The sequence below is a fragment of the Staphylococcus simulans genome (assembly GCF_025561465.1).
Taxonomy (GTDB): Bacteria; Bacillota; Bacilli; order Staphylococcales; family Staphylococcaceae; genus Staphylococcus; species Staphylococcus simulans.
This window is the reverse complement of the sequence record NZ_CP095100.1, coordinates 1038085-1153427: the sequence shown is the minus strand read 5'-3', so window position 1 is coordinate 1153427 and position 115343 is coordinate 1038085. Positions and strand designations below refer to the sequence as shown.

The 115343-nt window shown below is 36.1% G+C and carries 105 protein-coding genes, 36 tRNA genes and 3 rRNA genes (2 of these 144 only partly in view); 30 read left to right on the top strand and 114 right to left on the bottom strand.

The genetic code is table 11. The annotated features are described in order from the left end of the window. Together MUA87_RS05355 and MUA87_RS05350 are read left to right on the top strand one after the other, a co-directional pair. A protein-coding gene (locus MUA87_RS05355; protein ID WP_262551367.1) for a heavy metal translocating P-type ATPase crosses the window boundary here: on the top strand, positions 1-668 show its 3' portion. It extends 1375 nt beyond the left edge of the window; only the last 668 of its 2043 coding nucleotides appear in the window; the start codon falls outside the window, past its left edge; the stop codon is at positions 666-668. 445 nt (positions 669-1113) lie between these two features. Next, entirely contained in the window at positions 1114-1722 is a 609-nt protein-coding gene (locus MUA87_RS05350; protein WP_262551366.1) for a hypothetical protein, read from the top strand. Between the two features lie 103 nt (positions 1723-1825). On the opposite strand, the gene MUA87_RS05345 is transcribed toward MUA87_RS05350, so the two are convergent. The 11 genes from MUA87_RS05345 to MUA87_RS05295 form a co-directional block, all read right to left on the bottom strand. Further along, entirely contained in the window at positions 1826-2647 is an 822-nt protein-coding gene (locus MUA87_RS05345) for a DUF4112 domain-containing protein (RefSeq protein WP_262551365.1), read from the bottom strand. 274 nt (positions 2648-2921) lie between these two features. Next, positions 2922-3010 (bottom strand) — tRNA-Ser (locus MUA87_RS05340). A gap of 48 nt (positions 3011-3058) precedes the next feature. Next, positions 3059-3130 (bottom strand) — tRNA-Glu (locus MUA87_RS05335). Between the two features lies 1 nt (position 3131). Beyond that, positions 3132-3206: transfer RNA gene (locus MUA87_RS05330), tRNA-Asn, on the bottom strand. A 13-nt stretch (positions 3207-3219) separates the two neighbouring features. Beyond that, positions 3220-3293, bottom strand: a tRNA-Gly gene (locus tag MUA87_RS05325). Positions 3294-3304: 11 nt separating this feature from the next. After that, a tRNA-His gene (locus MUA87_RS05320) sits at positions 3305-3380 on the bottom strand. 23 nt (positions 3381-3403) lie between these two features. Further along, positions 3404-3476 (bottom strand) — tRNA-Phe (locus MUA87_RS05315). 11 nt (positions 3477-3487) lie between these two features. Next, positions 3488-3563 (bottom strand) — tRNA-Asp (locus MUA87_RS05310). A 19-nt stretch (positions 3564-3582) separates the two neighbouring features. Further along, positions 3583-3656, bottom strand: a tRNA-Met gene (locus MUA87_RS05305). A 411-nt stretch (positions 3657-4067) separates the two neighbouring features. Beyond that, positions 4068-4601 (bottom strand): transcription repressor NadR, encoded by a 534-nt coding sequence (locus MUA87_RS05300; RefSeq protein WP_002481268.1) that lies wholly within the window; start codon positions 4599-4601, stop codon positions 4068-4070. Then, positions 4573-5691: a cysteine desulfurase family protein gene (locus MUA87_RS05295; protein ID WP_262551364.1), complete on the bottom strand. Its 1119-nt coding sequence runs from the start codon at positions 5689-5691 to the stop codon at positions 4573-4575. Before MUA87_RS05295 ends, MUA87_RS05300 begins: the two co-directional genes overlap by 29 nt. A 103-nt stretch (positions 5692-5794) precedes the next feature. Here MUA87_RS05295 and MUA87_RS05290 point away from each other — a divergent pair, with 103 nt between their 5' ends. From MUA87_RS05290 to nadA, 3 genes are read left to right on the top strand one after another with little or no spacing between them, the layout of a single operon-like run. Beyond that, positions 5795-7369 carry an L-aspartate oxidase gene (locus MUA87_RS05290; protein WP_262551363.1) on the top strand — a complete coding sequence of 525 codons (1575 nt, stop codon included), beginning with the start codon at positions 5795-5797 and terminating at the stop codon, positions 7367-7369. After that, the gene (nadC, locus tag MUA87_RS05285) at positions 7320-8153 is read left to right on the top strand and encodes a carboxylating nicotinate-nucleotide diphosphorylase (protein ID WP_002481271.1); all 834 of its coding nucleotides are present in this window, start codon (positions 7320-7322) and stop codon (positions 8151-8153) included. Before MUA87_RS05290 ends, nadC begins: the two co-directional genes overlap by 50 nt. After that, positions 8154-9254, top strand: coding sequence for a quinolinate synthase NadA (nadA, locus tag MUA87_RS05280; RefSeq protein ID WP_262551362.1), 1101 nt, complete (start codon positions 8154-8156; stop codon positions 9252-9254). A 63-nt stretch (positions 9255-9317) separates the two neighbouring features. Here the strand turns inward: nadA and MUA87_RS05275 are convergent, their stop codons facing one another. The 4 genes from MUA87_RS05275 to hemE form a co-directional block, all read right to left on the bottom strand. Then, positions 9318-9875, bottom strand: a complete 558-nt coding sequence (locus MUA87_RS05275) for an RBBP9/YdeN family alpha/beta hydrolase (protein WP_002481273.1) — start codon at positions 9873-9875, stop codon at positions 9318-9320. A 272-nt stretch (positions 9876-10147) separates the two neighbouring features. Continuing rightward, positions 10148-11545, bottom strand: a complete 1398-nt coding sequence (gene hemY / locus MUA87_RS05270) for a protoporphyrinogen oxidase (protein ID WP_173020209.1) — start codon at positions 11543-11545, stop codon at positions 10148-10150. After that, entirely contained in the window at positions 11538-12494 is a 957-nt protein-coding gene (hemH, locus tag MUA87_RS05265; RefSeq protein WP_262551361.1) for a ferrochelatase, read from the bottom strand. Before hemH ends, hemY begins: the two co-directional genes overlap by 8 nt. 37 nt (positions 12495-12531) lie before the next feature. After that, positions 12532-13572: a uroporphyrinogen decarboxylase gene (hemE, locus tag MUA87_RS05260; RefSeq protein WP_262551360.1), complete on the bottom strand. Its 1041-nt coding sequence runs from the start codon at positions 13570-13572 to the stop codon at positions 12532-12534. A gap of 333 nt (positions 13573-13905) precedes the next feature. Between hemE and MUA87_RS05255 the strand changes: the two genes are divergently transcribed. Further along, positions 13906-14409, top strand: a complete 504-nt coding sequence (locus MUA87_RS05255) for a hypothetical protein (protein ID WP_002481277.1) — start codon at positions 13906-13908, stop codon at positions 14407-14409. 76 nt (positions 14410-14485) lie between these two features. Here MUA87_RS05255 and ecsB read toward each other — a convergent pair whose 3' ends face one another. Beyond that, positions 14486-15712 (bottom strand): ABC transporter permease EcsB, encoded by a 1227-nt coding sequence (gene ecsB, locus MUA87_RS05250; protein ID WP_002481278.1) that lies wholly within the window; start codon positions 15710-15712, stop codon positions 14486-14488. After that, positions 15709-16446 (bottom strand): ABC transporter ATP-binding protein EcsA, encoded by a 738-nt coding sequence (ecsA, locus tag MUA87_RS05245; RefSeq protein WP_262551359.1) that lies wholly within the window; start codon positions 16444-16446, stop codon positions 15709-15711. The genes ecsB and ecsA overlap by 4 nt, the downstream gene beginning before the upstream one ends. 136 nt (positions 16447-16582) lie before the next feature. On the opposite strand from ecsA, the gene MUA87_RS05240 reads away from it, so the two are divergent. The 4 genes from MUA87_RS05240 (at position 16583) to prsA (ending at position 19483) form a co-directional block, all read left to right on the top strand. Beyond that, positions 16583-17008 carry an HIT family protein gene (locus MUA87_RS05240; protein WP_262551358.1) on the top strand — a complete coding sequence of 142 codons (426 nt, stop codon included), beginning with the start codon at positions 16583-16585 and terminating at the stop codon, positions 17006-17008. 67 nt (positions 17009-17075) lie between these two features. Continuing rightward, positions 17076-17546, top strand: a complete 471-nt coding sequence (locus MUA87_RS05235; protein ID WP_002481281.1) for a YtxH domain-containing protein — start codon at positions 17076-17078, stop codon at positions 17544-17546. 252 nt (positions 17547-17798) lie between these two features. Next, the gene (locus tag MUA87_RS05230; RefSeq protein ID WP_002481282.1) at positions 17799-18365 is read left to right on the top strand and encodes a DUF3267 domain-containing protein; all 567 of its coding nucleotides are present in this window, start codon (positions 17799-17801) and stop codon (positions 18363-18365) included. A 158-nt stretch (positions 18366-18523) separates the two neighbouring features. After that, positions 18524-19483 carry a peptidylprolyl isomerase PrsA gene (gene prsA, locus MUA87_RS05225; RefSeq protein WP_262551357.1) on the top strand — a complete coding sequence of 320 codons (960 nt, stop codon included), beginning with the start codon at positions 18524-18526 and terminating at the stop codon, positions 19481-19483. Positions 19484-19550: 67 nt separating this feature from the next. Here prsA and yhaM read toward each other — a convergent pair whose 3' ends face one another. The 9 genes from yhaM to MUA87_RS05180 form a co-directional block, all read right to left on the bottom strand. Further along, positions 19551-20492, bottom strand: coding sequence for a 3'-5' exoribonuclease YhaM (yhaM, locus tag MUA87_RS05220; protein ID WP_023016255.1), 942 nt, complete (start codon positions 20490-20492; stop codon positions 19551-19553). After that, positions 20489-23425: an AAA family ATPase gene (locus MUA87_RS05215; RefSeq protein ID WP_107587235.1), complete on the bottom strand. Its 2937-nt coding sequence runs from the start codon at positions 23423-23425 to the stop codon at positions 20489-20491. The genes yhaM and MUA87_RS05215 overlap by 4 nt, the downstream gene beginning before the upstream one ends. Then, entirely contained in the window at positions 23422-24612 is a 1191-nt protein-coding gene (locus MUA87_RS05210) for a metallophosphoesterase family protein (protein WP_002481286.1), read from the bottom strand. Before MUA87_RS05210 ends, MUA87_RS05215 begins: the two co-directional genes overlap by 4 nt. A gap of 183 nt (positions 24613-24795) precedes the next feature. Further along, positions 24796-25149: a YlbF/YmcA family competence regulator gene (locus MUA87_RS05205; protein ID WP_002481287.1), complete on the bottom strand. Its 354-nt coding sequence runs from the start codon at positions 25147-25149 to the stop codon at positions 24796-24798. A gap of 131 nt (positions 25150-25280) precedes the next feature. After that, positions 25281-26411, bottom strand: coding sequence for a DUF445 domain-containing protein (locus MUA87_RS05200; protein WP_262551356.1), 1131 nt, complete (start codon positions 26409-26411; stop codon positions 25281-25283). Positions 26412-26609: 198 nt separating this feature from the next. Continuing rightward, entirely contained in the window at positions 26610-27074 is a 465-nt protein-coding gene (xdrA, locus tag MUA87_RS05195) for an XRE family transcriptional regulator XdrA (protein WP_002481289.1), read from the bottom strand. 407 nt (positions 27075-27481) lie between these two features. Next, on the bottom strand, positions 27482-28756 hold the full coding sequence (locus MUA87_RS05190) for a dicarboxylate/amino acid:cation symporter (protein WP_002481290.1): 1275 nt from the start codon (positions 28754-28756) through the stop codon (positions 27482-27484). Positions 28757-28901: 145 nt separating this feature from the next. After that, the gene (locus MUA87_RS05185) at positions 28902-29528 is read right to left on the bottom strand and encodes a response regulator (RefSeq protein WP_023016258.1); all 627 of its coding nucleotides are present in this window, start codon (positions 29526-29528) and stop codon (positions 28902-28904) included. After that, positions 29503-30657, bottom strand: coding sequence for a GAF domain-containing sensor histidine kinase (locus MUA87_RS05180; RefSeq protein ID WP_216733630.1), 1155 nt, complete (start codon positions 30655-30657; stop codon positions 29503-29505). The genes MUA87_RS05185 and MUA87_RS05180 overlap by 26 nt, the downstream gene beginning before the upstream one ends. A 136-nt stretch (positions 30658-30793) precedes the next feature. On the opposite strand from MUA87_RS05180, the gene MUA87_RS05175 reads away from it, so the two are divergent. Beyond that, the gene (locus tag MUA87_RS05175) at positions 30794-31621 is read left to right on the top strand and encodes an RluA family pseudouridine synthase (RefSeq protein ID WP_023016260.1); all 828 of its coding nucleotides are present in this window, start codon (positions 30794-30796) and stop codon (positions 31619-31621) included. Positions 31622-31685: 64 nt separating this feature from the next. Here the strand turns inward: MUA87_RS05175 and fumC are convergent, their stop codons facing one another. The 43 genes from fumC to bcp all read right to left on the bottom strand — a co-directional run bounded on the left by fumC (position 31686) and on the right by bcp (position 51205). Continuing rightward, positions 31686-33074, bottom strand: coding sequence for a class II fumarate hydratase (gene fumC, locus MUA87_RS05170; RefSeq protein WP_023016261.1), 1389 nt, complete (start codon positions 33072-33074; stop codon positions 31686-31688). A 157-nt stretch (positions 33075-33231) separates the two neighbouring features. Beyond that, the gene (locus MUA87_RS05165) at positions 33232-33645 is read right to left on the bottom strand and encodes a hypothetical protein (protein WP_002481295.1); all 414 of its coding nucleotides are present in this window, start codon (positions 33643-33645) and stop codon (positions 33232-33234) included. Positions 33646-33777: 132 nt separating this feature from the next. Then, on the bottom strand, positions 33778-34377 hold the full coding sequence (locus tag MUA87_RS05160) for a 6-phosphogluconolactonase (protein WP_002481296.1): 600 nt from the start codon (positions 34375-34377) through the stop codon (positions 33778-33780). A 156-nt stretch (positions 34378-34533) separates the two neighbouring features. Continuing rightward, entirely contained in the window at positions 34534-35004 is a 471-nt protein-coding gene (gene trmL, locus MUA87_RS05155) for a tRNA (uridine(34)/cytosine(34)/5-carboxymethylaminomethyluridine(34)-2'-O)-methyltransferase TrmL (RefSeq protein WP_002481297.1), read from the bottom strand. A gap of 5 nt (positions 35005-35009) precedes the next feature. Next, positions 35010-36134, bottom strand: a complete 1125-nt coding sequence (gene queG, locus MUA87_RS05150) for a tRNA epoxyqueuosine(34) reductase QueG (protein WP_060804856.1) — start codon at positions 36132-36134, stop codon at positions 35010-35012. A gap of 122 nt (positions 36135-36256) precedes the next feature. Further along, a complete protein-coding gene (gene argB / locus MUA87_RS05145) occupies positions 36257-37009 on the bottom strand; it encodes an acetylglutamate kinase (RefSeq protein ID WP_002481299.1) in 753 nt (250 codons plus the stop codon). A gap of 294 nt (positions 37010-37303) precedes the next feature. Continuing rightward, positions 37304-38026 carry an amino acid ABC transporter ATP-binding protein gene (locus tag MUA87_RS05140; protein WP_002481300.1) on the bottom strand — a complete coding sequence of 241 codons (723 nt, stop codon included), beginning with the start codon at positions 38024-38026 and terminating at the stop codon, positions 37304-37306. Then, a complete protein-coding gene (locus MUA87_RS05135; RefSeq protein ID WP_023016265.1) occupies positions 38019-39494 on the bottom strand; it encodes an ABC transporter substrate-binding protein/permease in 1476 nt (491 codons plus the stop codon). The genes MUA87_RS05140 and MUA87_RS05135 overlap by 8 nt, the downstream gene beginning before the upstream one ends. 148 nt (positions 39495-39642) lie before the next feature. Further along, positions 39643-40701, bottom strand: coding sequence for a PTS sugar transporter subunit IIC (locus MUA87_RS05130; protein WP_002481302.1), 1059 nt, complete (start codon positions 40699-40701; stop codon positions 39643-39645). A gap of 510 nt (positions 40702-41211) precedes the next feature. Next, positions 41212-41296, bottom strand: a tRNA-Leu gene (locus MUA87_RS05125). Between the two features lie 6 nt (positions 41297-41302). Further along, positions 41303-41377, bottom strand: a tRNA-Gly gene (locus MUA87_RS05120). A 14-nt stretch (positions 41378-41391) separates the two neighbouring features. Further along, a tRNA-Gly gene (locus tag MUA87_RS05115) sits at positions 41392-41466 on the bottom strand. A 13-nt stretch (positions 41467-41479) separates the two neighbouring features. After that, positions 41480-41554 (bottom strand) — tRNA-Gly (locus MUA87_RS05110). A 15-nt stretch (positions 41555-41569) separates the two neighbouring features. Further along, positions 41570-41644 (bottom strand) — tRNA-Gly (locus MUA87_RS05105). An 8-nt stretch (positions 41645-41652) separates the two neighbouring features. Beyond that, positions 41653-41727: transfer RNA gene (locus MUA87_RS05100), tRNA-Cys, on the bottom strand. A gap of 8 nt (positions 41728-41735) precedes the next feature. Then, a tRNA-Gln gene (locus tag MUA87_RS05095) sits at positions 41736-41807 on the bottom strand. Positions 41808-41819: 12 nt separating this feature from the next. Beyond that, positions 41820-41892, bottom strand: a tRNA-His gene (locus MUA87_RS05090). Positions 41893-41894: 2 nt separating this feature from the next. Continuing rightward, positions 41895-41968 (bottom strand) — tRNA-Trp (locus tag MUA87_RS05085). A gap of 12 nt (positions 41969-41980) precedes the next feature. Beyond that, positions 41981-42064, bottom strand: a tRNA-Tyr gene (locus MUA87_RS05080). Between the two features lie 5 nt (positions 42065-42069). Further along, positions 42070-42145: transfer RNA gene (locus MUA87_RS05075), tRNA-Thr, on the bottom strand. A gap of 6 nt (positions 42146-42151) precedes the next feature. Beyond that, positions 42152-42224, bottom strand: a tRNA-Phe gene (locus MUA87_RS05070). A 17-nt stretch (positions 42225-42241) separates the two neighbouring features. Further along, positions 42242-42317: transfer RNA gene (locus MUA87_RS05065), tRNA-Asp, on the bottom strand. 12 nt (positions 42318-42329) lie between these two features. Then, positions 42330-42403, bottom strand: a tRNA-Met gene (locus MUA87_RS05060). A gap of 18 nt (positions 42404-42421) precedes the next feature. Next, positions 42422-42514 (bottom strand) — tRNA-Ser (locus MUA87_RS05055). Positions 42515-42527: 13 nt separating this feature from the next. Then, positions 42528-42601 (bottom strand) — tRNA-Ile (locus MUA87_RS05050). A gap of 26 nt (positions 42602-42627) precedes the next feature. After that, positions 42628-42701: transfer RNA gene (locus tag MUA87_RS05045), tRNA-Met, on the bottom strand. Positions 42702-42730: 29 nt separating this feature from the next. After that, a tRNA-Ala gene (locus MUA87_RS05040) sits at positions 42731-42806 on the bottom strand. 32 nt (positions 42807-42838) lie between these two features. Next, positions 42839-42912, bottom strand: a tRNA-Pro gene (locus MUA87_RS05035). A gap of 11 nt (positions 42913-42923) precedes the next feature. Further along, positions 42924-42997, bottom strand: a tRNA-Arg gene (locus MUA87_RS05030). 15 nt (positions 42998-43012) lie between these two features. Further along, positions 43013-43101, bottom strand: a tRNA-Leu gene (locus MUA87_RS05025). 7 nt (positions 43102-43108) lie between these two features. Further along, a tRNA-Gly gene (locus MUA87_RS05020) sits at positions 43109-43183 on the bottom strand. A 3-nt stretch (positions 43184-43186) separates the two neighbouring features. Beyond that, positions 43187-43268, bottom strand: a tRNA-Leu gene (locus MUA87_RS05015). A gap of 7 nt (positions 43269-43275) precedes the next feature. Then, positions 43276-43351 (bottom strand) — tRNA-Lys (locus tag MUA87_RS05010). Positions 43352-43357: 6 nt separating this feature from the next. After that, positions 43358-43433: transfer RNA gene (locus MUA87_RS05005), tRNA-Thr, on the bottom strand. Between the two features lie 8 nt (positions 43434-43441). Next, a tRNA-Val gene (locus tag MUA87_RS05000) sits at positions 43442-43517 on the bottom strand. Positions 43518-43528: 11 nt separating this feature from the next. After that, a 5S ribosomal RNA gene (gene rrf, locus MUA87_RS04995) occupies positions 43529-43643 on the bottom strand. A gap of 71 nt (positions 43644-43714) precedes the next feature. After that, a 23S ribosomal RNA gene (locus MUA87_RS04990) occupies positions 43715-46638 on the bottom strand. 155 nt (positions 46639-46793) lie between these two features. Further along, a tRNA-Ala gene (locus MUA87_RS04985) sits at positions 46794-46869 on the bottom strand. Positions 46870-46885: 16 nt separating this feature from the next. Continuing rightward, positions 46886-46962 (bottom strand) — tRNA-Ile (locus tag MUA87_RS04980). 96 nt (positions 46963-47058) lie between these two features. Then, positions 47059-48610, bottom strand: a 16S ribosomal RNA gene (locus tag MUA87_RS04975). The 16S, 23S and 5S rRNA genes sit together here with 28 tRNA genes alongside, the layout of an rRNA operon. 637 nt (positions 48611-49247) lie before the next feature. After that, positions 49248-49700, bottom strand: coding sequence for a peroxide-responsive transcriptional repressor PerR (perR, locus tag MUA87_RS04970; protein WP_002481638.1), 453 nt, complete (start codon positions 49698-49700; stop codon positions 49248-49250). Between the two features lie 93 nt (positions 49701-49793). Further along, positions 49794-50744 (bottom strand): phosphoglycerate dehydrogenase, encoded by a 951-nt coding sequence (locus MUA87_RS04965; RefSeq protein WP_037556602.1) that lies wholly within the window; start codon positions 50742-50744, stop codon positions 49794-49796. A gap of 5 nt (positions 50745-50749) precedes the next feature. Then, a complete protein-coding gene (gene bcp / locus MUA87_RS04960) occupies positions 50750-51205 on the bottom strand; it encodes a thioredoxin-dependent thiol peroxidase (RefSeq protein WP_002481640.1) in 456 nt (151 codons plus the stop codon). Positions 51206-51286: 81 nt separating this feature from the next. Between bcp and MUA87_RS04955 the strand changes: the two genes are divergently transcribed. Together MUA87_RS04955 and MUA87_RS04950 are read left to right on the top strand one after the other, a co-directional pair. Beyond that, positions 51287-52576 carry a glutamate-1-semialdehyde 2,1-aminomutase gene (locus MUA87_RS04955; RefSeq protein ID WP_002481641.1) on the top strand — a complete coding sequence of 430 codons (1290 nt, stop codon included), beginning with the start codon at positions 51287-51289 and terminating at the stop codon, positions 52574-52576. 107 nt (positions 52577-52683) lie between these two features. Beyond that, the gene (locus MUA87_RS04950; protein WP_002481642.1) at positions 52684-53784 is read left to right on the top strand and encodes an FUSC family protein; all 1101 of its coding nucleotides are present in this window, start codon (positions 52684-52686) and stop codon (positions 53782-53784) included. 51 nt (positions 53785-53835) lie between these two features. Here the strand turns inward: MUA87_RS04950 and MUA87_RS04945 are convergent, their stop codons facing one another. The 3 genes from MUA87_RS04945 to mutY form a co-directional block, all read right to left on the bottom strand. Beyond that, positions 53836-55572 (bottom strand): ABC transporter ATP-binding protein, encoded by a 1737-nt coding sequence (locus tag MUA87_RS04945; protein ID WP_262551355.1) that lies wholly within the window; start codon positions 55570-55572, stop codon positions 53836-53838. A gap of 158 nt (positions 55573-55730) precedes the next feature. Beyond that, positions 55731-56273 (bottom strand): nucleoside tri-diphosphate phosphatase, encoded by a 543-nt coding sequence (ntdP, locus tag MUA87_RS04940; RefSeq protein ID WP_002481644.1) that lies wholly within the window; start codon positions 56271-56273, stop codon positions 55731-55733. 72 nt (positions 56274-56345) lie between these two features. Beyond that, the gene (mutY, locus tag MUA87_RS04935; protein ID WP_262551354.1) at positions 56346-57392 is read right to left on the bottom strand and encodes an A/G-specific adenine glycosylase; all 1047 of its coding nucleotides are present in this window, start codon (positions 57390-57392) and stop codon (positions 56346-56348) included. A 119-nt stretch (positions 57393-57511) separates the two neighbouring features. Between mutY and MUA87_RS04930 the strand changes: the two genes are divergently transcribed. Then, complete coding sequence (locus MUA87_RS04930) at positions 57512-58495, top strand: metal-dependent hydrolase (RefSeq protein WP_002481646.1); 984 nt, start codon at positions 57512-57514, stop codon at positions 58493-58495. A gap of 88 nt (positions 58496-58583) precedes the next feature. Here the strand turns inward: MUA87_RS04930 and MUA87_RS04925 are convergent, their stop codons facing one another. The 7 genes from MUA87_RS04925 to MUA87_RS04895 form a co-directional block, all read right to left on the bottom strand. Next, complete coding sequence (locus MUA87_RS04925) at positions 58584-59423, bottom strand: hypothetical protein (RefSeq protein ID WP_023015855.1); 840 nt, start codon at positions 59421-59423, stop codon at positions 58584-58586. 10 nt (positions 59424-59433) lie between these two features. After that, complete coding sequence (locus tag MUA87_RS04920; RefSeq protein ID WP_023015856.1) at positions 59434-60960, bottom strand: ATP-binding cassette domain-containing protein; 1527 nt, start codon at positions 60958-60960, stop codon at positions 59434-59436. Positions 60961-60975: 15 nt separating this feature from the next. Continuing rightward, positions 60976-61290, bottom strand: a complete 315-nt coding sequence (locus MUA87_RS04915; protein WP_002481649.1) for a YfhH family protein — start codon at positions 61288-61290, stop codon at positions 60976-60978. Beyond that, complete coding sequence (recX, locus tag MUA87_RS04910) at positions 61283-62086, bottom strand: recombination regulator RecX (protein ID WP_023015857.1); 804 nt, start codon at positions 62084-62086, stop codon at positions 61283-61285. Before recX ends, MUA87_RS04915 begins: the two co-directional genes overlap by 8 nt. A gap of 176 nt (positions 62087-62262) precedes the next feature. After that, entirely contained in the window at positions 62263-63075 is an 813-nt protein-coding gene (gene sgtB, locus MUA87_RS04905) for a monofunctional peptidoglycan glycosyltransferase SgtB (RefSeq protein ID WP_002481651.1), read from the bottom strand. A 179-nt stretch (positions 63076-63254) separates the two neighbouring features. Continuing rightward, complete coding sequence (locus MUA87_RS04900; protein ID WP_002481652.1) at positions 63255-63782, bottom strand: type 1 glutamine amidotransferase domain-containing protein; 528 nt, start codon at positions 63780-63782, stop codon at positions 63255-63257. Positions 63783-63898: 116 nt separating this feature from the next. Beyond that, positions 63899-64066, bottom strand: coding sequence for an SE1561 family protein (locus MUA87_RS04895; protein WP_096754677.1), 168 nt, complete (start codon positions 64064-64066; stop codon positions 63899-63901). A 172-nt stretch (positions 64067-64238) separates the two neighbouring features. Here MUA87_RS04895 and yfkAB point away from each other — a divergent pair, with 172 nt between their 5' ends. After that, positions 64239-65390, top strand: coding sequence for a radical SAM/CxCxxxxC motif protein YfkAB (gene yfkAB, locus MUA87_RS04890; RefSeq protein WP_262549918.1), 1152 nt, complete (start codon positions 64239-64241; stop codon positions 65388-65390). 68 nt (positions 65391-65458) lie between these two features. Here yfkAB and MUA87_RS04885 read toward each other — a convergent pair whose 3' ends face one another. From MUA87_RS04885 to MUA87_RS04875, 3 genes are read right to left on the bottom strand one after another with little or no spacing between them, the layout of a single operon-like run. Beyond that, positions 65459-65956 carry an acyl-CoA thioesterase gene (locus MUA87_RS04885; RefSeq protein WP_031262747.1) on the bottom strand — a complete coding sequence of 166 codons (498 nt, stop codon included), beginning with the start codon at positions 65954-65956 and terminating at the stop codon, positions 65459-65461. A gap of 58 nt (positions 65957-66014) precedes the next feature. After that, complete coding sequence (locus MUA87_RS04880) at positions 66015-67253, bottom strand: aminopeptidase (RefSeq protein ID WP_262551353.1); 1239 nt, start codon at positions 67251-67253, stop codon at positions 66015-66017. A 36-nt stretch (positions 67254-67289) separates the two neighbouring features. Beyond that, positions 67290-67496: a DUF1128 family protein gene (locus MUA87_RS04875; protein ID WP_002481657.1), complete on the bottom strand. Its 207-nt coding sequence runs from the start codon at positions 67494-67496 to the stop codon at positions 67290-67292. A 223-nt stretch (positions 67497-67719) separates the two neighbouring features. On the opposite strand from MUA87_RS04875, the gene MUA87_RS04870 reads away from it, so the two are divergent. The 4 genes from MUA87_RS04870 to MUA87_RS04855 all read left to right on the top strand — a co-directional run bounded on the left by MUA87_RS04870 (position 67720) and on the right by MUA87_RS04855 (position 70475). After that, a complete protein-coding gene (locus tag MUA87_RS04870; RefSeq protein ID WP_023015860.1) occupies positions 67720-68184 on the top strand; it encodes a low molecular weight protein-tyrosine-phosphatase in 465 nt (154 codons plus the stop codon). Positions 68185-68191: 7 nt separating this feature from the next. Beyond that, positions 68192-68482, top strand: coding sequence for a YtxH domain-containing protein (locus tag MUA87_RS04865; protein WP_262551352.1), 291 nt, complete (start codon positions 68192-68194; stop codon positions 68480-68482). A gap of 130 nt (positions 68483-68612) precedes the next feature. Beyond that, the gene (locus MUA87_RS04860) at positions 68613-69689 is read left to right on the top strand and encodes a YihY/virulence factor BrkB family protein (protein WP_002481660.1); all 1077 of its coding nucleotides are present in this window, start codon (positions 68613-68615) and stop codon (positions 69687-69689) included. A gap of 207 nt (positions 69690-69896) precedes the next feature. Then, the gene (locus MUA87_RS04855; protein ID WP_262551351.1) at positions 69897-70475 is read left to right on the top strand and encodes a beta-class carbonic anhydrase; all 579 of its coding nucleotides are present in this window, start codon (positions 69897-69899) and stop codon (positions 70473-70475) included. 70 nt (positions 70476-70545) lie between these two features. On the opposite strand, the gene vraR is transcribed toward MUA87_RS04855, so the two are convergent. The 5 genes from vraR to map form a co-directional block, all read right to left on the bottom strand. After that, positions 70546-71175 carry a response regulator transcription factor VraR gene (gene vraR, locus MUA87_RS04850; RefSeq protein WP_002481662.1) on the bottom strand — a complete coding sequence of 210 codons (630 nt, stop codon included), beginning with the start codon at positions 71173-71175 and terminating at the stop codon, positions 70546-70548. Further along, positions 71165-72208, bottom strand: a complete 1044-nt coding sequence (gene vraS / locus MUA87_RS04845) for a sensor histidine kinase VraS (RefSeq protein ID WP_002481663.1) — start codon at positions 72206-72208, stop codon at positions 71165-71167. Before vraS ends, vraR begins: the two co-directional genes overlap by 11 nt. Beyond that, on the bottom strand, positions 72205-72906 hold the full coding sequence (gene vraT / locus MUA87_RS04840) for a cell wall-active antibiotics response protein VraT (RefSeq protein WP_002481664.1): 702 nt from the start codon (positions 72904-72906) through the stop codon (positions 72205-72207). Before vraT ends, vraS begins: the two co-directional genes overlap by 4 nt. A 15-nt stretch (positions 72907-72921) precedes the next feature. Beyond that, positions 72922-73317 carry a hypothetical protein gene (locus tag MUA87_RS04835; protein ID WP_002481665.1) on the bottom strand — a complete coding sequence of 132 codons (396 nt, stop codon included), beginning with the start codon at positions 73315-73317 and terminating at the stop codon, positions 72922-72924. 115 nt (positions 73318-73432) lie between these two features. Further along, the gene (map, locus tag MUA87_RS04830) at positions 73433-74197 is read right to left on the bottom strand and encodes a type I methionyl aminopeptidase (protein WP_002481666.1); all 765 of its coding nucleotides are present in this window, start codon (positions 74195-74197) and stop codon (positions 73433-73435) included. 219 nt (positions 74198-74416) lie between these two features. Between map and MUA87_RS04825 the strand changes: the two genes are divergently transcribed. Continuing rightward, positions 74417-75403 carry an FUSC family protein gene (locus tag MUA87_RS04825; RefSeq protein ID WP_002481667.1) on the top strand — a complete coding sequence of 329 codons (987 nt, stop codon included), beginning with the start codon at positions 74417-74419 and terminating at the stop codon, positions 75401-75403. An 82-nt stretch (positions 75404-75485) separates the two neighbouring features. Here MUA87_RS04825 and MUA87_RS04820 read toward each other — a convergent pair whose 3' ends face one another. Beyond that, positions 75486-76205 (bottom strand): lipid II isoglutaminyl synthase subunit GatD, encoded by a 720-nt coding sequence (locus MUA87_RS04820; RefSeq protein WP_023015863.1) that lies wholly within the window; start codon positions 76203-76205, stop codon positions 75486-75488. After that, the gene (locus MUA87_RS04815; protein WP_002481669.1) at positions 76202-77518 is read right to left on the bottom strand and encodes a lipid II isoglutaminyl synthase subunit MurT; all 1317 of its coding nucleotides are present in this window, start codon (positions 77516-77518) and stop codon (positions 76202-76204) included. The genes MUA87_RS04820 and MUA87_RS04815 overlap by 4 nt, the downstream gene beginning before the upstream one ends. A gap of 164 nt (positions 77519-77682) precedes the next feature. On the opposite strand from MUA87_RS04815, the gene MUA87_RS04810 reads away from it, so the two are divergent. Continuing rightward, positions 77683-78240, top strand: a complete 558-nt coding sequence (locus tag MUA87_RS04810) for a 3'-5' exonuclease (RefSeq protein ID WP_057510593.1) — start codon at positions 77683-77685, stop codon at positions 78238-78240. A 43-nt stretch (positions 78241-78283) separates the two neighbouring features. Here MUA87_RS04810 and dinB read toward each other — a convergent pair whose 3' ends face one another. Beyond that, positions 78284-79354, bottom strand: coding sequence for a DNA polymerase IV (gene dinB, locus MUA87_RS04805; protein ID WP_002481671.1), 1071 nt, complete (start codon positions 79352-79354; stop codon positions 78284-78286). Between the two features lie 463 nt (positions 79355-79817). Between dinB and MUA87_RS04800 the strand changes: the two genes are divergently transcribed. Next, on the top strand, positions 79818-79943 hold the full coding sequence (locus MUA87_RS04800) for a hypothetical protein (protein ID WP_256274452.1): 126 nt from the start codon (positions 79818-79820) through the stop codon (positions 79941-79943). Positions 79944-80060: 117 nt separating this feature from the next. Here MUA87_RS04800 and rlmD read toward each other — a convergent pair whose 3' ends face one another. From rlmD to gatC, 5 genes are all read right to left on the bottom strand, one after another. After that, complete coding sequence (rlmD, locus tag MUA87_RS04795; RefSeq protein ID WP_023015867.1) at positions 80061-81422, bottom strand: 23S rRNA (uracil(1939)-C(5))-methyltransferase RlmD; 1362 nt, start codon at positions 81420-81422, stop codon at positions 80061-80063. A 67-nt stretch (positions 81423-81489) separates the two neighbouring features. After that, the gene (locus MUA87_RS04790) at positions 81490-82410 is read right to left on the bottom strand and encodes a diacylglycerol kinase (RefSeq protein ID WP_002481674.1); all 921 of its coding nucleotides are present in this window, start codon (positions 82408-82410) and stop codon (positions 81490-81492) included. Positions 82411-82575: 165 nt separating this feature from the next. After that, positions 82576-84003 carry an Asp-tRNA(Asn)/Glu-tRNA(Gln) amidotransferase subunit GatB gene (gene gatB, locus MUA87_RS04785; RefSeq protein WP_037556606.1) on the bottom strand — a complete coding sequence of 476 codons (1428 nt, stop codon included), beginning with the start codon at positions 84001-84003 and terminating at the stop codon, positions 82576-82578. A 12-nt stretch (positions 84004-84015) separates the two neighbouring features. Then, complete coding sequence (gene gatA, locus MUA87_RS04780; RefSeq protein ID WP_002481676.1) at positions 84016-85473, bottom strand: Asp-tRNA(Asn)/Glu-tRNA(Gln) amidotransferase subunit GatA; 1458 nt, start codon at positions 85471-85473, stop codon at positions 84016-84018. Further along, positions 85473-85775 (bottom strand): Asp-tRNA(Asn)/Glu-tRNA(Gln) amidotransferase subunit GatC, encoded by a 303-nt coding sequence (gene gatC / locus MUA87_RS04775; RefSeq protein WP_002481677.1) that lies wholly within the window; start codon positions 85773-85775, stop codon positions 85473-85475. Before gatC ends, gatA begins: the two co-directional genes overlap by 1 nt. Positions 85776-86161: 386 nt before the next feature. On the opposite strand from gatC, the gene putP reads away from it, so the two are divergent. Then, entirely contained in the window at positions 86162-87700 is a 1539-nt protein-coding gene (gene putP / locus MUA87_RS04770; protein WP_262551350.1) for a sodium/proline symporter PutP, read from the top strand. 105 nt (positions 87701-87805) lie between these two features. On the opposite strand, the gene MUA87_RS04765 is transcribed toward putP, so the two are convergent. The 11 genes from MUA87_RS04765 to MUA87_RS04715 all read right to left on the bottom strand — a co-directional run bounded on the left by MUA87_RS04765 (position 87806) and on the right by MUA87_RS04715 (position 100278). After that, positions 87806-88849 carry an NAD-dependent formate dehydrogenase gene (locus MUA87_RS04765; protein WP_023015869.1) on the bottom strand — a complete coding sequence of 348 codons (1044 nt, stop codon included), beginning with the start codon at positions 88847-88849 and terminating at the stop codon, positions 87806-87808. A 156-nt stretch (positions 88850-89005) separates the two neighbouring features. Continuing rightward, positions 89006-90205 (bottom strand): CamS family sex pheromone protein, encoded by a 1200-nt coding sequence (locus tag MUA87_RS04760; RefSeq protein ID WP_262551349.1) that lies wholly within the window; start codon positions 90203-90205, stop codon positions 89006-89008. A 19-nt stretch (positions 90206-90224) separates the two neighbouring features. Continuing rightward, positions 90225-92228: an NAD-dependent DNA ligase LigA gene (ligA, locus tag MUA87_RS04755; RefSeq protein WP_002481681.1), complete on the bottom strand. Its 2004-nt coding sequence runs from the start codon at positions 92226-92228 to the stop codon at positions 90225-90227. A gap of 3 nt (positions 92229-92231) precedes the next feature. Further along, on the bottom strand, positions 92232-94427 hold the full coding sequence (gene pcrA, locus MUA87_RS04750) for a DNA helicase PcrA (RefSeq protein ID WP_057510589.1): 2196 nt from the start codon (positions 94425-94427) through the stop codon (positions 92232-92234). A gap of 1 nt (position 94428) precedes the next feature. Beyond that, complete coding sequence (locus MUA87_RS04745) at positions 94429-95118, bottom strand: heptaprenylglyceryl phosphate synthase (protein WP_023015873.1); 690 nt, start codon at positions 95116-95118, stop codon at positions 94429-94431. Positions 95119-95248: 130 nt separating this feature from the next. Next, on the bottom strand, positions 95249-95551 hold the full coding sequence (locus tag MUA87_RS04740) for a YerC/YecD family TrpR-related protein (protein WP_023015874.1): 303 nt from the start codon (positions 95549-95551) through the stop codon (positions 95249-95251). 115 nt (positions 95552-95666) lie between these two features. Beyond that, positions 95667-96965: an adenylosuccinate lyase gene (purB, locus tag MUA87_RS04735; RefSeq protein WP_002481685.1), complete on the bottom strand. Its 1299-nt coding sequence runs from the start codon at positions 96963-96965 to the stop codon at positions 95667-95669. 212 nt (positions 96966-97177) lie between these two features. Beyond that, positions 97178-97351, bottom strand: coding sequence for an NETI motif-containing protein (locus tag MUA87_RS04730; protein WP_262551348.1), 174 nt, complete (start codon positions 97349-97351; stop codon positions 97178-97180). Continuing rightward, the gene (locus MUA87_RS04725; RefSeq protein ID WP_371099748.1) at positions 97341-97880 is read right to left on the bottom strand and encodes a DUF2179 domain-containing protein; all 540 of its coding nucleotides are present in this window, start codon (positions 97878-97880) and stop codon (positions 97341-97343) included. Before MUA87_RS04725 ends, MUA87_RS04730 begins: the two co-directional genes overlap by 11 nt. A 90-nt stretch (positions 97881-97970) precedes the next feature. After that, positions 97971-98816 carry an NAD(+) synthase gene (gene nadE / locus MUA87_RS04720; protein WP_262551347.1) on the bottom strand — a complete coding sequence of 282 codons (846 nt, stop codon included), beginning with the start codon at positions 98814-98816 and terminating at the stop codon, positions 97971-97973. Then, positions 98809-100278: a nicotinate phosphoribosyltransferase gene (locus MUA87_RS04715; RefSeq protein WP_262551346.1), complete on the bottom strand. Its 1470-nt coding sequence runs from the start codon at positions 100276-100278 to the stop codon at positions 98809-98811. The genes nadE and MUA87_RS04715 overlap by 8 nt, the downstream gene beginning before the upstream one ends. 250 nt (positions 100279-100528) lie before the next feature. Here MUA87_RS04715 and MUA87_RS04710 point away from each other — a divergent pair, with 250 nt between their 5' ends. Together MUA87_RS04710 and MUA87_RS04705 are read left to right on the top strand one after the other, a co-directional pair. Next, complete coding sequence (locus tag MUA87_RS04710; RefSeq protein ID WP_002481690.1) at positions 100529-101608, top strand: nitric oxide synthase oxygenase; 1080 nt, start codon at positions 100529-100531, stop codon at positions 101606-101608. Between the two features lie 31 nt (positions 101609-101639). Next, the gene (locus tag MUA87_RS04705) at positions 101640-102446 is read left to right on the top strand and encodes a prephenate dehydratase (protein WP_002481691.1); all 807 of its coding nucleotides are present in this window, start codon (positions 101640-101642) and stop codon (positions 102444-102446) included. Positions 102447-102539: 93 nt separating this feature from the next. Here the strand turns inward: MUA87_RS04705 and MUA87_RS04700 are convergent, their stop codons facing one another. The 3 genes from MUA87_RS04700 to MUA87_RS04690 form a co-directional block, all read right to left on the bottom strand. Further along, positions 102540-103916 carry an aldehyde dehydrogenase gene (locus tag MUA87_RS04700; protein WP_070864045.1) on the bottom strand — a complete coding sequence of 459 codons (1377 nt, stop codon included), beginning with the start codon at positions 103914-103916 and terminating at the stop codon, positions 102540-102542. 218 nt (positions 103917-104134) lie between these two features. Beyond that, a complete protein-coding gene (locus tag MUA87_RS04695) occupies positions 104135-105061 on the bottom strand; it encodes a manganese-dependent inorganic pyrophosphatase (RefSeq protein WP_002481693.1) in 927 nt (308 codons plus the stop codon). 75 nt (positions 105062-105136) lie between these two features. Next, positions 105137-105688: a cysteine hydrolase family protein gene (locus MUA87_RS04690; protein ID WP_002481694.1), complete on the bottom strand. Its 552-nt coding sequence runs from the start codon at positions 105686-105688 to the stop codon at positions 105137-105139. Positions 105689-105807: 119 nt separating this feature from the next. Here MUA87_RS04690 and MUA87_RS04685 point away from each other — a divergent pair, with 119 nt between their 5' ends. After that, entirely contained in the window at positions 105808-106926 is a 1119-nt protein-coding gene (locus MUA87_RS04685) for a glycosyl hydrolase family 28-related protein (protein ID WP_057510877.1), read from the top strand. Positions 106927-106991: 65 nt separating this feature from the next. Here the strand turns inward: MUA87_RS04685 and MUA87_RS04680 are convergent, their stop codons facing one another. Both MUA87_RS04680 and pglS read right to left on the bottom strand, forming a co-directional pair. Further along, positions 106992-108554, bottom strand: a complete 1563-nt coding sequence (locus MUA87_RS04680) for an SLC13 family permease (protein ID WP_023015880.1) — start codon at positions 108552-108554, stop codon at positions 106992-106994. A 256-nt stretch (positions 108555-108810) separates the two neighbouring features. After that, entirely contained in the window at positions 108811-109845 is a 1035-nt protein-coding gene (pglS, locus tag MUA87_RS04675) for a 6-phosphogluconolactonase (protein WP_262551345.1), read from the bottom strand. A 167-nt stretch (positions 109846-110012) separates the two neighbouring features. Between pglS and MUA87_RS04670 the strand changes: the two genes are divergently transcribed. Further along, a complete protein-coding gene (locus MUA87_RS04670) occupies positions 110013-110423 on the top strand; it encodes a YolD-like family protein (protein WP_023015882.1) in 411 nt (136 codons plus the stop codon). 72 nt (positions 110424-110495) lie between these two features. On the opposite strand, the gene MUA87_RS04665 is transcribed toward MUA87_RS04670, so the two are convergent. Then, positions 110496-110672 (bottom strand): hypothetical protein, encoded by a 177-nt coding sequence (locus MUA87_RS04665; protein ID WP_096754678.1) that lies wholly within the window; start codon positions 110670-110672, stop codon positions 110496-110498. 406 nt (positions 110673-111078) lie between these two features. Between MUA87_RS04665 and MUA87_RS04660 the strand changes: the two genes are divergently transcribed. The 3 genes from MUA87_RS04660 (at position 111079) to MUA87_RS04650 (ending at position 114168) form a co-directional block, all read left to right on the top strand. Next, complete coding sequence (locus MUA87_RS04660) at positions 111079-112122, top strand: C45 family autoproteolytic acyltransferase/hydrolase (RefSeq protein WP_262551344.1); 1044 nt, start codon at positions 111079-111081, stop codon at positions 112120-112122. Positions 112123-112416: 294 nt separating this feature from the next. Then, positions 112417-113466, top strand: a complete 1050-nt coding sequence (locus tag MUA87_RS04655) for an ABC transporter permease (RefSeq protein WP_262551343.1) — start codon at positions 112417-112419, stop codon at positions 113464-113466. Positions 113467-113484: 18 nt separating this feature from the next. After that, positions 113485-114168, top strand: coding sequence for an ABC transporter ATP-binding protein (locus tag MUA87_RS04650; protein ID WP_023015884.1), 684 nt, complete (start codon positions 113485-113487; stop codon positions 114166-114168). A 77-nt stretch (positions 114169-114245) separates the two neighbouring features. On the opposite strand, the gene MUA87_RS04645 is transcribed toward MUA87_RS04650, so the two are convergent. Both MUA87_RS04645 and MUA87_RS04640 read right to left on the bottom strand, forming a co-directional pair. Beyond that, on the bottom strand, positions 114246-115082 hold the full coding sequence (locus tag MUA87_RS04645; RefSeq protein WP_057510881.1) for a DUF4097 family beta strand repeat-containing protein: 837 nt from the start codon (positions 115080-115082) through the stop codon (positions 114246-114248). Further along, on the bottom strand, positions 115079-115343 hold the end of the coding sequence (locus MUA87_RS04640; protein ID WP_002481704.1) for an HAAS signaling domain-containing protein. Its footprint extends 296 nt past the window's final position; only the last 265 of its 561 coding nucleotides appear in the window; its start codon lies off the right edge, out of view; it ends in the stop codon at positions 115079-115081. Before MUA87_RS04640 ends, MUA87_RS04645 begins: the two co-directional genes overlap by 4 nt.

Sequence of the window (115343 nt, the reverse complement as noted above, 5' to 3'; positions counted from 1 at the left end):
CATATTTAGATAAAAAGGATTTGAAGTATAATAAAAAACAATTTAAAGAACTTGCTCAGCAAGGTAACTCTATTAGTTATTTAATTTATGAACAACAAGTGATTGGCATTATCGCCCTAGGAGATCAAATCAAAGAAAGTTCAAAACAAATGGTCTCAGATTTAATAGCGAAAAACATCACACCAGTTATGCTTACAGGAGATAATCATGAAGTAGCACAAGCAGTGGCTAAAGAATTGAGAATTAAAGATGTTCATGCGCAATTAATGCCTGAAGATAAAGAAAGAATCATAAAAAATTATCAGAAAAAAGGCAGCAAAGTAATGATGGTCGGCGATGGCATTAATGATGCGCCAAGTTTAGTCAGAGCAGACATCGGAATGGCAATCGGTGCAGGCACAGACGTAGCTGTTGAATCAGGTGATGTCATACTTGTCAAAAGTAATCCTTCTGATATTATTAACTTCCTTACCCTATCAAAAAATACAATGCGGAAAATGGTTCAAAACTTATGGTGGGGTGCTGGATATAACATCATTGCAGTACCTCTTGCAGCTGGTGTACTAGCCTTTATGGGTATAATACTCTCACCTGCTGTCGGAGCAATACTCATGTCTTTAAGTACAATTATCGTTGCGATTAATGCTTTCACATTAAAATTAAAATAAATGATTCAATGAGATATAACCACTTTCATCAACAATTTATGAAAGTGGTTATTTTTAGTAAATGCCTATTTATTTGTACTATTGACCAGTTACAAAGGGAAAAGGGCTCTTCACAAAAATAAAAAAGCCAAATGATTATGCATCAATTGGCTACTACTTTTAAAAATTCAACTTAAGTAGGCATGAACTCTCCTCTTTAGAAATCTTCAACTTTAAACAGGCATGAACTCTCCTTTTTGAATCATTCAACTTAAATAGGCATGAATACTCCTACTTTTATTCACATGTGTTGTATTCAAATGCATTATACACTAAGCGTTATTTTCGACACAAGAAATTTTATAATGATAACAAATAATAGTTCACATTAAAATTGATTTAGTTGATTCCTTTTAACTTAAATGGGTATTAAACAACTAAATACATAGAAAAGGATGAACCAATCATGAAAAAGTTAATTATACCGTTATTTAGTTCCCTATTACTATTAACTGCTTGTGGTAATAGTGATGAAAGTAATAAAGAAACTGCGAAAAACGAAACTAAAACACATGAAAAAGAGATTAAAAATAAGGAAAAAACACAGAAGAAGAAAAATGCACAAAATAATAATCAAGAAAAACAAGAAAATAGTGAATCTACAGAACAAGTAAATGAAGAATCCGTAAACGATCAAGCAAATTCAAATAATCCAAATCAAAATACAAATAATAATAATGAACAAGTTAATGGTTTTCAAGAGAACCAACAAAATACACAAAGCCAAACAAACCAAACACCTAACAATAACCAAAACAGTAATATCCCTAATGGTGACGCAATGTTTGGAGAATATAAAGAAGATGGCACTTATTGTACTGTCGGTGGCTGTTTGACTCCAGAAGAACAAAAACAACAAGAGGAATTTAATTATCAAGAAATGGAAAAGTATGGATATAGTCGAGAAGAATATGATGCAATTCAAGAAGAAGGCGCTCGTCTTCAACTCCAAAGAGATAATGGAGAAATTTCTAACGAGGAATTCACTCAAAAATACATTGATTTATATGAATGATTAACACTATCAAAGTAGTTAATTAAATTTAAGGCTCTATACTATTAGGACTGTTGAGCAAAACCAGTCCTATTTAGCTGAGAGCCAATAAAAAAGATATAAATTATAATGTATCTTCACTAATAAAATACTTTATGAAATCATTTCCTAGCTTTGATATAGATACACTATCTTTTGTTTTATTATTAGTCTTTTTATTATAACTTATTCTTAATTTCTTTTTCGACTTACCTTTTTGGATATAATCAGCAATACTAATTATATCTTTTTGAGCTTTTTCCATAGAATCAATAAGTTTATCAATATCATGCTGTAAATAATTTTCTGTTTTATTCTGCAGCAATCCATTTTTTAATAAGTTATTTTTTGCTGCTTCATATCCCGTATCAGTTATATTAAAATCATCAATTATCTTTCTTCCCCACATATTTTCCCTTTCATAATAAGGTATACTATATTGATTTAATATCTCTATTTCCAAAATAGTCAATCTATCAAGCACAGAAAAATACAGTATTGAAATATCATACGAAAAATCATGCTTTATGGAGTTTAAAACCCCATTAGAAATATATTTTATTTTCTCATCTTGTTTTGCCTTAACTGAGGTTTCTGATCCTAATATATATAAATCATCTATCTTTTTACTATACTCTTCATCATCTGTATCATTTGCTTGTGCAAGTATATCTAACCGCTTATGCAACTCTTTAATATATAAACATTGATTTTTTATAGCTTTGTTTCTCATATACCCACTGATAGCATTTCCCACTACTGGAACAAAGCCTGCAAGAGTATCTAACGCTATATTTGCCATCATCTCACCGCCCATACCAAGAGCATCAGTTTTTAATTCTTCTTTAGCTTGCTCAGCTATGTTATCACTAGCTGCGCCTAAAAGAGTACTTATTACACTACCCATTCTTTTATCCTCCTAATACATTATTAGATTGAATAATAATGATATAATACAATATTCATTAATTCATACTCACACCTCTTAATTATCAACTAAAACTTCCAATTATATACATCAGTATAGAATTAAGACATTCGATAATTTTTACTATGTTGATACTTACTCACATTTGCTTGATTGACATAAAAAAGAGCAAGGCCAACGTGTCAGAAAATTATTTTCCTGACACATATTTGGCACTTGCTACTGTAAATCTTTTATTATCTAAAACAATTAACGGAGAGTGAGGGATTCGAACCCTCGAGACGCTTGTGGCGCCTACACACTTTCCAGGCGTGCTCCTTCGGCCAACTCGGACAACTCTCCATGTATACAAATTAAAAAATCAGAAACGATAATTCGTTTCTGATTGAATGACTCCTACGGGACTCGAACCCGTGTTACCGCCGTGAAAGGGCGGTGTCTTAACCGCTTGACCAAGGAGCCGTGGCTCCACAGGTAGGACTCGAACCTACGACCGATCGGTTAACAGCCGATAGCTCTACCACTGAGCTACTGTGGAATAATAAGTAATTTGGAGCGGGTGATGGGAATCGAACCCACAACATCAGCTTGGAAGGCTGAGGTTTTGCCATTAAACTACACCCGCATTAACGATTATGGGGCGGCTGATGGGAATCGAACCCACGAATGTCGGAACCACAATCCGATGTGTTAACCACTTCACCACAACCGCCAGACAAATAATAAAAATAAGAATGGTTCAGGACAGAGTCGAACTGCCGACACATGGAGCTTCAATCCATTGCTCTACCAACTGAGCTACTGAACCTTAATTAATAATGGCGGTCCCGACGGGAATCGAACCCGCGATCTCCTGCGTGACAGGCAGGCGTGTTAACCGCTACACTACGGGACCCCTTGAAAAAAGATATGTATTGCGGGAGGCGGATTTGAACCACCGACCTTCGGGTTATGAGCCCGACGAGCTACCGAACTGCTCCATCCCGCGGTAATATTATTAATCTTGCGACTTACCTATTCATCATATCACAATTTGTTAACCAATGTCAAACCTTTTTTAACAATTTGTGAATTTTATTTTCAAAACGTTAAAGTTGTTTCGAATTTGTTATCTCTTTTTTCAAGACAATACCTAGTATATCGACTTCCCTATCTTGCGTCAACCAGTTTCTGTTAGAAATAAGTGTAATAAATATATAATTGTTATAAATTTTTATATTTAGAGTGCAAATGGTCTCTTTTTATTTACAAATCAGTGATGCTTAAGCTTTCCTTTTGTAAATTTCTTTAAGGTTACAGTAGATATTGCGTTGTTTTATATCCCCTCTTAATAAAAATTCAGCAACTTAAAACGCGAATCATGCTTCAAGTTTTAAGTTACTGATTATTAATTTTATATTTAAACCATTTCTTCGCTTTCTGCGAGAAAGCCATTTCGATTCAAATCATCTATCGCATTATCTAAGATCTTTTCAGTGTCTGCAGATAATGTATGCAGATGAATACCATCTGTTAATTTCGCTAACATTGTCCCTTTAAAGCGTGTCATTTCTTCTACAAACGCTTGAATATCTTCTTCAGTTTCAATCATCAATTCAGCACGGATACTGCCATATACAGGATGCTCAACAGAAACATCATCAATCATTGCGCCATTTTCAACGATAAGTTTTAATTCTTCTTCCATCTCATCATAATCATGTTGGCACATTACCACACGTTTACAGCTTTTTCCTTGAGGTTCAATGTCCATAAAGTATCCTTTGCTTGTTGAACTGATCGCATATTCTTTCGTTTTTAAGTGTGAGATATCTTTCACGATAATTTGTCGCGAGACACCAAAACGTTCACTCAGTTCTGAACCTTTAATGGGTCGTGTCGAACTTTGTAAGAGTTCAACGATTTCAGTTCGTCGCTGATCCGCTTGACTCATGGGCAGCCACTCCTTCTAATATCTTATCTATTTCATTAAAACATGTATCAATTTCACCTAATGTTGAATTGCTTGAAAATGAAATACGTACATATTGATCCGCTTCATGTTCTGTTTGTTTAATCTTCTCAATTAAACCCTCACTCAATAATAAACCATGACCGCATGCTGTACCAGTTGAGATACATATATTACGGCTGGATAAAGATTGCATAATATATTGACCTTCAAATTGCGGTGTTAACAATCCAATAATATGAGGTGCTTGTTTATCATTTCTTAATAAACTAAAACCAGATGCTAAAGCACGTTCAGTCGCATATTGATGGAGCTTTGTTAAATGTTCATAACCCGCATCTAATGATAAAGCTCTTGTCATTGCTAAGATGCCAGGTACGTCTAACGTACCATTACGTGTACCTTCTTCATGGAAGTAATGTATATTTGTAGGTCGCATTGACTTGTGTTCAATCAACAATGCCCCTACACCTTTAGTACCTTTAAATTTATGCCCAGAGAACGCATATGAAGTAAAAGCTTGAATCGCTTTATCTTCAATCTTTTGTACAGCTTGTACACCATCCACATGAAATGGAATATTGTATGCTTGTGCGAATTCAGCAATTTCATGCACTGGTAGAATATAACCAATTTCAGAATTCACATGTTGTGCAATAATCAATACTGTCTCATTATCTACTAGTGCTTCTAAAGCTGCTAAGTCGATTGCACCTTCGTTTGTTAAAGGCATTTCTACGATTTCAAATTGTTTTTTATATGGTTCTAATGCTGCATAAATAGAAGGATGCTCATAAGGCGAAACTAAAACCTTTCCTTCTTGTGCTTGTGATAAATAAATATCAATTGCGATTTGGTTTGCATGTGATCCACTTGTTGAGAATAAAACTTCTTTATCCGTATTGAAATGTTTTTGAATATAGTGTCGGCTAGAATTCAAAGCTTCTCTTGCCATTTCTCCACCGACATGTAAACTCTCACTATTAAAAAACAACGTTTGTTGTGCTTCATTATATATTGCCAGCGCTTCTTTTGATGGTTGTGTTGTCGCTGCATTATCTAAATAAATCATATCTTTTCTCCCCCACTTGCAATTATCTTACTTTTATGACAAAATCATTGCATACATATATGTTAACATAATTGTATATATTAATGTAAATAGAGGTGTAAACATGAAACGTGTCATTGTCGTTGGGAGCGGAATTGCTGCACTCTCGTTTGTTCGTCAATTACAAGATGATATCGAAGTGATTTGTATCACTAAGGACAAGCTTGCTGAAAACAACAGTAATTTTGCCCAAGGTGGCATATGTTTTTCAAAAAGAGAAGAAGATGAAGCAATCAGCCATAGCCAAGATACTTATGAAGCCGGAGCTGAAATGGGAGATTTTAATGTAATCCAAGAAGTCATTACGAAAAGCTATCCTTTGATTCAAGCACTCGTAGATGAAGGTGTCCCATTCGATTCAAACCCAGTCACACATCATTTAGATTACGCAATGGAAGGCGCACACTCAGCTGCAAGAATTTTGCATGCTGGCGGTGATCAAACTGGTAAGTATATCGCACAACATATGGTAGAACATCTTTCTCATCCACACTTATCCATAATGGAATCAACAGAAGTCATTGATTTAATTTATAACCATGATCATCAAGTCTGTGGCGTACTTGTTTTAGATAGTACTGACGAACAACAAATCATTGAAGCAGATAGTGTCGTGTTCGCAACAGGAGGTATTAACAACCTCTTCCCTACTAACTCTAATATACCACATACCATTGCATCAGGATGTGTGGTCGCATTACGTCATGACATTGCTTTAGAAAGTATGGAAATGATTCAATTCCACCCTACTTTATTAGGTGAACCTGAACATGCCTATAGTTTAGTGTCTGAAGCTGTTAGAGGTGACGGTGGTGTGCTAGTCAATGAACAAGACATTCCATTTATGGATAAAATACATCCGATGAAAAGCTTGGCTCCACGTGATGTGACTAGTCGTGCAATCTATCATCAACAACAAGAAGGTCACCAAGTCTTTTTAGATATTAGTACGATTTCGAATTTTGCAGAGCGTTTCCCTACTATTTACAAAGCTGTTCAAGCACATTATCCTGAAGCGATTGCCAAACAACGTATCCCTGTTACACCAGGCGCACACTATACCGTCGGCGGCATTAAATCAGAGATTGATGGAACAACAAGTCTTGAAGGCGTGTATGCGATTGGAGAAGCTGCTTGTACAAACTTTCATGGTGCCAACCGCTTAGCCAGTAATTCATTATTAGAAGGTTTAGTTATGGGTGCTTTATGTGCCGAAAAGTTAAATCAAACTTTACAACCTGTCAGTCATAGTCATTTTAACCCAGTATTTAAAATACCTTCTATCTCAGCTGATAGAGCTGCACAATTACAACAAAAAAGTTTTGACATTTTAGGTGTGGAACGTAAAGGAATTAAAATGCAAAACTATTTGAAAGAAATTGAACAGACATTATTCGAAACATCTGAAACAGAATATGTCGATAAAGCAAAATGGCAACGTTATTGTACTGTCAAATTACTACAAATCGTCTGTACAGCAGCGCTTGCTCGTCAAGAATCAAGAGGCGTACATTACAGACTTGATTATCCACATCAAGATAAGCAATTACAATTTGAACTTATTGAAATCAATTCAGGAGGCATGGAACATGTTAAATCCACTACTCGTCAGAGAGAAAATCACTCAATATTACATTGAAGATAATCAATATGGTGATTTAGCAACACACATCTTTGATCAGACACAACAAGGTACAATGTACTTAAAATCAAAAGATAACGGTATCTTTTGCGGCGAAACTATTATCAAAGAAGGATTCAAGTTATTAAAGAGTCACATCGATATCGACCAAAAAATCAAAGATGGTGAGACAGTCAAACCTGGTGATATCATCGCTGAAATTACAGGTCCTGTTTACGTATTACTTACTATGGAACGTATTGTTCTGAACTTAATTCAACGTATGTCAGGTATTGCCACACAAACACATCGTATCGCAGAAAAAATTGCGCATACTTCTACGCGCATTGTTGATACAAGAAAAACAACACCAGGCTTAGGTATCTTTGAGAAATTTGCGGTGACTGTTGGAGGTGGTTTGAACCATCGTCGTTCTTTAAATGATGGATTGATGTTGAAAGATAACCATATCGCTTTCTCTGAATCAATGGAAATTGCGATTCAAAACGCTAAAAAAGTTGTAGGTCCAATGGATAAAATTGAAGTAGAAATTGAAAATGAAGAGATGCTTAACACAGCAATCAATCAAGATGTAGACATCATTATGTTTGATAACCAAACACCAGAATGGATTGCTGAACATCTTAAAGCAGTTCCTCAACATATTCAAACTGAAGCTTCTGGTAATATTAACGAAACTAATGTCGTTGCGTACGCTGAAACTGGCGTAGATTTCATTTCAATGGGTGCTCTATTTTATGCGCAAAACGCGCTCGATATTTCTGCAAAGGTTGTGATTTAAATGTTTAACCCAATGTTATCTGTATCAAAGGAAATTCCTGAAAAGTATCTTAAAATGTCAACTGAGGAGTTAGAACAACATATTCAATCTATTAAAGATGAATTAGGTGATCGCCTATTCATGCCGACACATCATTATCAAAAAGATGAGGTCGTTCAATTTGCCGATATTACGGGTGATTCATTAGAACTTGGTCGTATCTGTAAAGAAAATACTGCTGCTGAATACTTCGTATTTAACGGTGTACACTTTATGGCAGAAACAGCAGACATCTTAACAGACGACCACCAAGACATTTATCTACCAGATTTATCTGCTGGTTGTTCTATGGCAGACATGGCAAATATCACACAAGCTTTACATGGCTATGATGTTTTAACACAAGAATTCAACTTAGATATCTTGCCATTAACTTATGTCAATTCTACTGCAGCGATTAAAAAGTTCGTTGGCGAACACGGTGGTTCATGTGTAACTAGCGGTAACGCAAAATCAGTAGTGGATTGGGCATTGAAACAAGGTAAAGTTATTTTATTCTTACCTGACCAACACTTAGGACGTAATACAGCATATGATTTAGGCATTCCACTTGAACAAATGGCAGTATGGGATCCAATTGCTAAAGAACTTGTTTATGAAGGCGAACTTGAAGATTTACGTATTGTTTTATGGAAAGGTCATTGTTCTGTACATGAGAAATTCCATAAAGCACATATCGATTTAGCACGTGAACGTGATCCTGAAATCAATGTGATTGTACACCCTGAATGTGAATTCGAAGTGGTACAAGCTGCTGATTATGCAGGCTCAACACGCTACATTATTGAAACTATCAAAAACGCACCAAAAGGTTCTCGTTGGTTAATCGGAACTGAAATGAATTTAGTGAATCGTTTAAAAGATACTTACACAGACATCACGATTGATTCATTAAACCCATTAATGTGTTCATGTTTGACTATGAACCGTATTGACCTTCCTCACCTAGCTTGGTGTTTAGATAAAATTTTAGATGGCAACCGTGATAACATCATCAAAGTTGATGCTGAAACAGCAAAATATGCGAAAGAAAGCTTAGATCGTATGTTAAGCATTACTTAATATAAAATGAAAAGGTCTCTCTGAACGAGTAAATACGTCAGAGAGACCTTTTTTATCAATGATTTAATTAGCCATGCGTTTAATCATATTATTCTTTAATGCGAGGAAAGTATCATAACCATCCTCAGTCGTAAAATGACCCGCTTCATCAATAACCTTCATATCACCATCAAAAGCTTGAACTAAACGCTCTGTATCTTGATATGGAACATTCGAATCATTTTTAGATGCGATACCATAGAAATAGTCAATACGTGATTTTAAGTCTTCAATGTCTAATGTAACATCTGGAACATGTAAATCAGGATTTACACCTTCAGCATTCGGACCAAACCCTGCAATACTGAAGAACCCTTCAATACGAATATCTGGATGTTGTTCTAAATATTTCAGCCCCGCAAGCGTACCGAAGCCATGTGTTACGAAATATGTTTCATATTGTGAAATTTCAATTTGCTCATTTAACTGCTTTAACCATTCTTCCATATTGACTGGTAAGTCATGTTGGATATTAACGATATCTGAATGATATCCTTCTAGTCTTAATGATTGTTCTAACCATTCATACCAATTTGAGTGGGCGTCAGCACCTTGAGCATGAATTAAAACAATATTAGTCATGTTCTTCACCTCTTGCTCTTTCAAAAAGAAAATGACCTGAAATATCAGTTTAAATGTATTGAAAACCGTCTCCTATCTTCTGTGCTCATCAAAAGATATTTAGCGATTTACAATCGTCATTAAAACTTAGGTTCAGGTCATCTTTCTCTTGTGTATTTCTCATACCTATAATATAAAATCCATCATATTATCTCATCGTCTTCAATTATAAGATTAATCCTATTTGATAAAAAGGTCAATCTTTTTCATTACAATTCGACATGTCAAAACATTTATTGTACAACTTCTGCTAAAGATTCTGCGGCATCTTTACCTTGTTGAATACAATCAGGTAAACCGACCGCTTCAAATGCTGCACCTGTAATACGTAAATGCGGATACGTATGTTTGATATGATCTTGAATACGTCGCACTTGTTGAATATGACCTACATGATACTGTGGCATGCTTTTTGGCATACGATGAACGATTGAAAATTCCGGATCTCCTTTAATATCCATCATTTGACTTAAATCACGACGTACTGTCGCAACAATCTGTTCATCATCCATTTCTTCTAAAATGTTATCACCAGGTTTTCCGACATAAGCACGTAACAAGACTTTACCTTCTGGTGTTGTAAACGGCCATTTTTTGCTGGTCCATGTACAAGCGGTAATACGAGTATTAGAAGTTCTCGCAATCACAAAGCCAGTACCATCATACGTATTGACCACATCTTTTTCATCAAATGCTAAAACAACCGTCGCTACAGAAGTACTTTCCATTGTTTTAAAGTAATCTAATGCTGGATCTTCTGAGAACCATTGCATAAATGTTTGATGTGGTACTGTTACTAAAACGCCGTCATAAAAGTGTTTTTCGCCATTATAAACAACGTTATATCCTTTTTGGAAACCAATGATATCTTCTACTTTGGTTTGATATTGAATTGATGTACCTTGTTCAATCACTGCATGCGTTAACGCTTCGATAAAAGAAGATAAACCATGTCTGAATTGCTTAAATTGCCCTTTAGGTGCACCAGGATACAATTGTTTTTTTCGTTGTCTTAATAACTTCTCATGACGCATACCTTTGATTAAACTGCCGAACTCCTCTTCTCTTTCTTTAAAGTTAGGAAACGTACTCATTAAGCTTAATTTATCGATATCCGTACCATAAATACCACCCATTAAAGGTTCAATCAGATTTTCCAATACTTCATCGCCTAAACGTTGTCTGAAGAAATCTCCTACAGAAATATCTCCATCCATTTCAATAGGTTTCTTAGTTAAATCCATAGCGGCACGTAATTTACCTTTTAATGAGATTAATTGTGTTGTCATAAAAGGTTTTAAATCTGTCGGTATACCCATGATAGAACCACCAGGTATCGGATATAAACGGTTACGTGCATAGATATAAGATTGGCCTGTTTGGTTGGTAATTAATTCATCACCTAAGCCCACTTCTGTCGCAAGATCAGTCATAATTGTTTTGCGACCCAAATAAGATTCTGGACCTAATTCAATCGTGAAACCATCTTTGCGATACGTTTGAATTTTACCACCCGTACGATTTGTGGCTTCAATTATTGTGACATCATATTCAGGATGTTCTTTTTTTAAATAATATGCTGCGGAAAGCCCTGTAATCCCTCCGCCGATGACTGCGATGTTCTTACTCATTTGCATCCTCTTCTTTCGTTGTTAAAACATAATAAACTTCATCTGCCATAGCACCGATAAAGAGCGGATGTGTATTTGGCATCGGTGGACGATGATAAGTTGCGCCTACTTCGTCACATACCACTTTACATTCATAATCATTATCAAAAAGGACTTCTAAATGATCACAAACAAAACCAACTGGCGTATAAATAAAATGTTCATAGCCATATTCAGCTTTTAAACTTCTTGTTAAATCTTGTACATCCGGTCCGAGCCATGGTGTGCCTGTATTACCTTCAGACTGCCATCCTCTTGCTGTGTGTTGAATATTTGATAGTTCTTCTAATAATCTTGTGTTGTCTTTTAATTGCTCTGGATATGGATCATTTGATTCTAATATCATCTTTTCAGGTAAACTGTGTGCTGAAACCACCAAAACAGTACGATCATGTTCTGCTTCAGGTATGTCTGAAAGTGTTTGATTAATTTGTTTCACCCAGTATTGAATAAATTTTGGTTGTTGATAGAAGCTGTTCACATGCGTCAATTTAATACCATGTGTTTGTGCCGCTTTCGCTGCACGTTTGTTATATGAACCTACAGAGAAATTAGAGAAATGCGGCGCTAAGACAATCGTAATCGCTTCTGTAATACCATCTTGATGCATACGTTCAACTGCATCTTCAATAAATGGATGAATATGTTTTAAACCGACATAGACTTTAAACTCAATATCTTGTTCTTCATACATTAAGTTCAATCTATCTTTTAATGCCTCCGCTTGTTCATCTGTAATTCTAGCTAATGGAGACATCCCACCTATAAATTCATAGCGATCTTTTAAATTTTGAACTTCTTCTGGTGTCGGTTTTTTACCGTGACGAATATCTGTGTAGTACGGCTCTATATCACTTTCTTGATAAGGCGTACCATACGCCATCACGAGCAGTCCAATAGTTCGAGTCATATTAAACCCTTCCTTTACCGTTCATTTTGCATTTAAATTATTTTCGTTTTGTATATTCATGGACATAATCAGCAATTTTCTTCAACGTTTCTGGTTTCACTTCTGGGAATACCCCGTGTCCTAAGTTGAAGATGTGTTTGCCGTAAGCCATTCCTTGATCTAATATTTCATCTAAGCGCGGCTGAATAACTTCCCATGGTGTTAATAACAATGAAGGATCTAAGTTGCCTTGAATTGTTTTCCTAACACCTGCATCAGCAGTATCTTTGATTGTTGTACGCCAATCAATACCTAATACATCAATCGGAAGTGAATTCCATTCTTCAATTAAATGTGTAGCATTCACACCGAATAAGATAACCGGCACATCATGTTCTGCTTTAATCCCTTTAATTAAGCGTTCCATATGCGGCTTAATGTAATATCTGAAATCAGGGGCATTTAATGCGCCAATCCACGAATCAAAGATTTGAATCAACTCTGCACCCGCTTCGATTTGTGCATTCGCATACGTGATAGACATATCTACTAAATGATTCATTAACGCAAACCATGTTGCCTCATCACGATACATCATAGCTTTAGTGAAGTGATAATTTTTAGAAGGTCCACCTTCAATCATATAACTTGCTAAAGTAAATGGTGCGCCGACAAAACCAATTAAAGGCACATTCAATTTTTCTTCCGTCAAGAGCTTAATCGTATCTAACACGTAAGGTACATCGCGTTTTGGATCAATTTGTCCTAGCTTTTCTACATCTTGAATCGTTTTGATTGTATTCTCAATCACAGGACCGATACCAGATTTAATCTCTACATCTACACCAATCGGTTTTAATGGTGTCATGATATCTTTATATAAAATTGCTGCGTCAGTTTGATAGTGATCTACTGGTAAATGTGTAACATAGGCACACAATTCAGGTTGGTGTGTAATTTCAAATAACGAATATTTCTCTTTTAAGGCACGATATTCAGGTTGAGAACGACCTGCTTGTCGCATAAACCATAATGGAGTGTGTTCAACCTCTTCTCCCTTAATCATCTTTAAAATTGTATTATTTTTTTGATGCACCACAGTATCCTCCCAAAATTATAATCATTCTAATCTATTCTAGCATATCCGTAGAATACACGTATTTTGTTGGATGTAAATGTCATAAAAAAGACATAGCAAATCACAATCGTGTAAACTTTTTCTACGTGCTTACCTTCTTTAGTTGCAACATATTACATTATGACATAATTTGTTAAAATCCTCATTGGTTCCGTTTTCAAAATCTGAAACATTTTCATCATTTCTATATCAAATTGCCCTACTAATACTATATAATGAGACTACTAGTATTTTTAATTGCTAGAAACTTATTTTTATTCTTTGTAGAATAATACAAAAAAGGAGGAACGTGCCATGAAATTATATGCATCCTATGGTACATTCGGATACCTTAACCAAATTCGATTAAACAACCCAGAGCATAACTTATTTTTATTCTCAACAAATGATTCATCAGTGATTTTTGAAGAAACTGAACAACCAACTGCTTTAAAAGAACCACTTAAATATGAAGTACTTTCAAGCATTAATGAACTTGAAGAAGAATGTTTCTATGCAGTTGTCTTTATCCCAACTTCAGAAAATCATATGTATCAATTAGAAAAACGTTTAACATCATTATCTTTAAACTTGGATAAATTCCCTGGATTCAAATGTTACCGTTTCTTAAAACCAATTAAGGGAACAACTTACAAAATCTACTTTGGTTTTGCTGAGCGTAGTAACTTTGAAGATTTCAAATCTTCTCAAGTTTATCAAGATAACTTCTCTAAAACAGCGTTATCTCAATTCTTCGGTTCTAGCGGCCAACATTCAAGTTATTTTGAACGTTTCCTCTATCCGGTGGATAAAGATTAAGCAAAAGTATCTAAAAAACAAAACAACGTCCATTAGCTTAAATTGCTAATGAGACGTTGTTTTTATATATTTAGAATTAGTCTTTTAATAAGGCTTCTTGGTATTTCAATTTCTTGATAATATTTCTGATTGTCAACCAACCCACCACAAAGAATACTAATGCCATATAAAATTGTGGCGGGAAAAGGATAGCGTATGTTAACGCTAATATTACACCGATACCAAACATAATATGATATAGAAACTGACCATAGCCTTGAATTACTCTTTCTTCAGGTACAGGCCAAACTTGCGGCCATAACCCATAAGCTTGTTGTGTATAGAACTGTGCTGTTTGCAGTAAAATTATATACATAAACAGTCCACCTACAATTAATGAAATCCATTGATTCGAAAGCCAAATCATTAACACAAGTGCAATAATAACTAATCGTAAAATGATATTGAATGCATCTTTACCTCTTAAGAAGCTACGTTTAAATAGAAATAAATACATATGCTTTGCATTATATTGATTTGAACGCGGTCTCGGCAATAAGAAATCCAAATAACGACGACGTACTGCCGCTGAGCGCAAGTGTTTTACATCAGTGAACATATTGACGAATTTATAGTAATTCATGTGATGTTGCTGTTCAATCGCAATCAGCGCTTCCCATGGCAATAAGCGTTTTGCATTATTTTTCTTTAGTACAATAATCCATGCGATAAATACAATAACAAGCAACAAACCAAACCATTGATGTGCACCTAATATTAAAACGTATGTGATTGCAAAGAGCAGCCATTGCAGGACTTGCATAATCCATAAAGGTCTTTTTGCCTGCATCCACTCTAATTTGGCAATTAAGCCGAGATATGGATAAATTAAAGCGGCAACCGCAAATAATGCGTAGTAAAGCAGATTGCCCGCTTCAAGTCGACTGAATAATGGAAAGAGTACAATTAATACAACCACTTGCAAAGCTATTCTATTTAAATAACTATAAATAATACTATAGTTCAAGTAGCTGCGCATATGCCGTTCAAATGGTAATAGGAACAAACGATCCGCCTCTTTAAACAAAGTGCGTAAAGGAAAGATCGAAATTACAGCAACAGCGATACTTGCTAATAATGCATATGGTATGCCAGATGGAATATGTTTAAGCCAGTTACCGTAGCCTAATATAAACGCACCGAATAAAATCAATAGAAATACTGAAAAGTGCCCATTAAAAATAAATTTATTATAGTAGGCTTTTTCTTTACTGATTGCTGTTCTTCTTTGGTTAAATAATTCTATGGCGCGATGGTCTGTCATACGTTTTGACCACCTTGCGTCACATGAATATAAATTTCATCTAATGTTTTATCATGTAAACCTGTTTGTACTCTAAGTTCATCTAAATTACCAAAAGCAACAATACGTCCTTCATCAAGGATGATGAAGCGATCACAATAACGCTCAGCTGTTGCTAATATATGTGTACTCATCAACACAGTACGCCCTTCATTCTTCTTCTCTACCATTAAATCCAACATGGATTGTATACCTAATGGATCTAAACCAAGAAATGGCTCGTCAATGATATAAAGTTCAGGGTTGACGATAAAGGCGCAAATTATCATGACCTTCTGTTTCATCCCTTTAGAAAAATGACTTGGAAAAACTTGGAGTTCTTTTTCTAAACGAAATGTTTTTAATAACGGCATGGCACGATCCATTGCAGTTTGTTTATCAATGCCGTAAGCCATTGCAGTCATATCAATATGTTCTTGTAATGTTAATTCTTCATATATGACCGGTGCTTCAGGAATATACGATAATTTATGTCTATATGTCTCAATGTCTTCTTTGATGTTAGTACCTGAAATAGAAAGTTCACCTGCAGCAGGTGTTAACAATCCGAGCATGTGCTTGATTGTCGTACTTTTCCCTGCACCGTTAAGGCCAATCAAGCCTACAATTTCACCATTTTTTAATTCAAAACTAATATCTTGAATCACAGGTTTTTTACCATAACCACCTGTGAGATGTTCTACTTTAACAGTCATATTCATAACCTCCAACTGTTCTTTATTGTACCAAAAAGCATGTATTAACTCATAGAGAAATCATTCGTGACATGACGTTTAAAGGCGGGTAATGCTATAATGTACTTTAAGTAAACCTTTTAAGGAGTGAATTGTGATGTCAGAAACAATTTTCAGCAAAATCATTGATGGTGAAATCCCAAGTTATAAAGTTTATGAAGATGATTATGTCTATGCATTCTTAGATATTTCGCAAGTAACGAAAGGTCACACTTTGCTTGTACCTAAGAAAGCTTCACCAAACATTTTCGAAACTGATCCAGAAACAATGCAGCATATCGGTGCAGCAATGCCTAAAATTGCCAACGCAATTAAAAAAGCATTTAATCCAGACGGCTTAAACATCATTCAAAACAATGGTGAATTTGCAGACCAATCTGTATTCTACTTACATTTCCACTTCTTACCAAGATACGAAAATGATGTGGATGGCTTCGGTTATAAATGGATTACACACGAAGAAGAATTAGGCGATGAAGCAAAAGCTAAAATTGCACAAGAGATTCAAGCACATTTTGAATGATTACCTAATTTTCGGGTAATAACATACTATATCTAAACTCAACATCATTAAATAAGGAGACTAACCTATGAAAGTAATTCGCATTTTAGGTGGATTAGTTGCTGGTACTGCTGCTGGTCTTGCTGTAACTGCTTTTAATAAAAACAGTTCTAAAGCTGGCCAAACTGAATTTGACGACAGTACAAAAGCAATTAAACAACAATCATCTAATATTTCAAGCTATGTTAATCAAATCAAGGACGGTACGCAAGAAGTTAAAACTATCGTCGATGAAGTTAAAACTTTGATTAGCGACTTTATGAAAGATATTCAACCAAATATCAATCATATTCAAGAAAATATTCAAGATATCCAAAAACGCGGTGAAGTTATCGGTGAAACGGTGCAAGGCATTACGAAAAGCCCTGATAAGAAAAACATCACACCGTACACACCAAAACAACAACCTGTTGGTAAAGACCAGCGTGAAACGGTACAACAAAATCAAACAGCTGCAGTGGAACCTAAAAAGAAACAAGTGGACACTGAAGCTGAATAATGAGTATTTAAGATCAGAACAACATCGTGTTGTCCTGGTCTTTTCTTTTAAATTTTAAACTTCATAAACATGCGATATTACAGCATTCTCCCCTCTTCTAAACATGCCACTTAATTAGCCTAAAATTTCCTCATAATTAATACTTGACTCTTTCATTAGAAAGATAGATAATACCTAAGTATTGATAAGAACTTAGAAAAAATATCCCAAAATAAATGAAAAAACAAATAAATAATGCGAGGAGGTATCGTGATGTTTTTATGCTCACGTCAAATTGACATTAATACAAGATTTGGCTTACCCCGTATCTTTTTTATTGCTGTTGTCACAACTATTATCACATTTTTAATCAGCTATGAAGTATTGATATTTTTATCCAATAAAGAGATCACAGACCGGTACTTTTTCGTGTTTCTAATAGCGGTGTTATTACTTTATCCAATTCATAAACTCATTCATTTAATTGTTTTAGCACCCTACTACAAACACTTTAAAAAGAAACGTCTTACTAAGCGACCATGGATACCTTTATATAACTTATATGTCAGTACGCCAGTGAATAAATATTTATTCTGCTTATGCTTAATTGCACCAGTTATCGTGATTACTGCAGCAAGTATTTATATGGCAACATTAATGCCGCAGTATGGTCATTATTTCATGTTCCTACTGTCACTAAACGCTGGTTTCTCTGTGATGGACTTTATGTATTTAAAATTGATCTTATTCTCAAATGAAGGCAGATACATTGAAGAACATTGCACAGGTTTTAATATCTTAAATAAATATGATATGCCGTTAGACACACATTTTAATTAATGATACAAGCAGCACCTTGAACATGTTATTTTATGTTTAAGGTGCTTTTATTTATCTCATTTTTAATACTTTAGTCTGAAGACAACAGTAATGAATTTGTATCAGATTCATATTATGGTATATTAACATTGTTATATTTTGAAAAAGGAGACTGCGTTATGAAATCATTAAAAAAAGTTATGATTCCAATTACAGCGAGTGCTGTGCTATTAAGTGCATGCGGGAATCATGCCACAGATTCTAAAGAAAACGTCTTAATATCTTCTAAAGCTGGAGATGTTAAAGTAGAAGATGTCATGAAAAAAATCGGTAAAGAACAAATCGCTAATAGTTCTTTTGAAATTTTGTTAGGTAAATTACTAGAGAAAAAATATGCTGACAAAGTTGATGATAAAGAAATTGATAAACAAATCAAAGATGAGCAAAAACAATATGGCGGTAAAGACCAATTTGAAAGTGCTCTAAAACAACAAGGTATGACACTAAAAGACTATAAGGAACAAAAGAAATTGCAATCTTACCAAAAACAAATGTTAATGGATAAAGTTAAAGTTTCTGATAAAGAGCTTAAAGAAGACACTAAAAAAGCTTCTCATATCTTAATCAAAGTGAAATCTGATGATAAAGATAAAGAAGGTTTAAGTGATAAAGAAGCGAAAGCTAAAGCAGAGAAAATCCAAAAAGAAGTGAAGAAAAATCCTGATAAGTTCGGAGAAATCGCTAAAAAAGAATCTATGGATGAAGCAAGTGCTAAAAAAGACGGCAGCTTAGATTATGTTATTAAAGGCCAAATGGTAAAACCATTTGATAAAGCACTATTCAAATTGAAAGATGGCGAAATCTCAGATGTCGTTAAATCAGATTATGGTTATCATATCATCAAAGCAGATCAACCAACTGATTTCTCATCAGAAAAAGATAAGTTGAAACCACAAATCATCCAAAATAAAGTTCAAAAAGATCCTAAGATTTTAGTAGAGGCTTACAAAGACTTACTAAAAGAATTTAACGTTGATTTCAAAGATAGAGATATTAAAAAAGCAGTCGAAGACTCTATCTTGAACCCTGACAAACTTAAACAACAGTCTCAAGGCGGCGAAGGTATGCAAACGCCTTAATAAGTCTTAAAGCTAAAATAAAGCTGAATTCCACTCGGAATTCAGCTTTTTATTGTTAAGAGATAGATTAATCTAAACTCTCTGGATTATAAAATTGTCTGTTTTCCATTGCAAATAAACGTTCAGTGAACTGCCCTTTTCTTGCTTTCTTGAAAGCTTTCTCAAACATATTCATTCTAGCATCGATATTATCGATGTACGTTAGAATTTCTGCTTCTTTCAGCATCGGTAATTTAGGTGAACCATATTCTAGTTTACCATGATGTGATAAAATCATATGTTTTAGCAACATCACTTCTTCACCTTCAATACCTAACTCTTCTGCAGCTTTTGTCACTTCTTCACTTGCGATAGAGATATGGCCTAATAAGTTACCTTCAACCGTATATGACGTTGCAACCGGTCCGCTTAACTCTTTAACTTTACCGATATCATGTAAAATCACGCCACTATATAACAAACTTTTATTTAACATCGGATAGATATCGCATAAACTTTTAGCTATCTTCAGCATCGTTAAAACATGATAACTTAAACCGCTTGCAAAGTTATGATGAAAGGAACTTGCAGCTGGAAAGACATAAAACGTGTCATGATGTTTTTTCAACATATGCCTTGTTAGACGTTGAAGTTTACTATTCTCAATTTCCAATAAAAAGTAATCAATTTGTTCTTTGATTTGATCTGGGGTTAACGGCGCACCATCAATGAAGTCTTTAGCTGATAATCCATCAGCAGGTTCTGCTAATTTAAACTGATTTACTTTCATTTGTTTACGGCCACGATAATTAATCACATCGCCTTTAGCATGAATGATTGTTTCTGGTTTTAGGACTTCCATATCTTGCTTTGTTACTGTCCATACTTTAGCTTCAATTTCACCGCTTTTATCTTGTAAATACAAAGTCATATAGTCTTTGCCTTGCGCAGTAACACCCTGAGCAGCTCGATGGATTAAGAAAAAATGATCTACCGAATCTCCAGGTTGAAGCTTTTCTACATTTCTCATTTTTTGCCTCCTTCTTCTAGTTTTTCTAAAATAACTGTTTGTTTAGCAGGAATATTATTATCTTTTGAACATGTAAAGTATAAAATTTGATATTCTGCTGATAAAGATTTCAAGTAGTCTATCATAGCACCTTTACGATGCTTGTCAAAATGAACGAAGGCATCATCGATAATGATTGGCATTGAATAATAAGGTTTCAAAATTTTGATTAAACTTAAACGCAAGGCAATGTATAACGCTTCTTTCGTTGATTGACTGATTTCATTTGGCTGATACATTTGACCATTACGATGTTTAACTCTGACATCCTCATTTTCATATGTGACTTGCGTATAATTATCATGCGTCAATTGTTTAAAGATTTCAGTAGCTTCATCAATGACTTGTGGTAAACGCTTATCTTTAATTTGTTTGATATGTGCATCTACTAACGCTTGTAAATAGCTGAGGCTTGCCCAATCTTTCGCATTTTCATTCATTTGGTTTCTAAGCATATAGTAACGATGACGTAATTGCGTTAATGTATCATCCGTTTCCATATGTTTGATTTGTGCAGTTAAATCGCTGACTTCTGATTGTAACGTAAGATACTTATCATTATATTCATCAACTTGTGAAGCTAATCTGTTATTTTCTTCTTCTAACTGTACTTTTGTTTTATCACTTAAATCAGATGCTTCATCGTACATCATATTTTGATTTTCTAAATATTTATTAAGATCTTGATATCTACTGTGATTATCTTTGTAAGTCACATAACGATGATGGTAACGATAATACGCTTCCTCATCCCCAACTTTCACAAAATCAAATAAGCTGTTAATAGATTGGTTATGTTCATCTAAACGCTCATTCAACTGTTTCAGTTCATTAGTTAAAAGTTGGATGTCTTCATCATTGCGATTCCATCTTGTTTGATTTTCTTCTGCTTGTTTCAACCAACGATTTGTATCATGGAAGAGTGCAGCTGATTTAAAATCACTGATTTGATTTTTTGTCACTGCTTGCGCATGATCATAGAACGCATCAACTTCTGATTTCAATGCAGAATGTTGTTCTTGTAATTCAGAAACACGTTGTTTTAACGATTGAATACGTTCGATTGTTTTAATACCATCAATCAATAAATCATCTGACATTTTTTCTGAAACATGTAAATCAGCTTTGACTTCCTGAATATTTTGGTCAAAACGTTCATGATTTTGTTGTGCTTCTGCTAACTTATCTTCAGTCAACTCAATTTTAGAATTCAAAATACCGATAGATTTATCTACACTATGATGTTGATTTCTCAAGCGAGCTTGATCATCTAAATCAAAGTCTAAGTCATATTTATCTTCGAGTGCTGCATTCTCTTGTTCTAATTGTGAAATTTCATTAGAGAATGTTTCACTATGACCGATTTCTGATGACTTGAATAAAATCGCACCTACTACAAAGCCTACCGCAGCAACAGCGAAGATAATCGCAAATAAAAGTGCTTGCGTCGCAAATGAGAAGACTGCTAAACCAGCACTGACAATTGCTAATACAATAAAGATAATTCTTGTTGTTTTTTGTTTACGATTTCGTTCAGCCTGTTCTGAATCAAAAGCTTCTTTCATTTTTTGATAAAGATTTTTCTTTTCATTTAACTCAATGGACTTTTGATTATATTCTTTTTTCTTCTCAAATACTTCATCAGAAACGAGCGCATCTTCAACTTGTTGCTTTTCTTCTTCGTTGTTTGCTTGTTCAATTTGTTGTTCTTCTAAAGTACGTTCTAATTGAGTCATGTATGAGGCTTGATCTTGTTTCTTCGCAATTTGCTTGCTGACGAAGCTTTTCATACTTTCAGAAGTATCTATATTATCGTGATCTTCTTGCCAACCAATATTAGATTTAAGACCTTCGATTTCTCTTGATTTATCTTCAATCTCTTTATTCAGAGCTTGTAGTTGTGTTTCTTTTTGTTTAATGTCATTTTCTTGTTTAGCGATATTATTTAACGCATCGATATCAGATTGTTTTGGGACATCAATTTGTTCATTTTCTTGTTGTAACTGCGTTAATTTTTCTTGGCGTAGGCTGATATCTTTCTTCAACTGATCTCTACGTGCTTTAGATGCTTCATATCGCTCAATCCCTTGTTCTGGGAAGTCTAGCGGTTCGATGTTCAATTCATGCTCTAGTGCTTTCCATTCTTGCGCTTGATCTAATAATGCTAATTCTTTTTGTTTCGCTTCATGCATCTTAGATAATTGCATCAAGTTTTGTTGAAGATGATCTAAACGACGTTCTGCTTTATCTCTTTCATCAATCAGACTATGATAAGATTCCAATTCGCTTTCATGCGCTCTGATTTGATTTTGCAAATCGTTTAATTGCTCTAATTGCTGATTAATGACAGGATTCTTCCCTGAACGTTTATATAACGCTGCTTTTTGTGCTTCTAATTGTTCTCTCATGGTTGTAAATTGCGTGGATCCTAAAGCACCTGCTTGCAACAAGTATTCTTGAAGTTGTTTCTCATCCATATTGCGATTGATATTTTGTAAACCTAAAACATCGAAAGAATAAATGCCTTTATATGTATTCTTGTCGATATAATTTAATTTATTTTGCAGCCATTCTTCATCACGGATACCGCCATTTTCAAGATAGACTTTAACATCTCCTTGCGCTGCACCTTTCACACGTTCAACTTGGATTTCTTGTCCATCATCTAACTTCAAATAAAGCTTGCCGCCATATTGGTTACCTAATCTCGGTTCAAAGCGCGGTTCGTTTTCTCTTTTAGTCGGAAAGCCGAATAAAATTGAATGAATAAAAGCTTGGATTGTTGATTTACCCGCTTCATTCTCACCATATATTTGTGTTAATGACTTATTAAATTTAATTGTTCTTTCAACGAACTTACCATAACCATAAATATCTAATGCTAAAATCTTCATGATTGCTCACCTCTTAAACCTGACTTAAGCAATGCTTCTGCACGATTAATCAATTCTACCTTATCAAAGTCATCATAGTTATCTAAAAACTTAGTTGCTTTAGGATTTAGGTAAAGATCACTCATCGCATTTGTAAAAATTGCGTCATCAGCTTTCAATTCTTGAGAAAATTCATGCTCAAGTGGTCTTGTGTCATCATCTTTATAAGAAACAATTAAAGATTCAATAAACACGAAGTTATTTTCATTTTCTTCGTATTCTTTCAACATTGCTTCCACTTGCATTAAATCTTGAGAAGACACAGGCTCATCACTATCAATCTCTAAATAAACTCTATAGATAGCTTTACCTTGTTTTCTGACTTGATTTTTAAATTTTTGTACCACATCATAAATGCCTTGCTTTGTTGTTTGTTTTGTTTCAATTTTAATTTCATCAAAACGAATAAAATGTGAAGGTACAAATTCAACATTTAATTTAAATTCGTCCCCTTCTACAAGTAGAAAACCTTTATCTCCCATTTCATTGAAATGACGGCCTTGTATATTACCAGGATAGTACGTCGGTGGCATATCATTAATTTGTTGACGTTCATGAATATGGCCGAGTGCCCAGTAATGATAAAGTTTAGAGTTTAAATCTTCTAATCGAAATTCAGTATAACGGTGCTTCGTAGAGGATTTGCTATAGGTACCATGCAGTACACCAATATGCAGGCCTTTCTCTCCTTGGCTAGAAGGATACTCATCTAATTTGTTTTCGTAACTTGCATGATCTTGATAACTGAAACCATGTAATAAAATCTTTTCACCATTCTTTGTAATGGTTTGATACGTCTCAACATTTTTATCAAACACTGAAACATTTTCTGGCCAGTCTGTTACAACACTATCTGATAGTGGATCATGATTTCCATGACACATATACACAAATATCTGCTCTTTCTTTAAGCGTTCAAATTGTTCTTTTAAAAATACTTCAGCTCTTAACGTACGGTTATGGTCATCAAAGACATCACCGGCTATGACGATAAAATCAACTTCTTCTTGTAATGCGAAATTGACAAGTGTCTTAAAACTTTCATACGTACTCTTTTTCACATCTTCATAAATGTTTTCACTTAAATGGCTATGCGTTTTAAACGGGCTATCTAGGTGTAAATCTGCACAATGAATAAATTTCACCATATATAGTAAGCTCCTTTTTCATATAATCCAAATTCTATATAAATTATGTAAATTCAATTGATTTGTAATCAAAGTATCATCTTATTTTACCATAGTCGCCTGCTATGCGTCTAAAGAACACAGATAACAAAAACATGAAAAAACTGCCAGGTGAAGTCACCCGACAGTTAAAATGTCTAATTATTATTGTTCGCCTTCAGCGTAAACTTCATCTAAAGGTTTTACGATGATTTGGTTGATTTCTTGGAAAACTTGGCTCATTTGTTGTTCAGCTTGCATTAATTCAGCAATGTTTTCGTCTTTTTCAATTGCTTGTGCTTGCTCTTGAGCTTTTTGTAAGTCTTCTTCTTCGATTTGTTGTCCTTGCATTTGCATTTGTTGGAATTTCAATTGTGTTTCACGGAACTCATCGAATAACTTTTTAGATTCTTCGTTAGCTTTAACTTTGTCATAAGCATCTTTAATTGCTTGATACTCATTGCTTTCTCTTAAAGCCTCTTCTAATTTTTGTGCTTGTTCTTTTAAATCTACTGCCATTTCAAATTCACTCCTATAAGTTATTGTTTTACTACGTCGTCAATAAACATAACATAAATATATAACAGTGTCGAAACATTTACCCAATTTCTTATTAACTGCCACTAATCACATTCCCAACACGATTCATTTTAAACGAATAATGCAATAATACCTTGGAAACAACCAATAATTCCTCCAAGTAAGAATCCGAGCATCATGATTAATTTTAATTCCTTATTCGCAATTTCAATAATCAAACGTTCAATATAGTCTAAATCGAATGAATTGATTTGTTCTTCAACAATCGCTCTTAAATTGACTTGTTTCATAATTGATGAAATATGCTCCGCTGCTTTATTTACAATTAAATCGGTAATAAAGCTTGCTGCATGTGCTCGAGCATACTGTACTAAGCCAGGTGCTAATTCAGAAATTGGTTGGTTCGCTTTATGAGGGATATCGATATACGCCATCATAATTGGAGTCATTTTATCTTTGATATTTGTAAATTGCGCTTGTGATAAGACTTGATTCAAGTGTTTACCTTTTAATGTTTGGTATTCATTTCTAATCAACTGTGCTGCAATTTGACGTGCTTTCGGATGATTTGTTAGACGAATCAATTCCACTTGAATACGCTCAGCAATGCTTGCTCTTGTCATAAACATCTCAAGCAAGCCGACAATTTTACCTTTCTCCTCAAAGAAAGTATCTAACATATTATAGATATCTTGTTCCCCTTTTTGAGAAGACAAATAGATGCGTGCACGATCACACAGTAATGGTGTTAAACTTTCGACTTTCTCATCTATCTCCGCTTCCAATGCTTTAGGTATTAAAGTGCGCAATTCGGATTGACCATGTTCTTGATAGTATTGTTGCAACTTATCTTCAATCAGTTGCTGTACCTTTTGCTGCGCTGCTGTTTCAAAATCTATATCTAATGATTGCGCAAAGTTTTGCAAAGTTGCACGATCACTGCTTAGTTTATTGATTTGCTGTGAAATAAATCCTTCAATTGCTTGTCTTGCACTCGCTGAACTGATTTTTTCTTTAATCAGTGCTTCAGTAATTAAATGTTCTTCAATAACGCGACCAATTTTATTCGCGATTTCTTCTCTACGTTTAGGTACTAATCCAGGTGTAAATGGAATACGCCACTTTCCGATATGATAAGCTTTTTGCGGATGGAATAACATTTTAATCGCAATGATATTCGTAACACCGCCAATAATTGCGCCAATTACAATCATAAATAATATGACGAAAAATGCGTGCATAATTTTTTATCTCCTTTTCAATCACTCGTAGGTTTAATATTACAATATATCTCTTTACATTCACAATTCAGATGTTTCTAAACGCAAAAAAAGATTGATGGAATAACGCCATCAATCTTTTAAGTAAAGTCATACATGGGATAAAAAGTGTATCAACCTCTATTAGAGATTCTGTTATCACTTATTTATCGTATTGAATTAAGCATGTACTAATTCATCTTTAGAGATTCTTCCGAAATATGTTTCAGCTTCTCTTAATTTAGAAGTACCAAAAATAGGTTGTTTGTTTTGATTTAATACACGGTAGATTTCACTGACTTTATTACTTTGCAGGATAAATCCATTTTTAGAATCTAATGTATTCCAGTAGATATCACTTGTTGTGGCATGTTTAGGATATGCACAGTGGTTTCTAGAAATTGTTTGGACGATTTCAAGGGGGTCACATCCAAAAGTACTATTTAAGACATCAGAGTCTCTGAATAAAGCGCAAATTGAAACACATGTAGTCCAATTTGGTAAAACGCGTTCTTTCTCAATTTGTACGAGTGTTTTCTTTGATAGTCCGATTGTTTGAGCCATCGTATCTTGAGTGTAGCCCGCTTCTATTCTCACCATCTTGAACTTAGTTTGAATTAAATCTGTAAAACTTTGTCTGTCCATTATTACTCTACCTTTCTATTGTGTAATCTTTCCGTACGCAAGAAATTGCAATAATACACAATTCTTGAAACACAAATTACATCTTAATACAAAATGCGAAAAATTAAAAGAGCGAATTTTGCTTTTATGACGTATTTTGATAAAGCCGAAATTGTCTAAATAATCAAACACGTCATAAGTTATATATTTGCCAATTCCTTACATTTTAACGGAATTGGTTACGCTTGATCTGGTGGTTTTATACCCTTATTCTATTATGGCGAAAATTTGCGATATTTCAAGTGATTTTTACATTTTAAGTTAATTTTACCTTAAAGTAGAAATATTCTTTTCACAGTTAAGTCATATTTTCACAAAATAAAAAAAGACCGAGACGTTGCTAGAACATCTCAATCCCCTGTCATATACTATGAACTGATTGCTTTTCTATCTTCTTGCTTAGAAATCATAAACGCACATGCTGCATCCCCTGTAATATTTACAGCTGTACGTGTCATGTCTAAGAGTCGGTCAATACCAATAATAATACCAATTGCGGCAGGATTTAAATCAACAGCTGTAAGTACCATTGCTAACATAATTAATCCTACACCAGGCACCCCTGCTGTACCAATACTTGCAATGACCGCAATCACAATCACTGTTAAAATTTGTAAGATTGTTAGTTGCGCACCTGAAATTTGTGCGATAAAGACGGTTGCAACCCCCTGCATGATTGCCGTACCATCCATATTGATAGTTGCACCAAGCGGTTGTACAAACGACGCAATAGCTGGTCGTACCCCCATTTTCTTGGTACATTCCATTGAAACTGGCAGTGCCGCATTAGAACTTGAACCGCCGAAACCAATCGTAATCGCTGGAATAAATCCTTTAAAGAATTTGATTGGGCTGTCTTTAGCGATAAATTTGATTGTACCGCCATAAATTAAGAAGAAATGTAGAATTAAAGCAGCTAATACAACAATGAAGTATAAACCTAGTTGTTTGATTGCACCAAGTCCAGCTCCTGTAAATGCATGTGCTACTAAACAGAACGTTCCAATCGGCGCAAACACACGCATAATCATTGAAATAATATACATCAGTATCTCGTTAAATTGTTCAAAAAACTGTCGGACGACTAAAGCTTTATCACCTAATACCATCATCCCGATCCCAATGAAAATCGAGAACGTAATCACTTGCAACATATTACCTTGAGTCATCGATTCAATTGGATTTTTTGGAAACAGATTGATTAAAGTTTGATCAAAAGTTTGATTTGCCGGTGCTTCTGCCCCTTCACTTTGTTTATCTAACGTTTTTTGATATGAAGCTACCTCGGTACTTTTCATTAAGTCTGAATGGCCTGCACCTGGTTTTACCACTAATGCCAATACAATCGCAATTGTAATCGCAATCGCTGTCGTACATAAGAAAAACACTAGTGTTTTTAAGCCGATACCGCCTAATAATTTGGGATCACCGACACCAACTACCCCTAATACAATCGATACAAATACGACTGGTACTACGAGCATAAAGATTAAGTTTAGAAATATTTGACCTACTGTGTTAAAGAAATATTGGTCTACCCCTTTTACTAAACTTGTGTCTGCATAAATGTCGCAAATGGATCCGATAATAATCCCTGCTACAAGTGCAATGACAATGTTCATTGTTAACTTTTTACTCTTCATATGTCTCATCCCCCTTTGTATAGTTCTATTATAGTCTAATTTTACATAAATAGTAAATATACATTTTATTGTGCTGTTTTTCACAAAATAAAAAAACGTATATGAAAGTTATTAGACTAACCTTTCAAATACGTTTAATGTTGAATTAGATAAGTTTATTTTCCATTGCATAAATAGCAGCTTGTGTACGGTCACTGACTTGTAATTTAGAGAAAATGTGACTGACATGTGTTTTAATCGTTTTTTCAGAGACATATAAAGCTTCAGCGATTTCGCGGTTCGTTTTACCTTTTGCCATTTCTTTTAAGACGTCTTTTTCACGATTAGAGAGTTTATTGACATGATGCGGTTTTTTCGCTACATCTTCCATCACTTTTTGTACTTCAGGGTGTATGATTTTTTCTCCTTGCAAAACTTTATGTATAGATGTAATTAGTTGCTCAGGCTCGACATCTTTCATTTCATATCCGTCTGCCCCTTTATTAATTGCTGAAATCACATGTTCATCATCCGCATAACTGGTTAACACTAATATTTTGATTTCAGGATAATGTGATTTAAGATATTCTGTCACTTCAATACCATTCATCTCAGGCATTACTAAATCAAGCAGTACAATATCAGGATGTTGTCCACTTTGTTCTAATTCAGCTATAAATGCCTTGCCGTTCGCAAAAGAACCTTGTACAGCTAAATCATCAATGGTTGAAATCAAAAATTCCAAACCTTGACGTACAATGTAATGATCATCTATCAAAACGACTTGATTCATGTTTTGTCTCCTTCTCTGTTTGAGTCAATGGTACACTTAAGCGTATTGTTGTCCCTTGTCCCAATTTAGAATTTATCTCCATTTTTCCTTGTATTTGTTTGATACGTTGACGCATATTATAAATACCATGGGAGGTTTGGTCAATCCAGTCAGGATTAAAACCAGCGCCCTTATCTGAGATTACCATATCAAACTTATTTTCATGTTGATGCAAAAGTACATGTGCATGATTTGTTTGTGCATGCTTTTTAATATTATTCATCGCTTCTTGCAATATACGATAACTATGCTCTTCAACACTGCTAGACAGGTCAATAAGGCCTTCTACTTCTATGTCTGGCTGAATGCCGATTAAATGACTGTATTGTTTCAATGCACTCACTAGACCATGTTCTAACCCGATTGGTTTTAACTGCCAAATCAAAGCTCTCATTTCATTTACAGCCTGCTGACTTGTAGTCTCAATTGTTTCGAAAGCTTTTTTCGCTATAGGTTCTTCTGTCATACCATGTGCTGCATGTGCAGTCAGCTTCAATGAAAATAACATCTGATTGACAGAGTCATGTAAATCACGTGCCAGTCGGTTTCGTTCGTTCAAACGTGCCGCTTCTTTCTCTTTATTCGTTAATTCAATACGCTTAATCGTAGAACCGATTTGAAATGCAACAGATTCTAATAGTTCTAAATCTTCTTCTGAATACTTTACTGTATCAGGAGAAGCTACATTTAATAAACCAAATCGTTCATTACCTGAACGTAGCGGAACTGTCGCATGATGTGTAATGCCTCCAGATTCATCAGCGTATTCTTGATTTGCGGCACTGATTCTTGAACAATGAATAATATTAGAGGCTTTCATCAACTTTTCACTGTGATAAGCTTGTACACACCAACAAGTGCCTTCTCGCATACTTTGGCAATCATGTTTCGTTAAAGAACGTGGTAATTGGTAATCAGCTGCCATTTCATGTTCTCCGGCTTCATTGATGAAGAAAATCCAGCCTGTTGTAAATGCACTGCCTTCAATGAGCAGCTTTAATGCGCCATGCATCATAGTATAAATTTCTGTTTCTTCATTCAGATATTCTGCAATTTCTTTTAATAATGCCAAACGTGTCGGTTTAACCACAGTGTTCACCTCTCTTATCTATAATCTATTTTTATTATACCGATTCAATCTCTATAACGATAGCATTCCACTTGCACACGCAACTATCACAACGCAGAATATGTTATGATATTAAGTAATAATCGAGGAGGAAGTTATGGAATTTAAAGTACCTGAACAATATAACGGCTATACATTAAGAGAAATTTTCCAAGATGTGAAATTACCGAAGAAAGAACTGCATCAATTAAATATGTCAAAAGCCATTACCATTAATCAAGAACCTGCACAGCTTTCAGCAAAAGTGCAACAAGGAGATCAAGTGTTTGTCCCGACTCCAGATGAAACAAGTAATTATTTACCAAGTTACCGTTACGCAGATGTCTATTATGAAGACGCAGACATTGCGATAATCAAAAAGCCTAAAGGGGTAAAAACACATCCTAACGACTTAAAAGAAAGCAATACATTGATGAATCATGTCATATATACACTTGATAGTGATTATGCAGAACCTATTCATCGCCTAGACCAAGAAACAGTCGGTTTACTGATTGTGGCGAAAAATCCATTGATGAAAAAATTACTAGATCGCATGTTAGAGGAAAATCAAATATCACGAATTTATAAAGCAGTAGTTAAAAGCTTACTACCGCTTAAACCGCAAACTATCGATAAACCTATCGGTAAAGACAAGTTCCATCCTAACCGCAGACGTGTTTCACCGACGGGTCAACAAGCCATCACTCATATCTTAGATGCACGTATGTTAAAAGAAAATGAATGTGAATTGGATATTAAATTGGACACAGGGCGTACACATCAAATCCGTGTACATTTAGCCGCAATCGGCCATCCAGTTATTGGAGATCCTTTATATGGTGATTCTAAATTACGTCAATTACGTTTACACAGTCATAAAATTGAATTTGTACATCCGTTAACGAAAGAAAAGATTTCTGTTTCATTGGATGACAAAAAATAATGGAGAAGGCAAATGCCCTCTCCATTTTTGTTTACTTAATTTCAATTTATCTTTTGATAATTGATTATTCTTTTGGTTCAACCATGTTTTCTGGTTTGATCCACTCATCAAATTGTTCTTCTGTTAAATAGCCAGAATCAATAGCTGATTGTTTTAGTGTAATACCTTGTTTGTGTGCGTTTTTCGCAATTTTAGCTGCTTTTTCATAACCGATATGTGGGTTTAAAGCAGTTACTAACATTAATGAACGGTTTAGATACTGATCGATATTTTCTTCGATTGGTTCAATACCTTGCGCACAGTTTTCATCAAATGTACGCATACCGTCTGCGAGTAAATAGATAGATTGTAATGTGTTGTCCATGATTACTGGTTTGAATACGTTTAGTTCAAAGTTACCTTGAGAAGCGGCAATGCCAACTACCGTATCGTTACCCATTACTTGTACAGAAACCATTGTTAACATTTCACATTGTGTCGGGTTAACTTTACCAGGCATGATTGAAGAACCTGGTTCGTTCTCAGGAATGCTGATTTCAGCTAATCCAGCTCTTGGACCAGATGCTAACCAGCGAATATCATTTGCGATTTTCATTAAATCAGCTGCTAAAGCTTTTAATGAACCATGCAATTGAACCACTTCATCATGTGCTGTTAATGCATGGAATTTATTTTCAGAAGATACAAATGGATAGCCTGTATTTTCTTTAATATTCGCAGCAACCATATCACCGAATTTAGGGTGTGCGTTAATACCTGTACCTACTGCAGTACCGCCGATTGCTAAACTTAATAAATGCGCTTTAGATTCACCTAATAATTGGTCGCATTTATCAAGCATATAACGCCAACCACTGATTTCTTGACCTAAGCGAATTGGTGTCGCATCTTGTAAATGTGTACGACCAATTTTGATAATGTCATGGAAATCTTTTTCTTTTTTCGCAAATGTATCACGTAATTGTTTTAATGCTGGTTCTAAGTTAGCTTCAATTTCATGATATAACGCAACATGCATTGCAGTTGGGAAAGTATCATTAGAACTTTGTGATTTATTCACGTCATCATTTGGATGTACTGTTTCTTCACTGCCATGTTTTTTCAAGTAATCGTTAGCTACATAGCTGACTACTTCGTTGACGTTCATATTACTTTGCGTTCCGCTTCCTGTTTGCCATACAACAAGTGGGAAGTGTTCATCGAGTTCCCCTTTAATTACACGATCGCACGCAAAGACAATTGCGTCTTTTTTCGCTTCACTTAATTTACCTAATTCAAAGTTAGCTAATGCTGCTGCACGTTTTAATTGTGCAAAGCCGTATACCACTTCAATCGGCATACGCTCTTTACCTACTGGGAAATTACGTTTACTTCTTTCAGTTTGTGCACCCCAGAACTTATCACCAGGTACTTCAATTTCTCCGAATGTATCATGTTCAATTCTTACTGACATTTGACTTGTCTCCCCTTTATGATTGGTTTTTATCATAAGTATAGCATTAAATGTTTTTAAATTAAATCTCTATATAGTTAACGCTTTCATGTCTGACTATGACTTAAAAACATATTAAAAAAAGAGCCTAGTGAGCTAGACTCCTTATATATACATATTATTTAGTTTCAACACTTTTAAAGTGAAGTTTAACAGCTTTAATAACCGCAACAGCAGTTAAAATATATAAAATAATACTGATTACTAATAAAATAGGACTGATGTTAATCAATGTTCCTAAAAAGCCCGTTAAACTGTTATAAAAATCACCTAAAGGCTTAAATAAAATAAATGTAATCGCAATACAACAAATCACACTGATAATGACACCTTTTTGGTTACTCTTGATAAACATTTGCGGATCTCGTTGACTTACTAATCCTTCAGATAAATTCATTTGTAGTTTGACTACACGAAAGAGTACTGGTAAATATAGTGCGCCTAACGCAATTGGAAAACCTTTGATAGATAACAATCCAAAAATTACAGTAGCTAACATTAAGAGTTTCCAATGTTTATGTAGATTTTGCATGGAAATGTTCCTTTCTGAAATTACTCATTCAACAAAATAATAAAGGAAATACACTCTGAATACAAATTAAAATCCGAGTTATGTTTCAATTCATCAACATAACTCGGAATTATTGATAATGCATTATTCAGCTTAAGCGAAGCGTTCAGTGAAGTACTGACGTACATCCTCTGGTAAACCAGCTGCTGCTGCTTCATCTAAAATAACATTCACCATACGGTGTGCTTTTAAATCAGATGGGACATAGCTTGAGTTGCCGTTTTCGTTATATAATTTGTTCACTAAGTCAGCTTTTTCAGCACCAGTGACAACTAAAATAACTTCACGAGCAGGCATTACACCTGATTTTACCGCAACATCTAGGTTGCCTTTATCATTAATAGTTAAAACTTGTAATGTGAATTTAGCTTTATTTTCTTTAGACTTAATGTTTTCTTCGATAAAATCAACGACACCATCGTTATATGATAATTCATAAACTTGTGAATCTGGTACACCAAGTGTTTGGTAGTATGATTTGTTGTCATCATAATCTAAAATGTTGATTTGACTGAAATCAACTGGGTGACGCAACACGTTTTGTTTTAAGTCTTCTAAAACAGGCGCGTTGTCATCTGCTAGATGCACACCCATGATTGTTGTCGGATTATTATTAAATGTCTTTCTGATAATATCTGCAGAATAGCGTGCAGCTTTATCTGCAGTTGGAAAAACCTTAAAGTTCATTGCCATAATGTACACTCCTCTAATTGTTCTCAGTTCGTATATCACTTCGATTGCTACATTATTTACCCTGTTCTTAAAAGAAGTAAACGCAATAGATACACGTAATAGTTAATTCTATTATACCTGTTTCATTAATTGATTTCACTCAAACCCAAATATCCATTAATGTAAATGTGGATAATTCTGTTGTCTCAATGCTTCATAGACTAAGATTGCGGCTGTATTAGATAGGTTTAATGAACGAATATGATCGTTCATCGGAATTCTTAATGCTGTTTCAGCATATTTTTCTTTTACCCAATCTGGTAACCCTGTCGTTTCACGCCCAAATACAAAATAATGATCTTCATCAGAATTTGAATAATCAAAATCAGTAAAGGTCGTTTGACCGAATTTAGTGATGAGATAATAATGTCCATCAGTTTTCTCAAAAAACTCTTCAATACTTTCATAATAAGTAATATTCACATGCACCCAGTAATCTAGGCCGGCACGTTTCAGCATTTTATCATCTGTACTGAACCCTAGGGGTTTAATTAGATGTAAATGTGCATCTGTACCTGCACATGTTCTAGCTATGTTCCCTGTATTTGCAGGAATTTGGGGTTGATATAATACGACATGGTTTGTCATGTTACTTAATTCCTCTTTTCTAATCCTTTTAACATTTCTTCTTGTACTTCATCTAATTCATCGGCGAGATGTGCTTCGATAAAATCACGTTCATCCTCACCCGCAATTTGGCCAATTGCCCAGTAAGCAGTTGCCCGAATCATCGGTCTTGGATCATTTAACGCTACTTCTTTTAGTTCTGGCAATGCAGCTGTTTCATTAAAGTGTGCTAATGCGATAATCGCATTACGTTGAATTGGTTTCTTACCTCTCCAAGCACCTGCTAAATGTCCATACGTATTCTTAAATTCTTTATTACTCATTTGTAGTAAAGGAATTAAACGTGGTTTTAATATTTCAGGTTCTAAAACGATATCATCGTGTTCTGTGTTAATCCCCCTATTTTTAGGACACACTTGCTGACACGTATCGCAACCATATAATCGATTGCCGATTTTATAGCGATATTCATCTGGTAAATAACCTTTTGTTTGAGTCAGGAATGAAATACATTTCTGACTGTTTAATTGTCCGTTCCCAACTAATGCACCAGTTGGACAACGGTCAACACAAATCGTACAATCTCCACAACTGTCGAGCAATGGGTCGTCTGGCTCAAATGGAATACTGACTAACATTTCACCTAAATAGGTCCATGTCCCTAAGTCAGGATTGATAACAAAGCCATTTCTTCCTGTAAAACCTAATCCGGCACGTTCAGCCACAGCACGATCTGATAATACACCTGTATCTACCATAGATAACATTTCTACATCAGGTACGCGTGACTTGATATACTCACCTAATTTATCCAAGCGTTTTCGCATGATTGTATGATAATCCTGTCCCCATGAAGCACGCGCAAACATCCCTCTACGATCGCCTCGAACACTTTTCGGTGCACCCTTCAATTTGTTTGGGTAACCTACTGCGATAGCAATAATGGATCTTGCAGTCGGCATAGACAACTTAGGATTCACTCTTAATTCAATATCTGATTCCTCAAAACCAGATGCATATCCTTTGGCATGATAGTCCACTAACTTTTGTTTAAGCTCATCAAATGGATCAGCAGTTGTAAAACCGATACTGTCTATCCCGATTTGATGGGCATATTCAATAATATCTTTTTTTAATTGTTTATTATCCACCATAATGCCTCCATATCCATGGTCCATTTTGTATTTTAACACACAATACATAGATACAAGTTAAATTTTCTTCAAAAATTAAAGCTGATACCTTTCTGTAGATATCAGCTTGTTGATAATTATTAATAAATTTTTGTGCCGACGGGTTGTCCATCAAAATACTGTCTCATAATATTCTCTTCATAACCTGGCGCAATCACGATTTCTTTAACGCCTGCACTAAATGCTTTCGATGCGTCTTTCAACTTTGGAATCATATCATCACTAATCATCTTAGAGTTGATTAATTTGTCTAATTCAGAAAGTTGAATATCAGAAATAACCTCACCTTGGTTTTGTACACCTGGTATATCACTTAAAATGATTAAAGGTGATTGTAATGTTGCGGCAATTTTATAGGAAAGTGTTTCTACATTAATACTATAAAATTGATTATGATAGCGACCGATAGAAGCAACGACTGGAATATAATTCGTACAAAGTTGTTGAAACACTTCTCGATTGATATTTTCTGGTTCGGCTACGAAACCTAGTTCTTTAGAAATAGGACGACAATCAAATATTGGAAAATAAGCCCCGTTAATCCCAATGAAATTTTGTGCAACTTCATTTGCTTCTTCCACTACGTCAACATTGACTTTGCATAATAAAGTATTGGCTATAATATTTAAGGTTGGAAGATTGATTTTCCTGATGCCATTGATATGTTCCGCTTCAATACCATTTTCTTTTAATGCTTCATTTACCTTCGGACCGCCATCATGCACAATAATTGGATACAGTCCGTTACTTCTAAGATCAGCAATTTGTTTAAATGTCGTAGATGCTAATTGATTGATAATACTACCACTGATTTTTATAACAATGAATTTCATGAATCAATCACTTTTATCCCTTTCTCTAGTTGAATGACATATACCTATACATATCTTTTAAACTGGTTTAAAAAGTTAACGCCATAATCTATTTTGATTTTTGTTAATCAGTAAACATAATATCTTTATAATAGATGTATAGAAATGTGTCTTTTACTGGATGATATGTTTTATAAGGTGATGCATATATTTAAGCATCACAGCAAGAAGATGATGAAATAACTAATTTAGTTTAAAAGGGTCATTGCTCTAAACAATAACGTTATATTCATCATCATGGCTGCTTGCTGTTCGTTATAATACACGTTTTAAAAATTGTTGCGTTCTTTCATTTTGCGGATTACCGAAAATTTGTGAAGGCGTACCTGCTTCAGCTACAATGCCATCTGCCATAAATACCACTTTGTCACTGACATCACGCGCAAACTGCATTTCGTGTGTTACCACAACCATGGTCATGCCTTCTTTCGCAAGTTCTTTCATAACTTGAAGCACATCTCCAACTACTTCTGGATCAAGTGCAGAAGTCGGTTCATCAAAGAGTAATACATCTGGATGCATTGCCAACGCTCTAGCAATCGCAACCCTTTGTTTCTGACCTCCTGATAATTGTGCTGGATAACTATTTCCTTTATCTGATAAACCTACTTTATCTAAAAGTTCTTGTGCTTCTTGTTTTAAACTTGTTGAATCTGTATGTTTTAGTAACTTCGGTGCTAACATGATATTCTCTAAGACGGTTTTATGCGGAAATAAATTGAAGTTTTGAAAAACCATGCCCATTTTTTGGCGTAATTCATTTACTTTCACATCTTTACCTAAAATATTAGTACCTTCAAAGTTAATTTCTCCGCCATCTGGTTGCTCTAAAAGATTAATACATCTTAATAAAGTACTTTTACCTCCACCAGACGGTCCTATAATCGCCACTACTTCTCCTGCGTTAATTTCTAGTTCAATGTCTTTTAAAACTTCATTACTGCCGAAGTTTTTCTTTAAATGTTTAATATTAATCACTGACTTTCATTCTCCCTTCAAAGAAGTTCATGACTCTTGATAATACAAAGGTCAATACAAAGTAAAGAATTGCTGCTACAAGTAATGGCGTAAATGGATCAAAAGATGCACCTTGGACAACTTGGGCATTAAACATAATCTCACTGACACCGATAACTGACACAATAGATGATTCTTTAATAACTGTCACAAACTCATTACCTAATGCTGGTAAAATATTTTTAATTGCTTGAGGTAAAATAATTGTTTTCATTGTTTGGCCATAGCTTAAACCTAAACTTCTGGCTGCTTCTGTTTGGCCTTTATCAACAGCGTTAATACCCGCTCTAATTATTTCTGCAATATATGCAGCACAGTTGATAACCATTGCAATCATACCGCAAATTAGCGCTGAGATATCCCACCCCAATACAGCAGTTGTACCGAAGAACACTAAGAATACTTGTACAAGTAATGGTGTACCTCTGATAAATTCAATGTATACAGAAGCTAACCATTTTAAAGGTTTTATTGAACTTAATTTCATTAAAGCGAAGAATGCGCCAAATAAAGCGCCAAATACTACACCGACTATAGAAATTAAAATTGTATTTTTAATACCTGTTAAAAAGAATGAACCGTACTTAGTAAAGAAGTTTCCTTCTTCTTCCATAGATTGTGCTGCGATATCTTTATATTTCGGAATCAAGTTTTGATCTTTTACATCTTTAACTGATTTGTTTACTTGCGCTAGTAATACCGGCGCATTTTTAGGTATCGCAATTGAATTATCTTTATCAGGTTCATGGAATTTAACTTTCGCAAATCCTAATTCAGGATTTTGTTGTAAGTAAGCCTCTGCTACAGGTCTTTCAATAATTGCACCATCTACTTTGCCGCTTTTTAAAGACATGATTGCTTCTGGTAGACGTGTTAATGAGTGAACATCAGCATTTTCAATTTCTGTTTTTGCTAACTGCTCTTGAGTCGTTTGTTTTTGTGCTGCGATTCTTTTATTGTCAAAATCACGTAATGATTTATATTTATCGATCTCAGTTTTTTTAACAATGATGGATTGTCCAGACTTCATATAAAAATCTGAGAAGTCTACTTCTTTTTTACGTTCTGGTGTTGGTGTCATTCCAGAAATAATCATATCGATTTTTCCTGTTTTCAAAGCACCTAGTAAACTATCAAATGACATGTTTTCAATTTTTAGCTTTAGATGATTGTCTTTAGCAATTTTCTTAGCTAATTCAACGTCAATGCCGACATATTCTCGTTTTCCATTTTTCGAAGATTCGAATTCATATGGCGCATAGTCAGCAGATAGTCCTACTCTTAATTCCCCTCTTTGTTTAATCTTTTCCCATACGGGGTCTTGTGCCTCAGCATTTGCCTTTAAATTAAATAGCGGTAAAATGATGCCGAGTAAAAATACCGTACATATGAATACTTTAATTATGTTTAATGCTTTATGTTGTATCATAGCGATGTCCTCCTTAACTTATGGAATTATTATACATATAGTTGTATCAATATGCAATAGGTATTTTTAAATTTTCTGAAAACTTGAGTTACTCATATAAAAAACTGCATAAAAATAGCCTTGTTCGGATTTGAACAAGGCCAAAGATTTATTGTTTAGGTATATCAAATTTATAAATTTCATTGTTATAACCTGGTAAAATTCTCTTACATACTTGATGGATAATAAAACCAGAAACAAATGGGATGATAAAGTAACCAAATGCTAATAATACAATATTTGTAAATGAATCGCCTTCCATTCGGTTAAACGCATTGATCGGGCCTACAAGTCCTGTATAGCCAAATCCTGCTGACATTGGTGTTCCTTGGATGCCGATAAAGTATGCTACAAGACCAGCAACTAAACCATTTAAAGCTAATGGTACTGCGATAATCAAATGTTTGAAATATACAGGAATCATCATTTTAGCTGCACCAATGATCAATACGATATTGACACCTGCTTTATTGACTGGCAACGAGCCCCAAATGAATGTTACACATGCTGCAACGATACCTAAGTTTGCTGCACCACTGCCTAAGCCTGATAAGGAAATGGCAGTCGCAATCGCTACCAATGAAATTGGCGTAACCATTAACAAAGCATAAGTCATTGCGATTAAGATACTCATCAATAATGGATTTAATTCCGTAAATGAATGAATCATTGCACCTAATGCTTTAGTGATATGAGATACAAATGGTAAAATCATTAAACCGATAAAACCAGAAACGACAGGAATCACTACAGGTAAAATGATCATTTCAAGTGAACCTAATTTACCACTTAAAAGCAATACAAGCACACATGCAATCATCACAACGATAATGATATTGATAATATCCCCAATACCTTTTAAAGCTAAGCCTTTCGAAGTGAATTGTACTGCACCAGAACCTATCATTGCAGAAGTACCTATCATGACAGCAGACGGACCGCTGAATTTAAATTGATGTGCCGCTAAGACACCTATAATAAACGCCATAAAAGATTGTATTGCTATAACGATTTGAAAAATTAATTCTAAATAATGATTTCCATTCATGAAAAACTTAAGGATTTCACCTAGTAATGCGTTCGGTAACAAAGCAACTACAACGCCTGCTCCTACCGCATTCAATATGTTACTAAAAAATACTTTTGTGTTTAACTCTGATTTAGCCATAAGATGTAAATTTATCCTCCGTTCTTTAACTATTGCTTTTATTCTATAATAATTCTATCAAAGCAACAATACGAAAAACGGAACAAAGGTAACATAAAGTTACATATGCATATCAAATCATATATTTAATAAGTATAGTTAATGCGCTTTCTATATAAGTTTTTAAATTTTTGTATCAGATAATTAAAACAACTTCACTTCTAGAATGGAATAAACAAGGTAATTCTTGAATATCTTAAAAGTCCAGACTATACATCAACAGATATTACTTTACGTCAATATAGTCATTGCTTTAAGGAAAAGTTTGAAACAGTCAATGTAAAGCCTTTAAATATAACCAGTTATTTATAATCAATAACTATGACCAAAATATCTATTAACAATACTATAAGTGTCCATAACGTGACCAAAATTATATATTTAAACGTTACTTAGTATATAAAAAAAGAGTAGAAACCTTGATATATCAAGAATTCTACTCTTAAAACATTAAAAATGTTTCTATTTCAGTACCGGCGGCCGGGATCGAACCGGCACTCCATCAGCTGGAACGGGATTTTGAGTCCCGCGCGTCTGCCAATTCCGCCACGCCGGCATAATATGGAGCGGAAGATAGGATTTACACCTATACCTCGTTCCGGGAAGGAACGTGTTCTAAAAGTTGAACTACTCCCGCAGGAATAAAAAATATGGAGCGGAAGATAGGATTTGCACCTATACCTCGTTCCGGGAAGGAACGTGTTCTAAGAGTTGAACTACTCCCGCATAAAATAAAAAATGGAGCGGAAAATAGGATTTACACCTATACCTCGTTCCGGGAAGGAACGTGTTCTAAGAGTTGAACTATTCCCGCATAAAATAAAAAATATGGAGCGGAAGATAGGATTTGCACCTATACCTCGTTCCGGGAAGGAACGTGTTCTAAAAGTTGAACTACTCCCGCATAATTCATGGAGGCGGCAACCGGATTTGAACCGGTGAATAAAGGTTTTGCAGACCTTGGCCTTACCACTTGGCTATGCCGCCAAAAGTAACTGGGCTAACTGGATTCGAACCAGTGAGTGACGGAGTCAAAGTCCGTTGCCTTACCGCTTGGCTATAGCCCATTAATAATAAAGGGCGACTGATGGGAATCGAACCCACGAATGTCGGAACCACAATCCGATGTGTTAACCACTTCACCACAGTCGCCATGGCAGGGGCAGTAGGAATCGAACCCACATCAAAGGTTTTGGAGACCTCTATTCTACCGTTGAACTATGCCCCTATTAAAATAAGATGGTGGAGGGGGGCAGATTCGAACTGCCGAACCCGAAGGAGCGGATTTACAGTCCGCCGCGTTTAGCCACTTCGCTACCCCTCCTGAGATGGTGCCGGCCAGAGGACTTGAACCCCCAACCTACTGATTACAAGTCAGTTGCTCTACCAATTGAGCTAGGCCGGCAAAAAATGGTTCAAGACAGAGTCGAACTGCCGACACATGGAGCTTCAATCCATTGCTCTACCAACTGAGCTATTGAACCATAATTATATTAATGAATGGCGGTCCCGACGGGAATCGAACCCGCGATCTCCTGCGTGACAGGCAGGCGTGTTAACCGCTACACTACGGGACCTACATAATAAAATTGCGGGAGGCGGATTTGAACCACCGACCTTCGGGTTATGAGCCCGACGAGCTACCGAACTGCTCCATCCCGCGATAATAATATTGTATAAATGGCGGAGGAAGAGGGATTCGAACCCCCGCGAGCCGTTAAGCCCCTGTCGGTTTTCAAGACCGATCCCTTCAGCCGGACTTGGGTATTCCTCCAAAAAAAATTATATGGACCTTGCAGGACTCGAACCTGCGACCGAACGGTTATGAGCCGTTAGCTCTAACCAACTGAGCTAAAGGTCCTAAATAATTTTACAACTAATAATTAGTGGCGGTGGAGGGGATCGAACCCCCGACCTCACGGGTATGAACCGTACGCTCTAGCCAGCTGAGCTACACCGCCATTGTATAGGTTTATGTTGTAATTAAATATGGTGGAGACTAGCGGGATCGAACCGCTGACCTCCTGCGTGCAAAGCAGGCGCTCTCCCATCTGAGCTAAGCCCCCATATTAATTTAATAATCCTTTTTCTAAGGTTATCGGGAAGACAGGATTCGAACCTACGACCCCTTGGTCCCAAACCAAGTGCTCTACCAAGCTGAGCTACTTCCCGTAGAAAATAAGCGCGCCCGATAGGAGTCGAACCCATAACCTCTTGATCCGTAGTCAAACGCTCTATCCAGTTGAGCTACGGGCGCATTTTATATATATTATGGTGCCGAGGACCGGAATCGAACCGGTACGATAATCACTTATCGCAGGATTTTAAGTCCTGTGCGTCTGCCAGTTCCGCCACCCCGGCAAAAAAATGGAGCAGAAGACGGGATTCGAACCCGCGACCCCAACCTTGGCAAGGTTGTATTCTACCGCTGAACTACTTCTGCATATGCGGGTGAAGGGAGTCGAACCCCCACGCCGTAAGGCGCTAGATCCTAAGTCTAGTGCGTCTGCCAATTCCGCCACACCCGCGTTTAAATGGTGAGCCATAGAGGATTCGAACCTCTGACCCTCTGATTAAAAGTCAGATGCTCTACCAACTGAGCTAATGGCTCTTGAGATGGTGCCGGCCAGAGGACTTGAACCCCCAACCTACTGATTACAAGTCAGTTGCTCTACCAGTTGAGCTAGGCCGGCTATTTAAATGGTGGAGAATGACGGGTTCGAACCGCCGACCCTCTGCTTGTAAGGCAGATGCTCTCCCAGCTGAGCTAATTCTCCAAATATATATTGCCTGGCAACGTCCTACTCTTGCGGAACGTAAGTCCGACTACCATCGGCGCTAAAGAGCTTAACTTCTGTGTTCGGCATGGGAACAGGTGTGACCTCTTTGCCATTGTCGCCAGACAATGGAATGTATTATACATTCAAAACTAGATAGTAAGTAAATTTCAATTCGACCAATCAAAACTTGAAATTTGATTAAGTCTTCGATCGATTAGTATTCGTCAGCTCCACATATCGCTATGCTTCCACCCCGAACCTATTAACCTCATCATCTTTGAGGGATCTTATAACCGAAGTTGGGAAATCTCATCTTGAGGGGGGCTTCATGCTTAGATGCTTTCAGCACTTATCCCGTCCATACATAGCTACCCAGCTATGCCGTTGGCACGACAACTGGTACACCAGAGGTATGTCCATCCCGGTCCTCTCGTACTAAGGACAGCTCCTCTCAAATTTCCTACGCCCACGACGGATAGGGACCGAACTGTCTCACGACGTTCTGAACCCAGCTCGCGTACCGCTTTAATGGGCGAACAGCCCAACCCTTGGGACCGACTACAGCCCCAGGATGCGATGAGCCGACATCGAGGTGCCAAACCTCCCCGTCGATGTGAACTCTTGGGGGAGATAAGCCTGTTATCCCCGGGGTAGCTTTTATCCGTTGAGCGATGGCCCTTCCATGCGGAACCACCGGATCACTAAGTCCGTCTTTCGACCCTGCTCGACTTGTAGGTCTCGCAGTCAAGCTCCCTTATGCCTTTACACTCTATGAATGATTTCCAACCATTCTGAGGGAACCTTTGAGCGCCTCCGTTACACTTTAGGAGGCGACCGCCCCAGTCAAACTGCCCGCCTGACACTGTCTCCCGCCATGATCAATGGCGCGGGTTAGAAATCCAACACAGCTAGGGTAGTATCCCACCAGCGCCTCCACGTAAGCTGGCGCTCACGCTTCTAAGGCTCCTACCTATCCTGTACAAGCTGTGCCGAATTTCAATATCAGGCTACAGTAAAGCTCCACGGGGTCTTTCCGTCCTGTCGCGGGTAACCTGCATCTTCACAGGTACTATGATTTCACCGAGTCTCTCGTTGAGACAGTGCCCAAATCGTTACGCCTTTCGTGCGGGTCGGAACTTACCCGACAAGGAATTTCGCTACCTTAGGACCGTTATAGTTACGGCCGCCGTTTACTGGGGCTTCGATTCGTAGCTTCGCAGAAGCTAACCACTCCTCTTAACCTTCCAGCACCGGGCAGGCGTCAGCCCCTATACATCACCTTACGGTTTAGCAGAGACCTGTGTTTTTGATAAACAGTCGCTTGGGCCTATTCACTGCGGCTCTTCAGAGCGTGAACCCTAAAGAGCACCCCTTCTCCCGAAGTTACGGGGTCATTTTGCCGAGTTCCTTAACGAGAGTTCTCTCGCTCACCTTAGAATTCTCATCTTGACTACCTGTGTCGGTTTGCGGTACGGGCACCAGTTATCTAGCTAGAGGCTTTTCTCGACAGTGTGAAATCAACGACTCGAGGAAAACATGTTTCCTCTCCCCATCACAGCTCAACCTTGAGAATGGCGGATTTGCCTACCATTCAGTCTCACTGCTTAGACGTGCACTCCAACAGCACGCTTCGCCTATCCTACTGTGTCCCCCCATCGCTTAAAACGATAAATGGTGGTACAGGAATATCAACCTGTTATCCATCGTCTACGCCTGTCGGCCTCGACTTAGGACCCGACTAACCCAGAGCGGACGAGCCTTCCTCTGGAAACCTTAGTCAATCGGTGGATGGGATTCTCACCCATCTTTCGCTACTCACACCGGCATTCTCACTTCTAAGCGCTCCACATGTCCTTGCGATCATGCTTCGACGCACTTAGAACGCTCTCCTACCATTGTCCTACGGACAATCCACAGCTTCGGTAATATGTTTAGCCCCGGTACATTTTCGGCGCAGTGTCACTCGACTAGTGAGCTATTACGCACTCTTTAAATGATGGCTGCTTCTAAGCCAACATCCTAGTTGTCTGGGCAATACCACATCCTTTGCCACTTAACATATATTTTGGGACCTTAGCTGGTGGTCTGGGCTGTTTCCCTTTCGAACATGGACCTTATCACCCACGTTCTGACTCCCAAGTTAAATTGATTGGCATTCGGAGTTTGTCTGAATTCGGTAACCCGAGAGGGGCCCCTCGTCCAAACAGTGCTCTACCTCCAACAATCATCACTTGAGGCTAGCCCTAAAGCTATTTCGGAGAGAACCAGCTATCTCCAGGTTCGATTGGAATTTCTCCGCTACCCTCAGTTCATCCGCTCACTTTTCAACGTAAGTCGGTTCGGTCCTCCATTCAGTGTTACCTGAACTTCAACCTGACCAAGGGTAGATCACCTGGTTTCGGGTCTACGACCAAATACTCAACGCCCTGTTCAGACTCGCTTTCGCTGCGGCTCCGCATTTGCTGCTTAACCTTGCATCTGATCATAACTCGCCGGTTCATTCTACAAAAGGCACGCCATCACCCATTAACGGGCTCTGACTACTTGTAAGCACACGGTTTCAAGTTCTCTTTCACTCCCCTTCCGGGGTACTTTTCACCTTTCCCTCACGGTACTGGTTCACTATCGGTCACTAGAGAGTATTTAGCCTTGGGAGATGGTCCTCCCGGATTCCGACGGAATTCCACGTGCTCCGTCGTACTCAGGATCCACTCAAGAGAGAATAAACTTTCGACTACAGGACTTTTACCTTCTCTGGTTCAACTTTCCAGGTGATTCGTCTAATTTATTCCTTTGTAACTCCGTATAGAGTGTCCTACAACCCCAATGAGCAAGCTCATTGGTTTGGGCTCTTCCCGTTTCGCTCGCCGCTACTCAGGGAATCGATTTTTCTTTCTCTTCCTGCGGGTACTAAGATGTTTCAGTTCTTCGCGTCTGCCTTCGGACATGCTATGTATTCACATGTCGATAACACAACATAACTTGTGCTGGGTTCCCCCATTCGGAAATCTCTGGATCAACGCTTACTTACAGCTACCCAAAGCATATCGTCGTTAGTAACGTCCTTCATCGGCTTCTAGTGCCAAGGCATCCACCGTGCGCCCTTAATAACTTAATCACGTTATTAATATTGTGAGTAATCGTTTGCCATCGGCAATTGATTACTAGCGATTCATTTAAATGAATAAAGCTTTTAAAACTCTAATTCACTCGGTTTTGCTTGGTAAAATCTATTTTTACTTACTTATCTAGTTTTCAATGTACAAATAATAATGGTGGAGACTAGCGGGATCGAACCGCTGACCTCCTGCGTGCAAAGCAGGCGCTCTCCCAGCTGAGCTAAGCCCCCATATTGAAATTTTAAATGGTGGGCCTAAGTGGACTCGAACCACCGACCTCACGCTTATCAGGCGTGCGCTCTAACCAGCTGAGCTATAGGCCCATTTAAAATTGAATGATAAACATTCAAAACTGAATACAATATGTCACGTTATTCCGTTTCAGTTTCCTTCGAAACTGTTCCGAATAATATCCTTAGAAAGGAGGTGATCCAGCCGCACCTTCCGATACGGCTACCTTGTTACGACTTCACCCCAATCATTTGTCCCACCTTCGACGGCTAGTTCCTAAAAGGTTACTCCACCGGCTTCGGGTGTTACAAACTCTCGTGGTGTGACGGGCGGTGTGTACAAGACCCGGGAACGTATTCACCGTAGCATGCTGATCTACGATTACTAGCGATTCCAGCTTCATGTAGTCGAGTTGCAGACTACAATCCGAACTGAGAACGGCTTTATGGGATTTGCTTGACCTCGCGGGTTCGCTGCCCTTTGTACCGTCCATTGTAGCACGTGTGTAGCCCAAATCATAAGGGGCATGATGATTTGACGTCATCCCCACCTTCCTCCGGTTTGTCACCGGCAGTCAACTTAGAGTGCCCAACTTAATGCTGGCAACTAAGCTTAAGGGTTGCGCTCGTTGCGGGACTTAACCCAACATCTCACGACACGAGCTGACGACAACCATGCACCACCTGTCACTTTGTCCCCCGAAGGGGAAGGCTCTATCTCTAGAGTTGTCAAAGGATGTCAAGATTTGGTAAGGTTCTTCGCGTTGCTTCGAATTAAACCACATGCTCCACCGCTTGTGCGGGTCCCCGTCAATTCCTTTGAGTTTCAGCCTTGCGGCCGTACTCCCCAGGCGGAGTGCTTAATGCGTTAGCTGCAGCACTAAGGGGCGGAAACCCCCTAACACTTAGCACTCATCGTTTACGGCGTGGACTACCAGGGTATCTAATCCTGTTTGATCCCCACGCTTTCGCACATCAGCGTCAGTTGCAGACCAGAAAGTTGCCTTCGCCACTGGTGTTCCTCCATATCTCTGCGCATTTCACCGCTACACATGGAATTCCACTTTCCTCTTCTGCACTCAAGTTTTCCAGTTTCCAATGACCCTCCACGGTTGAGCCGTGGGCTTTCACATCAGACTTAAAAAACCGCCTACGCGCGCTTTACGCCCAATAATTCCGGATAACGCTTGCCACCTACGTATTACCGCGGCTGCTGGCACGTAGTTAGCCGTGGCTTTCTGATTAGGTACCGTCAAGGGATGCACAGTTACTTACATCCTTGTTCTTCCCTAATAACAGAGTTTTACGATCCGAAGACCTTCATCACTCACGCGGCGTTGCTCCGTCAGGCTTTCGCCCATTGCGGAAGATTCCCTACTGCTGCCTCCCGTAGGAGTCTGGACCGTGTCTCAGTTCCAGTGTGGCCGATCACCCTCTCAGGTCGGCTACGTATCGTTGCCTTGGTAAGCCGTTACCTTACCAACTAGCTAATACGCCGCGGGTCCATCTATAAGTGACAGCAAAACCGTCTTTCATCATGAAACCATGCGGTTTCATGTGTTATCCGGTATTAGCCCCGGTTTCCCGGAGTTATCCCAGTCTTATAGGTAGGTTACCCACGTGTTACTCACCCGTCCGCCGCTAACGTCAGAGGAGCAAGCTCCTCGTCTGTTCGCTCGACTTGCATGTATTAGGCACGCCGCCAGCGTTCATCCTGAGCCAGGATCAAACTCTCCATAATAATTTATGATGTTTGACTAGCTCATAAAAACTAATTGTTTTAAAACGTCCTTAGGACGTTTGTTAATTTGGAATTAACGTTGACATATTGTCATTCAGTTTTCAATGTTCATTTTTTCGCGTTACAATAATCAATTATACCGCTTTTGAATTTTGAAGTCAAGTACTTTTTAAAATTTATTTTTTTCGAAGTAACTTGTTTCTTTTTTTCAACAATAACTATTCTATAATGTTTCTTGTTGATAATCAATAGTAAAATTTACACTTTGTTAAAGTTTTTAATTCAAACTTTTAATTCTCAATGTTTAATTTACTGCGCCGTTTCAACGACCTATTCATCATATCAAGCCTTTAGTTAAGAGTCAATAATTTTCTATAATAAAAAATGTATAAAATTACTAATAGTACGCACGATTTCATTCATATGAGATTTTTGATGTATATGGTGTAATTAAACGTCCAATCATCTTACTCTTTGAGTGTATTAATACTTTGTCCCCCACTTCAAATCAGCTTTCTTATTGTAAGGAACGTTGTTAAATACTTTACATAGGATTAAAACTCACATGATCCGAAACCAAATATAAAAAGCTGAATGCCATATGACATTCAGCTTTCCTATTAATGGTAATAATGTTTTATTGTTCTTTACTTTGGCATTCTGGACATAATCCATAAATTTCCATTCTGTGATGTGACACTTTAAAACCTGTCACATGTTGAGCTAATTGTTCAACTTCATGTAATTGCGGATAATGAAAATCTACTATCTTACCGCAATTCTCACAAATGACGTGATAGTGATTATGTGTATTAAAATCAAAGCGACTAGATGCATCTCCATAAGTCAATTCATTCACAATTCCTGTTTTCTTAAACACACGTAAGTTATTGTATATCGTCGCAACACTTATGTTTGGAAAATCTGGTGACAGTGCCTGATAAATTTCATCTGCTGTTGGATGAGTTTCACTTGAAATCAAAAATCTAAGAATGGCTTGTCTTTGCGGTGTAATTCTGATTCCGGCATTTCTTAAAGATGCAATAGAGTCCTCTAATTGATGCTCAATAGATTCCATTTCTGCACTCATCTAATCCACCGTCTTTCTACTTAATAATTATTATTACTTAATATTAATATAACGGTAGAACCATTGAAATGTCAATGTTGGCACATTATTTTATCAATAACCTTTTGATAAATCTACTTTTTTCTCAATGACATCTCCATTACTTAGAAAATGTTTGAAGTTTCTAATAAAAATTTGAGATGCCTCTTTAAAGTTTTCTTTACCATTTCCTGTGATATGCGCAGTAATACTTACATTATCTAATTGATATAACGGATTATCCTCTGATAAAGGTTCCTTTTCGAAAACATCTAAATAAGCATGACGAATTTTGCCCTCATTAAGCGCTTTAACAATTGTTTCTTCTGAAGCAATTGTACCTCTGCCGATATTAATAAATAATGCAGTCTCTTTCATTGCGTCAAATTGCTTATCTTCTAATAAATGGTACGTCTCTTCAGTTTCGGGCAGCACATTAACTACAACGTCTGCTTTCGGCAAAACTTGATCAAGTTCCTTTAAAGGATATGTTTCATCAAATCCATCAACTTCATGTCCAGTTGTATTAATACCAATAATTTTCATTTCAAATGCACGTGCAAGTTCGGAAATTTGTTTAGGAATATTACCTGTCCCCAAAATTAGTAACGTATCTCCATCTACACGTCTGCCTGTAATTGTAGAATCATAAACTTTATTATCTTGATTTTGTCTAGAAACTCTCATTTGTTTATAATCGTCTAAAATATAGGCAAATACAAATTGACTCATTTGTTTTGCGTGAATACCTGATACATTCGTTAATACAATATTACGTTCAGCAAAATATTGTAATGGTAGTGAATTAACACCAGCCGCATACCAAGCTACAAACTTTAAATTAGGCATACCCTCAAAAAAAGCTTGATCAGCTTTGCCACTATAACCAATTACAACATCTGCATCTCGTTTATCTTGCTCATTTATTTCATCTACATTTTTTCGAAATACAAATTCTACTTCTGGAAAAGTTTCTTCCAATAACTGCTCTGAGTCTTTTAATCTATTTAATGAAAGAACCTTCACACACTTCACCCCAACATTTCTTTTAATTGATTCATTTGTTCTTTTACTTTAACTTTTTCGATTACATGTTCTACTACACCATTTTCATCTACAACGAAAGTAGTTCTGACAATTCCCATAGATTCTTTGCCAAAACTTTTCTTCAATTGATACACGCCAGTTGCTTCAGATAATTTATAATCCTCATCTACTAGCAAATCAAAATTCAAATCATGTTTAGCAATAAAGTTTTGATGTTTCTTTTTAGAATCTCCGCTGATTCCGTATACTGCAATATCTAAATCATTAAACATTGCCATGTTATCACGGAAATCGCAAGCCTCTGTTGTGCATCCAGGTGTATTATCTCTAGGATAGAAATAAAGAATTGCCTTTCTGCCTTTGATTGTGTCGTTAGTAATGACTTCTCCATCTTGATTTTCTAATGCAAATTCAGGGAATTTGTCTCCTTTTTTCAACATATGCTCACCTTTTTCTTCTTATAGTTAATTATATGATACGATAGTAAACGGAAATATTAAATTAAAAGAGGTTGATAAAAAATGAAATTCACTGAAAGCGAACGACTTCAAAGTTTGTCAGACGAATACATCCTTGGCGGTGTCAACTCCCCTTCTCGCTCATATAAAGCAGTTGGCGGCGGTGCACCGGTAGTAATGAAAGAAGGTAAAGGTCAATATTTATATGATGTAGACGGCAATCGTTACATTGATTATCTTCAAGCATATGGTCCAATTATTACTGGACATGCACATCCACATATTACTAAGGCTATTCAAGAACAAGCAGCTAAAGGTGTGCTTTATGGTACACCGACTGAGCTAGAAATCGAATTTGCTAAAAAATTGCGTGAAGCAATTCCATCTTTAGAAAAAATGCGTTTTGTCAACTCTGGTACTGAAGCTGTCATGACAACAATTCGTGTCGCACGTGCATATACAAATCGCGATAAAATTATTAAATTCGCTGGATCTTACCACGGACACTCAGATTTAGTACTTGTTGCTGCAGGTAGCGGCCCTTCTCAATTAGGTTCTCCTGATTCAGCCGGCGTACCTAAGAGCGTGGCTCAAGAAGTAATTACAGTACCTTTTAATGATATCGAGTCTTACAAAGAAGCAATGAAACATTGGGGCGATCAAATCGCAGCAGTATTAGTTGAACCTATTATCGGTAACTTCGGTATGGTTGAACCGCTTCCCGGCTTCCTTGAAGAAGTAAATGAAATCACCCATCAATATGGCGGTCTTGTAATTTATGATGAAGTTATCACAGCATTCCGCTTCCACTACGGTGCTGCTCAAGACTTGTTGAACGTATACCCTGACTTAACAGCATTCGGTAAAATCGTCGGTGGCGGTTTACCAATCGGCGGTTACGGTGGACGTCAAGACATTATGGAACAAGTTGCACCTTTAGGCCCTGCATATCAAGCAGGAACAATGGCTGGTAATCCACTTTCAATGAAAGCAGGCATCGCTTTATTAGAAGTTTTAGAACAAGAAGGTGTTTACGAAGAATTAGATCGTCTTGGTAAAAAATTAGAAGATGGTTTAAATGAATTAATTGAAAAACATGGTATTACAGCTACAGTAAACCGTGTTTATGGTTCATTAACACTTTACTTTACTGACGAAAAAGTAACACATTATGAGCAAGCAGAAAATTCTGATGGCGATGCATTTGCGAAATTCTTCAAATTAATGTTGCATCAAGGCATCAACTTAGCACCTTCTAAATTTGAAGCTTGGTTCTTAACAACAGAACACACAGATGAAGATATTGAAGAAACATTACGTGCTGCAGACTATGCATTCTCTCAAATGAAATAAACTTGAAAAACACATTGATTCAGTGTATAAACTTTAATATACGTTTTTGTTTTTGGAAACCACTTCCAAGCAAATGTGCATAAATAGGAATAAAGGAGCACACTCATTTGAAACTAGGTGCAAGAATATTTAAAACAGGTATTGCGATTGTCCTAGCGATGTTAATTGCATCACTGCTGCCAAAGAGTGCAGGCATTCCTACCGTAGCAGGTATCGGTGCAATTGTAGCAATGCAGCCAAGTGTATATCGTTCTTATAAAACTATAAAAGAACAGTTTCAAGGTAACTTAATCGGTGCAATTTTATCTGTATCGATGGTCAGTTTATTTGGCGATAGTATTATTATCATGGGCGCAACAGTTATAGTCTTGATTGCTTTATTATTCCAATTAAAACTTCAACATGTTGCAACCTTAGCCACAGTTACTGCCCTTATCATCATGGGTCAAGGTGGAGAAACAGGTAACTTCTATGCATCAGCGTTTTATCGTTTCGTGTTAGTGATGATTGGTGTTTTCAGTGCTTTCACTGTCAATGTCGCCTTCTTTCCACCTAAATACGAAACAAAGCTTTATTATAATTCAATGAATATCGCTTCTGATATTTTCATTTGGATTAAATTGGTTATTAACGATACAACAGAGTTTTACCATGTTAAAGAAGATACAAAGAGTATTAAAGAACGTTTGAAAAATCTGGAACAATTATTCAATTATTATAAAGAAGAACGTCCTTTCTTTAGAAAAAATTGGCCAGAATTAAATCGTAAAAAGATAATTTTCAAACAAGTTGTGACAACTACAAAAAGTGCCTATGATGTTTTGAGACGTATGCATCGTTACCAACATGATTTGCATAATATGAGTACTGATCTTCGTTTGCAAATCAAATTTGAACTAGATGATTTAATGACTTCATATGACCAAATTATGTTAAGCATCGCTCAAAAAGCAAGACACGATTTCGAGAATTTCCAAGCTCCTGTGGACATTCCGCAAAAAATTGAGTTAATGGAAGCATTTAAAAATGAAATGGTCCTGAACACTGAAACCTCTGAGTATTCAATTTCTAATGTCATGCAGATTATCTCAGCAATCGAGGAATTCAGTTATGATTTAGCACACTTAGACCGTTTGGTCATGAGTTATTTCCAATTCCATACAGATGACTCTAACATTGAAATTGAAGAAGAAGACTTAGACTTATAAAAAGAGAGCAGAAACTGTCCTCCGCTGAGGGACGTTTCTGCTCTTTCTTTATTATAAGTCTTGAATTGTATAAAGATGATGGTATGCACCTTGTTTAGCTAATAACTCTTGATGCGTACCGACTTCAATAATTTGTCCGTTTTCAACTACTACAATTTTATCTGCATGAGTGATTGTAGATAAGCGATGGGCAACGATTAATGTTGTTCTATTTTCACTTAAATGTGCTAAAGCTTCTTGAATGATTGCTTCACTTTCTAGGTCTAACGCACTTGTTGCCTCGTCTAAAATAATAATCGGCGGATTATTTAAGAATATACGTGCAAGTGAAATACGTTGTTTTTGACCACCTGATAATTTCACACCACGTTCCCCTACTTCAGTTTCATAACCTTCAGGCAGACTCATAATGAAATCGTGTGCGTTTGCGAGTTTAGCCGCTTCTATCACATCTTCATCACTCGCACCTGGTTTACCTAGTAAGATATTTTCTCTGATTGTGTCTGAGAATAAGATATTATCTTGTTGAACTAAACCGATTTGTTCACGCAAGCTAGATAATAAGAAGTCTTTTACATTATAACCATCTATAGTAATCGTTCCATCGGTAGAATCATAAAATCGAGGAATCAAGTTGATTAATGTCGATTTACCTCCACCAGACATTCCTACAAAGGCGACGGTTTCGCCATGATTCACATTTAACGAAATATCATCTAACACTTTAGGTGCATGTGGATTGTATCGGAAAGTTACATGATCTAATGAGATGTTACCTTCTGTGATTTTGAGCGGTTTCGCATAAGGTTCATCTTTTACATCATAGTCTTCATCTAATAAATGGAAAACACGGTCCATAGAAGCGAAACTTTGTGTCAATGTTGTAAATGAAGAAACAAGACGACGTAGAGGTCCGAAAAGTTGTTCTAAATAGCTGACGAACGCAGCTAACGTACCAACTGTAATGGAACCTGTTACTGCTAAATAACCACCGACGCCAATTACAATAATCGGTCCGATATCAGTTACCGTATTGATTGCTGCGAAAGAATAAGCATTCCAACGTGTGTGTTTAAAAGCACGATGTAAGAATTTACTGTTTTTCTTATCAAAGTTTTGCGCTTCATTTTGTTCAATTGCGAAACTTTTAATCACCGAAATACCTTGTACACGTTCGTGTAAGAACCCTTGTACTTCTGCTAAAGCTTGAGATCTTTCACGTGTTAGACTACGTAATCTTCCGAAGAAGTAATAAACCGTTAAAATGTAGAACGGGAATATAATCATAGCGGCTAATGTCAATTTAACATCAAGTACAAACATGATTGATAATGCGATAATAATTGTCACACAGTCTAACCAGATGTTCATTAGTCCTGTTAAAATAAAGTCTTTAGTCTGCTCAACGTCATTGATAACACGTGAAATCACTTCACCTGCTTTGTTGTTGGCATAGAAGCGTGCACTTAGTGCTTGCAAGTGATCATATAAACGTCTACGAATATCATAAAGTATTTTGTTGCTGGTCCACTGCGCTAAATACTGACGCATATATTCTATCGGTGGACGTACGACTGCAAATATAAAAAAGGCAATCCCGATTGCGATACCCAAGTGGCTTAATTTGTCTTGCGTGCCCATGCTCGGATTGTTGATGACATCATCAATTACATATTTGATTAATAATGGAATCAACATCGGAATGCCGAATTTAATGATACCGATAATAATGGTAGCTGCTATCCGCCATTTATACGGCTTAACAAACTTTAAATACCTGCGTATCATTGAGGCAATCCTCCCTTTCTATCCTTTTCTAATGCGAAATAAATCAACGAGGCGAGACATTTTATTGCGATGTCCCAACCTCGTATTACGATTATTATTCATACCAAAGTTATTATAATTAAAAACACAAGACGTAATAAAGCAATCTGCTTGATATGCTAACCTTGTCTCAGCTTTTTAAAGCGTTCTCTCCAAACTTTAATAAAGTCTGGCGCAAACGGACCTTTCTTTTGTTCAATCCATTGTTGTAAGATATCAACATTCCTGCGTAAAATCGCATCTATATCTTTAGGATAGTTCATTTGCTGCATATGTTGTTGGTACTCGTCTTCATCCAACAAATGATATTTACCATTCGGATAAACTTTGATATCTAAATCATAATCAATATATTTCAATGCTTCTTCATCACAAACAAATGGTGACGATAAGTTGCAATAATAATATACACCGTCTTCTCTGAACATACAGATGACATTAAACCAATATTCCGAGTGGAAATAGACGATTGCTGGTTCTCTGGTAATCCATGTACGTCCATCGCTTTCGGTTACAAGCGTGTGGTCATTGCCCCCAATCACAACATGGTCTGTCCCTTTTAAAATCGTAGTTTCTGACCAAACTCTATGAATGTTGCCATCGTGCTTGTAACTTTGTATTTTAATACGTTCTCCTTCTTTCGGTATGGACTCTTTTACCATGTTCCACACCTCCTCCTGGCTATTTTTCACAATCACAATTATAACATAATGCTTTTTTAAACTCAGACTTAACTACTTCGTTGTTAAATAGTTTAATACTTTATGCATCGATGCTGGAAAGTTGTAGTGATCTCTATCCTCTAAACGCATCCATACAAAGCGATCACTTAATTGTGTTTGTGACTCATCTATAACATCGTCAACTTGATAGACTTGAATGTCCCAAGTTAAATGTGTGAATTGATGTTTTAACTTAAATATCGGTGTCTCACTAATAGATATGTCTTGTTGTAATAAATCATGAAGCTGTTCTTCACTATAAGTTGCTTCATACATCGGGAACTCCCACATTCCATGTAATAGCTTTTCTGTACGTTGTTCAATTAACACTTCATCATTTTGATTATAAATGACATAACAATTTTGTTTAATTGTCTTCTTTTTAATCTTTTTAGGTTTGACGGGTAGTTGATCAACCGTCCCTTTTTCTAATGCTTCGCAGTGTGATTGAACTGGACATAATAAACAAAGCGGTGATTTCGGTGTACAAATTAATGCGCCAAGTTCCATCATAGCTTGGTTAAATTGGCCTGCATGTGTTGTAACATAAGGACGCAATTCACTTTCGAATTTTTTGCGGACAGATTGTTTTGTAGTATCACTGAAATCATTATTTAAGCGAGACCACACACGAAAAACATTACCATCAACGGTTGGCAATGGTAAATCAAACGCAATACTCATCACCGCTGCTTGTGTATAAGGTCCCACACCTTTTAATCGTCCGAACAAATCCGGATTGCTTGGGACATTACCGTTATATTGCGTCGCAACTTCTTGCACTGCATGGTGAAAATTGCGTGCACGACTATAATAGCCTAATCCTTCCCAATATTTTAAAACTTCATCTTGTGATGCTTGACTTAAATCTTCAACTGTCGGAAAACGTTCTGTGAAACGATGATAATAATCTATCACTGTTTTAACTTGTGTCTGTTGAAGCATAACTTCACTAATCCAGATATAATAAGGATTAGTCGTTTCTCGCCAAGGCATTTCACGTTGATTGGTTTCAATCCAATCTAATAAATCTCTTTTGAAACTATTTTGCTGTTTCATTCTTCAATAGTTCTCCTTCTCTCTTGTCAACACACCCTTTAATTAAGGGTGAATTGATTTAGTTATTTGTCATTATGTTTTATACTATATGTAAGATTAATTGAAATGAGTGAACAATTATGGATACAGGCACACATATCGTCATGGGCATTGGGCTTACTGCGCTAGCCATGCATGACCCGACCCTGTCAGATCATTTTGGTGCTGCGGCTACAACCTTAATCGCAGGTTCTTTAATTCCTGACAGCGACACTGTATTAAAACTAAAAAATAATGCTGTTTATATATCTAATCATAGAGGTATCACACATTCAATACCTTTCACTATATTATGGCCGATACTTATAACCTTACTCGTTTTTACCTTTTTCAGCCATATTAATCCATTGCATATTTGGCTATGGGCACAACTTGCAGTCTTTTTACACGTCTTTGTAGATATATTTAATTCCTACGGTACGCAAGCGTTGCGGCCTTTCTCAAATAAATGGATACAATTGAGTGTGATTAATACCTTTGATCCTTACATCTTTATTTTATGGTGTTTAGGCATTGTGCTATGGGCTTTTGGCTTAAATGCATTTGCGGTGTATATTCCAATTTTCATCGTATTAGTGATTTATTATATTGTACGTTTTATCTTCCAAGCCACAATTCGAAAACGTGTTTTACGTATGGTCAGCAGTCAAGATAATGCACACTTAGTTAAAGTATTTGTGGCACCTACTATGAAATTTATGGAATGGCGTGTCGCAGTTCAAACACAAACTCACGACTATGTCGGACGCAGTTATGGGACAAACGTCGTTTTCGCTGATAAAGTGAAACGTCAACCATTCCCTGATGAAGAATTAATGCAGGTATTACGTAACGACCCTAATATCAAAGCGTTTTTAAACTTCTCTTCTATATACAGATGGGATACTCGTCGTTTAAGCGATAATATTCTTGAAGTCCGCTTCATCGACTTACGTTATTTAAACAAAGATCACTATTCTTTCGTAGCGATTGTACATTTGGACCAAGACTTAAATATCACCCATTCATACACAGGTTGGGTCTTTAGTGAACAGAAATTGATGAAAAAACTTTATACACATTAATAAAAGAACGAGAACAAAATGTATCAACTACACTTTGTTCTCGTTTTATTTTTTCTATGATTATTTTAATATACCTAAACTCATTTGATTAATGATCAAAATTGGAGTTTTTCACCTTTTCAGGTTCAGCCGTATTTTTTAAATGAATAGAACGATTAGTTGTCATTCTAAATTTCTCATATGCGATATGTGGTCTTAGAATATACAATAATAGACTTGCGATACCTAACCATACAATAAAGAAGAAATGATAAGGTATATTGCCCAAACTATTAACACCGATAATCACAGCTTCTTCAATACCAGAAACTAAATAAAATAATGGATTTAACATTAAAATATGCATCCAAATTGATTTATGTGGACCTGGAATGAAAAAGATCGGTACGATAATGAACATAACCGCAAATACGATATAGAGTGTCATATCAAAAATATTGTAACGGCTGATCATTCTTACTAAACCTAATACTTGCGAAACAATCATCACAAATAAATTCCACATGATCCAGTAAAAGCCAATAGCCCAAAATGAACTATCTAAGTTGACGGGTTTGACCAGGACAACTAATGCGATAGAAAGTAATAATCCTACTGAAAAAATCAGTGTATAGATAATACTTTTAAAAGCGGTTGGATAGTCATAGTTCTTATATTCATAATAATCTCTGCGATAACGCATTGTGTTGAAATATAAAGTAACAAGTGTCCAAGATAATGTGATGAAACCGATGAAGCGGTAATACCACACAGCTTGTGTTTCTTCTGTCGCGTTAATGATTTTTAAAAACAGCAACATTACGAGTAATAACAATACTGAAGCTACAAGCGGAATCGCGAACCATCTCCAATTCCGCTTCAAACTCCCCATTAAATGTTTCATCATTTGCGGCAAGCTATAATAAAAATTTATCAATTTATCTATCAAACGGTCTCACCTACAATTCTATATAAATCCATTTATTATCTTTCAAATCAGCAATAAAGTAACCATTGCCTGATTTTGTGACCCAGTAATCTCCTTGAATATCAAATTTATCTTTTAATTTGTCTTTATCAACAATCGGGAATACAAATCCTGTTAAATGATCATTATCATTGAACAATAAATCTACAGGCTGTTGTGTGACTGGCGCAACAAAACGTTGATCTTTCTCAGGAACTAAACTTTTAACTGCTTTCTTGTGAGATTGTCCTAAGTGACTATTATAGAAATCTATATAATTAATATAATTAGATTTCATGTAATCTTCGAGTGTATCTTTACTATGTCTTTCATAAAGACCTGCTGGATTGAAATGATATAATTTATTTTTACCAATTACATAAGATTTATCATCGATAACCAGTCGATATTTATTATCATTTTCTCCAGTAATCGTCACAAATGTATATTTCGGCAGCTTCACTTTATGTTTATGGTCAATCCCTTTAACTTCAATATTGTTATTCATCACAATACCGTAGGTCAAAGTCTCATCAAATACACCTTTTTTCTGAGCTTGTAATTTACTTTGTTCAGTGTTTTGCGCAAAATGCACAATCCCTAAATTGTTAAACAACAATACCGCTGTAAAAATAAAGCCGACCAGTAACAAAACACTCCAACCGATAACACGTGCCAAGAAAGGTGTCGGTTTTGCGTGTTTATAACGTTCAATTCGTTTGAAGTTATAAGACATTTCAGGAATACGCGTACGTTTTTCTTTCCAGTCTACATCAAACTGCGCTTTTTCTTCTTCAGTTTTTAATGATTGACGGTCTCGTTCATGTTCTTTAAATGCAGGTAACACACGACTCAATGGACCTTCCATACGTAATTGGCCATGTGAAATCCATACGGCATAGTTACATACTGCCTGGATAACCTTTAAATTATCATCGATTGTAATCATTGTAAGTTCATCATCTATGTAATCTTGAGAAAGTGTTATGGCTTTCTCCATAAATGCATCATCCAATTCACTTAATACATGATTAAAGATAATGATATCTGCTTTAGACGTACGTGCTAAACTTACAATTAATTGTGCATACTCACGATCAGTTAACTGGTAAACTAGCTTATCTTTCTGCTCATATAAATCAGCATAGCGCAAAATTTGTTCGACTTTATGTCCAGAAACCGTATATGTAAATAATTCCACTGCATTTTGAACAAGCGCAGTCACCGTTTCTTCGTGTAAATGTTTATCTTCGATATCTCCGAAATATAAACTGCCGTTACGTCGGATACGCCCTTTATCAGGTTTAACTTCACCGGCTAAGATTCTGCCGATTAACGTTTTCGACGCACCAGGCTCCCCTATAATACCTAATGATTCTCCTTGATATAAGTGAAGTGACACATTATTCAATTCGATATCTTCAGCATCATAACCATACGGCAGATACCATTTTTTTCTATTCTTTTTACGATAATAATGTGTAATATTCAGTAATTTTAATACAATCGAACTCGCCATAATTTCTACATCCTTCTAAAGTTTTAATAATGCGACTGGGATGCCTTCTTCACTTAGTCCGCTATGCAGGATTTTGCCCCATGCAAAGACACCTTTCAAACGATCTACACGCATATAACGTTTCGTACCATCATTTAATTCATAAAGTTTACCGAATTCAATTTTATCTGTATCTACTAAGTAACTTTCCGCAATGATGACTTTTGTACGGTAGACATCATATTCATTTAAAATGCCGTTCATTTCTGCTTTACGCATTTTTTCTTTATATTTTTGTATTTCATTTAAAATTTCACTCTTAGTCATTTCGCTTAAACTTTTCTCAGTCATCGCTAATCCCGCTTTCTCTTAATTTATCTTTAATTGTATCATACTCATAGCCTTTTCTGAGAAGTGCTTCTATTGTTTTCATCACAAGTTGTTGCCCGCTATATTTGCGTTCATTTTTACGATACACTTTTTCTAATTCCTTTTGCAATAAAGCATCAATTTCATCTGTATCTGGTTCAAAATCTAAGGCTTGCATCGCTTCATTAATCATCTCGAATGAATAGCCTTTTTGTAATAATGATTGTTTCACTTTATCTGTCCGCTTCTTCATCGGCCCTTTCTTTTGATGCATCAATTTATCAGCAAGCGCAACGATATCTTCAAGCGGTTGTTCTTGTTCATAACGTTCGCCATAATCTTCAATAATATTCTTTTCGACTCCGGCTTTATAAAGCTTTTGTTTGTAAATTTCAGGCCCTTTATCAGTAGTCCGAATCATAGTATTTTTTAAACTTTCCGCATAATCTTGATGATCAATATAGCCTTCTTGATGACAATAAGCAATGACTTCTGCAATAGCTACCTCATTGATTTCATGTTTTTGTAAATGTGTAATGACTTCTTGTTCAGTTCTTTTACGATATGAAAGATATTGAACAGCGTAATGTAACCCTAAGCGATAATGCTCATACTTTTGAATATGCATCATATCTTCAGCAGTGAGCGCATCGCCTTTTTTTAAATTAAAGTGTACTAAAGTATCCATATCGATACCCATCTCAAAGGCACCGTCTAAGTATAAATTAAACCGCTCTTTATTTTTCTTTTGAACTTCAATCATTGTAATTTTAGGCATGGTCTCACCTCTTCTCTTAAATTCATAACGGTATCGATACTTATTGTAAAACAAATGCATGTACTTTTATAGCATTATCCTCCTGAATTTACACAAGTAACATACATTGTCTCTTTTAAGCATGCGACATATAAAAAAGGCAATGCAGCTGAATATACTGATTGCCTGAAATCGCATTAAACGCCTAACTGAGCTAATGCTGTTTTATATTGTTCATCGTTGATATAACCTTGCTGCTTCATCTTTTCTAAATTGATTTTGACACGGTTAATATAGTTCTGTGACATATTATTGACATCATATACACTTGGCGCATTAATTTTACTTGCTAAAATGGCACTTTGAAGCACACTAATCGTCGGCATATTTTGACTGTTTGCGACGGTCGTTGTACCAAAGTAATGATTTGCAGCACTTTCAATAGTATATTGATTATCACCAAAATAAATATTATTAACGTAAAAGCTCAATATCTCTTCTTTAGAATATTCCCGTTCCATACGCGATGCGACCAATATTTCTTTCACTTTCCGTGTAAAACTTTGTTCATTTCCATAATAATAATTTTTAACAACTTGTTGACTGATTGTACTGCCACCTTGTACCGATTGATCACTTAAAGTCGTGAACAGTGCCCTAAATATACCTTTCACATCAAATGCGCCATGGTCATAGAATCGCTCATCTTCCATAGCGATAAAAGCGCCTTTAGTATAATTCGGCATATCATTGATTGGAACAAACGTAGATTTATTTTCAATGGTTTTTAAGTCCTCTACATTGGCACGTGATGACAATGCATACATCACACCAAAGAAGAGTGCAATTACAATAATGAGTCCAATAAGTAATTTTAAAAATAGCCCTTTGCTTTTTCTTTTTCTCGGCGGTGTACCTACGGGTTGATAATAAGTATTATAATGGGGTGTATTCTGTGTGCCTCTTGTTGTCTCACGTTGAGACCTCGATAGCCTTTCGCTTCTTTTCATACACAGATCTCCTCAATCTATTTTAGTATTTCACACATATTATAATTGAGAACTGTTTGATATGAAATAAGAATTATACGTTTTGACACAAAATCGGTCTTGAGTAGTACACATGGATACTCCTGGATATGTAAAAAACCGGAATATCTTATAGATACTCCGGCTAAGCTTATAACTACTTATTTTTCATTATTTTTTAATGCGTCAACAATTGCTTTGTTGAAGTCATCTAAATCATCAGGTGTACGACTTGTTACAAGATTTTTATCAACGACTACTGATTCATCTTTAACATGTGCACCTGCGTTTTCTAAGTCTTTACGTACGTTTAATACCGCTGTTAACGTACGGCCATTTAAATCATCAGTATCAATTAATACTTGTGGACCATGGCAAATCGCAAAGATTGGGTCATCTTCTTTAATAAATGCTTTTGCGAATGTACCATATCTTCCTTCTACGTCTCCACGTAAATGGTCTGGTGAGAATCCGCCTGGAATTAATAATGCTGAATAATCGCTTGGTTCAGCTGAGCCGATATCTACATCAACTTTAGCTTTTGTACCGTGTTTACCTACGACTTCTTCTCCAGCTTCTGAGCCGATAATCACTGTATTGTAGCCTGCTTCTTCGATTGCTTCTTTTGGACTAGTTAATTCAATATCCTCAAAGTCATTACCTAAAATAATTGCTACTGTTTGTGCCATTTATTTATCACCTTTCTATTCTATACAATAAATTGTATTCAGAATTACTTTTGTCTTTGATTGTACTTATTGTATAGACCAAAATGTCATGATTTAAACATAGAAAGTATGGGACCTTACTTCTCACGTTGATAAAGTTTTACTTTTTCTTCTAATTGGTCTAGTAAACCAATCCATTCATCAACATCTTCAACACTGACTTTATCTGGATCCACATGATCAATTTCATCTACAAATTCAGATAATCTCGTTTTAATGTTCGTAATTAATTCATTTTCGCTCATTTTCATGATAAGGCTCCTTCTTTAAAAATATAATTCTATTCTAACATGCGATTGACAAAATTCACTAGAATATTAATAATATGGAATGACTCATCTTTTGTGATTTGAATCTTTCACTTCACATTACCCCTTTTTTATTAAGAAATACATTGTATAGAAAGAAGGCAAAATTATGATTGGCCAATCTACGAATATTAAAAAGCCGATTACTATAGCAAATGATCCTTGGGAGGCATACAACGATGTCGAAGCGTTCGGCAGCTTGCAGTTAAGCAATATTGAATTCACCACAACGAATTTATGTAATATGCGCTGCAGTCATTGTGCTGTCGGTTATACCTTACAAACAAGAGATCCTGAACCGCTTCCAATGGAATTAATGTTTAAACGTTTAGATGAAATTCCTAATTTACGTACCCTATCTATCACAGGCGGCGAACCGATGTTTTCTAAGAAATCAATTCGAAATGTGGTTAAACCGCTATTAAAATATGCCTATAATCGCGGTATTTATACACAAATGAACTCTAATCTAACTTTACCGCAAGATCGCTATTTAGATATTGCTGAATACATAGACGTGATGCATATTTCACACAACTGGGGAACAACGGATGAATTCGCTACAGTTGGATTCGGCGCAATGGAAAAACAGCCGCCGCTTAAAGCAAAACTCAAACTTTATGAACAAATGATTGAGAATTCTAGAACATTATCTGAACAAGGCATGTTTGTCTCTGCTGAAACGATGTTGAACCAAAGCACGAAACCTTACCTTGAAAAAATTCATCGTGAAGTGGTAAATGATATGAAATGCAGTCGACATGAAATTCATCCGATGTATCCATCTGATTTTGCGAGTCAGCTTAACGTACTTAGTTTGAAAGAAATTAAAGAAACTATACGTCACCTTTTAGAAATTCGTGACGAATCTGTATGGATGTTGTTTGGGACACTACCGATTTATCCATGCATTCAAGATGAAGACGATGCACAATTATTCAAACAACTGCGTTCAGCAAAAAATGTCAGCTTACGTAATGATCCAGACGGCCGCAGCCGTTTGAACGTCAATGTCTTTACTGGCGATGTGATTGTGACGGACTTCGGCGATGAGACAGGTTCTATTTCTAATATCCAAACCGATCGTCTTACAGATGTTTTCGACAAATGGCTCGCTTCAGACTTAGCACAAAGTTTGAATTGTCATTGTGCACCGGTACATTGCTTAGGACCGAACTTACTTGTAAAAAATATGTATTATCCAAATACTGATTTCCGAGAAAAAGAAAAAATGATGCATCGCATCTTCCAACAACAATAACGTTAATAATACAAAATGGCATCTCAACACTTCATTTTATGTTGAGATGCCATTTTTAATTGCTTATTTTATTCAATATGTCGTCTTCTCGTTAAGAACTCTAAGGTATCTTTACTTTCTTGACGACGTTCTTTTCTGCGTTTTACACGTGCAGGCGCAGTACTATGGAACCATTCTTGAATTTCACCTTCAGGATAAACATCTGGCACTTCTGTTGGTTTGCCGTTTTCATCTAACGCTACAAATGTTAAGAAGCTGAGTGCTGCCATATGTTTTTTATCATTGATGATATCTTGAAGAATGATTTGTACACAAACTTCCATTGAACTTGAACCAGCGTATGAAACCATTGCTTCATATGAAATAATATCTCCATTACGGATAGGTAATAAAAAGTCCACTGAATCTGTAGAAGCTGTAACAACTGGCGTACTGCTGTGTTTCATAGCGCAGATTGCCGCAATTTCATCAATGTTCGCCATTAAGAGTCCACCGAACATAGTATGATGATGATTCGTATCTTGCGGATATACTTGACGATCTTTTACAGTTTTTGATGCTGACATTGGTTTACTTTCTCTTTGTTCCACAATTGATCTCCTTTATGAATTGATTATATTTATTTTAGTAAGCCCAGTTACCGTCTTTAAACACAATCTCTTCTTCCCCATCTTGCGTGATACCATAAATCGTTAAATCTGCGCTGCCAATCATGAAGTCTTCATGAATAAACGCATCATTTAAACCTTCTTCTGTTAATTGTTCACGTGTCATTTCTGTACCGCCAATTATCGTAAACGGATAACCAGCGCCTAATGCGATGTGGCAAGAAGCATTTTCATCTAACAATGTGTTATAAAAGACACGATTACGATTTGAAATCGGTGAATTGTCTGGAACTAACGCGACTTCCCCTAGATATCTTGAACCTTCATCAGTATCAAGTAAGTCACGTAATACTTCTTCCCCTTTTTCAGCAGAAAAATCTACAACTTTGCCATCTTTAAATGTAAGCGTAAAGCCATCGATCAGCGTTCCGTTATAGCTGAGCGGAAGTTTATTTGTCACATGACCGTTTACACGATTACGATCAGGGGCTGTAAATACCTCTTCAGTTGGGATATTGGCAATAAATTCTTGTCCATCATTTGTGAAACTTGTCGCATCTTGCCATAAATGATTCTTAGGCAAGCCAATTGTTAAATCTGTACCTTCTGAAACATAGTGAAGTGCTGAATATTGTTTGTTTTGTAGATATTTAGCGTGTTCACTTAAGTTTTGGATATGTTGATTCCAGTTTTCAATCGGATCATTACCATCTACACGAACAATGTCTAATAATTCATCAATGAATTTTTCATAAGCTGCTTCAGCATCTAATTCAGGATAGACACGTTGTGCCCATGCTTTGTTCGGATATACGACTACACACCATGGTAAGTCATTATTTTGAATTGCTTCCATATATCCTTTGAATCCTTTTGAATAAGCTTTGCCGAAAGCTGCTTTTTTAGCACTATCTGCATTACTTAATAAATCAGGGTCAGAACTCATTAAAGCTAAGTTCGCAGCACCACGTTTTACATAATCCATACGTTCTTCAATATCATAATCTTTCAAATCATTTTCTTCGAAGTATTCTACAGATTCATGTTCAAATTTTAAACGTCTTAATGTATCATCTGCATATTTTACTCTTACATCAGAAGCGCCGCGTTTGTATGCTGCCTCAACGATATCATGCGTTAATTCTAAAGCATCTACTGATGAACGAATAAATACTGGTTGCCCCTCTTGCACATTCATACCAACATCTACGATAAGTTGTGCATATTGTTTTAGCTTTTCTTGTAATTGTGACATAACAAAGTTCCTCCTTATTCTGACTGCTGTTTGTTCTTACGATTGTCGTAGTTCGCCTAATTCAGATGCGATGGCAGTCACTTCACTTGGTGAAAATTTTTCTTTTGAAGTAACAAAGCTATGAATTTCTTTGATTTTAGCTTCATCTGCATCTTCAAATTTATCAGGATCGATTAGATTAACGTTTACCACGTTTAGTTTCTCTCTGATATCAATGATCATATCTCTATTTGTTTCTGACATTTAAATCACCTCTTTATGTTTATATATTATCAAACTCAACAATTCCTGAAAACTTTTGATAATTTACTCTTTAGATGTTGATTAAAAACCGATAAGATAATATTATATGGGTTATTTCATCAGAGTTCGGGTAAATATTATCTATGGAACGTTAGGTATACCTTGTATCTATGTTCATCATACGCTTTATTTATCCGGCTGAAAAATAATTTGGAGGTAAAATATGACTACAGTAGCATTTGTCTGTTTAGGCAATATTTGTCGTTCTCCAATGGCTGAAGCAATTATGAAACAACGTCTGAAAGACCGCGGTATAGAAGGCATTGAAGTTGTCTCACGCGGTACAGGCAGTTGGAATTTAGGCCAAGCACCTCACGAAGGAACACAACGCATTTTAAATACTCACAACATACCTTTTGACGGTATGATCAGTGAACTATTTGAATCTACGGATGACTTTGATTACATTATTGCGATGGATCAAAGTAATGTGGATAACATTAAGCGTATCAATCCAGAGTTGAAGGGCCAATTATTCAAATTGTTGGAATTCAGCGATATGGAAGAACAAGATGTACCTGATCCTTACTATACAAATAATTTTGAGGGTGTATTCGATATGGTACAATCATCATGTGATAATTTAATTGATTACATTCTTAAAGACACAAATTCTAAAGAGGGGTAGATAAATTATGAATAACAAATTAGTACCAGGCATTTTATTAGGCGCTTTAGTCGGCGGAGCAATTACATTAGCTAACAAAAATACGCGAAATGCATTAAAAAGCAGTATTCAGAACTTAAAAGAAGGTAAACGTTCTGACAGAGGACCTTCAAAAATCAGCGTAATCAAAGAAGAAGTTCTTTACTGGAAAGATGCTATCGAAGAAATTCGTCGCAATAACCCAGAATTAGAACGTGCATTGAAAAATGCGAAAAACACGTTACAAGAGCGTAAACAAAACGATAAACACTTAAACTAATTATAGGTTTAAGAGCATTACAATGCGTTGACTATAGGGATAAACTTAAGTGAGTTTTACTCATCTAAGTTCTATCCCCCTTTTTTCAACTCATTGACCAACTGAATATAGTAATAAAGGAGTACATGTTATGTCTCATTCAAATGAAAAAGACAAAAATAATAAAAAAGAAGGGATTTTTCAAAAAGTAAAAGAAAAGTCTGAGGGTATTACACACGAAGATCATAATAATTATGTGGCACCGCAAGAATTCAAATCTAAGTCACCAAAAAAATCAAATCAGACATTCTTTGTAGCTAGAAATAACAAACCGGCTAAATATACGAAAGATTCCAATTTCTTTTCATTTTTAATTTATCGAATTGGTAAAGATGATGCGACAGGCTTAGCAGCACAGCTTTCATATTACTTTATGTTATCACTGTTCCCTATGTTGCTATTTTTGCTTTCACTTTTACCATTATTCCAAATCGATAGAAATAAAATTGTCGGTATGATTGCAAAAAATGCACCTGCTTCTACAGCGGATCTACTGACAGGTATTATCGAAGATATTATGAAAAATGCCAGCGGCGGTATTTTATCAGTAGGTTTGATTTTGGCACTTTGGTCTGCCTCAAATGGTATGACAGCCTTAATGAACGCGTTCAACGTAGCATATGATGTTGAAGACGGCAGAAACCCTATCGTATTGAAATTAATCAGTGTGCTATTCACTGTGATTATGGGTGCAGTATTTATTGCGGCCTTAATCTTACCAGTTTTCGGTCAACAAATCGGTCATTTATTATTTGGTCCGCTTGGACTTGATAGCCAAGTGAAATGGGTATTTAGTATTTTACGATTCTTATTACCATTTATCGTGATTTTCTTATTATTCTCAACACTATATGCCCTAGCACCGAATATCAAAATTAAATTCAAATCTGTATTACCAGGTGCACTTTTCGCATCAATAGTATGGATTCTAGGTACTGCAGCGTTTGGTTTCTATGTTTCAAACTTCTCAAACTACTCTAAAACATACGGCAGTATCGGTGGTATCATCGTGTTAATGTTATGGCTATATATCACTGGTTTCATCATCATTGTCGGTGCTGAGATCAATGCGATTATTAACCAACGCAGAACATTGAAACACGGAGATTCACTTGAAGAACGTGAATTTGAACGTGCAGAAATGCAGAATCCTCATACTGAAAGATAATCATATTACTTAAAGAGCAAGTCACTTTGTATAAAATCAAAGTTGATGTTGCTCTTTTTCTTTTATTTTTTAAAAACATGTTATTTTATGTATTCATTAGGGTATGATAATATTTGGTTAGTGACATTTTTGTGAACTAGTCATGACAGTCAATTCATCTTGATATAACAAAACAACTAAATTCAGGATACAGGAAGTGTAAATAAGATGACATTATTAGACAGTATTTTATCTTACAATAAGGAATTTGTGGAAAACAAAGAGTTTGAAAACTATTCCACAAGTAAAAAACCAAATAAAAAAGCAGTATTATTCACTTGTATGGATACACGTTTACAAGACTTAGGCACAAAAGCTTTAGGTTTTAATAACGGAGATTTAAAAGTAGTCAAAAATGCAGGCGCTATTATTACGCATCCATACGGTTCTACAATTAAAAGTTTATTAGTTGGTATTTATGCATTAGGTGCTGAAGAAATTATTATTATGGCACACAAAGACTGCGGCATGGGTAGTTTAGACGTAAATACTGTAAAAGATGCAATGAAAGAACGTGGCGTTACTGATGAAACGTTTGATATTATCAAACACTCTGGTGTAGACGTGGAGAACTTCTTAGAAGGCTTCGAAAACGCAAGTGATAATGTTAAACATAATATTGATATGCTTTATCATCATCCATTATTTGATAAAAAAGTACCAATTCATGGTCTTGTGATTGATCCGCATACTGGCGAATTAGAATTAATCCAAGATGGCTATGAACTGGCAGAAAAAAATAAATAGTACATAAACTGTATTATGGATAATACAAAGGCAAGATTGAAAGCACTCATTTTCAATCTTGCCTTTTCTTTTATTGAATTAAATCGTGTTGGAATGCGTAAATAACAGCTTGTGTTCTGTCTTGAACTTCTAGCTTGCTTAATATATTACTCACATGTGTTTTAACTGTTTTAATCGTAATATGTGACGCACTGGCGATTTCTTGGTTAGAATAACCTTTTGCGATTAACAATAAAATTTCCATTTCTCTATCTGTTAATAATTCATATAATTCAGCACGTTGATTCATGCGATTACGCATTTTAACAAGTACTTCCGCTTCAAACACCGCTTCGTTACGATATGTTTTACGAATCGCTTCTGCGATATCACTTGCGCTCGTCGTTTTTAGAATATAACTGTCTACCCCAGCGTCTAAAGCACGATACACTTCATTATCCTCAATATAACTTGTCAGCATCAATACTTTAATCTGAGGTAAATCTTTTTTAATCTGCATTGTGGCTTCTACGCCATCCATGTCTTCCATCAACAAATCCATCAAGATTAAATCAGGCTGCAATTCATGAGCTTTTTCAATTGCTTCTTTACCTGATTTGCCTTCCCCGACGACTTCGATATCAGGTTGTGTAGATAAATAACTTGAGATGCCGATACGAACCATTTCGTGGTCATCGACAAATAATACTTTAATCGCCATCATTTTCCTCCTTATTCAATGGAGCCTTCACTTCAATTCTTGTCCCTGCCCCAGGCAAAGAAACAATATGCAGTGTTGCCCCGATTTCTAATGCTCGCTCTCGCATATTCTTCAATCCATAGCTTTTCTCCATTTTTTCATCTACATCAAAGCCTTTACCATCATCTTGAATACGCAATAACAGATAATCATCTTTATTAAATAAATCTATCGTTAATTTTGTGCCTTCTGCATGTCGCAGTGTATTGGAAATCCCTTCTTGGGTGATACGGAATAAATGATCTTCTATGCCTTTTGGTACCTCAAAGTCTTCAATATCATAAACTACTTTCATAGGCACTTTCTTTTGTAAGTCCACAACAAGATCTTTAATTCCTTCCCCAAGTGAGCGATCTTTTAAGCCAAGCGGTCTTAAATGTAATAACAATGCACGCATTTCTAGTTGCGAATCTTGTACCATCTTTTCTAGTGTCGGAATTTGCTGATCAAGCGGCGGTTCAAGTGGTGATTCCTTAATCGCTGATAACATCATACTTGCCGCAAATAATTGCTGACTAACTGAATCATGCAATTCCCTAGCTAAACGCTGGCGTTCATCTTCTATAATTTTCTTCACTTTAACGTCATTTAAATTATATGTTTCGTTGGTCAAATCTTGTGTTTTAATACGTAGTCGATGTAACTCTTGGTTTAATGGCACAAGTGTATGATAGATATCCAAAGTTTCTTGGTAGAGTTCGATATTTTGATCATTAATACCGACAACTTCCCCTTCAATGGAATGTTCAATTTGTGTTTTAATCCAATCATTTTGTTCGTTCACTTTATACGCTAACACAGAACCAACAATAATACTCATCAAAATCACTATAATATTTAAAAATAAGAAAACAGGAATGCCGAAAATCTGCGTGTAAAACATTCCTTGAAAGTAGATGATGTTGACGAACACTTTGTCTATAAAAAAGAAAATCGCTAATATACTATAGTTCAATATCAGCATCGAACCGATGGCTCTGATATAGTGGTTCATCTATAAACCACCTCAACATCACCAATAAATGTCGAAGTATAAATATTGATGTTATAGTTTTCTTCTTTTGTTTCTTCAGTCATTTGGATATGATTATTTTCAATCTTAACCGTATTCTGATTCACAGTCGCATTACCATAAAACGCTGCTGCGTGAAGATTGATATTGTAATTCATCGGCACAATAATTTGAATCTTACCAATGAAGTGTCTCATCACAATCGTGTTATTTTCTTTAATATTTGCTGCTTTCGTTAAATCAATATGGATATCGCCGATGCCATGTTGAATTTGCAAGTCTTCCCACTTATAAACATAAACAGGAGTTCTTTGATTACCGAACCATTTTTGTTTAATAAATTGCGGTGAAGTAACTTCTTCATCAGAAGCAATAATCTTCATCGGTTTAAATTTGAAGACGATATAACGAATAATAATCAGCACTAAGAAAATAAAAAGAATAATAATCGTATATTTGTTAGAGAGCAGTGTAAAGGCAATCATTAATACACCAATCCAAAAGGCCAACAGACCTCTGACTTTATGGAAATAAAGATAGCCTACGTACATTAAGATAATCCCTAATAATAATACGAGAATAAAGCCGATTTTTTCAAAAAAGATATAGTAAAAATTGGCTATAATCATTAATGCTGTAAATATTATCAACATCTCAGTTGAGATATACTTATTGGTCATGTTTCGCCACCTTTTCTATGCAACTAAACTCATTTGTGCAATCATATCACATTCTCTTTCAAGCGTAATACGTGTTTTATTTTGCTCTGATAAATCTGCTTCAATTCTTGCACAATCAGATTCTGCTTCGTTTAAGTCATGCATTAATGCAGACAACTCTGCATTATTGATATTTTCCATGCGTTGTACATTGCTGATTTGATATTGATCCATCAAATCGATGTATTTATTTTCTACTTCAGTTGTCAATTGTTCAATATATGCCACGATATTTTGTCTTTTGCGGTTTAAATAAGCGATATATTGTTTAGTTGAATGTAACTTTCTGTTTAAATGCGCTTGGCAATTCGTAATACTGTATTTAACTGTAGTGTGATAAAGTTTGTCTAAATAAATTGCTATGATATTCATGGAATCACCTCATTTATGATTGATTCCATTATAAAATAATTCCAGACGCCTCACGATAGGCTCTGGAACCATTTTACTTTCATACTTTAGTCCTAATTCCCATGATACCAAGGAATTATTCTTCTGTTTTATCTATTTTCGTTGTTAATAATGGACCATCTTTCGTCACAATAACCGTATGTTCGATTTGTGCGACATAACTTTTATCGCTTGTTTCAAAAGCCCATTCATTTTTACCTTCAGTTACAAATGTTGCATTAGAAGAAATGAAAGGTTCTACTGCAATCACAGTACCTTCTTTTAGTAATGTTTTATCTTTTGGATCATAGTAGTTTAGAACGTAATTAGGTGCTTCATGTAGTGAACTGCCTACACCATGACCTGTTAAGTTACGGATAACTTTCAAATCATTTTTACGTGCAGTTGCGTGTACTGCTTTACCGATTTGACTTAGTTTGCTGCCTGGTTTGATTTTTTTCATTGCATTGTCAAACGCTTCTTCAGCAACTTCACATACTTTTTGTTTCATCGGGTCACTTGGTTCACCCACAACAAATGAAATACCAGTATCTGCATAATATCCATTTTTTAATGCAGATACATCTATATTAACTAAATCCCCTTCACGGATTTTGCGTTTACCTGGAATACCATGTGCCACTTCTTCATTTACACTGATACAAGTTTGACCAGGGAAATTTTCATCATGGATAGGTGCAGACAAAGCACCGTGTTGTTCAAATAAATCTTTAGCAATGTTATCTAATTCTTTAGTTGTTACACCCGGTTTTGTTGCTTCTTGCATTGTATCTCTGACTAATGCACAAATATATCCGATTTCTTTTAAGCCTAATAATTCTTCTTCTGTTTTTACAATCATGTGCGATCCCTTTCCTTATTCAATAATTGATAATGCAGCGCACGTGCGCTTATATGTCTCATTATGATACGAAATTATCATAATTAACACTCATTCTTTCTTATTATAGCAAAAAATGTTTGTTATACTAAATCTGTAAGAAGCAGTTCATTCGTTAATAACTGCAAATGGAACTATGTTGCAACAAAGTTGCCGACATCAAGTGAGGTAAAATTTTTTATGACACAAGACAAATGGTATCGCAAAATTATCGGCGCAAGAACTATCAAAACTGGACTTGCCACATTTTTGACAGCCTTCTTTTGCATGGCGCTCAATCTTAACCCGATTTATGCCACTTTAAGCGCCATCGTCACCATTGAACCAACCGCAAAAGCATCACTCAAAAAAGGATATAAACGTTTGCCTGCGACTGTTATCGGTGCGCTCTTAGCTGTACTCTTTACGTATATTTTCAGTGATAAATCAGCACTTGCTTATGCGATGAGCGCCACCTGTACAATCTTTATTTGCGCAAAATTAAAATTACATGATGGTATTACAGTTGCGACTTTAACCGCTATGGCCATGATACCAGGTATTGGAGATCATTATTTATTTAATTTCTTCTCACGACTTTTAACAGCGGTCATCGGTTTGGTTACAGCTGGTTTGGTAAACTTAATTGTTTTACCGCCGAAATACTACCATCAAGTTGCTGAGAACGCACAAAAAGTTGAAACAGATATGTATCATCTCTATAGTCTACGTTTAAAAGAATTGGTGAATGAAAAATTTAATTCTACTAAAACTAATCAAAAATTAGAAAAATTACTTTCAGCCATCTTGCGAGTAGACACATTAATTCGTTACCAAAAAGACGAATTAGAATACCACAAAGACCAAGAAGATTGGGTTAAACTTAAAGCACTGTCTAATCGTGCACATACAGATCGCCTGTTTATTACCCATTTATCTAACATTGTCTATTTGCCTAAGAACACTAAGTTTCACTTCACGAAAGCTGAACAAACAGCTATCTTGAACATCGCAGAAAGTATCAGTGAAATTATAGAAACAGGTGGTTTTGAACGTGTAGATGAAGATGCTGAAATATTAAAACGCAGTGTGATTCGTTTAGATGAATTTGAAAAACAACAAGTTAAAAGCCATATCATTTATGAAATTCTCATGACTTATCGTATTCTCGATGAACGTTATGCTTAACAGAAAAGGTCACTTTTTGAACTGATTTTCAAAAAGTGACCTTTTTATTTAAATTATAGCTTTTAGTGCTATCTTGTATTTCTTATTTATTTTCAAAGCGATCGACAATGGCTTGTTTAGCCGCTTCTTCCGCAGTATTATCCAATTGACGCGGCTCAAATGGAATACCTTTACGAATACATGCTTGCTCTAATAAGTAATCTGTAATTTCATGGTTCTTCGGTAAAATCGGGCCATGTAAATAAGTGCCTAACAAGTTTTTATAATGAATGCCTTCTTTACCGTCTTCATCGTTATTACCAAATCCATGCGTTACTTTTCCTAATGTATCATAGTTATGATACGTTCTGCCGCCGTGATTTTCAAAACCGACAATTGTTCCGAATGTATCACTTTCAATGACAATATCACCTGTCAGACGTTCTTTTTTAGATTGTGTATAAAAATCTAAAATACCTAGGCCTTCAAGCTCTGTCCCATCAGGTGTGATGTACTTATTACCTAAGAATTGATAACCGCCGCAAATTGTTAATCCAGGCATTCCTTCTTCTATGGCATCTTTCAATTTACTTTTGATTTTACTTAATTCTTTCGTCGCAAGCGCTTGTTCACGGTCACTGCCGCCGCCGATAAAGAAGATATCACATCCATCAAAAGTTACACCTTCTGTTTCATTGACTTCAACAACGTTCAATTTGATATTGCGCCATTTTGCGCGTTGTTTTAATGCGATGATATTACCGATATCGCTATATAAATTCAATTTATCTGTCATAAAATGATATAACGTTAATTCATTCATCTTTGTTCCCTCATTTCAAACGAACGGTTTAATTGCTCTAACATCGGCGCAAGTGATGTATAGTTCGGAATTGCGACAGTCTTACTTGGATAATCCATTGTTTTAGCTGTCGCTTTATAAATATCACGTTCTACAATAACTGGTACATCCACTTCAGCAAGTTTTAAACGTAATTGTAATTCTTCAGCACGATTACCTGTGACAATAATTGCTTCTATATCTTGTTCGCTTAGTTTTTCAAAGTCAGCATCGTAAATCCATGAAATATCTCTGCCATCCGCCGCATGGTCATTTAAGCTGATGACATAGACTTTTTTGCCTTCAAGCTGTTCGCCCATAGATAAACTTGCATTCATCCCTGCCGGGTTTTTCGCCAAATTAATCATGGCTTCTTTTGAACCTGATTTGAAATACTGCATACGTCCATTATCTGATGTATATGTTTCAAAGCCTTTACGGATAGATTCATCATTTAAACCTAATTCGCGTAAGACACTGTACGCTGCGATGGCGTTATAAGCATTAAAGTCACCAGCAATTTTCATATCGAATGTTGTATCACCAATCGTTAAATGAATAAAAGGTGATACTGTGAACTTAGACACTTCATACTTCGGTTGCTCACGTTTAAAACCACATTCGCAATGATAATGACCGATTTGATTATAGTGAATATAATCATACACTAATAAGCGACCACAGTTCGGACAATATTTGCTTTCATTCATCGTACTTTGTTCAAACTCATGTGCATGTGCTTTCATGCCGTAATAGACATTAGATTCACTCGCAATTTTTAAACGACTCACAAATGGATCATCGGCATTCAATAATAGTTTAATGCCTTTATGACTGATGGCTTCTGCGATGTTGTTAACCATAATATCAATTTCACCGAAGCGATCCATTTGATCGCGGAAGAAGTTCGTGAAGACCATCATTGTCGGTGTCATTTCTTTTAACACTCTTGGTATAGAACCTTCATCGATTTCAATAATCGCGATTTTTGTATCTGGTTGAGATTGTACGATGAATGCAGATGTAATCCCTGCAGCCATATTCGCACCTTCATTATTATGAATTATTTTTATATTATTGGCCTTTAATGTATGACCTATTAAATTCGACGTGGTTGTTTTACCGTTTGTACCACTAATAAATACAACATCATCGACTTGTTCTGCTAAATTTCGTAATATATTTTTATCAATTCTTCTGGCTACTTGCCCTGGTAAATCTGTACCGCGTTTCCCTACAGCACGGCTGGCTCTGCGCGCTAACTTGGCTAAGTTGATCGCCGTCCATTGTCTCATTCGCTTCACTCCTCTAAATATCAACCTGAATAATTATAACACGTCTCAGACTTTAATTAAAAATATTCTATAAACACTATCAAAGTCAAACACTTGACTCTCACTTTCCTATCCAGTAGTATTTTATTACTTAAATCATCACATATAGAAAGGTCGAATTACTTTTGAAACACCAAAATGCATTTGTTGCGTTGGACTTTGAAACCGCAAACGGTAAGCGTACAAGTATTTGTTCCGTCGGTATGGTTAAAGTAGTTGAAAATGAAATTGTTGAAACGTTTTATACATTAGTGAATCCTAAGGACTACTTTTCTAATCAAAACATCAATGTACATGGCATTAAACCTCAAGATGTTGAAACAGCGCCTGACTTCAATTTTGTGTTGCCTTACATGATGCAGTTTATAGATAATTTACCAGTTGTTGCGCATAATGCCGCATTTGATATGACAGTAATGCATGCCAGCATTCAAGCCTTAGGTATACAGACACCTAATATGACTTACTTCTGTTCACTACAACTTGCTCGTAGAACCATTAATAACCGACGATACGGTTTAAAATACATGATGGATTATTATCATTTAGATTTTCATGGACACCACGATGCTTTAAATGATGCGAAAGCTTGTGCCATGATAACTTTTAGATTACTGAAGCACTACAACAGTTTATCTGACATGCTTGCAGTCTATGGTAAAAATTTAACAGATAAAGGATAACCGATTGAACTTACCTGAATAAATGTTCAACCGGTTATTTTTTCTAAAGAAAATCATATATCGACATATTTTGATATTCTGTTTTTTCTAAATTACCCACTGTTACACCAATTAGCCTGATTGGTACCTCTGGATCTTTAAGTTCGTTGTAAAGTGTATAAGCAATATTATAAATATCAATCTCATTTCTAACCGGATCTCTTAAGCTACGTTGTCTCGATAATGTTTCAAATTGATGTGTTTTAATTTTTACCGTTACAGTTTTGCCTGATTTTTGAATACGACTCAATCGTTCTGCTGTCTTCTCACTTAACTCTCTGACTTTCAATAATATTTCTTCATCATCATTAACGTCAGTTGTAAAGGTTCTTTCAGTGCCGACTGATTTACGGATACGATGTGCTTTAACAATATTAGTGCCGCGTCCTCTGGCTTTCTCGTATAATCCATGTCCACGTTTACCAAATATCCGTATTAATTCGCGTTCATCTTTTTCATATAAGTCTTTACCGTTGTAGATGCCATGTTCATGCATAATGGCTTTGGTTGCTTTACCGACACCTGGGAAACCGCCGATATCTAAGTTCATTAATATCTCGTGGACATTTTGATAATTAATAATCATCATACCGTTCGGTTTATTCATACCACTGGCGAGTTTAGCGAGGAATTTATTGTAGGAAATGCCGGCTGAAGCGGTTAATCCGGTTTTTTCCCAAATATCATTTCTAATATACTGTGCAATGGCAGATGCTGGAAGATCCGGACGTACCAGATGCGTGATATCTAAATAAGCTTCATCTAGCGATAACGGTTCAACGACTTCAGTATAACTTTTAAAGATATCCATAATTTCTTTAGAGGTTGCTCTGTAAACATCAAAGCGAGGTTGAATATAATAACCATTCGGACAAAGTTTATGTGCTTGTGCCATTGGCATCGCAGAATGCACCCCATACTTTCTCGCTTCATATGAGGCCGTTGTCACAACGCCTCGGCCACTTGCCTTTCCTCCGACAATGACAGGCTTCCCTCTCAATTTAGGATTATCCCTCACTTCTACTTGCGCATAAAAATAATCCATATCAATATGCACAATACGTCGCTCTTCCATACCATTCACCTCCATTAAACAATGTACTTATCATCTATTATATATTATCTTAGCAAGCTTTAATTATTTATTACCTATGACATGTTTGAATTTCACTAAAATACGTTAATTATTTTCAGTAATTATTAATTATATTAACTTTACATTACCTTAACAAAAAGAATTCATTTGTTTTTTGTTTAACTTTATTATAAAAAGATATAACTAACTAGACTCGAGTACTTAATTGTTCTTTAGTCGCCAAATCATGTTAGAAGGAGGATTCAATATGACAAACAATGAAAACAAAATGAGTCATGAAGAAGCTGGACGTAAAGGTGGAGAAAAAACAGCATAAGAATACAACTCAGAACACTTCCAAGAGATTGGTAAAAAAGGCGGAGAAGCTCAATCTAACACAAGTCAATCACAATCAGACAATAATCAATCAAATTCTAACAATGGATCAAACGATGAAAATAAAATGAGTCACGAAGAAGCTGGACATAAAGGTGGAGAAAAAACAGCTGAAGAATACAGTTCAGAACATTTCCAAGAAATCGGCCGTAAAGGCGGAGAAACGACTTCAAAAGAAAATAATGATAACTAATATTCAATAAAGAGGCCGGGGTCGCACCAAGCCTCTTTCCTATACATAACCGCACAAAATAAACGAGGCATCTTCTATGTGAAAAAACCTCGTTGTTTCGATATACATAATTTTTGATTATAATCTTTCAAACAATGCTACTGTCTCAATATGTGTTGTTTGTGGGAACATATCGACAGGCGTGATTTCTTTTAACGCATAGTTTTGCGCAAGAATTTGGGCATCACGTTGTTGTGTAGCTGGATTGCATGAAATATAAACAATGCGTTTCGGATTTAATTCTAACAGTGTGTTTAAGAATGTTTCGTCACAACCTTTACGTGGCGGATCGACCATGACAACATCAGGTTGAATGCCTTGTTGTTTCCAGTCTAAAATCACTGATTCAGCTTTACCGCAGACAAAAGTTGTATTATCGTAGCCATTCAATTGCGCATTTTTCTTCGCATCTTCAATTGCGGCAGGAACGACTTCAACACCATAGACATGTTTCGCTTTATCTGCCATATATAATCCAATAGTACCTATACCGCAATACGTATCAAGTACTGTTTCTTCGCCTGTTAATTGTGCGTATTTCATCGCTTGATTATATAATTTAACTGTTTGTGATGAATTGATTTGATAGAATGACTGATCGCTGATTTCAAATTCCACTGAATCCAACTCATCAATAATTTCATCTTTACCATATAATGTTTTTGATGTTTTGCCCATTATCACATTTGAATGTGTTTCATTGATATTTTGAATGACACTCTTAATATTCGGCATCGCATTAACCAATTTCTCAACAATCGGTTTAGCTTGTTTAAACTTTTTACCGTTCGTCACAAAAATAATCATCACTTCACGTGAGACATGGCCTACTCGAATAATGACATGACGTAATAAACCTTGTTTCTTTCTTTCATTATAAATGGATACGTCATGCTCTTTTAGTAAGGCACGAATCGAACGCATCAATTGGTTTTGAATGCTGTCTTGAATAATACATTCATCCATATCAATAATATCGTGACTGCGTTGGCGATAGAAGCCCATAATCGCATCTTGTTCTTTATTCAAGCCGACAGGAATTTGTGATTTATTTCGATAGTTCCAAGGATTCATCATGCCGATCGTATCATTGATAACCGTTTGCTCAAACTTTCCTTTACGGTGAAATAGATTCACAACTTGATTACGTTTCATTGTTAATTGTGATTGATAATCTAAGTGTTGCAGCTGGCAGCCTCCGCATTTGTTATAGTAAACACATGGAGGCGTCACACGTTCAGCACTTTCTTTATGAATCTCTAATAATTTACCAATCGCAAAGTTTTTATTTACTTTGATTAATTTATATTCAATTTCTTCATTAGGCAAGGCATTCGGCACAAAGACTGGGTAACGGTCTATTTTGACTACACCATGTCCTTCATGAGTTAAGTCGATAACCTCGCCTGTAAAGATTTGATTTTTCTTTAATGTTTCCACACTGTAACCTCCATAGAAAAAAGGTCAGGCTTGTGATTAAGTCCTAACCTTTCATCTGCTTACTTCTCTAATCTTGTTCAATTAATTCTTTATTATCTACATTAGCTGGTGTATATACTTCAATATGCTGCTTTAAATTTAAGAAATTGGCAGGTAATTGACCACCATACTCCCCATCTACATTAAGTGGCATTTGTTCAAAAGATGATACATTAACTGATTTTGCTTTCTCATATGTCACTTTCGGATGTTTAATATGTTCCCCTCTTGAAGCTAAAGTCATGATATGACCCAGTTCTGCTAAATTCGCTTTTTCAACGATAATCAACGTAAAATAACCGTCGTCTAATTTCGCATCTGGCACTAATTTTTCAAAGCCTGCCATTGAATTCGTCAATCCAAGTAAAAACAACAGGATTTCACCTTGGAAGACTTTTTGATCATATTCAATACGGACATCCACATTTTTCATTTGCGGCAACATTTCCATACCTTTGATGTAGTATGCAAATGGTCCAACAAATGTTTTTAATTTACTAGAAGTTTCATAAGAGACTTCAGTAATACGTCCACCTGCAGCTAAATTAATAAAATATCGACTATTCATTTTACCGATATCTACTTTAACTGTATGTCCTTTAATAATGACATCTACTGCACTTAATATATCAGTGGGTAAATGTAAGGCACGACCAAAATCATTTACCGTTCCCATTGGAATGACACCGATTTTAGGACGATTCGGATGTTCGGCTATCCCATTAACCACTTCGTTTAATGTGCCGTCACCACCAGCAACGATGAGCATTTCATAATCTTCATGCAATGCGCGTTTTGCTTCAATCGTCGCATCTCCTGCTTTTTGCGTTGCATATGCACTTGTTTCAAATCCTGCTTGTTCCATTTTAATCAAGACTTCTGGAAGCATTTTTTTAAACAATTCCTTGCCTGAAGTCGGATTATAAATAATTCTAGCTCGTTTTCTCATAAATAATCCCTCATCATTTTTACTCAATTTCAATTTTAAATGATTTCCGCTTCAGTTGAAAGTATTAATGGTTGAAATCAATGAAATTCGTTTTTAAAACCACCTTATCAAAATAAAAAACCCGCAGAGATTACAATCAGTAATCACTGCAGGTTATACAATCAATTAGCGTTTATCTAATTCTTGTTGTAATAATTTGTTAACGATTTGAGGGTTGGCTTGACCTTTAGACGCTTTCATAATTTGACCGACTAAGAAGCCTTTCGCACGGCCTTTACCGTTTTTGAAGTCTTCAACAGATTGAGGGTTATTATCTAATGCTTCTGTTACGAAGTTTAATAATACAGACTCATCTGAGATTTGAACTAAACCTTTATCTTCCATGATTTGTTTAGCATCTCCGCCATTTTCAGCTAATTCTGGGAAGACTTTTTTCGCGATTTTACTGCTCATAGTGCCGTCTTCAATCAACTTAATCATACCAGCTAAGTTTTCAGGTGTTAATTTTGTATCTTGAAGTTCAACTTGGTTTTTGTTCAAGTACTCATTAACGCCACCCATTAACCAGTTAGAAGTTAATTTAACATCAGCGCCATGTTCAACTGCTTCTTCGAAGAAATCAGACATTTCTTTCGTCAATGTTAAGACATGCGCATCATACGCAGGTAATCCGAATTCTTCAACATATTTTTTCTTACGTACGTCTGGTAATTCTGGAATTGTTTGACGTACACGTTCTTTCCATGCATCGTCAATGTATAATGGTACGATGTCTGGTTCTGGGAAGTAACGGTAGTCATCTGAACCTTCTTTAACACGCATTAAGATAGTTTTACCAGTAGACTCATCGAAACGACGTGTTTCTTGAAGTACTTCGCCGCCATTTAATAGTTCTTCTTCTTGGCGTTTTTCTTCATATTCTAAACCTTTACGTACATAGTTGAATGAGTTCAAGTTTTTTAATTCAGCTTTTGTACCGAATTCTTCTTGACCATATGGACGTAATGAAATGTTAGCGTCACAACGTAATGAACCTTCTTCCATTTTACCGTCAGATACGCCAGTATATTGAATAATTGAACGTAATTTTTCAAGGTAAGCATAAGCTTCTTGAGGTGAACGGATATCGGGCTCAGATACGATTTCGATTAACGGTGTACCTTGACGGTTTAAGTCTACTAATGAATAACCGTCTTTATGTGTTGATTTACCCGCATCTTCTTCCATATGAAGGCGTGTGATACCGATACGTTTTGTTTCACCATCTACTTCAATATCAATGTAACCATGTTCCCCGATAGGTTGGTCAAATTGTGAAATTTGGTAAGCTTTCGGGTTATCTGGATAGAAATAGTTTTTACGATCGAATTTAGATTCAGTCGCAATTTCCATGTTTAATGCCATTGCAGCACGCATTGCCCAGTCAACGGCACGTTCGTTTACAACTGGAAGCACACCAGGGTATGCTAAGTCGATCACATTCGTATTTGTGTTTGGTTCTGCTCCGAAATGTGCTGGTGATGGAGAGAACATTTTAGAATCTGTTTTCAGTTCAACGTGGACTTCTAGTCCAATGACTGTTTCAAAATGCATCATTAACACTCCTTATAAATTTTGATATGCATCATGTAAGTTGTATTGTTGTTCGAATTGATGAGCAACACGGTAAAGTGTTTTTTCATCAAACGGTTTGCCGATAAACTGTAATCCGATCGGTCTGTTATTAGTTTGTCCGCAAGGTACTGAAATACCTGGTAAGCCGGCAAGGTTAACTGGAGTAGTTAATAAGTCGTTTGCATACATTGTCAACGGATCATTAATTTCTTCACCTAAGTTGAAGGCAGCTGTTGGTGTTGTAGGACCAACGACTACATCATAGTCTTCAAATACTTTGTCAAAGTCTTGACGAATTAACGTTCTGACTTTTTGTGATTTTTTGTAGTAAGCATCGTAGTAACCTGAACTTAACGCGAATGTACCAAGTAAAATACGACGTTTAACTTCTTTACCGAAGCCTTCACTACGTGAGAATTTATAAAGTTCATCTAATGTTTGTGCTTCTTTGGAATGGTAACCATAACGAATACCATCGAAACGAGATAAGTTAGATGAAGCTTCTGATGATGCGATAACATAGTAAGATGGAATACCATAGCCAGTATTTGGTAATGACACTTCTTCTACGATTGCACCTTCACCTTCTAAAATTTCAACAGCGTTACGTACCGCTTCTTTCACTTCATCAGATACACCTTCACCTAAATATTCTTTAGGTAAAGCAATTTTCATACCTTTAATATCTTTACCGATATCTGAAGTGAAGTCATTATCTTCAACTGGAGCACTTGTAGAATCGTTTTTATCTACACCTACAATTGTTTCTAAAACAATTGCATTATCTTTTACATTACGTGTTAAAGGTCCGATTTGGTCTAATGAAGATGCGAATGCAACTAAACCAAAACGTGATACACGACCGTATGTCGGTTTCATACCCACGATACCGCAGTATGCTGCTGGTTGACGAATAGATCCACCAGTATCTGAACCTAATGAGAATGGAACTAAACCTGCTGCTACAGCTGCTGCTGAACCACCTGATGATCCACCTGGCACTGCTTTATGATCGAATGGGTTAACTGTTTTCTTGAAGTAAGAAGTTTCAGTTGAACCACCCATTGCAAATTCGTCCATATTTAATTTACCGATTAATACTGCATTTTCAGCATGTAATTTTTTCATTACTGTTGATTCATAAATCGGTACAAAGCCTTCTAACATTTTACTTGCACATGTTGTTTCTAGGCCTTCTGTAATAATGTTATCTTTGATACCCATTGGGATACCGAAGAGTTTACCTTCCATTTGGTCTTTCGCTTGCAATTCATCCAGCTCTTCAGCTTTCTTGATTGCATTCTCTTTATCTAAAGCTAAGAATGATTTAATTGTCGGATCTGTTTCTTCAATTGCATCATAAATATCTTTTACAACTTCAGAAGGTTTGATTTCTTTGTTCTTAATCATTTCGCTTAACTTTTCAACTGATTCATAACGAATAGACATTACGCATCCTCCCCGTTGATAACTGATGGTACTTTAAATTGACCATCTTCTGTTTCTTTTGCATTTTTGAGCGCAAGCTCTTGAGGAATGCCTTTAACTGCTTTATCCTCTCTTAATACATTTTGTAAATCTAATACGTGATACGTCGGTTCTACATCGCTTGTATCAGCTGTATCGATTTGTTGGGCAAAGTTTAGGATTGTTTCTAATGTGTCTTGCATTTCTGTTGTTTCCTCTGGTGAAATATGAAGTTTAGACAAATTTGCAATATGTTCAACTTCTTCACGTGATACTCTAGCCATTAATGAACTGCCTCCTTATTAATACTTCATCATAAAATTGTATCAAAAAAACTGTCAAAAATCTAAATTTTTTAGTTCAAAATACCCATATATCAGGTAATGACTCCCCTTTAACTTAATCATTCTGAACTTCAATTGCAAATCATTACCATTAATTCAACAGAAGCTTTGATGTAATATGAACGTTTATACATTCAAAATTATAAAAATACTACTAATGTGCTTTAAAGCATTGAAAACCTTTTCATTACAGAAAGCGTTTAAAATGCCACTGTTGAGCGGTTTATATTTAACATTGTTATAAAATAACTATTCCCTTTTTTCAGAATTGTTGTATAATAATGCGTATACATTGAATCATCAATGAGAAAAAGGGGGAAACCACGATGTTTATTTTAGGTACTTCAGTGAGTAGCCAAATCGATGCTGACTGGCAAACATACATCATGATTGGTGTATACTTTATCATTCTAGTTATCATCGGTATCTATGGTTACAAACAGTCAACGGGAAATTTAAGCGAATATATGTTGGGAGGCCGAAACATCGGCCCGTACATTACAGCGCTGTCAGCCGGAGCTTCTGATATGAGCGGCTGGATGATTATGGGATTGCCTGGTTCTGTCTATGCGACAGGATTATCCGCAATTTGGATTACGATCGGTTTAACACTGGGAGCATATTTGAATTACTTTATTGTCGCACCAAGATTACGTGTTTACACAGAAATTGCAGGCAATGCGATTACCTTGCCAGACTTTTTCAAAAATAGATTAGATGATCATTCAAACATTATTAAAATTATCTCTGGTCTCATTATTGTCGTTTTCTTTACGTTATATACGCATTCCGGGTTTGTATCTGGAGGTAAATTATTTGAAACTTCATTCGGACTGAATTATCGATACGGCTTGATTATGGTAGCTGTTATCGTTATTTTTTACACTTTTTTAGGCGGTTACTTAGCTGTTTCAATTACTGACTTCTTCCAAGGTGTCATCATGTTGATTGCGATGGTTATGGTTCCAATCGTAGCCTTATTAAAATTAAATGGTTGGGATACATTCTCACAAATCGCAGATATGAAACCTACTAACTTGGACTTATTCAGAGGAACTACTGTTTTAGGTATTATCTCACTCTTCTCGTGGGGGTTAGGTTACTTCGGTCAACCTCACATTATCGTTCGTTTTATGTCGATTAAATCTTTTAAACTCTTACCAACTGCGCGTCGTGTTGGAATTTTATGGATGGCAGTCGGACTTGCGGGTGCATGTTTAGTCGGTTTGACTGGTATCGCATTTGTGCCAGACTACAATGTTACGCTTCACGATCCAGAAACACTATTTATTATCATGAGTCAGATTTTATTCCATCCATTAGTCGGTGGCTTCTTATTAGCAGCCATTTTAGCAGCAATTATGAGCACGATTTCTTCACAACTGCTTGTAACATCAAGTTCATTAACTGAAGACTTCTATAAATTGATTCGTGGTAAAAAAGCAAACGCACAAAAACACGAAAAAGAATTTGTACTTGTAGGTCGTTTGAGTGTTATGGCTGTAGCGATTGTCGCAATTTGGATCGCATGGTCACCTAACGATACGATTTTAAACTTAGTTGGTAACGCTTGGGCAGGCTTCGGAGCTTCATTTAGTCCACTTGTTTTGTTCTCACTTTATTGGAAAGGTTTAACAAGAGCTGGCGCAGTCAGTGGTATGGTAGCAGGCGCATTAACTGTTATTGTTTGGATTGTCTTCATCAAACCAATGGCTGATGTTTCAGAAATCTTCGGTATGTATGAAATCATTCCAGGGTTTATTATGAGTGTCGTAGTTACTTACTTGGTCAGCAAGTTTACACAAAAACCAAGTACACGTACAGTCAATGAATTAGATGAAGTTAAACAAATTTTGCATAGCTAATTAAAAAATCATTATCAATACAAAGGGCAGGAACTTCTCGTTCCTGCCCTATTTGTGTTATAAATAGTTGCATTTCCTTTTCACTTAATCTGCTAAGCTTATAGCTTAGTTGTTTGAATCATCATGTTTCGCATAAGATTGGCTAGTGATTTGACCACCATTCACAATCACATCTTCCTTAGGGAATGGCGTTTCATCAAAGAAGTGTGTTAATAAATCTTTAACACCTTTTTCAATACGTAATTGTGCTTCAATAACCATTCCTGAATAATGAATTGTCATCGCATTACGCGGCATCGTTCTCCACGGATGATCTGAAGGTGCAGGTTGTGGATACCATACATCTCCACCATAGCCTTGAAGATGATTTTCTTCTATCATTTTAACTACTTCTTCTTTGTTTACTATCTTACCGCGTGCACAGTTTACAATATAGCTGCCATCTTTCATTTGACTGATTGTATTATAATCAAATAAATCATCTGTTTCAGGGGTAAGTGGTGTTGTAATAATCAACACATCACTTTTATGCACTAACTCATCAAAATTCACATATTTTGAGAAGTCTGTATCTTCTTGGCTAGAACGTCTATAGTGAATAATATCTACGTTAAACGGTTTTAAACGCTCTCCAACTAAACGACCAATTCTGCCTAAACCAAAAATACCAATCGTTTTATTTTGAAGTTCAAAGGCATGGTTCGTTACTTGTGTTAAGTTCCAACCACCCTCTTCTGATTGGCGATGACCTTCCTCGTAATTTCTAACTAAGATTAATGTTGTCATCACAATATGTTCAGCTACACTAACCGTGTTTGAGTCTGTGACTTCTACCACTGAAATATCATGTTCGCTTGCTGCTTCTAAATCCACATGGTCAGAACCTACACCTGCAGTGATTGCTAATTTTAAGTTAGGTGCTTGTTCAATACGTTCTTTTGTCATATATGCAGGGTAAAATGGCGCGCTAATAACAACGTCCATATCTTTAAGATGTTGATCTAAATCATCTTCTCCATCTTTCAATACGACCAATTCATGTCCACGTTCTTCTAAAAAAGGACGTAGATTTAACGCAGTATAGTCATCTAACACGTTGTTTTCTGTTTGCCCTTTTGTGGCTTCTGGAAATAGTGCTACAATTTTCATTTATATATCACCTTTTTCTAATTTTGATACATCATTGTACTTTTCCCATCAAAATTTGTATTAAACTGTACCAGGTAGTACTTCAATATATTGTCAAAAAATATAAAAAGATGCCTTCTATGCGAAGACATCTTTATCATAATTTTATCTATTCATTTATCTTTTATAGATATGCACATTTTGTTTTTTATCATCTTTACCTTTTGTGATTAAAGCACGTGCTTGGTTACCATCTTTAATATGAATTTCATAGGCATCAATATTGCTGAAGTATTTGTCAGCTTGTTGTGCAATAAATTGTGTAATACCAGTTAATTCAGCTTTGCCATAGTAATCAATCGGTACTTCAATAATAAGGTTTTTCGGTTTTTTGCCATCAAATTTCGTTTTACCTACTGCTTGTGTAAAGTTAGGGAAATATGACTGCAAATTATCATTGAACTGTTTGAAGTTATTGTTTAAATTCTCATTCAAATCAGCTGCTTCTGATGAAGGTAACAGCACTGATTTTTCATTAATATCTTTCCAACTGTTGATACGTGTTTGACCATCATCTGCCGTTGCACCTGCAACAAATTCTCCTGGAATAATATCATTTTCTCCTGATTGAATATAAATCGCAAAGTGAATTGGAATGTTTTTCAATGCTTTATGTTCACGTAAACGTTGCAACATTTCATCGGCCATTTTTTTACCTTCTTTTTCGACTTTCGCACGGTCTAATTTCTTACTGAAGGTTGGTCCGTCTTTTTCTTTTTGGTAATAATATTCACTGTTCATCGCAAGACCAATAGTCATGCCTTTAATTTTTTTACCTTTGGTGTCACTATTGCCGTAGAAATCTTGTTCTAAGATGTTAGAAAGATAAGCAGGTGAATTTTCTGCGATTTTTTCTTCATCCTTTTCGCCATGACGAGATGGATTTAAACCAAGATTTTCATTCGCATTTTTCTCTTCTTTTTCATCTTTATCCATTTTTTCGATTTCAGATTTTGTGTATTGAGGTCCAAGATAAGCATTAATTGTTTTTTTATCTAAAAACTGACCATCTTGGTATAAGTATTCGTCAGTTGGAAAAACTGTCTTACTTTGTTCTAATAAACCATCTTCAAAGTCATCACCGTTATAGCCATTCGCCATCGTTTGCTGCAACATACCTCTTGCTTGACTTTCTTTAAATGGAAGAATCGTTCTATAGTCATCACCTTGAACATTCTTATCTGTCGCAATGTGCTTAACAGTACTTGAATCTGATTGACTTTCTTGTTCTTTTGTTGATTTTTGTTGCTCATCCTTATTGCCACACGCCGTGAGAATCAATAAGAGAGAGATGAGTAATACACTTGTTTTCTTCATGCCCTATCTCCTCTATTGTTTATTGGTCAACTTCATTTTGTTTTTGGATAAAGTCTGCTTCAGACCAAATTTCTGTGCCTAGTTTTTCTGCTTTCGTCAATTTAGATCCAGCATCTTCACCAGCGATGACTAAATCCGTATTCTTAGTCACACTGCTTGTTGTTTTTGCACCTTGTGCTTCCAACCATTTAGATGCTTCTGTACGTGTCATATTGTGCAGTTTACCTGTTAATACAACAGTCAGACCATTAAATTCTGAATCAGATTCTATCTCTGAAGTTCTGATACCTTTATACTTCATATTAACATTTTTTGCACGAAGTTTATCAATTAAAGCAATGATATCTTCATTATTTAAATAAGTAATTAATGAAGTCGCTAGCTTATCTCCGATATCATGGATTTCAAGCAATTCTTCTTCCGTTACTTCAAACAAACGCTCCATGTTGTCAAAACGTTCTGCGATTACTTGACTGGCTTTAACACCTAAATGTCTGATGCCTAAACCGAATAATAAATGTTCAAATGAATTTTCTTTTGACGCTTCAATCGCATTTAAAAGATTATCTGCTTTTTTCTCACCCATACGTTCTAACGGCAACAAATCATCTTTTGTAAGGTAATATAAATCTGCTACATCTTTAATAATTTCATTATCGTACAACTGCATAATCAGTTTCGTACCTAAACCATCGATATTCATCGCTTGGCGTGATACGAAGTGAATCATACCTTCGACAAGTTGTGCTGGGCATTTAGGATTAATACAACGTAATGCGACTTCTCCATCTAAACGAACTAATTCATGACCGCAACTTGGACAATGTGTCGGCATATGATAAGTTTCAGTTCCTTCTGGTCTGCGATCAGGTAAACTGCGCACAACTTCCGGAATAATATCGCCTGCTTTTTTAATCACTACACTGTCCCCGATACGAATATCTTTTTCATGAATTAAATCTTCATTGTGCAGTGAAGCACGAGAAACAGTCGTTCCAGCAACACGAACAGGTTCTAATACTGCTGTCGGTGTGACTACACCCGTACGTCCGACACTTAATTCGATATCATGTAAAGTCGTTACTACTTCTTCTGCTGGAAATTTATAGGCAATTGCCCATCTTGGTGATTTTTGTGTATACCCTAGCTCATCTTGCTCTTCAAGATCATTGACCTTAATCACAATACCATCAATATCATAGGATAAGTCTTGGCGTTTTTCAGTCCAATACTTGATGTATTCCAATACGCCTTCAATATCTGACTCACGTTTACGGTTTTGATTGGTTTTAAAACCTAACTCATCTAATTCATCTAAAGCTTCACTTTGTGATGTCGCATGGAAGTTTGTAAAGTCATTGACGCTGTATAAGAAAATGCTTAAACGGCGTTTTGCTGCTAATTTTGAATCTAATTGACGTAATGAGCCAGCCGCTGCGTTTCGTGGGTTCGCAAAAGCTTGTTCACCCGCTTCTTCCTTCTCTTTATTCAAACGCTCAAAAGAAGCTTTCGGCATAAACGCTTCACCGCGCACCTCAAAAGTTAACGGCTTTTTAATTTTTAATGGAATCGCTCGAATTGTACGCAAGTTCTCTGTAATATCCTCACCAATCGTTCCGTCACCACGCGTCAACCCTTGCACAAATCTACCGTTTTCATATTTTAAAGATACCGCTAAACCATCAATTTTCAATTCACACATGTACTCAACTTTTCCCGCATGTTCACGTACACGGGCATCAAAACGACGTAAATCTTCTTCATTGAAAGCATTAGCTAAACTTAACATTGGTGTATCATGGCGCACTTTATTAAAAGTAGCTTGTGCTTCGCCGCCTACACGTACTGTCGGAGAATCTTCTGTTTTAAATTCAGGATGTTCTTCTTCGATATGAATCAATTCATGGAGTAATTTATCATACTCACTATCTGGTACAGATGGATTATCCATCACATAATATTCATGATTATATTGATTCAATAAGCGATGCAGTGTTTCAACTCTATTGGCTAAATCGTTCATCCCTTAGTCCTCCTTCTTTTTAATCGGCGCAAAGTTCGCAAGTAAACGTTTCGGTCCTTGAGATTTAAAGATAATATCGAGTTCAACCGTACCGTTTTTCTCATTCACATTGCTGACCATACCTTCTCCCCATGCTTTGTGAACCACTTTATCACCGACGTTCCATGTTCCAGATGCCACTTCTGAACGTTTCGTTGTACGTCTGCTTGGACCGCGTTTAACAGGTCTTTGACTGCTGGAAGCTCCTGCATAACGACTCTCTGTTCTTGCAGGCTTATTCAATAAATCTTCAGGAATTTCTTTTAAGAATCTTGAAGCTGAGTTAGATTGTGTTTTACCAAATAACGTTCTGCTCGTCGCATGTGTTAAATACAACTCTTCTTCCGCACGTGTAATCGCCACATAACAAATTCTACGTTCTTCTTCCATTTCGTGATCATCATCACTCAAAATAGAACGGATATGAGGGAAGATTGATTCTTCCATACCCATAATAAAGACTACCGGGAATTCCAAACCTTTCGCAGAGTGCATCGTCATCAATGTCACACCGTTTTCAATATCCGCTTCATCGATATCTGCGACTAATGATAAATCCGTTAGGAAATTGATTAATGATTGTTCTTCAAGTGGTGTGTTTTTCTCATAATCCATAGGAACAGACATAAACTCTTCAATGTTTTCTAAACGGCTGCGTGCTTCTAAAGTCTGGTCACGTTCCAACATTTCTTTATACCCTGATTTATTTAAGACTTCTTCTACAATTTCACTGACTTCTAAGAATTCTTGTTCTTGGATTAAATTTGAAATCAATGTATAGAAATCTATCGCTTGTTTAGTCACTTTTTTGGTTAAACCGATAAAATCTGCTTCAGCTAAGGCATCAAACATACTTAAATCATTTTGTCTGGCATACGCTTGAATTTTTTCAACAGAAGATGGTCCGATACCACGTTTTGGTACGTTAATAATACGTTGTAAACTGATATCATCATTACTATTTGCGATTAAACGTAAATAACTTAATAAGTCCTTGATCTCTTTACGGTCATAGAACTTGTGACCGCCGACCATTGTATATGGAATATTCGATTTCATAAATGTTTCTTCAAGCACACGAGATTGTGCATTCGTACGATATAAAATCGCAATATCATTGAAGGATTTATTGTTTTCACGTTGCTGACGCATAATTTCTTTTACGACATATTGTGCTTCATCACTTTCGCTTTGTGCTTGGTAATAATTAATTTTTTTACCTTCTTGGTTCGCAGTCCATAGCCCTTTCGGCTTACGTTCTGTATTATTTTTAATTACTTCATTGGCCGCATTTAAAATGACTTTCGTTGAACGATAGTTTTGTTCAAGGAAAATCGTTCTCGCATTCGGATAATCTTCCTCGAATGACAAGATGTTTTGAATATCAGCACCACGCCAACCATAAATGGATTGGTCAGAGTCACCTACGACACATAAATTTTTAAATTTATCCGCTAATAGTTTCACAAGCGTATATTGTGCTCTGTTAGTATCTTGATACTCATCCACGTGGATATATTGGAATTTATTTTGATAGTATTCTAAAACGTCTGGTACTCGTTTAAAGAGATTGATTGTAGTCATAATCAAATCATCGAAATCGAGCGCTTCATTTCGAGAAAGCTGACGTTGATAACCTGCATACACACGTGCCACCATGTCAGACATAAAGTCTGTTGCTTCAATTTCTGCGTCTTCAACTGTTTTAAGTTCGTTTTTCATATTACTGATGGCAGATAAGAACATACGCGGATCATAACGTTTACTGTCGATATTTTCTGTTTTCAACACATCTTTAATGACTGACTTTTGATCTGTCGGATCTAAAATCGTAAAGTTACGCTCAATGCCGATACGATCTGCGTCTCTTCTTAAAATACGTACACACATAGAGTGGAACGTTGACATCCAAATAACTTGTGCTTCTTCTCCTACTAATTTTTCAACACGTTCTTTCATTTCTCGTGCTGCTTTGTTTGTGAAAGTAATTGCTAGGACGTTATAAGGAGAAACGCCTTTTTCATCTAATAAGTACGCGATACGATGCGTTAGAACACGCGTTTTCCCTGAGCCTGCTCCGGCCATAATCAGCAGTGGTCCTTCAGTTGTACGGACTGCTTCGCTTTGTTCAGTATTCATATTGTCTAATAACGCATTCATCTTAAGATAACTCCTTTATTTTAACTGTTTTCAATGCTTGTTTGATATCGGTATAGACTAAATTGCCGACGACAATCGTATCTGCTTCTTTCGCCGCAACTTGCGCATCGCTTAATGAGCGGATACCGCCGCCATAAAACACATGTGCTTGTTCAACATTTTGTTTTGCGGTACGAACTATTTCCATATCTCCGAACGTGCCGCTATATTCTATGTACATGATTGGAAATTGATAGACTTTATCCGTCATCAATGCGTAAGCTTCAATATCTGATTCATCTAAATCTGTTTTTGCTTGTGTTTTCACCGCGGCTTTAGAATCAGGATTTAATATGATGTACCCTTGGAATTTGATTTCATCAAAATCCATCATATGACCGTATTCTTTAAGTGCTTCTAGCAATAAGCCATTTTGGTATTGTACATCCGGGCTGTTTAAGACCATCGGGACAAAGTAGAAGTCAAAACCAGGCATGATGCTTTCTAAGTTGGAAATTTCAAGGACGAGTGGAAGCGGATAACGACGGACACGACTCATCAATTGAATGACATTGTCTTCAGTCACATTATCAGTTCCGCCAATCACAATTGCATCTGTATTTGACATACAGATTTTATCTAAATCTTCATCATTGATTGTCTTTGCAGGATCTAATTTAAATACATGTTGCCACTTTTTTATGTCGTACATTTTACCGTTTCCCTTCTTTTAAACATACATTTGATTATATCATTTTTACCACTTAGATTCTAAACGGATATGTCTAAACAAAGAAAAACAGAACCTCTCACATCATAAGATGTGCAGGCTCTGTTTTGAACTAGTCATTTGTTTCGATATTCATGCGATCTAATACGACAGTATAAGCGTCGTTACCCCATTGTAAGGAGCGTTTTACTCTGGAAATTGTCGCTGTAGAAGCACCTGTTTCTTTTTCAATCGTTGCATACGTATAACCTTGTTTAATCATTTTAGCAACTTGAAGTCTTTGTGATAACGATTGAATTTCATTTACAGTACATAAGTCATCAAAAAACTGGTAACACTCTTCTCTATTTTCAAGCGTTAGAATCGCATCAAACAGCTCATCTAATGCTTTACCGCGTAACTTCTCAATTTGCATATCAAACAACTCCTGTTCTTTGTGTTCATCTTTATCCTATTTTAACGTACTAATACATTAAAGTGTAGTCATGACCCTTAAGAAATTGTTGCGATATACAAATTTATTGTAAACATTAGTCAGCTAAACCAGCACGTTCGAAAATTGTATCCACTTGATTTAAGTGGTGTTTTGGATCGAAGGCTTTGTCTAAGTCTTCTTTGCTTAATACATCAGTAATTTGTGAATCTTGTTCAAGCAATTCTCTGAATGGTGTTTTAGTTTCCCAAGATTCCATCGCTTTTGGTTGAACTAAGTCATAAGCTTGTTCACGTACCATACCTTTGTTAATTAATGATAATAACACACGTTGTGAATAAATTAAACCGAATGTTTTGTTGATGTTAGCCATCATATTATCTTCAAAGACTGTTAAACGATCGATGATGTTTGTGAAACGATTTAATGCATAATCTAATGCGATTGTCACATCTGGTAACATAATACGTTCTGCAGATGAGTGTGAAATATCACGTTCATGCCATAATGGAACGTTTTCGTATGCTGTTGTAATGTAACCACGGATGACACGTGAAATACCTGTAATATTTTCTGAACCGATCGGGTTACGTTTATGCGGCATTGCTGAAGAACCTTTTTGGCCTTTCGCGAATGCTTCTTCTACTTCTCGTGTTTCTGTTTTTTGCAAGTTACGTACTTCAACTGCAAATTTCTCCATAGAAGTTGCGATTAAAGCTAATGTTGCGATGTAATACGCATGACGGTCACGTTGTAATGTTTGTGTTGATACAGGTGCAAAATCAAGACCTAAGTGTTTTGTAACGTATGCTTCGATTTCAGGTGGGATGTTTGCGAATGTTCCGACTGCACCACTCATTTTACCTACTTCGATTTCTTTACGTACTTCTTTAAAACGTTTAAAGTTACGTACCATTTCTTGATACCATAATGCCATTTTCACGCCGAATGTTGTCGGTTCAGCATGCACACCATGTGTACGACCCATCATTAATGTATATTTATATTTTTTCGCTTTCGCAGCTAATACTTCGATAAAACGTTCAATGTCTTTTTCCAAAATATCGTTTGCTTGTTTGATTTGGTAGCTTAACGCTGTATCTACAACGTCTGTTGAAGTTAAACCATAGTGCACCCACTTACGTTCTTCTCCTAAAGTTTCAGAAACTTGACGTGTGAAAGCAACAACGTCATGACGAGTTTCTAATTCAATTTCTTTCGCACGGTCTACATCTACACGCGCATTTTCACGGATTTTTTTAACGTCTTCTTTCGGGATAAAACCTAATTCACTCCAAGCTTCACATGCTAGGATTTCAACCTCCAACCATGCTTCATAACGATTTTGGTCTGTCCAGATTTGTGACATTTCTTCACGAGAATAACGTTCAATCATTTCATAAACTCCTATCTTAAAGTTTGATTTTAAATGTGGACGCTCACAGAACATGTACATTCTTCAAAATATCCTGCAAAACGTTCGACTTTTTACTCTTATACTCTCTATTTTAACAGAATTTTTTTCAAATGTATAAGGCTTTCCAAACTTTTATCTAAAAAGCCCAACTCGTATTTCATTTCAAAATACAAATTGGGCTTTCTGCACATTTATTGAATTTTCTTACCGACAAATTGTATATGTTGACGCTCAACTTCTATACTGCCGTCTTTATTTTCACGATAGACTGGTTTCTCAAACCGCTTCACTGGCATATAGCCCGCTTCACGCATACGTGCTAAACATTCTCGAATCGTTTCGTTTTCTGCTACTTCAAATTTCATCTGTATCATACGCCTTCAATCGTTTACTTCTAATACCTTTAACCCAGAAGCCGCCATGTAATGTTCGTGCTTCATAGGCAATGACGAATGCTTTGTCATCAAGTTGTTTGATCGTATCCATCAACTTAAGTTCAAAGCGTCTTGGTGTCAGAATTTGCATGACTAAACGTTCGCCGTCTCGACCATAAGCTGGGAAGTGTGTGACACCGTAACCTAAATTTCTAAGTTGTGTCGGTAAATCTAATTCGTAATTGGCTGTTGTCACATTGACTACAGAATAACCTAATGCAAGTTTCTCTTCAATTTTCATACCGACAATAATGCCGACAGAGAAACCAAACGCATAAGCTACAATATTTTGGAATTTATCCAAGTTAGCCATCACTAAGCCTAATCCGATAATATAGATTAACACTTCAAGGAAACTAACCGCTGCTGCGACATAACGGTAACCTTTTAAGGTAAGAATCGTACGAACTGTGAGACATGTCACATAAGCAACGTTAATGATAAAAATTGAGAGCAGCATCAGCCATGGGTTTGCTGAAATTACTGACAAAATATATTACCTCTTTTCAAATTGAAATCTAGCTTATTTTATCAGTCGACTGATTATTTGTCACTCTTTTTCTTTCGATGATTCTGATTTTGGCCAAGTGTAGCGTGTGTATGCTAATTCTCGCTTATGCGCATTTCTTAAGTAGTGGCCTTCAATTACTTTTTGATCTTTTTCAGACACAGGTTTGCCTTCTAAATAATCATCAATCGCATCATAAGTCACGCCTAATGCTTCTTCATCTGGAAGTTGCGGTTTGTCATCTTCTAAATCAGCAGTCGGCACTTTTTCATAAAGATGTTTCGGTGCATTTAAGTATGCCAATAATTGACGCCCTTGTCGTTTATTTAAGCCGAATAAAGGCGCTATATCTGCAGCGCCATCGCCATATTTTGTGAAGAAGCCTGTAATATTTTCTGCAGAATGATCAGTTCCGATGACAATACCGCTTTGGTTTGCCGCAATCGCAAATTGAACTTTCATACGTTCACGTGCTTTTTCATTACCGCGTTGAAAGTCTGTTAATTCAAATCCAGCTTCATTCAATGCATTAACACTTTGATCAACTGCCGGTTTAATATTAACCGTGACAGTTTCATCTGGTTGAATGAACTTCAAAGCATCTTCAACTTCATCTGCGTCTTTTTGTACGCCATATGGTAACTTAACTGCGATAAAGCGTACGTTTCTGCCTTCTTCTCGTAACTGTTCTACCGCAATTTGACACAAACGACCGGCAAGTGTTGAATCTTGGCCGCCTGAAATCCCCAATACTAACGATTGGATAAAACCATGACTTTGAACATAGTGTTTAATAAAGTGAATGAGTTCATGGACTTCACTTTCACTATCGATGAATGGTTTAACTTTCATTTCTTTAACAATAATATCCTGCAATTCACTACTCATGTCGTTCCTCCATTTCTTTGACATCTTCTGCGACTTCAAAGATTTTTTGTTGTTTGTTATCCCAACATGCTTTACTTAAATCAACAGGGTACTCTTGAGGGTTTAAGAAACGTTTGTTTTCTTCCCATAGATGTTCTAAATTTGTTTTTAAGAAGGCTTGGGCTGTTTTTTCGTGTGGTAATTCATAAACTAATTTACCTTCAGTATAGATATCTTTATGCAGATCAATCGCTTCGAATGATTTTACTTTCTTACTTTTATACGTATGCACCGGGTGGAACAATTTCAATGGTTGTTCTGCATACGGATCTTCATGTGCAAGTGTAATATAATCCCCTTCTGCTTTACCTGTTTCTTTATTAATAATACGATAAACATTTTTCTTACCAGGTGTTGTTACTTTCTCCGCATTGTTTGATAGTTTAATACGATCTTGGTACTCACCTGATTCATCTTCTACAGCAACAAGTTTATAAACTGCTCCTAATGCTGGTTGATCATAACCTGTGATTAACTTAGTACCTACACCCCATGAGTCGACTTTCGCACCTTGTGCTTTCAAACTCATGATTGTTTCTTCGTCTAAATCGTTAGATGCAATGATTTTCGCATCAGTGAAACCTGCTTCATCTAACATTTTACGTGCTTCTTTAGATAAGTAAGCAATATCACCTGAATCTAAACGTATACCGATAAAGTTGATTTTATCGCCTAATTCTTGTGCCACTTTAATCGCTGTCGGCACACCTGATTTTAACGTATGGAAAGTATCTACTAAAAAGACACAGTCTTTATGACGCTCTGCATATTTTTTAAATGCAACATATTCATCACCATAAGTTTGTACAAAAGCATGCGCATGTGTACCGGATACAGGAATACCGAATAATTTACCCGCTCTGACATTACTTGTAGAATCAAAGCCGCCGATAATAGCTGCTCTTGCTCCCCATAATGCTGCGTCTTCTTCTTGTGCACGTCTTGTACCAAATTCCATTAATAAGTCGTTAGGTGCGACTTGTTTAATCCTGCTTGCTTTTGTCGCAATCAACGTATGGAAGTTAACGATATTTAATAAAATCGTTTCAATTAATTGTGCTTGAATTAATGGTGCCTCTACCCTTACTAAAGGCTCATTATTAAAACATACTTCGCCCTCTTCCATTGCTCGAATGTTTCCAGTAAAGCGCAAGTCTTTCAAATAATCTAAAAAGTCATCTTGGTAACCAATAGATTTTAAATATGTTAAATCCGTTTCAGTAAAATGGAAATTTTCGATAAATTGAATAATTCTGCGTAATCCATTAAATACAGCATAACCGCTGTCGAATGGCATCTTGCGGAAATATAAATCAAAGACCGCCTTTCTTTCATGAACATTATCATACCAATAACTTTCAGCCATATTAATTTGGTATAAGTCATTATGAAGCATTAAGCTGTCATCTCTAAATTGATACATAACTTTCTCCCCAATCAACCTTTTTTGTTTAGTTTATCACATTCTTATAGGCTTTTATACATTCCCCGTTAGGGGGTATGTCATTCTTCGTACAATTGTACCGAAATTGAAATTAAATCAATTAATTTTGTAAATACTTTTTTATTAATGTAATAATTTTGTCAGATTTAGTTGGATTTCTATATTTTGTGTGACATCTTTACTAGGGGTTTTCCCTTATTACTCCTATAATAAAGATGAGGTGAAGAAAATGTTATTAGAGAAAGCGACTGAATTTATTCACACAATGTATCGAGAGTTAAATTATGACGAAAATGTTATTCAAGAGAGATTAGAAGCAATCGAAAAGGAAATTAACGAAACTGGTACGTATCACCATACGACGGAAGAACTAACATATGGTGCACGTATGGCCTGGCGCAATTCCAATCGTTGTATCGGACGATTATTTTGGGAAACGTTAATCGTTCAAGATGCACGTGACGTCAAAGACAATGATGCCTTTATCGAATCTATCCACAAACATTTAGACGAAGCGACAAACGGTGGAAAAATTCAATCTTACATTACGATTTATGCGCAAGAAGAAGATCATCCGCCTATCATCTATAATAATCAATTAATTCGCTATGCAGGTTATGAAGATGCTGGGGATCCTGCGGAACGCGAGATGACTAAAACTGCACAACACTTAGGTTGGCAAGGTGCAGGTACAGATTTTGACGTCTTACCATTGATTTATAAATTGCCTGGTGAGCGCTTCCCGCGCCTGCATGATTTACCTGAAGAACTGGTCCTAGAAGTTCCAATCGAACACCGCCATTACCCTAAACTCGCTGACTTAGGATTGAAATGGTATGCGGTACCGATTATTTCTAGTATGGATTTAAAAATCGGTGGTATTACTTATCCAACAGTACCATTTAATGGCTGGTATATGGTAAATGAAATTGCTGTACGTAATTTTACTGACACATACCGCTATAATTTAATAGAAAAAGTTGCAGAAGCGTTTGAATTTGATACACTTAAAAATACTTCATTCAATAAAGATCGTATTATGGTAGAACTGAATGATGCAGTGTATCATTCGTTTAAAAAAGTAGGCGCATCGATTGTCGATCACCTAACAGCTGCTAAACAATTCGAACACTTTGAATCCAATGAAGCAAAAGCCAATCGTGAAGTTACTGGAAAATGGTCTTGGCTCGTACCATCACTGTCACCTACTCTGGTTTCGAACTATCATCATGGGTATAAAAATGTGATGAAAGAACCAAATTTCTTTTATAAGAAACCAGCAGAAACAACTGGGTGCCCTTTCCATTAACTGTGCGTCACATCAAAGGGGAAATGCAAAAATGAATTTATATTATTTAGGTCCAAGGGGTACATTTTCATATCTTGCTTCTAAAAAGTATTTAACAGAAACAGAAGCTGACTATCATCCAAAATCCAACTTATATGAAGTCGTTCAAGCAGTTCAAAATGACTCAGATAGCATTGGTATTGTACCGATCGAGAATTCAATTGAAGGAACAATCAACATCATCGCAGATGGCTTAGCACATCAAAATATATACGCTATTGGTGAAATCCATTTAAATATCCAATTCGGATTATATGCTTTAGCTGGTACACCAATTGAAGCGATTGATACAGTATATTCTATCGCACCTGCAATCAGTCAAACTAACCAATTTATCCAGCGTCATCAATTTCAAATCGGCTATTCAGAAAGTACCGTTCAAAGTTTAGATTTTATTGATGAACATACGGGCGCGATTGCACCGCTAGGTATCAATGAAGATCATCGTCTAGAAGCAATTGAACAAAATATTGAAGATTTTCCACATAATGTGACCCGCTTCTTAATCATAGGTAATCACTTAACTATCGCTGAAGATGCGACAGACACTGTATTAATGATTACACCAGAACAAGATAGAGCCGGGTTGCTTGCGAATATTTTAAATACATTCGCAATTTTCAATATCAACTTATCTTGGATTGAATCACGTCCGCTTAAAACACAATTAGGCAGATATCGTTTCTTTGTCCAAGCCGATGCTACGCTTAATTCTGAATTAGACAAAGTGATTAAAATACTTGAAACCTTAGATTATCAAGTGAAAATCATCGGTTCTTTCAAGAAACAAACTAAATAAGATATATTCTAAATAAACTGGGTCGAACCTTGCTTTCAAAGTTCGACCCAGTTTTATTATTGTTATTCTAGTTCAATCAGTTAGTTCATTTTACTATTTGAATAAGTTTTTAATATAAGAGAATTTCCCTTTGTAAGGCGGGAATATTATTCCAGATTCTAAGCGTGTAGTTTTATAAATATATGATTTCTCGTGTGTGAATGTATAGAACGAATACTTACCATGATACTTACCGAAACCAGAAGCACCTACACCGCCGAATGGCAGATTTGGATTCGCTAACTGCATTAACGTATCATTGATAGCACCGCCGCCAAAGGATAGTTCATTTAACACACGATCCGTATTATTTTCATCTTCACTGAATAAATAGAGTGATAACGGGCGTGTTCGTGCTTGAATAAATTCGACCGCTTCATCAAATGTTTGATACGTCAACAACGGTAAAATCGGTCCAAAGATTTCTTCTTCCATCACTGAATCTTGTGGAGTCACGTTATCTAATACCGTTGGCGCAATATAACGTGAAGGTTCATGTGTTTCACCGCCGATAACCACTTTATCTTGATTGTCATGAATCAATGCTTGTAAACGCTCAAAATGCTTATCATTCACAATGCGTCCGAAATCTTCACTTTTATCCGGTTCTTTGCCATAGAACTCTTTAATAGTACCTTGCAAGGCCTTGATCAAGTCTGCTTTGACCGACTCATGGACCAAGATATAGTCAGGGGCTACACATGTTTGACCCGCATTGATAAATTTTCCAAACGCAATACGTTCACTTGCAACTTTCAAATTTGCTGTCTCATCTACAATAACCGGTGACTTGCCGCCAAGTTCTAACGTCACAGGTGTCAAATGACGACTTGCTGCTTCATATACAATACGTCCGACACGTTCACTGCCTGTAAAGAAAATATAATCAAATGGTTGTTCTAACAAGACTTGTGTCTCTTCAACACCGCCTTCAACTGAAGTAATATAAGCTGATTCAAATGCTTCTTCAATGACTTTTGTAATCACAGAAGCTACATTCGGTGTCAGCTCTGAAGGTTTGATAATTGCTGTATTACCAGCTGCGATCGCACCAATTAAAGGTTCAAATACAAGTTGAACTGGATAGTTGAAAGGTCCGATAATCAAAACTGTGCCTAATGGTTCTTTTTTAATATAACTTTTACTCGGGAACAAATAGAGCGGCGTGTTCACTTGTTTCGTTTTCGCCCATTTATGTATATCTTTACGAGCGGCACTGATACTTTTTAATACGACACCGATTTCGGTCGCATACGCTTCTACTTTATTTTTTCCTAAGTCTAAATGCAATGCGGCTAAAAGTTGATTTTCATATTTATTAATCGCATGTTTCAATGCTTTAAGTTGTTTTCTACGGTATTTAATATCTTTAGTAATATGCGTTTTAAAATACCCTTGGCAGTCTTTAAATTTTTCCTCGATTGATTTCAAAGGTTCTCTAACTCCTTTCGTACAATTATCCTTGTTACTCAATTTTACCCTAATTTTAATCTTTTATAATGATTTTATTACTTTTACCAACACTTCAATTACCAAAATTTATAATAAAAAACTGGAAAAAGCAAGATGACACAATGAATGCTTGTTTGTTTATCATCTTAGCCCATTCCAGTTTAATCTATATTCATGTATAAACAGCGTCTAACTGCTTATGATAATGTTTCAGTGATTGGCGGTACGATTTGTTTCTTACGAGATACTACACCTGGTAAGAATGCTGTGTTGTTATCTAACTCAACACCAAATGCTTGCGCAATTTTATCTTTGTCTTCACCTAATACTAAGATAGCTGAATCACTATTTAAAATATCTGTCGCAACTAATACGAAGATATCATATTCAGCATTATTTAATGTTTCAGTGATAGCTTGTTCTAACTCAGCTTGACGGCCTAAAATTTCATTTAAGTCTACTGTGTTAACTTGGCCGATACGTACTGTGTAATCACCCATGTTGAATGATTTTGCATCTGCATTGATTAATTCAACTGCTGTTTTATTCAATGTAGAAGCACCTGCTTTTAACATTTCTAAACCGTATTCTTGTGCATCTACACCAGCAATTTTTTCTAATGCTTTTGCTGCGTCTTTATCTTGCTCAGTGCAAGTTGGTGATTTGAATAATAAGCTGTCTGAAATGATGGCAGATAACATTAAACCAGCGATTTCCGGTTTGATATCAAAGCCTTTTTCATTGAACATTTTGTATAAAATTGTTGCTGTGCAACCTAGTGGTTCTGCACGGTAGCATAACGGACCAGCTGTGTGGAAGTTAGCGATTCTGTGGTGATCCACAACGTGGCGGATATTGGCACCTTCAATTGAATCTGCACTTTGTTGGAATTCGTTATGGTCTACTAAAATAACGTCTTTACCTGTTAAATCATCTGATAATAATTCTGGTGCTTCTACTTTAAAGTAATCTAAAGCATATTGCGTTTCAGGGCCCACTTCACCTAAGCGATATGCTTTCGCAGAAGTATTGCCGTTTAATTGTTCAAATTCAGCCATAATGATGGCAGAGTTAATTGCGTCTGTATCTGGACTTTTATGCCCGAAAATATAAGTACTTTCCATGTCCTGAGACACTCCTTGTCATTAATTATTGTAATTCATACCTATTTAATCCTATTTTATCACGAGTCTATTCTGTTATTCTACCTTCGCACCTAAGACATTTTTAAAATGTTCTAACGCAAAGTTATGACCTTCTGGATTAAACGATGCAACACCTTTTGTCGGTATAGTGATTGCATACCCTTTATTATAACCGGAAATAGCTGTATGCAGTACACAAATATCTGTACATACACCAACAATTTCGATTTCAGTAATACCGCGTTCACGTAATAAACTATCTAAAGGTGTACCAAAGAAAGAATCGTAGCGGCGTTTATCTAAATAATGCACATGTTCATGTGATTCAATTTTTTCATAAACATCTTTAACTTTACCGTATAAATCTCTTCCTGAAGTGCCTTCGATATTATGCGGCGGGAATAATTTACTTTCTGGATGATACGGATCGTTTTCATAATGCAGATCCATCATGACAAAGATTGCTTCCCCTTCTTTATCATACGCTTCCATACGTTCTGCGATAAAATTGTCTAGCGCCTGACCAGGTTCTCCACAAGTCAACTTGCCGTCCGGTGCGACAAAATCATATGAATAATCTACAACAATTAAAGCTTTTTTTGCCATAATGCGTTACCCCCAATTTTGTGATATCTTGTTAATTAATAGGATAACCTAAATTTGACAAATTATCGAGTTTACCCCGTTTTATACAACTAATGAAATAAAGAAAGCAGGTCAAAACCATGTTGATATACCCAACTGAATTCGGATTAACAGGTCAAAATAAACATAAGGATACAAAAGCATTACAGCATGCATTAAATCTCGCAAAACAACATCCAGGCAGTATGATTTTTGTGCCGAAAGGAGAATTTCATGTCAAACGTGCCTTAACGATTTATGAAGGCACGACACTATTCTTACATGAAGAAGCAATTATTAAGCGTCAAGGCAAAGATGCATTACTTAAAAATGGGATGCGAAATGGACTTTATCATGGTTATACCGGCAATAGCCATATCACAATTATCGGCGGTACATTCGATATGAACGGCAGTCGTATTCCAGACAACAACACTGCGATGTGCTTAGGTCACGCACAAAGTATTGTATTATATAATATTCGCTTCAAAGACATCGTCGGCGGTCACGCAATTGATGCATGCGGTGTTGAAGATACGCTGATCACACGCTGCAGTTTTGAAGGCTTTTTAGATATTGATGGTGATCGCAGCTTTTCTGAAGCAATACAACTTGATATTCAAGTACCAGGTGCTTTCCCTAAATTCGGAACGCGAGATGGTACAATTACAAGAAACACTATGGTTTCTGAATGCTATTTCGGTCCTTCAGAAACACCAGGCTTCAAGAGTTGGAATCGCGCAATCGGTTCACATGCAACACGTCACAATCAGTTTTATCACGATATTTTTATCTATCGCAACACATTCCATCAGACACAAGATTTTGCGTTGACACCTTTTAAAGCACACAGCTTATATATCATGGACAATCATTTCTTAAATTGTGCTGGCGGCGTGCGTTTTTTAGGCACGAAAGATGATAAAAACACTGCAGATGTACTGACTGGACAACGTATGGGAGCTCAAGGCGGTCGTGAACTTTATATTATTAATAACCAGTTTGAAGGGCCTATGACCAAAGACGCGATTCATATTCGCGGTTACTATAATACGCAGCACAAAGATGTATTAATTGCTGAGAATCAGTTTGATACATCACAAACTTTAACATTGCATGATATTGATGGTCTGTATTTAGATCAACCAGAACTAAAACCTGCACAAATCAAACGTCGCAACCTTTCACACATCTATCAATCACCAACACTTAAATCATAATTAAAATCAACATAAAAGAAGGAGATAGGTTTAAAGTACAATACTTTAGCCTATCTCCTTTATTATTATTTAAGTGGTTTTAATGGTTCGCTAATATCTATACCTAATGCATATGGCATTAAGAAATAAACTACTAATATAATGAGAACTGCACTAATTAAGTTGACCCAGAAGCCGACACTTGCCATTTTCTTAATAGAAATCAAACCTGTCCCGAAGACAATGGCGTTCGGTGGTGTACCGACTGGCATCATGTAAGCACAGTTTGAAGCCATTGCGGCTGGCACCATTAATAATAATGGGTGCACGCCGATTGCGACAGATAGTGTTGCTAAAATTGGTAAAATCATAGTCGCAGTCGCTGTATTGGATGTAACTTCTGTTAAGAATAACACAAACATAGTGATTACAATCACGATGAGTAAAGGACTGACACCATTTAATGCTGTCAATTGTGCACCTAACCATTTCGCTAAGCCGCTCTCTGAAATACCTTTTGCTAGAGCTAAACCGCCTCCGAATAAGATCAGTACGCCCCATGGCAATTCTTTCGCAACTTCCCAGTCAATAATGCGTTTGTATTTTTTATTATTTTTAGCTGGAATAATGAATAATAAAATTGAGACGAACATCGCAATCGTACCATCTTGAACAAGTGAGGTCGGTCCCCATTGTTTGAGTAAAAACTCTCTGATAATCCATAAAATACTTGCTGTGGTAAAGACAGTGAAAACAACTTTCTCTTCAAATGTGACTTTGCCTAATTCTTTCAACTTGGTTTTGATTAAATCATCACCGCCAGGCAAATGTTTCAATTCTTGTTTAAAGGCAACAAAACGTAAGTAAACCCAAGCCAAGAATAATAAGATAATAACTGTCGGAATACCAATCAACATCCATTTCGCAAAGCTGATTTCTTCACCGAATGCTGTATGGTATTGCCCTTTCAAAATAATTAAAGGCGGTGTTCCAATCAATGTTCCCATACCGCCAATCGTTCCTGCATAACCGATCGCAAGGACTAATGACTTTTCAAATTTAGATAAATTGTGTTTATGATGTTCTTTATCGTTCAAAGCTTTCGCTTCTGCGATAATCGCTAAGCCGATTGGAATCATAATCATTACTGCTGCTGTATTAGATACAAACATTGATAAGCCGCCAGTTGCTAACATAAAGCCTAATAAAATTTTCCCAGTACTTGTTCCGATACTATTGATAATAATTAAAGCTACGCGTGTATGTAAGTTCCATCTTTCCATCGCAATCGCAAGCACGAAGCCGCCTAAGAATAAGAAAATAATATCATTACCATATTCAGAAGTAACTTGTGCAGGATCCATGACATGACCTATCGGCATCAGCACTAATGGCATTAAGCTGGTTGCCGGAATAGGAATCGCTTCTGTAATCCACCACACCGCAATCCATGCAGTACTTGCTAAAACGAAAACCCCTTGATGTGATAAACCTTCAGGATGTACAAACATTAAAATCAACGCAAAGAGTACAGGTCCTAAAATCAAACCTATTAATTGGCCTAAGTTATAAGATTTTTGTTTCTTTGGTTGAGAAAAGAATGTCAGACGTCCCGGTATGCGAAAAGTTGTTTGATGTGAATGACGCATAACCAATCCCCCCTTGAATTCAACATGTTTTACTTTAAATCAATCGAAAATTAAATCTGATACTGATTTAAAGCACCCCTGTACATGTTGTTTTTTTAATTTTATCACAAAAATCCGTATATTTAACCAAAATCATGCAAACGGTTACATAACCTTTTATAATTCATATGATAAATAATTCTTATAACAATTCCATAAAAAAACCAGCATCTGTCAAAAGATGCTGGTTACTCTATACATTTACAACTGTTTTACTTTAATCAAAAATGACACAGACACCTTCTGCAGCGTGTTGTTTGTCATCTGTTAATGTCAGTTGACCTGTTTCTTTATTACGTTTTAAAACAGTCACTGGAGAATCCCCTTCTTGATGTGCACATACAATATATTGATCATCATCTGAAATATTGAAGTCACGTGGGAATTCACCGCCAGTTTTCACGATTTCAACTAATTTTAATGCGTCACCTTTGTCGCTGACTTCGAATACTGCAATACTGTCGTGACCACGGTTGCTGACATATAAGAAACGTTGGTCATGAGATAAATGTACTGCAGCTAGTTTCGTTGCTTCTCTGAAGTCATCTGGAATCGTTACATAAACACCTACTTCTTCAAAATGGCCGTCATCATATTTGGTAACACTCACTTTATTTGAAAGTTCATGTACAACATATGCATAAGGTTGATTTTCATGGAATGCGATATGGCGTGGGCCATAACCTGCAGTAAATTCAGATACCGCTACTTCATGATAGCCTTCTTCATCATATGTGTAGCTGACTACTCTGTCTGTACCTAAATCGCATGCAGCAACATATTTTTTATCTGGAGTTTGTTGCACATAATGGACATGTGCATGTTCTTGACGTTCATGCGGGCCTGTCGGATATTTATGTTCCAACTCTTCAATTAAACGTACAACTTCACCTGTTGCTGCATCTAATTCGTATAAACGTAAAAGTCCTGCACCATAGACCGCTTCAAATAAATAATTGCCATCTTCTGATACAGAAATATAACATCCTGTGCCTTCGACAGAGTCTAAGCATTTATTAAGTAAAGTCAATGTGCCGTCATTTTCAACTCTAAAACTTGCGACACCGCAGCGTTCGCCTTCTTTCGTAATCGCATATAAAAATTGATTGTGGCGTGCAATAAACGTAGAAGCCTCAATTTCATAGGCAGTCGCAACTTCAGTGACTGCTGCTTTGTCTTCGTCTAATACGAAGCGGTAAATCCCTTTACCCTCTTTCTTTGTGTAAGATCCAATATAACCTGATTTCGTCATATTATTACCTCCTCATCTTACCTCCTATTGTACGGGATTATTCTGAAAAATGATAATAGTTCAATTCTGAAACGGTTTTCTTCTGCTAAACTATTAATTACAGTTGAAAATACGAACAAGTGTTCGTATAATGAAATTATCAACTCTTACTCAAGCAGGTGATAGTGATGGAAACGTCTAAAGAAGAAACAGATTATCGAAAAATTCCACGGGAGGAGCTCGATGCGAATATCCCGATGGGCAGAGGCATGGTGAAATGGGCACCTTTTGCGACATTGCCCGAACAGTTTGAACGTCTGCATCAATATGCGGTAGATCAAACTAAGATAGAACGCCCTATTTTATCTGAAGATCAAATTCATGAATTGAACCAACAGATTCATATCGCATTTCAAGAACAATGTCCCATTCGTGTGCGCTACTTTAAAGGAGGTTGGATACAAACTATCAAAATGATGCCAGACAAAATCAATTACTTAGATCAAGTCTTAATCGGTATCAATTTGAAACAACAGCAGCAAATTAAACTTTCTTTGCTTGATATTGTCCAAATCACATTATGTCGTAACGCTTCTTAGCCTTTTAGACTCATGAAAAAAGCACTTGCTGAATTCAACTCAGCAAGTGCTTTTACATTAATTCTATTACAATTAATTACTGTTGCCTGATTCAATATCAGCAACGATTTCTTTTGTTCTTCTTTCGATATCTTCAAAGTCTTTCTTGAAGATGAAAGCAAATACAGCCACACCTACGCCAACTACAACTGACACGATAAGTGCTAAACTGAAGAAGAATTTAAAAAAGCCTTTAATAAAGTCTAACATTTTGATTTCACCTCTATAAAAATAATCGCCTGCATGCTCTAATAATAGCATACTTAAATTGGTCATTAAAACATATACCCTATATTAAAAAAGCTAAAGCATGTCTAAAGCCATTATACTAAAAAGAGGCTAACCGAAAAAGGTTAACCTCTTAAAATCACAAGAATTACGTATTACGCGCCTCTCCACCATCTGTAAACAGCGGCATATGCTTTATTATAATAATCTTGTACCATATGAATCACCTCTAAACGTAATCTATCTTCGTTTCAAGTGACATTTACAAACCGTATTTACAGTTTTTTCTCTACATATATATTATAATATGGTTTGATTTCCCAAGTCTATTAATAAATAATTACATTCTTGTAACATTATCAAGAGAAACATTAAGGGGTTATTTTGAATGCAAAAAGTACACTCAGATATTATGACATTTCGAGGATCACATTATGATTTAGGTGTTGAAACAGGCAAGTGGATGAAAACAACTAAACTCATGCAAAATAGAGAAAAAGAATGGAAGAAACGCTTACCACGCTTTGATATCGATGTTAATGAAACACATGCAATCTTCCAACAATATGCACCGCAAATTTGGGAAGAATTAATGGGTATGCGTGAAGTGCTTGAGTTACCGATTAGACAAATTGTTTTTAATTTTGCACATTATCGCTTTACACCTATTAAGAAAGACAGCGGCTGTACAGTCTTTCTTGGCGACAATTATTTAGTGCGCAATTATGACTATCACCCTGCCACATATGATGGTCGCTATTTATTATATGAACCAAATGACGGTGGATTAGCCCAAATTGGTCCTACTTCTCGCGTCACAGGCAGAATGGATGGGCTTAATTCTGCGGGTCTCGCTATGGGCTATAATTTTATGCATCGTAAACATCCGCAAGACGGGTTTGTCTGTTATATGATTGGACGCTTAATTTTAGAACTTTGTCGTGATACAGATGAAGCCATTCGTTTATTAAAAGAAATTCCTCATCGTAGTTCATTCAGTTATATTATGATGGATAAACATAATCAACACGCGATTGTAGAAGTGACACCTAGAGGTCTAGATGTACGTTATGATTGTACGTGTACTAACCATTTCAAGTTGCTGACGCATGAAAATCGTAACTACACCAAAGAATCTAAAGCACGATTAGCTAAAACTTTAAAACAAACAGATATCTATATGGATAAAATGAAAGCTTTTCAAGTTTTTAATGATCCGCAATATGAAATTTACAGTAAGCTCTTCAGCAGCTGGTCTGGTACTATTCATACATCTATGTATCAACCAGAAACAATGAAAGCTTGGATCAGTTTAGGCGAAAATCAAACACCTGTATGCATTGATTTTAATCAATGGCTTAACCACAACGAACTAGATATTACCTCTCTTCATGGCGAAATTGATACAGACATTGCCTTCGCATCTGAATAATAGATTAAAAGCGGAAAGACACTGTGCTAAAGTCTTTTCGCTTTTATTTTTATCTGCTCTATTAGAAAAAACAAGACTTTACTTGATTTAAGAATATCTTGAAATTCTTTATCTCAATCTAAATTAACTCCCAACCCACTTCTTTTATTAAAAGTATTCGCAAAAAAAGTTTGATACATTTTGTTTTATTTTTCATATTTGAGTTATATAAGTTATAATTGATTAATTAAGTTGATAGTCTTCAATCATAATCAACTCAACATTCAAAATTAAATACTCGAGAGGAGTTCTCCTATGTTTTTAGCTTGGAACGAGATGAAACGAAATAAATTAAAATTCGGATTAATCATCGGTGTGCTGATTATGATCAGTTACCTGCTCTTTTTACTTTCAGGCCTTGCGAGCGGTTTAATTAATATGAACCGTGAAGGTATAGATAAATGGCATGCAGATGCGATTGTCTTAAATAAAGATGCGAATCAAACTGCCGCTCAATCTGTCTTCGATACAAAAGAAACAAAAAATACATTTAAAGAATCCGCGTTACTCAAACAATCTGCCGTTATTGTTTCTAATGGTCAAAAAGAAGAAAATGCCCTCTTATTCGGCGTATCCAAACAATCATTCTTAATTCCTAAATTACTAGAAGGACATAAATTTAATAAAGATAATGAGGTCATCGCAGATGAAACTTTAAAAGATAAAGGCTTTAAAATCGGCGATAAATTATCTTTATCCCAATCAGATGAAAAGCTGAAAATTGTTGGATTTACGGAAAGCGCAAAATATAACGCATCACCTGTATTATTCGGTAATTATAATACAATTCAAAGTATCAACCCGAAATTAACCAAAGATAAAACGAATGCTGTGGTGGTTCGTGACAAAGATTGGAAAGATAAATCACTCAATTCTGATTTAGAAGCGGTCAGCATTGAAAACTTCGTTGAAAATTTACCTGGTTACACTGCACAAAATCTGACACTTAACTTTATGATTACTTTCTTATTTATTATTTCAGCAACAGTCATCGGTATTTTCTTATATGTCATTACACTTCAAAAAACAAACTTATTCGGTGTATTGAAAGCACAAGGTTTCACAAATGGTTACTTAGCTAAAGTCGTTTTAGCACAAACCTTTATGATTTCTTTAATCGGTACATTAATCGGGTTAGCACTGACACTAATCACAGGTGCCTTTTTACCGAATGCTGTGCCTGTCGCATTTAATCCTGTGACATTAATCATCTATGGACTTGTCTTGATTGTTGTATCACTCATTGGAAGTCTGTTCTCTATTTTAACGATCCGTAAAGTAGACCCATTAAAAGCCATTGGATAAAAAGGAGTGAAAATACTAATGTTAGAGTTTAAAGACGTCACGAAGCGTTTTAAAGATGGTAATAAAATTATCGAAGCTGTTAAACCAACGACAGTACAATTTAATAAGACCGAACTCGTCGGCATCATCGGCCCCTCTGGATCAGGAAAAAGTACGTTCTTGACGATGGCCGGAGCATTACAAACACCGACTGAAGGTGAAATTTATGTGAATGGCCAAGCCATTACACATCTTTCTCAAAAACAATTAGCACATACGCGTATGAACGAAATCGGCTTTATCTTGCAAGCCACAAATTTAGTTCCTTTCTTAACAGTCAAACAGCAATTTACCTTGTTGAAAAAACAAAAGAAAGATGTGCTAAGTGATGAAGCACTGACTAACTTATTAGAACGATTAGGTTTAAGTGAAGTTCAAAATAAGCTGCCAAGCGAAATTTCTGGCGGTCAGAAACAACGCGTTGCGATTGTCAAAGCATTGTATACAAATCCATCTATTATCTTAGCTGATGAACCTACCGCTTCACTAGATACTGAAAATGCGATGGAAGTCATGAACATCTTAAAGAAAGAAACCAAGGAATTAAATAAAACCTGTCTTGTCGTAACACACGATGAACGTTTAATGAAATTCTGCGATAAAGTATACCAAATGGAAGACGGCGTTTTAGCACAACAACAAACAGAATCCAGCACATTATAATTGAATAGAAATATAGACAAAGAAAAACGATTTTCATCTAACATTTGATGAAAATCGTTTTTTTGTTGAAACGTTCATTATTCGATTGTGATATTACCTTTATTCGTATAGAATTCTAAAACATTTTCACCCTTACCGACTTTATCATTTTTAAAGTGAGGATTTTTTACCAACTTCTTACCTTCAGCAGGGTTTAATCTTAACAGTGTATCTTTCGGCGGGTGTAAATAGCTTAACGTAATATTGCCACTTTTCGTTGAGGCTTTAATATCACAAGAATTCGCCATCTTTGAGAAATTGATATGACCCGTACCTAATATAAAAATACTTTCTTTTACTAATGAATGATCTCCACTGATACCGCCAGAATGAATTTTGAAATTGCCGTTTTTTAACGTACTATTTTCAAATGCCAACTTACTGCTCTCTGATTTCATATCTACACTTTCCAACTTGGAATCTTTAATATGTACATCTGAAATGTTATTCCAAATTGTGGTTGTCGCAGCTTGTACACCATCCAATTTAATTGCGCCGATATCTGTTGAAATATTAATATCATTTAATTGTTTCTTTGGTACCTCGACAATCATTTCTTGTTTCGTTCTTTTGTATGGATTAATATTAGGCGCTATTTCATCCTTTTTATCTTCAGAAATTTTGAGGATATGATTATGTTCTGAGAAATTAATAGGACGTTGTCCCTTATATTTAAGCTTCAATTCCTTACCTTGTACAATTTTGATGTCTGCACGATTGCCGCTGATTGAAATATCTTGAATGTCTTTATTATGAAATGTCTTTTCAACACGCTCCTCTGGCAAATTACTTTGATCATGAACAAACCAGACTAAAGTGCCGAGTGAGAAGAAAGCAACAAACGTAATCATGCCAATTAATAAAAGTTTTCTCATGCGCTTATGCTCCCTCTAATCAATTTCAAATTCCAACGTAAATACTTCAGAATTAATTTATAAATCACTTCAACCAACTTGAAGATAAAGACAATAAAGATAATTCCAAGACCTGTGTAACTAAAGGCAAATAGGAAATCGCTGAAAACAAATTGTGAAAATCCGCTCATCACATTCGCTACAAACAAAATGATTGGAGATAATAAAAGTACGAGCGAAGCAAGCAATAATATAATCATAAATATAACCACAAAGAATAAT

Bases quoted from the DNA above. Each gene is read 5' to 3' on its own strand.
- ntdP (WP_002481644.1), bottom strand. From the start codon at position 56,273: ATGGTAAAAGAGTCCATACCGAAAGAAGGAGAACGTATTAAAATACAA.
- MUA87_RS04790 (WP_002481674.1), bottom strand. From the start codon at position 82,410: ATGAGAAAACGAGCTAGAATTATTTATAATCCGACTTCAGGCAAGGAA.
- MUA87_RS05275 (WP_002481273.1), bottom strand. From the start codon at position 9,875: ATGACTAATATTGTTTTAATTCATGCTCAAGGTGCTGACGCCCACTCA.
- MUA87_RS04815 (WP_002481669.1), bottom strand. From the start codon at position 77,518: ATGAGACAATGGACGGCGATCAACTTAGCCAAGTTAGCGCGCAGAGCC.
- prsA (WP_262551357.1), top strand. From the start codon at position 18,524: ATGAAATCATTAAAAAAAGTTATGATTCCAATTACAGCGAGTGCTGTG.
- MUA87_RS04665 (WP_096754678.1), bottom strand. From the start codon at position 110,672: ATGTTAGACTTTATTAAAGGCTTTTTTAAATTCTTCTTCAGTTTAGCA.
- nadC (WP_002481271.1), top strand. From the start codon at position 7,320: ATGTTAAATCCACTACTCGTCAGAGAGAAAATCACTCAATATTACATT.
- hemY (WP_173020209.1), bottom strand. From the start codon at position 11,545: ATGAGTAAGAACATCGCAGTCATCGGCGGAGGGATTACAGGGCTTTCC.
- MUA87_RS05230 (WP_002481282.1), top strand. From the start codon at position 17,799: ATGTTTTTATGCTCACGTCAAATTGACATTAATACAAGATTTGGCTTA.
- MUA87_RS05255 (WP_002481277.1), top strand. From the start codon at position 13,906: ATGAAATTATATGCATCCTATGGTACATTCGGATACCTTAACCAAATT.
- MUA87_RS04915 (WP_002481649.1), bottom strand. From the start codon at position 61,290: ATGACTGAGAAAAGTTTAAGCGAAATGACTAAGAGTGAAATTTTAAAT.
- MUA87_RS04895 (WP_096754677.1), bottom strand. From the start codon at position 64,066: ATGAGCGAAAATGAATTAATTACGAACATTAAAACGAGATTATCTGAA.
- MUA87_RS05350 (WP_262551366.1), top strand. From the start codon at position 1,114: ATGAAAAAGTTAATTATACCGTTATTTAGTTCCCTATTACTATTAACT.
- MUA87_RS04745 (WP_023015873.1), bottom strand. From the start codon at position 95,118: ATGTACGACATAAAAAAGTGGCAACATGTATTTAAATTAGATCCTGCA.
- MUA87_RS05205 (WP_002481287.1), bottom strand. From the start codon at position 25,149: ATGGCAGTAGATTTAAAAGAACAAGCACAAAAATTAGAAGAGGCTTTA.
- MUA87_RS04930 (WP_002481646.1), top strand. From the start codon at position 57,512: ATGGATACAGGCACACATATCGTCATGGGCATTGGGCTTACTGCGCTA.
- perR (WP_002481638.1), bottom strand. From the start codon at position 49,700: ATGAGTGCAGAAATGGAATCTATTGAGCATCAATTAGAGGACTCTATT.
- putP (WP_262551350.1), top strand. From the start codon at position 86,162: ATGTTTATTTTAGGTACTTCAGTGAGTAGCCAAATCGATGCTGACTGG.
- MUA87_RS05215 (WP_107587235.1), bottom strand. From the start codon at position 23,425: ATGAAGATTTTAGCATTAGATATTTATGGTTATGGTAAGTTCGTTGAA.
- purB (WP_002481685.1), bottom strand. From the start codon at position 96,965: ATGATTGAACGTTATTCTCGTGAAGAAATGTCACAAATCTGGACAGAC.
- MUA87_RS04875 (WP_002481657.1), bottom strand. From the start codon at position 67,496: ATGTCAGAAACAAATAGAGATATGATCATTGATATCAGAGAGAAACTA.
- map (WP_002481666.1), bottom strand. From the start codon at position 74,197: ATGATTGTAAAAACAGAAGAAGAATTATTAGGCTTAAAAGAAATCGGA.
- pglS (WP_262551345.1), bottom strand. From the start codon at position 109,845: ATGACGAAATCAGGTTATATTGGATCTTACACAAAGAAAGAGGGTAAA.
- nadA (WP_262551362.1), top strand. From the start codon at position 8,154: ATGTTTAACCCAATGTTATCTGTATCAAAGGAAATTCCTGAAAAGTAT.
- MUA87_RS05210 (WP_002481286.1), bottom strand. From the start codon at position 24,612: ATGGTGAAATTTATTCATTGTGCAGATTTACACCTAGATAGCCCGTTT.
- MUA87_RS04650 (WP_023015884.1), top strand. From the start codon at position 113,485: ATGTTAGAGTTTAAAGACGTCACGAAGCGTTTTAAAGATGGTAATAAA.
- MUA87_RS04765 (WP_023015869.1), bottom strand. From the start codon at position 88,849: ATGAAAATTGTAGCACTATTTCCAGAAGCCACAAAAGGGCAAACAGAA.
- MUA87_RS04920 (WP_023015856.1), bottom strand. From the start codon at position 60,960: ATGGCGAGTTCGATTGTATTAAAATTACTGAATATTACACATTATTAT.
- MUA87_RS05185 (WP_023016258.1), bottom strand. From the start codon at position 29,528: ATGAATCAAGTCGTTTTGATAGATGATCATTACATTGTACGTCAAGGT.
- mutY (WP_262551354.1), bottom strand. From the start codon at position 57,392: ATGAAACAGCAAAATAGTTTCAAAAGAGATTTATTAGATTGGATTGAA.
- sgtB (WP_002481651.1), bottom strand. From the start codon at position 63,075: ATGAAAAGAAGCGAAAGGCTATCGAGGTCTCAACGTGAGACAACAAGA.
- MUA87_RS04955 (WP_002481641.1), top strand. From the start codon at position 51,287: ATGAAATTCACTGAAAGCGAACGACTTCAAAGTTTGTCAGACGAATAC.
- MUA87_RS04645 (WP_057510881.1), bottom strand. From the start codon at position 115,082: ATGAGAAAACTTTTATTAATTGGCATGATTACGTTTGTTGCTTTCTTC.
- MUA87_RS05290 (WP_262551363.1), top strand. From the start codon at position 5,795: ATGAAACGTGTCATTGTCGTTGGGAGCGGAATTGCTGCACTCTCGTTT.
- MUA87_RS04945 (WP_262551355.1), bottom strand. From the start codon at position 55,572: ATGATACGCAGGTATTTAAAGTTTGTTAAGCCGTATAAATGGCGGATA.
- MUA87_RS04710 (WP_002481690.1), top strand. From the start codon at position 100,529: ATGTTATTAGAGAAAGCGACTGAATTTATTCACACAATGTATCGAGAG.
- MUA87_RS05190 (WP_002481290.1), bottom strand. From the start codon at position 28,756: ATGAAGAGTAAAAAGTTAACAATGAACATTGTCATTGCACTTGTAGCA.
- MUA87_RS04820 (WP_023015863.1), bottom strand. From the start codon at position 76,205: ATGAATGAATTAACGTTATATCATTTTATGACAGATAAATTGAATTTA.
- ecsB (WP_002481278.1), bottom strand. From the start codon at position 15,712: ATGACAGACCATCGCGCCATAGAATTATTTAACCAAAGAAGAACAGCA.
- ligA (WP_002481681.1), bottom strand. From the start codon at position 92,228: ATGAACGATTTAGCCAATAGAGTTGAAACACTGCATCGCTTATTGAAT.
- MUA87_RS05160 (WP_002481296.1), bottom strand. From the start codon at position 34,377: ATGGCAATGAACTTTAAGGTTTTTCCAACTGCAGATAAAGCTGCACGC.
- vraT (WP_002481664.1), bottom strand. From the start codon at position 72,906: ATGACCAATAAGTATATCTCAACTGAGATGTTGATAATATTTACAGCA.
- ecsA (WP_262551359.1), bottom strand. From the start codon at position 16,446: ATGACTGTTAAAGTAGAACATCTCACAGGTGGTTATGGTAAAAAACCT.
- MUA87_RS04760 (WP_262551349.1), bottom strand. From the start codon at position 90,205: ATGAAGAAAACAAGTGTATTACTCATCTCTCTCTTATTGATTCTCACG.
- MUA87_RS04655 (WP_262551343.1), top strand. From the start codon at position 112,417: ATGTTTTTAGCTTGGAACGAGATGAAACGAAATAAATTAAAATTCGGA.
- MUA87_RS04900 (WP_002481652.1), bottom strand. From the start codon at position 63,782: ATGGCACAAACAGTAGCAATTATTTTAGGTAATGACTTTGAGGATATT.
- MUA87_RS04705 (WP_002481691.1), top strand. From the start codon at position 101,640: ATGAATTTATATTATTTAGGTCCAAGGGGTACATTTTCATATCTTGCT.
- vraR (WP_002481662.1), bottom strand. From the start codon at position 71,175: ATGGCGATTAAAGTATTATTTGTCGATGACCACGAAATGGTTCGTATC.
- MUA87_RS04865 (WP_262551352.1), top strand. From the start codon at position 68,192: ATGAATAACAAATTAGTACCAGGCATTTTATTAGGCGCTTTAGTCGGC.
- MUA87_RS04800 (WP_256274452.1), top strand. From the start codon at position 79,818: ATGAGTCACGAAGAAGCTGGACATAAAGGTGGAGAAAAAACAGCTGAA.
- hemH (WP_262551361.1), bottom strand. From the start codon at position 12,494: ATGACTCGAACTATTGGACTGCTCGTGATGGCGTATGGTACGCCTTAT.
- pcrA (WP_057510589.1), bottom strand. From the start codon at position 94,427: ATGAATGCGTTATTAGACAATATGAATACTGAACAAAGCGAAGCAGTC.
- MUA87_RS05135 (WP_023016265.1), bottom strand. From the start codon at position 39,494: ATGATACAACATAAAGCATTAAACATAATTAAAGTATTCATATGTACG.
- MUA87_RS04680 (WP_023015880.1), bottom strand. From the start codon at position 108,554: ATGCGTCATTCACATCAAACAACTTTTCGCATACCGGGACGTCTGACA.
- MUA87_RS05295 (WP_262551364.1), bottom strand. From the start codon at position 5,691: ATGATTTATTTAGATAATGCAGCGACAACACAACCATCAAAAGAAGCG.
- recX (WP_023015857.1), bottom strand. From the start codon at position 62,086: ATGCCTAAAATTACAATGATTGAAGTTCAAAAGAAAAATAAAGAGCGG.
- MUA87_RS04690 (WP_002481694.1), bottom strand. From the start codon at position 105,688: ATGGCAAAAAAAGCTTTAATTGTTGTAGATTATTCATATGATTTTGTC.
- xdrA (WP_002481289.1), bottom strand. From the start codon at position 27,074: ATGGACAGACAAAGTTTTACAGATTTAATTCAAACTAAGTTCAAGATG.
- MUA87_RS05300 (WP_002481268.1), bottom strand. From the start codon at position 4,601: ATGAGTCAAGCGGATCAGCGACGAACTGAAATCGTTGAACTCTTACAA.
- MUA87_RS04860 (WP_002481660.1), top strand. From the start codon at position 68,613: ATGTCTCATTCAAATGAAAAAGACAAAAATAATAAAAAAGAAGGGATT.
- nadE (WP_262551347.1), bottom strand. From the start codon at position 98,816: ATGAGTAGTGAATTGCAGGATATTATTGTTAAAGAAATGAAAGTTAAA.
- dinB (WP_002481671.1), bottom strand. From the start codon at position 79,354: ATGGAAGAGCGACGTATTGTGCATATTGATATGGATTATTTTTATGCG.
- MUA87_RS04855 (WP_262551351.1), top strand. From the start codon at position 69,897: ATGACATTATTAGACAGTATTTTATCTTACAATAAGGAATTTGTGGAA.
- MUA87_RS05235 (WP_002481281.1), top strand. From the start codon at position 17,076: ATGAAAGTAATTCGCATTTTAGGTGGATTAGTTGCTGGTACTGCTGCT.
- vraS (WP_002481663.1), bottom strand. From the start codon at position 72,208: ATGAACCACTATATCAGAGCCATCGGTTCGATGCTGATATTGAACTAT.
- MUA87_RS04670 (WP_023015882.1), top strand. From the start codon at position 110,013: ATGGAAACGTCTAAAGAAGAAACAGATTATCGAAAAATTCCACGGGAG.
- MUA87_RS04825 (WP_002481667.1), top strand. From the start codon at position 74,417: ATGACACAAGACAAATGGTATCGCAAAATTATCGGCGCAAGAACTATC.
- trmL (WP_002481297.1), bottom strand. From the start codon at position 35,004: ATGACAAACCATGTCGTATTATATCAACCCCAAATTCCTGCAAATACA.
- MUA87_RS05240 (WP_262551358.1), top strand. From the start codon at position 16,583: ATGTCAGAAACAATTTTCAGCAAAATCATTGATGGTGAAATCCCAAGT.
- MUA87_RS04740 (WP_023015874.1), bottom strand. From the start codon at position 95,551: ATGCAAATTGAGAAGTTACGCGGTAAAGCATTAGATGAGCTGTTTGAT.
- MUA87_RS05200 (WP_262551356.1), bottom strand. From the start codon at position 26,411: ATGCACGCATTTTTCGTCATATTATTTATGATTGTAATTGGCGCAATT.
- gatB (WP_037556606.1), bottom strand. From the start codon at position 84,003: ATGCATTTTGAAACAGTCATTGGACTAGAAGTCCACGTTGAACTGAAA.
- MUA87_RS04660 (WP_262551344.1), top strand. From the start codon at position 111,079: ATGCAAAAAGTACACTCAGATATTATGACATTTCGAGGATCACATTAT.
- MUA87_RS04715 (WP_262551346.1), bottom strand. From the start codon at position 100,278: ATGTATCAATTTAGAGATGACAGCTTAATGCTTCATAATGACTTATAC.
- MUA87_RS05165 (WP_002481295.1), bottom strand. From the start codon at position 33,645: ATGCAAAATCTACATAAACATTGGAAACTCTTAATGTTAGCTACTGTA.
- MUA87_RS05175 (WP_023016260.1), top strand. From the start codon at position 30,794: ATGGAATTTAAAGTACCTGAACAATATAACGGCTATACATTAAGAGAA.
- MUA87_RS04725 (WP_371099748.1), bottom strand. From the start codon at position 97,880: ATGCTGCTCTCAATTTTTATCATTAACGTTGCTTATGTGACATGTCTC.
- MUA87_RS05130 (WP_002481302.1), bottom strand. From the start codon at position 40,701: ATGGCTAAATCAGAGTTAAACACAAAAGTATTTTTTAGTAACATATTG.
- MUA87_RS04730 (WP_262551348.1), bottom strand. From the start codon at position 97,351: ATGAAATTTGAAGTAGCAGAAAACGAAACGATTCGAGAATGTTTAGCA.
- fumC (WP_023016261.1), bottom strand. From the start codon at position 33,074: ATGTCAGTAAGAATTGAACATGATACATTCGGAGAAATTGAAGTACCT.
- MUA87_RS04870 (WP_023015860.1), top strand. From the start codon at position 67,720: ATGACTACAGTAGCATTTGTCTGTTTAGGCAATATTTGTCGTTCTCCA.
- MUA87_RS04685 (WP_057510877.1), top strand. From the start codon at position 105,808: ATGTTGATATACCCAACTGAATTCGGATTAACAGGTCAAAATAAACAT.
- MUA87_RS04695 (WP_002481693.1), bottom strand. From the start codon at position 105,061: ATGGAAAGTACTTATATTTTCGGGCATAAAAGTCCAGATACAGACGCA.
- MUA87_RS05345 (WP_262551365.1), bottom strand. From the start codon at position 2,647: ATGGGTAGTGTAATAAGTACTCTTTTAGGCGCAGCTAGTGATAACATA.
- MUA87_RS04880 (WP_262551353.1), bottom strand. From the start codon at position 67,253: ATGTCACAATTACAAGAAAAGCTAAAACAATATGCACAACTTATCGTA.
- gatA (WP_002481676.1), bottom strand. From the start codon at position 85,473: ATGTCTATTCGTTATGAATCAGTTGAAAAGTTAAGCGAAATGATTAAG.
- yhaM (WP_023016255.1), bottom strand. From the start codon at position 20,492: ATGAGAAATGTAGAAAAGCTTCAACCTGGAGATTCGGTAGATCATTTT.
- bcp (WP_002481640.1), bottom strand. From the start codon at position 51,205: ATGTTGAAAAAAGGAGACAAATTCCCTGAATTTGCATTAGAAAATCAA.
- MUA87_RS04885 (WP_031262747.1), bottom strand. From the start codon at position 65,956: ATGTCAGCATCAAAAACTGTAAAAGATCGTCAAGTATATCCGCAAGAT.
- yfkAB (WP_262549918.1), top strand. From the start codon at position 64,239: ATGATTGGCCAATCTACGAATATTAAAAAGCCGATTACTATAGCAAAT.
- MUA87_RS04835 (WP_002481665.1), bottom strand. From the start codon at position 73,317: ATGAATATCATAGCAATTTATTTAGACAAACTTTATCACACTACAGTT.
- gatC (WP_002481677.1), bottom strand. From the start codon at position 85,775: ATGGCTAGAGTATCACGTGAAGAAGTTGAACATATTGCAAATTTGTCT.
- argB (WP_002481299.1), bottom strand. From the start codon at position 37,009: ATGAAATTCATTGTTATAAAAATCAGTGGTAGTATTATCAATCAATTA.